The sequence below is a fragment of the Enterobacter cloacae complex sp. SHL021 genome, from assembly GCF_049237765.1.
GTDB classification, from domain to species: Bacteria; Pseudomonadota; Gammaproteobacteria; order Enterobacterales; family Enterobacteriaceae; genus Enterobacter; species Enterobacter cloacae.
The window spans coordinates 173,015-264,098 of sequence record NZ_JBMKJG010000003.1 but is presented as its reverse complement, the minus strand read 5'-3'; the positions used below and the strand labels follow the sequence as shown (position 1 = coordinate 264,098).

Below are 91,084 nucleotides of genomic sequence, written 5' to 3'. Positions count from 1 at the left end.
AGCTGAACAGGAGGGACAGCTGATAGAAACAGAAGCCACTGGAGCACCTCAAAAACACCATCATACACTAAATCAGTAAGTTGGCAGCATCACCGGATACCGCTGAACATTTCTACCTGTTTGTTATTCAGGGGCCTGAATCCCTGGCCAGCGAACTGCGTCTGGACAAATTCCCGCTAAACGTGCGGATTGTGGATGACATTAAGCCGTACAAGGAGCGCAAAGTGGCGATTCTCAACGGCGCGCACACAGCGCTGGTGCCGGTGGCGTTCCAGGCGGGGCTGGATACGGTGGGCGAGGCGATGAATGATGCCGACATATGCGCGTTCATCGAAAAAGCGATCTATGAGGAAATCATTCCGGTCCTGGATTTGCCGCGTGATGAACTGGCCTCTTTCGCCAGCGCCGTTACGGGTCGTTTCCGCAATCCGTATATCAAGCATCAGCTGCTGTCGATTGCTCTTAACGGCATGACCAAGTATCGCACGCGCATTCTGCCGCAGCTGTTGGCGGGGGTGAGGGCATCTGGCACGTTGCCCGCTCGCCTGACGTTCGCGCTGGCCGCACTGATCGCGTTCTACCGTGCAGAGCTTAACGGGGAGAACTATCCGGTGCAGGATGACGCGCACTGGCTTGCTCGTTACCAACAGCTGTGGGCGCAGCATCACGATAAACATATCACCACCCGCGAGCTGGTCGCCTCCGTTTTAAGCGTTACTGAGCACTGGGAGCAGGATTTAACTCAGGTAGAGGGTCTTGTCGGTCAGGTTTCGCGCGATCTCGACGCGATTCTGCAACAGGGGATGCGGGCCGCAGTAAAACCGCTTTGTTAACCCATGCCCGGCTTCGGCCGGGTATTTTATATCTAATTAGTTACAACATACTATGGGTTCGTTTATGTAGAGCAGGCTCTAGCACCGTGCGGTTTATTGCTTATCAGGTGATAAAATGCAATCTCTTATTAACAAGCTTGCAACCGTGACAGGGATCACGTTTAATAACGCGGCTCTTTCCTTTCCTGAAGCTGACTATGATTGTTCGTCCCAAACAGCACTGGCTACAACTGATTTTCGTCTGGCACGGTTCGGTACTTCCTAAAATCTATACCCGGTTGTTACTTAACTTCCTGCTATCCATCGCCGTTATTCTGATGCTGCCGTGGTATACCTCGCTGGGCATCAAATTTACCGTTGCGCCGTTCAGCATCCTGGGTGTGGCCATCGCTATCTTTCTGGGGTTCAGAAACAACGCCTGCTATTCGCGCTACGTTGAGGCTCGCCAGCTGTGGGGGCAACTGATGATAGCGGCACGCTCGTTATTTCGCGAGGTTAAAAACACCTTGCCGGATGATAAACATCTGGGTGAGTTCGTCCGCCTGCAGATCGCCTTTGCCCATTGTCTGCGCATGACCCTGCGTCGTGAAAAGGGGGAAGGGCAACTGGCGCGCTATCTGGCGGCGGAGGATTTACGCAACGTCATGGCCGCCAATTCCCCGGCGAACCGTATTCTGTTGATCATGGGTGAATGGCTGGCCGTCAGACGCCGTAACGGAGACCTCTCCGATATTCTGTTCCACAGCCTGAACAACCGTCTCAACGATATGTCGATTGTCCTGTCAGGCTGCGAGCGCATCGCCACCACGCCCGTGCCGTTTGCTTATACGCTTATCCTGCACCGTACGGTCTATCTGTTCTGCATCATGCTGCCATTCGCGCTGGTCGTTGACCTGCACTACATGACGCCGTTTGTCTCTGCGCTGATTTCGTATACTTTTATTTCGCTGGATACGCTGGCAGAAGAGCTGGAAGATCCGTTTGGTACCGAAGACAACGACCTGCCGCTGGACGCCATCTGCAACATGATGGAACGCGATCTGCTGCAGATGAACGATGAAGAGAACATTCCGGAAAGACTGATGCCGGATAAGTATTATCAGCTGACCTGACGGGCGTTCCACTCGTCCCGGGTGATTTCCCACAGCTCAGAATCGAGCATACCGCTGACGTACGCTTTCTTTTCCGTTCTGATAAGCCGCATGCCGCTACTGTCTGAAATACGACGGGAGCGGCTATTGGCGGCCGCCTTCGGCGCGCGCAATACGGGTTTGTTCAGCGTGTTAAACCAGTAATCCGTTGCCGCAATGCTGGCTTCGCGCATATATCCCTTTCCCTGAAACTCCGGCGCCAGCCAAAACCCGCGGTTGTTATCTTCCACATCGTACAGGCAGATAACCCCCATCAGTTCGTCCGGCGCTTCACGACGGCGGATGCTCCAGAACCAGGCAATCCCTTTCGCCATATCCGGCAGCGCCACGTTGTTGACATAGTTTTCCGCGCCGTTATCCGGGTAGGGCCAGGGCACGGAAGAGACCAGATAGCGGACGATCTCCCAGCGCGGATAGCGCTTTTGTATCTGAACGGTATCTTCGGCAACCAGCGGTTTTAGCAGCAAGCGTTCTGTCGTGAGCGTCGGTATCGTCATCCGCAGATCTCCATATTTAAGCGTTATGATTTTGTTTGCGTTCTGGTATTTTCATCTCTATCACATTCAGTTGAGGCGTGCAGAGTTTATACCCTACCAAAAATAGGCATCATTTCTTCAATGGCGAAATTTTAATGCGCTTGTGGTCTCTTTTAACCGGACGTGTTTTCCAGGATCTCCTGCAGCATGGCAAAGAGATAGAGGAGGCCATTGCTCGTCGTGATACCCGTGTTTTGAATCATTCCACCCCCGAGCTGGAAGGGTATTTTTCTCGCCCCCTCAGCGAGCTTCCGCGTCAAAATCCTTACCCGGTAGCGGCGCTATTACCTCTTTTTTTAGTGGCGTTTGCGTTAAACCTTCTGCCTTTTCTCAGCGCGTTGCAGGGTTTGTCACCTTTACATCATGCACTGTGTTTTTTCGTACCATCATTAATAATGACAGGCGCGCTCATTGTAATCAGCGTGCTTCTGGCCCGAGGGGTAACGTCAGGATTGTTGGGGTTTATGGCAGTGTTCATCATTCTGCTGGTCATAACTCTCGTTCAGGTTCTGCATCTTCTGTTTTCTCATAGCGGAAACCTTTGGCCACTGGTCACCGCATCCTTCGCGCTGATACTTTGTCGGATGGTAATGAATAGCAGCGGCTTTGTGCTGTTTACCCTCTATTGTCGCACTCAGCGTCTTGCCAGAGTTGCACGTGAAATCCGGTTAAAAAGCCATTAAAGAGGTGATATGACGTTACGAAAAGCGCATCCGCAGGAAGCTGAAATACTCTGGAATATTCGCAATCAGGCGATTCGTCACGGCTGTAAAACCAGTTACGACGCGGACGTCATTGCGCGCTGGACGCCCGACGACATGCCGGAGCATTACCGGCAAATGGTCATTGAATACCCTTTTTACGTGGTGGAAGATGAAAAGGGCGACATTGCGGCAACTGGCTATCTTGATCTGGATACCCACTGTCTGGAGGCGATATTCACCTTGCCGGCGGCATCCGGAAAAGGCATGGCGACCCGGATTGTCGAGGCGCTCAAACAGGAGGCCCATAGCCGGGGGTTAACCCGCCTGACGCTCGATGCAACGCCTAACGCCCGGTCGTTTTACCAGAAGCTGGGGTTTGTCACGCTGAGCGAAAAGTATCATCACTCGCGCATGGCGGGCGCTGATTTACGCTGTTTTGAAATGGCGATCAACTTGTAATGTGAGGAACGCATGGCTGTCACGGTAAGACCTTTAAGCGCAGACGATTACGCCCAGTGGCGACCGCTATGGGACGGGTATACCCATTTTTATGATTGTTTTCTTGATGAATCGGTTACCGCATCGACATGGGAGAGGGCGCTCTCAGCGCATTCACCGATGTTCTGCCGCGTAGTAGAGAAAGACGAAAAGATCATTGGTTTCGCGATGTGCATTCTCCACGAAGGCACATGGTCAACGGCCCCGGTTTGCTACCTGGAAGATCTGTTTGTCGATGCCACCGAGCGTGGTGCGGGGGCCGGGAAGGCGCTCATTGATGCCCTGATAGCCGAAGGCAAGCGCGAAGGGTGGTCGAAACTGTATTGGGTGACCCGGGAGAACAACCCGGCGCGTAAACTCTATGACAAATACGGTGAAGCAGACGATTACGTACGCTACCGCCTCTCGCTGTAAGCCTGAATCACCTGTGTTTGTATCACACTGTATCTGTGTACCGGATACATACACAGGATTGCAATAAACCCCCTTTCGCACATATCCGCTATACAAACGCGTGTTGTTATATCCCCGTCAACTGTTCTTAACCGGAGATACCAACATGTTCAGCAAACTCGCGTATTCAACCCTGGCGTTAACCGTTTCTCTTGGCACCGTTATGTCCTGTCAGGCCGAAGTCACCGGCAAAGATGTTGCCGCAGCCTTCGATCACCCTCAGCAAATTAACGCTGGCGATCTGAATATCGGCTATGTCGATATCGGACCAAAAGAGGGACAGCCGGTGATTCTGTTACACGGCTGGCCCTACGATATTCACAGCTATGCCGAAGTCGCACCCGCTCTGGCGGCAAAAGGCTACCGGGTCATTGTGCCTTCGCTGCGCGGCTACGGCACCACGCGCTTCCTGTCAGCAAGCACTCCGCGTAACGGCCAGCCTTCGGCCATGGCGAAAGATATCGTTAACCTGATGGATGCCCTCAACATTAAGCAGGCTGTTGTTGCGGGATACGACTGGGGCGCCCGTACGGCGGACATTGTCGCGGCGCTGTGGCCTGAACGCGTCAAATCCCTTGTTTCGGTAAGTGGCTATCTCATCAGCAGCCAGCAGATTGGTAAACAGCCGCTGCCGCCAAAAGCAGAGCAGCAGTGGTGGTATCAGTTCTATTTCGCAACAGAACGCGGTGCCGAAGGCTATGCCAAAAATACCCATGACTTCGCCCGTCTGATCTGGTCTCAGGCCTCACCAGACTGGAAGTTTTCTGATGCGACCTTTAACGCCAGCGCAAAATCCCTGGATAACCCCGATCACGTCGCGGTTACGCTCAGCAACTATCGCTGGCGTTTAGGGCTTGAAAAAGGCGAGCGTAAATACGACAGCTACGAGCAAAAGCTGGCGACATTGCCAAATATCACCGTTCCGACAATCACCATCGAAGGCGGCAACAACGGGGCGCCACATCCTGCGCCGCAAGCCTATGCCGGTAAATTCACCGGTAAATATGAACACCGCACCTTTGGGGCCACCGTGGGGCACAACCCGCCGCAGGAAGATCCGCAGGATTTCGTCAAGGCGGTTATCGACGCGGATAAGCTGTGATATGTGCTATTTTCAATACGTTACCCCTCAGTCAGGAGATCCCGGTGGAGCATATTGATCATATCCTTGTCGTCGATGACGACAGGGATATTCGTGAATTGATTGTCGACTATCTCGTCAAGTCGGGCTATCGCGCGTCTGGCGCGGCAAACGGCAAAGAGATGCGGGCCGTGCTAGATAAACAGCATGTCGATCTGGTGGTGCTGGACGTGATGATGCCAGGCGATGACGGATTAACGCTCTGCCGGGGACTGCGCAGCGGTAAACATAAAGATCTGCCGATCCTGATGCTGACCGCGCGCAACGAAGAGACAGACCGGATCCTGGGGCTGGAAATGGGGGCCGATGACTATGTCGTGAAGCCCTTTGTTGCGCGCGAACTGCTGGCGCGTATCAAAGCCATTTTGCGCCGTTTTCGTACCATGCCACCCAATCTGCAGGTGACCGAGGCCGGGCGCCTGGTGATGTTCGGCGACTGGCAACTGGACACCGTTGCCCGTCACCTGATCGACAGCGAGGGGATGATTGTGGCACTCAGCGGGGCGGAATACCGTCTTCTGCGCGTGTTCCTTGACCATCCTCAGCGTGTGCTGAGCCGCGATCAGTTGCTTAACCTGACCCAGGGGCGAGATGCTGAACTCTTTGAGCGCTCGATTGATCTTCTGGTCAGCCGGGTTCGTCAGCGACTGAATGAAGATGCCCGCACGCCGGCCTACATCAAGACCGTTCGCAGCGAAGGGTACGTTTTTACCATGCCGGTGATCATCAAAGAGGCCAATGAATGAGGCTCTGGCCACGCTCGTTACTGACGCGACTGCTGATCATCGTGATGCTGGGGCTCCTGCTGGCCAACGCGCTCAGCCTCACGCTGGTCATGCTTGAGCGGATGCGCAGCGCCCGCACGGTGATGCTCGGCAACCTGGAATATGACGTTTCCACCAGTGTGGCCATCCTCGACCGGCTTCCCGCGGGGGAGCGTCCAGCCTGGCTGGAACGACTGGCGCGGGGGAACTATCGCTACATTCTGGGCACCGGTGAACCGGGGCCCGCACCGCATGACAAACGCTCGCAGGATGCCATCCGCACCCTGACAGAGGCGCTGTCGGCAACCTGGCCACTGACGTTTACTGCCGTACCGGGGCCGGTTTCCCATATTCAGGCCCACCTTACGCTGAGCGATGGCGCGCCGCTGACCATTGACCTTATCCCCCGAATGCCCCCGGTCGCCAGCTGGCTGCCTGTAGTGCTTGTGTTGCAGCTGCTGCTTCTGGCGTTCTGCTCATGGATTGCCGTGCGCCAGGTTATTCGACCCTTTTCTCAGTTTACCCGGGCGGTGGATTCCCTCGACCCGGCAGCAAGCTCGCCAATGACCGAGACAGGGCCGGTCGAGGTGCAACGGGCCGCGCACGCCTTTAATGCGATGCAGGCGCGTATCCAGTCTTACCTGCGCGAGCGTGCGCAGATCCTGGCCTCCGTATCGCACGACCTTCAGACTCCGATAACGCGCATGAAGTTACGCGTCGAAATGACGGGGCAGCCGGAGCTACGGGACAAGTTGCTCAACGACCTGGACAATATGACGCGCCTGGTGCGGGAAGGAATAGCGTATGCCCGGTCATCAGAATCTCTGGAAGAGACCTCGCTCAAGCTGGAGTTGAATGCCTGGATAAACAGCATCGCCAGTGATTACCAGGACATCGGGAAAAACGTGCAGCTTCAGGCAACCGATGCCCGTCTGCCCGTGGTCACGCGTCCGCAGGCGCTACGCCGGGTGATGACCAATCTGCTGGATAATGCGCTGAAATTTGGCGACTACGCCGTCATTACGATTCATTCAGATGCCCATCATGTCACGATCGCCATTCGCGATGGCGGACCGGGGATACCGGACGGCGAACTGGAGGCAGTATTGCAGCCGTTTTATCGGGTGGAAACCTCACGAAACCGCGACACCGGGGGCACCGGATTAGGGCTGGCGATCGCCGCCCAGTTGACTGCGCAGTTAGGCGGGAAATTGCATCTGGCGAACCACGTCGAGGGTGGGCTGGACGTTTCGATTACGCTGCCGCGCGGGTAATTGTACGGTTTTGTATCGGACAGCCCTCATGATACGCGCGCAGACAATTCGCGCTGATTTGCACACATCCTGAACATATCAACACGGTGAAATAACCTCACTGCAGCTTCGCAGGGCATCTGTAATGTGAGGTCACTATGTTTCTGATAATCGCTTTTCTGGGCGGAATGATAAGCTTGCTCAGCCCATGTACACTCCCCGTTATTCCACTGCTGTTTGCCGGGTTCCAGGGGCAACGACGGCATATTCTGGCGTTGCTCGCGGGGATGATTGTAATGTTCACCCTCGTGGCACTGGTGGCTACCGCCGCCAGCAACTGGATCGCCCAGGCGACGATAGCAGGGCGCTGGGTCGCACTGGTTGTACTGGCGATAGCCGCGCTGGCACTCATCTTCCCGACATTCGCCCAGCGTATTGCCGGACCGGCCGTCAGCGCAGGTAATCTTCTCAACACACGCAGCGGACAGACGCGCGGTACTCTCTCCGCATTTCTGGCAGGGCTGGCCGTCGGGTTGCTCTGGTCGCCGTGCGCCGGACCGATTCTGGGTGCCATCTTCAGCCTGAATATTGCCGGTCACTCCGCCATTGCCACGGGGGCACTGCTGGCCGCTTATGGCAGCGGATGCGCGCTGATGCTGGGGCTGCTGGTTATCGGTGGTCGCGCGCTGATGGCACCCCTGCGTGCCAGATCGGCATTGATGGAAAGGTTACGCAAGGGGGCGGGCGTGGTGATGTTAGCGACCGTTGCGTTTAACGCCACCGGGATGACGTCCGTTCTGAAAGGCGCCAACGGGGTCGCAGACCGTCTGGAAAATTCGCTCCTGACGCTGGCGAAACCCGCAACGGCACCGGTGAAGCTTCAGCCGGTGGCGATGACCGAGCCCAGCAGCCAGTTACCCTCCTTAAGCGGCGGAACAGGATGGGTTAATGGTGACCCTGTCACGTCTGACTCTCTGCGGGGGAAGGTAGTATTGATTGATTTCTGGACGTGGGACTGCATCAACTGTCAGCATACGCTCCCGCACGTTCGCGACTGGGCCCAAAAGTACCAGGCGCAAGGTCTGGTGGTGATAGGTGTGCATACGCCGGAATACCCGTGGGAAAAACCGCTCGCCTCGGTACAAAAAGCGGTGACGAAATGGCAGCTCCCGTATCGGGTGGTCACGGATAATAACTATAAGATCTGGAACGCCTTCGGGAATCAGTACTGGCCCGCACACTACTATTTCGATGCCAAAGGGCAACTGCGCTACACCTCCTTTGGCGAAGGCAATTATGACCAGCAGGAAAAAGTCATTCAGCAGTTGCTGAAAGAGGCCCGCTCCTGAGCCGACTTATGGCTGACGTTGCGCAACGATAAACAAGCGTGGAAATGCCAGCAGTATCTGCCCGTTTTCCTGAAGCGGATACTGCTCTTCCAGTAGTTCATGGTAGCGTTTCAGGAACTGCTTCTGCTCGCTTTCATTCAACTCCTGTAACCACGGACGCAGCCCCGTGGCGCTGACCCAGTCAATAATCGCCTGATGCGATCCCATTTTATGGAAATAGGTCGTGCGCCAGATATCCACGTCGCAGCCTGCCTCCGTCAGAATATCGTAATACGCATGGACACCGGGCAGAGGTTCACGACCACGATCCGGATAACCTTGTTCAACAGCCACTTCACGCATCGAAACGTGTGTCGGTTCAAGCCAGTTATCCGGCATCTGGATCGCCAGCACGCCGTTTAGCTTCAGCAGCGAAACCAGATGCGGCAGGAGATCGTAATGGTCAGGGATCCACTGTAGCGAGGCATTCGCATAAATCAGGCCCAGCGGCTGGCCTGGCTTGTACTGCCGGATATCGGCCTCAACAAAGTGGCAATCGGGCAACGCCTGGCGCGCCTCTTCGAGCATCGCCGGTGAGTTATCAACACCAGTGATGTGGGCGGAAGGCCAGCGATGCTTCAACAGCGCGGTGCTGTTTCCCGGTCCGCAGCCTAAATCAACGATGGTGGACACCTCATCCAGTGGAATTCTGGCGAGCAGTTCAGCAGCAGGGCGCGTGCGTTCGGCACCGTATTGCAGATAAAGCGAAGGGTTCCAGTCGGCCATTTTTGCCTCTCCGTGTTGAATTCATCAGCAAGAATAGCACAGGCAGAGACCCGCACTGGGGCAGGTCTCAACCGACGCAGTGACTACAGAACGCCTTTCAGCGCGATATGGTAAAGCAGCATAATCGTTTTGCCGTCGACAATCCTGCCGGTATCAATACCGCGCAAGGCCTCATCCAGCGGCATTTCTAGCACGTCGATATCTTCTCCCTCTGACTTGATGCCGCCGCCTGCGCTGGCCCGATCCTGCGGGTGATACTCTGCGATATAAAAATAGAGTTTTTCCGTGACGGAGCCTGGGCTCATGTAGGCTTCAAAGACTTTCTCAACACGGGAGACACGATATCCGGTCTCTTCTTCCGCTTCCGCCTTGATGCGGCTTTCGGGATCCATGTTATCCAGCAGCCCGGCAGCGGCCTCGATAAGGTCGTCCTCATGGCCATTGATAAAGACCGGAAAGCGGAACTGGCGCGTCAGGATCACCGTTCTTTTATCACGGTTATAGAGCAGTATCGTGGCCCCGTTTCCCCGGTCATACACTTCGCGGCTTTGCCGCTGCCATTCACCGTCGCGTCGCTGCAGCTCAAAGGTGTACTTTTTGAGGATGTACCAGTTATCCGACAGGGTTTCATTTTCAATGATGCGCACATCTGCACGTTTCGATTGCACGTTTGCTGCTCCTTACGTAGAGTGATCGTCATAAACAGCATTATCATGCACATTCAAGATAAAGCGTGCAATATCAGGAATCCACAATGCTCACCAGTCAGCGAAAACAATTAATCCTCGAGAAGCTTGCCGCTGAAGGCCAGGTCCAGTCTAAAGCGCTCAGCGCACATTTCGCGGTGTCAGAAGACACCATTCGTCGTGATCTCCGCGAACTGGCGGCGGAAGGGCGTTTGCAGCGTGTCCATGGCGGTGCGCTGCCGGCCTCGTCGGCCACTGTGCCGTTTGCCGAGCGTAAATCGGTGAAGATGGACGCGAAAAAAAATGTGGCCCGCAAAGGCGCAAAGCTCATTTCCCCTGGGCAGGTGGTGATTGTCGACGGCGGCACCACCACATCGGAACTGATCGCGTATTTACCGGCGGATTTACGCATTACCGTGGTCACACACAGCCCGAGCATTGCCCTTGGGCTCGTCGAGCATCCTTCGATTGAAGTGATCCTGATCGGAGGACGTCTGTACAAACATTCCATCGTGACGGTAGGCGCAGCGGCCATTGAAGGCATCGACAATATCCATGCGGATCTGTTCTTCATGGGGGTTACCGGCATCCATCCTGAAGCCGGGCTTACCACCGGCGATTTCGAAGAGGCGTGCATCAAACGTGCATTTTCCGGCAGGGCCGCCGAGACAGTGGTCCTGGCATCGCCAGAAAAAATTAACACCGCGTCATCGTTTGTGATTGGCGAGCTATCGCTGGCCAATACGATTGTCGTGGAAGATGATACCGATCGCGCCTGGATTAGCGCGGTAAGGGAGAAGGGCGTCTCCGTGGTGACGACATCAGATCCAGAATAACCCTTGAACCTGCCTGTGATGAGCAGGCAGGTTCAGGCGCGTCCTCAGGCCTGAGGGATGCTTTCTAACGAGGTGTAAACGTTCAGCCCGAGCTTACGGGCAACCTCGATATCCATATCAGCTCCCTTAGACGCACCGGCAATACGATAAATCGCGTCGCATTTCCCAATGAGCCGGTGTGCAACGGGATAGAGCATCGCTTCACTGATTTCATCCCCAATGGACGTTGAACCCGCGGCCTTTGCCAGCGGTAGCGCAAGCCATTCACCAATCACCGGAACGTGGCCACGCTGGTATACGGCTAATGCTGCGTTTTCCAGACGGGCAAGGTTTTCATCCATTTTGGCCTGGTCGCCATCAGTCCCGCTGCGCCAGGGGCCCGCGATTAAAATCAACTGTTGTGTCATACATACCTCGTTGCGTGATGGTGCATGAATTTGCACGTTAATAATTGAAGTATCGGTTTTCAGCTCTGAAACGTATCTTAATAGGCACCATCGTGCAAATACAAGCAGTATCATGCATAATGGTGATGTTGCATAAGCGCGACGCTGGTCTATGCTCAACATGCAGAGACTCGCCATTCTCTGGGGCAATTAAAAAATAACAATAAGTTGCGTTTCAGGGGGTGGAAATGAATAAGGTCCTGCTCGCATTATTATCCTGCGTGCTCTCGGTCATCTCATTTACTGGCGTCGCCGCCGAGCCACGCCAGGAGCCTACTGAGCAGGAGCGGGCCCGAACCGTTTATATTTTTCATCAACCGATTGTGATGTTGCAGGCCAAATTTGGTCTCACGACGCCTGAAGAACGCGTGTTACGTATTCGCCATACCCTGCGCAATTTCACGCAGCAGGACGTACGTGAGCCGCTGAAAATTGTTCCCGTCACCCGTTACAACCAGCAGGGAAGGCTGATTGTCATGAACAATAAGCCTGTTTTATTGCTTACGCAGGCGGACCTGGATGAGGGGGACGATTTGACTCTCGACCAGGCCGCTCAGCGCGTGCTGGCGCGGATGGAGGCGCAACGTACGGCGCTTCGCGATCAATATGACACCGGCTGGCTGGCGCTCTCCGCCGGTAAAACGGTCGTCGGGCTGCTGGTTCTGTCTCTTTTCTGGTACGGGGCGTGGCGGTCGTGGCGCTGGGTTCGCAATGTCTGCCGTCGCCGCATTCTTGAAAACCGCAGCGTTATCCCGCAGAGCTGGCGTAAGTTTGTCGGCGCAATTGAGGCTCGTTTGTATGCTTTGCTGATGATTTTACTGGGCATTCTCGGATTGTATCTCTGGCTGAGCTGGGCGTTCAGCTTGTTCCCCTGGACACGCGTCTGGGGTGCATCGTTAGGCGACTGGACCATGCGCGTTCTGCGGGATATTGCGCTGTCGATTGTCTCAGCCATGCCGGGAATTATGATTGTCCTGATCATCTTTGTGATTACCGCCTTTATTCTGAAGCTCCTGAAGGTGTTGTTAAATCAGGTGGAAGCAGGGCGCCTGCAGCTGCCGGGCATTCATCCTGAAACCGTGGGAGCTACGCGTAAACTGATTTCTGTCGTGGTGTGGTTATTTGCCCTCTCTGCGGCCTATCCGTTTTTACCGGGAGCGAATTCGCTGGCGTTTAAAGGCATTAGCGTCTTCTTTGGCCTGATGCTTACCCTGGGTTCGGCAGGCGTGATGAACCATGCGATGAGCGGACTGGTACTGATCTACTCACGAGCGTTGAGGAAAGGAGACGTTATACGGGTGGCGGATAACGAAGGGCTGGTCACGGAGATAGGCATGCTGGCGACCAAGATCATCACCCGCGAGAACTATGTTGTGACCGTACCTAATGCGGTGGTGGTGAGCGGAAAAATCACCAATCTGAGCGTACAGAATCCTGACGGTGGCGTGAACCTGACGATTGGCGTGACGATTGGCTATGACACGCCGTGGCGACAGGTTCATGCCATGCTGGAGATGGCGGCGAGACGGTCGAAATGTGTTGACCCTTCGCAGCAGCCCCTGGTGCGTCAGCTGGGGCTGATGGACTGGTACATTGCCTATGAGCTGCAGGTAAAATTGCAGCCCGGACAGTCACTTGCCGAAGCCCGCAATGAGCTCCACAGTAACATTCAGGACGTTTTCAACGAGTTCAACGTGCAGATTATGTCGCCAAACTTCGTGATGCAGCCGGAAGGTGCGGTCGTCGTCGCGGAAGAAAACTGGTTCGCAGCACCGGCAGAGAAACCCGCACAAAAGCCATCATGAATCAGTCCGGTGCATGACAGACCGCCTCGATATTATGGCCGTCAGGCGCAATGACAAAGGCGGCATAGTAGTTTTTGCTGTAGGGCCGCAAGCCTGGGGCACCGTTATCACGGGCGCCCGCTTGCAAGGCAGCCTGGTAAAAATCATCTACCTGCTGGCGTGTTTCTGCCACAAACGCCAGGTGCAGAGGGGCCGGTTTGTCGCGCGTCTGGAACAGGCAAAGTGACACGTTGCCGGAACTCATTTCAACCCCATATTCGGGTGTGCCTTCATCAACGATCTTAATACCAAGCGGCTGCAGCGCCTTGATGAAAAAGGTTTTGCTTCTTTCGTAATCACTGACGCCGAATTTCACATGATCGAACATCTTCCTTCCTCAATAAGATGCAGAAATAAAGAGTATAGATCTAAATGGTGGACCGTTTCCGACCAACAAATGTCCAACGCAGGTAGTCATAAAGCCAGTTGAAGAGCATCGTGTATGGCAGAAAAAACAGTACCAGACCGATCTCGACAAAAAATGCCTCAGTGACTGTTAAATTCAGCATTACCATCGCGACAGGGATTAATGTGATGATAAGTCCTGTTTCAAAGCAGACAGCATGGATTGCACGCACGAGAAATGTTCGTTGAAACGCATATTTTTTCTGCAAGGCGTCATAGAATTTATTAAACACAAAATTCCATGCCGTGGCGGCAAGTGCAGATATCACGGACAACGAACCCGACTGAAGCACCGACACGTTCATCAGCCACGCAAGTGACAGCGCAATGATGACATTGGCCGTCACTTCGAAAAGAACAGCATGCAAAACGCGTTCTTTAAAACTTTTATCCAGTTCAATTTCCATTTACTTAGTGCGGCTTTTTAAAAAAAATGAAGTATATCAGACGTGCTTCAACTTTCTTTAAACGTGAAGGTTAGAATGGCTGTCAGGCCCCGGTTATTCGGGGCCTTGCTCTATGTTCTGAGGAAAAGATGTAAAATCAACCCGATTACCGCACATGCGGCAATTACATGTGTGACTTTATATTTGAACCTGAAAAGTGCGATAGCGGCAGCAAGTGCAATGACCGCTGCTATCCAGTCCATTTTGCCGTCAACTCCCTGTGGCCAGAGCACGTGGTAGCCAAAAAAGAGTGCCAGATTCAGGATCACGCCAACCACCGCTGCGGTAATTGCCGTGAGTGGCGCGGTGAAATTAATATTGTTGTGCGTGGTTTCAATAAAAGGCCCACCGGCCAGGATAAACAGAAACGATGGCAGAAACGTAAACCAGGTCGCCAGCACGGCCGCTACAGCACCTGCCAGGAAAAGCTGGTCCGGGCCATACGCCATATTCACATAGCCACCAACAAATCCCACAAATGCCACAACCATGATAAGCGGCCCCGGCGTGGTTTCGCCCAGCGCCAGACCATCAATCATCTGCGTTGGCGTGAGCCACTGATAATGACCAACCGCGCCCTGGTAGATATAAGGCAGTACCGCATAGGCACCCCCAAAGGTCAGCAGCGCCGCCTTGGTAAAGAACCAGCCCATCTGGGTAAACGGGTGCATCCAGCCAAGGCTTAGATAGAGCATCGCCATTGGCGTTGCCCATAAAAAAACACCGGCAATGATAATCAGGGTCAAGCGTGACCATTTGAAAACCGTATGCGGAGCCGCTGGCGTATGGTCATCAATAATGGCAGCACCGTAGGATTTTCGGCTGGCGTCATGGGCGTTACCCTGACCAAAATGGTCGGGGAAAAGGCGCCCACCCACATAACCCATCATTGAGGCTGACAGGACAATAACGGGAAAAGGGACATTGAGGGCGAAAATGGCGACAAACGCGGCGGCAGCGATTGCCCACTGCGTGCGGTTACGCAGCGCCCGCGAACCGATACGGTGCGCAGCCTGCACAACAATCGCCGTAATTGCCGGTTTTATGCCGTAAAAGAGACCGGCCACGACAGACAAATGGCCATACGCCACGTAAATCCACGACAGGACAATAAGGATAAAAAGGGAAGGGAGCACAAACAGTGTCCCGGCAACCACGCCGCCCCAGGTGCGGTGCATCAGCCAGCCAATATAGGTCGCCAGTTGTTGCGCCTCCGGGCCCGGAAGCACCATACAGTAATTCAGTGCATGCAAAAAGCGCTGTTCGGATATCCAGCGTCGGTTTTCAACCAGCTCCTGATGCATTATCGAAATCTGCCCGGCCGGCCCGCCAAAGCTGATGAATCCCAGCTTCAGCCAGAATAAAAAGGCTTCACGGAAACTGACATGCGGAGGTGGAACGCCCGGTTCGTCGTAGACCGGAGGCAGATTGCTGTTCATGAGTATCTGAACCTGTTTTGAATTCTTCTGAGAGAAGGATCCGCTAAGCATATGCCATATTTATGAAAGATGAGTGAAGATGAGAAGCGCTCCTACTCCGGGTTTTGAAGTCCAATGATGGTGATCAATTTTTACGGCTTATCCCCCTGCAAGGCTGTATGCAGGGGGGACGAACCATGTCAGGGCAAAAGGCTTCGTTTGCTCTGCCTGAATTCAGGAATGTTTATAGTAGTACGGTGCTGTAATACGCTGATACCCGTTACACGTCCTGCCATTCGGTGACAAGAGTCTGTACCAGATCTGCGGCAGGCAACTCCCGGGCCAGAGCAACCCCCTGACCTGCCCATTGCGCGCCAAAACCATGGGCACCTTTTGCGGCTGCAACCGCAGCCAGTATTTTGCCCAGCGAATAGGTCAGGGGATACGGGGGAATACTCTCTTTCGGGAGATCGCGGGTGAGGTGGCAAAAATCATTGCTGACACACCTTGCCGGCCGACCGGAAATGGCAGACGTCATCACGGTACTCATCGCCTGTTCACTTTTCAGCGCCTGCCGGTATGCCTCGTTCGCGGCTGACTCCGGGCAGAGAACAAAAGCCGTTCCCATCTGTACGCCGGTCGCCCCCAGCTTCAGCATGGCCGCGATGCCGGCACCGTCCATAATGCCGCCGGCAGCGATGACCGGAAGAGTGCATCCTTTTCTGAGAGCCTGAATCAGAGTGAAGGTACTGAGCTGTTCGTCCTCTTCACGGGGATCAAACATGCCCCGGTGGCCGCCAGCCTCTGTCCCCTGGGCCACCACAAAATCAATGCCGGCAGACTCAATCAGCCTGGCTTCATGTAAGCTGGTTGCGGTGGCCAGGGTGATGATGCCCCGGCTTTTAAACCGGTGGACGAGCCGTTCAGGTGGTATCCCGAAATGGAAGCTGACCGCGGCAGGCGCCGTCTCCAGCAGTATCTCGGCCATCGCATCGTTATCATGAAACGTCTGGTAGATCTCCTGGAGCGCGGCAGGGAGGGCGGCCCCGTAACGTTCGAAGACATCCCGGAAGCGTTCGATCCACGCGGTCTCCAGCGCGTCGTTACGCTCAGCCCGGGCATGGCAGAACACGTTTACGTTGAATGGCCCAGCGGTTAAATGCCGGGTTTTTCTTATCAGGCTCTCTGCCTGCGATGGTGTGGAGGCCCCCACACTGATGGAGCCCAGTGCGCCGGCATTACTGACGGCTGCCGCCATTTCGGGGGTGGATACGCCCGCCATGGGAGCCTGAATGATGGGGTACGCAATGTTCAGCTTTTCGCACAGTTTGTTATTCATATTATCTACCTGCTTGAAGTGGTACAGAGGGAAGACATAAAATCTCCATGCGAGACTGATAAGTCAATATTGTTTTCAAAATGAGAATACAGAATGAACCATACTACGCTCGAGATTTTTCAGGTTGTGGCAGAGGAGTTGAGCGTCGTGAAGGCGGCCAGGCGTCTGGGGCGGGTGCAGTCCAACGTCACGACCCGGATCCAGCAGCTTGAGGAAGAGCTCGGTGTGCAGCTGTTCATCCGGGAAAACAAAAAGATCAGGCTCTCCCCGCAGGGAAAAAAATTCCTGGTGTACTCGAAAAAAATCCTCAGCCTGGCCGAAGAGGCGCGTCAGAGCCTCCATCCTGGCGAGCCGGTCGGTACACTGACGCTGGGATCAATGGAGTCCACGGCGGCCAGCCGGCTACCGGCCCCGCTGGCCGCCTTCAACCGGGCGTGTCCCGGGGTTCGCCTCAGGCTTACGACAGGGCCGACCCGGCAACTGACAGATAAGGTGCTGATATCTGAGCTGGACTGCGCGCTGGTCGCGCTGCCCTGCAGTGAAAACGGGGAAATCATCTGCCCGGAAAATCTCAGCTACCATCCGCTCTATACCGAAAACCTGCGCCTTGTCCTGCCAGCCGCCCTGGCGGCGGTGAAAACGGTCGGCGACATTCCGGAAGGCCAGCTGGCGACTTTTGCAAAGGGCTGTACTTACCGGGAACTCGCGGTCGGGCTGTTAAGCCAGATGTCAGGCAGCGGAGAAAATATTCAGATCCAGGAGGTGAATTCCTACCATGCCATGCTGGCTTGTGTGGCATCAGGAACCGCCATGTGCGTGCTTCCGCAGAGCGTTCTGGCACTGATGTCGTTACCGGAGGGGCTTACCACGCTGCCCGCGGGAACGGCAATCACACAGCTTATCTGGCGTCAGGACTTCAATTCACCGGCCCTGGATAAACTGCTTTCTGTTCTGCAGGACACAGCGGACATGAGTCGCTAGAGCGGCAGGGAGGCTCCCTACAATCAATCATCAGCAGATTCGTTTTCATCAGACGTTCTCCTCAGAAAGGGTATGGGGGTGGACGAAAATAAAACCAGATTACCGGCTGCAAACAGGCACAGGGCTGCAACGACAAGAGATGGGTTAAACGACCCCGTCAGGGAATATAGCTCTCCGGCAACCAGCGGACCGGCTATCTGCCCGATGCCATAGACAGCAGTCATGGCGGATATCATGTTAAAGCTTACGACACCGGCCAGACGTCTGGCTTCTGGTAGGGCAATAGTAACGGTCCCCATAAAGGTAAAACCGACCAGAAGCGCACTGGCGAGGCAGAGCACCAGATTGTGGCTAATAACCGGCAATAATACCCCGATGGCCTGCAGAATAAGGTTCAGCCAGAAGCTGCGGGAATATCCGTAACGGTGTACCAGACGATGCCAGAAAAAGCATGAAGGGACAGCAGCGAGACCAAAGACAGCCCAGACCTGTACGGGATCAAATTCCACAAGTGAACCGGAGAGAAATAATGGCAGGTAGGTGGCAGTGATGATATAGCCGAATCCGGCCAGCCCATAGACTGCGAGTAAAGTTAGGGCTGCTGCAGGCGTGCACGTATCGCCGCTCATAGTGACATCGGCAGGTTTATGGTAATCGATTAAGGTATCAGGCGGACTGTTGAGAAAATGGAAAACGAGCCCGTACAGCACTCCGGCACAGAGGGTACAAATTGTCCATATTGTCGTGCTGAAAAAACCGATGTATTTACCCAGGGCAATACACTCGGCAGAGATAAAAATCCCAAGCCCGACGCCTGCGTACATCAACGGCGCGCCGTGAGCATGCTTCATATGCTGCAGTAACCACAGTGATGCAGATATCAGACTAACCGCACTGACGATGCCGGCCAGGCCTCTTATCACGATGATGCCAGCGGGTGAGCGCAGCCATGCCAGGGCAGCAAGACAGGCAAGCGTCACCAGAACCGATCCTGCACAAAGATATCTGGCGTCAGACGGGCGCGCTTTTGCCAGCAACAGCGCCCCGACCAGGTAGCCTGCGTAGTTGGCGGAGGCAGCAATATTCCCCTCACGCAGGCTGAGCAGATGCTCCTGCACCATGACCGGAAGGATCCCCGTAAAGGCAAACCGGCCGAATCCCATACCAATAACCAGAACCACACATGCGGCCACAGAAAGTAAAAAAGCTTTCGTTTCCGGCCGATAACGCCACACTGAAATCATGATGTCTCCTGACTGCAAATGGAAATACAGTTATAATCTCAAAATGAGAACGTATTTGATAATTCATTCTCTATATGGGATTGTATGCAACCCAGGACAAAGCAACAAGCTGGCGCAGAATATTTAGTTCGTTTCGCTGCGCTGGCGCGGATGCCTTACTCATTAATCGTTCCGGAAAGAGGTAACCCATGCAGGCCAATGAGATGCTGCCCTCCACGACTGCCAGCCAGACTTACAAATGGCACGAGACTGAAGGGGTAAAAATTTTCTACCGGGAAGCCGGTCCCGCCGGTGCGCCGGTCATCGTGCTGCTGCACGGCTATCCCTCAACATCAAAGATGTACGCCCCGCTGATACCGCTTCTGTCCACGCGATACCGCATTATTGCGCCGGATTATCCGGGATTTGGACTGAGCGATGCGCCGGAACCGGACAGATACACCTACTCGTTTGATAATATTGCCCGCACGCTGGATCGCTTTTTGAGCGAAATTGGGATCGGGCAGTATGTTCTGTTTATGCAGGACTATGGTGGGCCCGTTGGTTTCAGAATGGCCATGATGAACCCGGATAGAACCCGCGCCATCATTATCCAGAATGCAAATGCCTATGAAGAAGGACTGGGGCAAAAGTGGGCGAAACTCGCTTTATACTGGCAGGATCCGCAGGCCAATGCGGACCAGCTGGAGGCGTTTATGTCCCGTGAGGGCGCCCGACAGCGACACCTCGGGAATACGCCGTCACCGGAGCGATATAACCCTGAAGCCTGGGAAGAAGAGTACTTGATGCTGACGAGGCCGGAGGCCCGGGCCATTCAGGGAGCCCTTTTTTATGATTACCAGAACAACGTGAAAGCCTATCCCCAGTGGCAGGAATGGATGCGCGAGCATCAGCCCCCGGCGCTGATCCTGTGGGGAAAATATGATCCTTCTTTCATTGTACCGGGTGCAGAAGCCTACCTGCGGGATTTACCGGATGCAGAACTGCATATTCTTGATGCCGGCCATTTTGCACTCGATGAGGCCAGTGATGCCGTTGCGCAGCTGACGCTGGCGTTCCTCGATCGTACGCTTCGCTGATACGAACGGGCGGCGGGTTACAGTACCCGGCGCCATACATATGGACGCACTCTGCCGGTCTTTGTCCGGCAGCACCATCCCGACATTATAAAGAGGTAGATATGCCATTACTGAAATTTGACGTGATTAAAGGCCGGACAGAGGCGGAAATCAGCGCCCTGCTGGATGCGGCACATGAAGCCATGGTGGAAGCTTTTGACGTGCCGGAAAGTGACCGTTACCAGAGCCTGACCCAGCACAACCCTGGCGAGCTGATTCTCCGGGATACCGGGTTGGGCTATACCCGCAGTGACAGGGCGGTTCTTCTGACGGTCATTTCGCGCCCCCGTACGAAAGCCCAGAAACAGGCGTTCTACGCCCTGCTGGCCCGCAGGCTGAAGGACGCATGCGGACTTTCCCCCGATGACCTGATGGTATCCCTGGTTGAAAACAGTGATGAAGACTGGTCATTCGGCCGGGGCAGGGCGGAATTTGTCACCGGTGAGTTGAAGTAAGTTCTGCCAACGCGGGCCTCGCTTCGGCCCGCCCGTTCCTGTGAAATAAGACCGTCACGATGAAAGAAAACCTGATTGGTATGTTTGATTCCGGCCTTGGGGGATTATCCGTTCTGAAGGCGCTTATGACCATGGTGCCGGGCGTGCCTGCCATTTTTGTCGCAGATCAACGGTACTGCCCGTACGGAACCCTGTCTGACCAGCTCATACTCAACCGGAGCAAAGCCATCTGCGACTGGCTCACCGCGCAGGGCGCCACGCAAATCGTGGTGGCCTGCAATACTGCCACGAGCGTGGCGATTGAGAGCCTGCGCGCACACTGTTCCGTCCCCGTTACTGGCATTGAACCCGCGATCAAACCCGCCGCAGCGCGGACCATGACAGGGAAAATCGCCGTTCTGGCGACCGCCGCAACGTTGCGGACAGAAAGGTATCATTCCCTGACAGATCGTTACGGCAGGTCCGTCACCATACACGCCGTCACGCCGGAAGGCTGGGTGGACGCGGTGGAAAGTAATCTGATGGACGATAATACCCGGCGCAGGTATGTCGCCCAGGTGCTTCAGCCGTTGCTTGAGGAGGGGGTAGATCAGCTCGTTCTGGGTTGCACGCATTATCCTTTCCTGCGCCTTTTTATCGAGGAGATTGTGCCCACGGGGGTTGTGATACATGATCCTGCACCGGCGGTTATAAGCCGTGCCGCGTCTTTAATGAATCAGCCGGTCGCGTCCACTTTACTCGAAGGGGAAAAGTACCGGTTCTGTACAACCGGCAGTGCGTCTGATATGCATAAAGCCCTCAGGAGACTGCTGGGACTGAATAGGGAGATTCAGAGCCTGTCAGACTTAACCACACGAAGCAGTTCTAATACAAATAGACATTATCATTGAGCCGTCACAACCTTTGTCTGGGCTGTTTTTAAAGGTCCGCTTTCTGGCTAAATAAAAATGTCTGCCTGTGGGTTATGTTTCAGCTTTTGCCGAAGGATTGCTGTGGTCAGAGCGCGGACATGTATAATTTGGTCAGAGACGGATATCTCAATTTAGCTACCACCATTTTGGTGCGCATAATGTATATTATGTTAAATCACATTAACCGATAACTTACTTCATGAACCAGGTCGGTTCTCATAAAACCATGGGGTTAAGCACCCCATCCTCTTTCGTATGCCGGCATTAAGTTAAGGGATTAACTAAAAGGTAAAATCTCAATCGTTGCCGCTCTCGCGCGTGTCCCTGTCATTGCGGAAACATAGCTGCTGCTGAAGTACTTTTTCTGGTAAGCCTGATCAATTTTACTTTCAAGCTCAGGGTCTGATGGTTTTGCGAACAGTACGTCGAATTCCTGTCCGTTAGCCAGTATCTTACCCGCCTGCTGAGACAATGCTGCCTGATACCATTTTGAACGGGTACCACTATAGGCTCGGACGAAAAGTCGATTATCCACCTTCACTTCCCAAATCCATGTCGGCGTACCGGTCGTATTCATGTCGGGATGATACGGAGCGATTTTCAGGTCGTCAGCCGCATCTATTCTTGCTAATAATTCAGGATTCCAGAGCATAAAACTCTCCTCTTTTCAGTTTATTATAGGCTGGCTGGTATGCAGGTTTGCCGTTTGCCGCATCTTCCCAGCGCTGAAGGCTCATCTTCTCGAGTGCCTGCTCGCGTTGCTCCGGTGTTACGGTGTCATTGTAGCCTTTCGACATCACGCGACTCATATCATACATGGTGCTGGCAACGACCGCTTTTACGCGTTTATCCACGGCAACAGCGTTCAGGGCAATCCCCCCCATGCCGCAGATACCGATGACACCGATACGTTCACGATCCACATAAGGTTGCAGTCCAATAAAATCGACTGCGGCCATAAAGTCTTCGGTATTGATATCAGGTGAAGCAATATTGCGGGGTTCACCACTGCTTTCACCGGTATAAGACGGATCAAATGCCAGCGTCACGAATCCACGCTCTGCTAAGGTCTGAGCATAGAGACCTGAGGCCTGTTCTTTTACCGCGCCAAAAGGCCCGGAAATCACAAGCGCAGCAAGCTTCTTGTTCCCGCGATCTTTAGGAAGATATACATCAGCGGCTAGCGTAATACCGTAACGATTTTTAAAAGTAACTTTTTGATGATCCACTTTTTCGCTCCTTGGGAACGTTTTATCCCACGTCTGAACCAGACGGATTGAAGAATCTTCTGTGCCTGGTGCAGGCTGGGCGACCGCAGCTTCTGTTGAAATCAGAGCCATCGCTCCGGCAAGGAGTGCGCCATTAAAAAAGCGCGTTGAAGATTTTAGCGTCATGATATTAAAACCTTTCATTGGATATTGAGGGATATGTTTCAGACAGCATGCATGAGTATTTCAGTTACAACTTCCGGCGGGTAATCACTGGCGATACCAAACGCTTTGACATTGATCTGGACGTTCTCAACGATAGCGGGCAGATCTGCTTCCCTGATGTTCAGCTGTTCAAGACGTGTTGGCGTACCAATTTCTTCGAACCACTTCTCAAGCGCTGCGATGCCGTCGTCTGCCGAACTGAGTCCGAACACATATTTTGCGAAACGCTCAAACTGCGGTGTATTTCGGTTTTTGTACCATTTCATCCAGGCGGGCATAACAACGGACAACCCTGCCCCGTGCGGAACGTTGAAAAGTGCGGATAAAGCGTGCTCAATTGCATGATTCGGATAACTGAATCCGGCACAGCCTGACAGGATCAAACCGTTTTGAGCAAGGGTTGCTGCCCAGGCAAATTCCCCACGGGCAGCCTCATCCTCCGGATTGGCAATGAGCGTTTGTGTGGTTTCAATTACCGTATTTAGCAGTGCTTCAACCAGCCTTGACTGAATGGCAGGCTGAACGGTTGCGGTGAAGTACACTTCGATAAGGTGTGAAATAATATCAGCGGCAGAATAGACCAGGTAATCACGGGAGACGCCCGCCATCAGCGCCGGACTCAGTACGGATACCACAGGACGCGTATAGTCGTTACCGATAGATAATTTTTCATGGGTTTTTTCATTGGTGACAACAGCGTACGGGTTCATTTCGCTTCCCGTTGCAGCCAGAGTCAGGATGGCGAATAGAGGTAAAGCAGAGGAAAGCTCGCCTTTACCAGCGAATAAATCCCAGACGTCCCCATTATAATGTGCGCCGGCCGCGATAGCCTTAGCGCTGTCCAACACGGAGCCGCCGCCAACGCTCAGGATAGCATCTACGTCATGGTGTTTCGCCAGTTCCACCCCTTCACGGACTTTGGATATCACCGGGTTACTTACGATACCGCCAAGTTCTATATACTCGATGCCGTGATCGGCAAGATTTCCGCTGACCGTATCGAACAGGCCTTCACGTTTAATACGTTCGCTTCCGTAGCACAGCAGAACTTTACGAACGCCAGCGCTTGCAATGTATGCACCAATAGTATCCTCTTTTCCGGAACCGAATTCGATTCGGGTTGGGTTGTAGAAAGTAAAATCTTTCACGTTTGTCTCCTCCGGATAATCTGTCTGGCAGTAAAAAATGGCTTTAACCTGAATGGGTTAAATTTGCTGACGGTAAGACCTGACTTATCGGTCACAGCCTCATTTCAGGGTTGTTATTTTGAGAGTCTGTAATGAGATGTGTTATTAAAATCCTCTGCATTATTTGCCTGATCCTCTGAACCTGAGTTCAAAGCCTATATTTCATTTTTCATAACGGCTAAGTTGATAACGTCAAAAGACGTAATAAATGTGAGGCATTACAGAATGATTTCTGACAAGTCGGTTGAAAAACTACTGGGTGAGCTTTCGGGCGATATTGCTCAGCGCACGCCCGGTACCGGTGATTTTCCTACAGCCGTAGAAGGACTCGAATTGTTCCGCCGAAACGAACCCGCTCCTCCGGTAAGCTGCCTGGTCCCTCCCAGTATCGTTCTGGTAGCTGATGGCGCGAAGATCATGTGGGTTGGTGGTGAGCCTTACGAATACAATACGAAAAAATTCCTGATCACCTCTCTTGACCTGCCAGCGAGCTCGGAAGTATTACAGGCTTCGACATCCCGTCCCTGCGTGGGCGTAGCCTATAAACTTGACCAGCGCGTGCTGATGGAATTAATTGCACAGGGAAGCCTGCCGCCGGTCAAAAAACGAGATGCGGGCACGGGTGTCGGCCTGGGAACTATTACTGATGTTTTGCTGCAGCCTTTCTGCCGTCTTCTTTCTTTGCTTGACGAGCCTGAAGCCATTCCTGTTCTTGGACCGCTGATTCAAAGAGAGATACATTACCGGCTTTTGATGAGCGATCAGTCCGATCATCTCAGACGAATTGCAGCAGTAGACGGCCATGGCTACCGTATCGGTAAAGCCATCGACTGGTTAAAGACCAATATTGCATCACCACTACGTGTCGAGGAGCTGGCAAGCCGGGTGCAAATGAGCACGCCCTCTTTCCACCAACACTTCAGGCAACTTGCGGGAATGAGCCCGCTTCGGTATCAGAAATGGCTGCGCCTCAATGAAGCCAGGCGACTGATGCTGAATGAACATTACGATGTCACCACAGCGGCCTATGCTGTCGGTTACGAAAGCTTGTCCCATTTCAGCCGGGAATATACGCGGATGTTCGGGGAATCACCCAAGAGGGATATTACTGTGCTGAGAAAATCTGCCGGTAAGAGTAAATAAATTCTGCTCTTACCCGCCTCAGACCCGGTGATCATCGGTTGAGATTCATTTTACTGTGGCTCCGTCCGGGCCTCTTTGAAATGTGCGCTAAGGATCATTATGATAGATTACAAGGGAGCCCACTTCAGAGTGGGCTCCCTTCATTTACAAAATATTAATTTATAATAATGTTGAGCTTATCAAACTGGCCTCCATAGCCAACAGGCAGATTTACAGTAAATTACTGTCACTAAAGTGCATCACCCATTTATTCAGAAAGCCAACTTTCTAACCTTCCACTGTTATGGACAACTGAACCAGATCTTTCACGCCATTTGGCAATTATGTGTTGCATAGCAATGCGGCTAGAGAAATTACTTCTTGAAATGCTAAAATATTTACCCACAAATTCTTGTAGTTTTGCATCAATATTAACAACATCATGTAATAACGAGAATAATGGATGAGAAATTAATTGCCCACAAGTTGAACTATAGAGCTCAATACATAAGTCATTAAGATTATTTACAAAAAAATTCTCAATTGTCTTAGCTTTATCAGACAGTTGATGATGTAACAAAAGGCTTAAACTTGAAGCTCGGAGTATATACTGCTCATTTTTATCAGAAGCAATTTCATAAAGTATTCCAAATGTAAGGCCAAAAGCCTCAAGTACTCCATTGGTAAACTCTGGAGGATATTCTTTTTTGTATTTATCTAATTGTGAATTTGATGAAGCCAAGGCATTTGCCAAATGAATAATCAATGGCTTGTCATCCGGAAGATTAAGCTTATATATAGACATCAATTTGAAATTAAATGTTGATTTGTAACGTACTGGTTTTTCATTTGCTATCATTAATGATTTCAAATTATGTTCTTCGTTGGGAAAAACATTGAAGAGACCATTCCACAAAAAATAATAACCACAAAAAACATGTGGGTATTTTTTTGCAATAGTAAGAACGGGAGCGTAAATACTTTCTTTTTCTTTTGAAATTACATCAGCCTCCAATTGTTTATCTACAAATGAAGCACTAATCACATTCAAAGCCAAATCAGGGAAGTCAGAGCATAATTCATCCCATTTATCTTTTGAAAACACATCATGATTAAACACTATATATTTAGAATCTGGCCGAATCGGTCTTCCATCGAAAATTTTTGTGCTAAGATAAGAATCGATAAACTTATCATTACCTTTCAGTAACGTATCAACCTGCTGCTGCAGTAGCGAATTATCAAAGCATAATGGTATAAATGCCTGTAAAGAAGACGGGACACATGAAAAATTATATTCATTACTCTTTATAATTTCTAAAACCTGTCTAAACGAAGGGGCGTTTTTTTCTCTATAATACACATCCAGCACTTTAAACAACTCTACGGGAAAAGAATATCTTTTATCGCTAAATTTCATATCCATTAGCAACAATAGGAAGATCGCGAAAAAGCTCATGTATTTTTGGTTTGTGGTCATTATTTGAACCAGCTTGCTCAAGTTTGGTATAACTTAAATCCTTAAATTGACTAACCATAAAATGCTCTATCAACGCCTTATCCTTAGCATTTGATTTCTCTAAAGATTTATAAAGTGCACTGATAACATGACCCGGTGTTAAAAAATGTCCATAGGCTTGAGCGACTAAGGGATATTCCAAAAGAAAATCTAAAATCTTCCTACCACCCCACACATCTACTTTAATTTTAGGTGAGTATTTTTTGACTAAAGATATGATCTTGTCATAAGCCCCAGTTTGGGGTTGCCCGCTGGGTTCTATGTTAGTGACTATGATCCAAATATCAGGTGGTACTCTATGGTTACTATTTGAATATGACTTAATTTCTTTTATAACCTCTCTTATTAACCATTTTTGAGCATTCGTGCTCAGGTTCGGTTTGTGAAACTTTGACTGTATATACCATATACCTTCCCAGCAATCTTCAGTCGTAGGATACGGTGCTTTTCCTTTTAAATAACCATCTCTCCCACCATCGGGTCCTGAGACAAACCCGGTTATGCCGCTGCCTAATTTTTTCATGGCAAGGAAATTTACCATATGTTCAAAAGAGTGAGAGTCCAGCTGTGTAAGATCATAAGTGATTGTCATAAAGTAATCCTATTTTTATGCAAGTTTAACCTACTTTAAAAAAAGAAATCGATACTCTTGCTAATAGCAAAATAATTCATATATAAACTTGAAGCATTCTTATTGTATGAATAATGTCAGAGTCAGGTGGGCAAATGCAAGAGGTTCTGTAAATTATGCATAATCAAAGAGTTTCAGGAAGTCAGAGTCATTTAAGAAAGCTAAAGAGATGTACACATAAACGTCAAGTGTTATCCTGCGGAGTTTACAATGAAGATTTTAAACATCTCTTGTTTATAGTACCTTTGGGGTGTTCGTCAGTTTTGGTATGCCGCAGCTATGGCTGGGATATGGCGTACTTGCCGCACTCGGCTAGCCAGCCGAGTGCGTATTAGTAGGTTGTGCTGATCGCCCTATTGTTCGCGAGCATCAACGGAGTGACGATTTTTATTGCTTTTTATACCTGCGCAACCAGATAAGCTTATACGCCGCCGGAATGATAAACAGCGACAGCAGCGGCGCTGTTATCATCCCGCCAATCATCGGCGCGGCGATCCGACTCATAACTTCTGACCCCGTGCCGGTTCCCCAGAGTATGGGCAGCAGACCCGCAATGATAACCGCCACCGTCATCGCCTTAGGTCGGACACGCAGGACCGCGCCATGGTACAGCGCCTCATCCAACGCTTGTGCGGTGAACGTCTCTCGCCGGGATAAGGCCGGGTTCGCTTCGATGGCATGGCGTAAATACATCAGCATCACCACGCCAAACTCGGCGGCCACCCCGGCCAGGGCAATAAACCCGGTGCCGGTGGCGACAGACATATGGAAGCCCTGCCAGTACAGGAACCAGATCCCCCCGACCAGAGCGAACGGCAAACTCATCAGGATCAGCAAGGCTTCATCAACGCGGCGGAATGCCAGATACAGCAGAATGAAAATAATCATCACCGTCATCGGCACCATCAGCTTCAGTTTCTTATTGGCATGTTCCAGCAGCTCAAACTGACCGGAGAACGACACGCTGGTTCCCGGTCTCAGCTTCACGTTCTGGTTGATGGCCGTCTTAAGGTCATTGACCACCGACACCATATCCCTGCCGCGGGCATCAATATAGATCCAGCTGGTTGGTCGGGCATTTTCCGTTTTCAGCATCGTCGGGCCGGAAACGACACGTATATCCGCCACATCCCCCAGCGTGATTTGCTGCTTCATCGGGGTCAGGATCGGCATATCTTTCAGAGCCTGTGGGCTGTTCCGGTAGTCCTGAGGATAACGGATATTGATCGGGTACCGGGCCACGCCCTCAACCGTTTCCCCTACCGTCTCGCCACCAATGGCGGAGGAGATAAACAGCTGCACATCCCCCACCGTCATACCGTAGCGGGATGCTTTTTCACGATTAATATCCACATCAATGTAACGCCCGCCTTCCAGCCGCTCTGCAAGAGCAGACACCACGCCGGATACGGTTTTGGCGACCGCTTCAATGCTCTGCGCCGTGGCGTCGATATCCGACAGAACGGTGCCTGACACCTTGATACCGATTGGGCTTTTAATCCCGGTAGAAAGCATGTCGATGCGGTTACGGATCGGCGGCACCCAGAGGTTAGCCAGACCCGGCAGACGGACGGTTTTATCGAGTTCGTCAATAATCTTGTCAATCGTCATCCCGGATCGCCACTGATCCTCGGGTTTCAGTTGAATGGTGGTTTCCACCATTTCAAGCGGTGCGGGGTCCGTTGCGGTCTCTGCCTTACCGGTCTTGCCAAACACAGACGCCACTTCAGGAACGGTTTTGATGAGCTTGTCCGTGGTCTGCAACAGCGCAGCCGCTTCAGCCGGAGAAACGCCCGGCAGTGTTGATGGCATATACAGCAGATCGCCTTCGTTGATCTTCGGCAGAAACTCGCCACCCATCTGACTCAGCGGCCAGATAACCGTGAAGATCGACAAGGCCGCCACCAGCAGGGTTGTTTTTGGCCAGTGAAGCACCCGCAGCAGCAGCGGATGATAGGCTTTAATCAGCAGCCGGTTCAGCGGGTTACTGCTCTCGGCGGGAATTTTCCCCCTGATCCAGAAGCCCATCAGAATGGGAATGACGATAATGGCCAGCGCGGCTGCGCCTGCCATGGCGTACGTTTTGGTAAAGGCCAGCGGACCAAACAGACGCCCTTCCTGACCTTCGAGGGTAAAAATAGGTATGAACGATAAGGTGATGATCAGCAGGCTGATAAACAGCGCGGGGCCTACTTCAACGGAGGCGTTGGTGATCACCTTCCAGCGGGTCGCGTTATCAATCTGCTCGCCAGGGTGCTGATGATCCCACTCTTCCAGCCGTTTATGCGCGTTTTCAATCATCACGATGGCGGCATCCACCATCGCCCCCACGGCAATGGCGATCCCGCCCAGGGACATAATATTGGCGTTCAACCCCTGGAAATGCATGACGATAAAAGCAATACACAAGCCTAGCGGCAGAGAGATAATCGCCACCAGCGCAGACCGCACATGCCAGAGAAACAGCGCGCAGACGATGGCCACCACAATAAACTCTTCCAGCAGTTTATAACTCAGGTTATCAATGGCCCGGTCAATCAGCTGGCTGCGATCGTACGTGGTAACAATCTCAACACCTTCCGGCAGGCTGGCCTTCAGCGTCTCCAGTTTATCTTTTACCGCGGTAATCACTTCACGCGCGTTTTTACCCGAACGCAGGATCACCACGCCGCCCGCGACCTCTCCCTGCCCGTTAAGCTCGGCAATCCCGCGCCGCATTTCAGGTCCGGTTTGTACGCGAGCAACATCACGCAGATAAACCGGTACTCCGTTCTCGCCGGTTTTCAGGACGATGTTATTGAAATCATCAATGGTCTGAAGATAGCCGCTGGCCCGGACCATATACTCTGCTTCCGCCATTTCGACCGATGAGCCCCCTGCTTCCTGATTAGAGGATCCCAGGCCCTGCTTCACGTCAGCCAGACTGATGCCGTATTGTGCCAGTTTCAGCGGATTGACCTGGATCTGATACTGCTTCACCACCCCGCCGACCGAGGCCACCTCCGCCACGTTCGGGATGGTTTTCAGCTCAAATTTCAGGAACCAGTCCTGCAAGGAACGCAGTTCGGACAGATCGTGTTTTCCGCTGCGATCCACCAGCGCATATTCAAAGATCCAGCCCACGCCCGTAGCGTCTGGCCCAATTTCCGAACTGACACCAGCAGGCAGCTTCCCCTGAATCTGATTGAGATATTCCAGAACGCGCGAGCGGGCCCAGTAGAGAACGGTCCCGTCTTCAAAAATAACGTACACATAGGAATCACCAAACTGTGAAAACCCACGCACGGTCTTCGCACCCGGCACCGACAGCATGGTCGTGGTGAGCGGATACGTCACCTGGTTTTCGACAATTTGCGGTGCCTGGCCGGGGTAGCTCGTTTTAATAATCACCTGAACATCAGACAGATCGGGTAAGGCATCCACCGGCGTATTGATGATGGTCCATGTTCCCCAGACGCTTAGAAACAGCGCCCCTATCATCACCAGGAAACGGTTGGCGACGGCGCGCCGGATAATCCATGCAATCATCGTCGTCTCCTCAATGGCCTGAATGACTCTTTTCAGGCTGACGCATACGCTCCAGCGCACCGGTAATATTGGCTTCGGAATCAATCATGAACAGACCGCTAACCACCACCGACTCCCCTTCGTTGAGGCCGGATCCTACGGCGGACTGCTGCTGGGATTCGTGCAGAACGTGGATCTGCTTCGGCACAAATCGCCCTTCCGCGTCAACGGTGATGACCCGCTGTTCTTTACCCGTATCGATAACGGCCTGGGAGGGGATCAACTGCATCTCCTGGCTTTGGGTGTTCAGCTTCAGATATGCATTCATGCCCGGCTTAAGCCGTTCGTCTTTGTTGGAAACCTGCAAGCGAACCTGCAGCGTACGGGTGGCAGGATCGACGCTTGGCAAAATGTTCCATTTTTCAACGTGAAACGATGTGTCCGGGTACGCCGGGACCGAAATGTCAAACTGCGAGGAGTCTTTCAGCAGATACGCGATGGATTCAGGTATGGCCGCGCTGATCCACACCGGATCCATCCCCTGAATCTGTGCCACAACCTTATCTTTCGAAATATTCATCCCGGTACGCAGGTCAAAGCCGGTGATCACCCCGTCAATGGGGGCTTTGATGGTAAACCGGGTCTGGACCGTGCGGGTCGAGCGTAACCTTTGAATATCCGCTTCCGGCATGCCTGCCAGACGAAGCCGTTCAAGCACCCCTTTCAGCTGCGTGGGAGTGCCGCCGGTGCCGGACAACAGAAGGAACTCACTCTGCGCTTCCACCCACTCCGGAATGGTGATATCGATGAGCGGCGTGCCTTTCTTCACACGATCGCCTGTCGTCAGGGGATACACTTTCTCCACAAAGCCTTCGGATCGTGCCTGCACAATCACAAACTGATATTCGTTATAGCTGACGTTGGCCGGGATGGTCTGGGCATAATTCAGCGTGCCGCGGGTTACTTTTTGCGTTTTTAATCCCAGGTTCTGAACCTGCGTCGGATCAATACGGATACCGGCACCGTTTTTATCGTCATTCTCATCCGCGTATTTAGGTACCAGATCCATATCCATAAACGGCGATTTACCGGGCTTATCGAATTTAACGTCGGGCTTCATCGGGTCATACCAGAAAAGCACCTTTCGTTCCGGCGGGGTATTTTCTGTTTTTTCGGCAGCATAAATATACTGCCACGCCGTCACTGCAATCAGCCCTCCCGCAAGAAGGCTGCCGATTATCATTGCAGCATATTTAACCTTTAACGATGCCATGCCGTTTCCCGCTATTTAATGCTTTTGAGTAAAGAGATATTGCCCTGCTGCACAAAAGAAAATTTCACGTGGTTGCCGACTTTTACGGCCTTAATACTTTCGTCTGCGTCAGTAAAGGTGAAACGCATGGTCATGGCGGGCCAGCCAATTTCCGGGATGGCTTCATGAGCGATCGTTACCTTTTTGTTTGTGAGATCAATGTCCTTCACGATGCCAGTCCCGGAGACAACCTGCTCTGTGGCCCCTTCGCTGGCAGCACTCATCTCTGCGTGCTGATGAACCTCAGCCTGCAGGCCGGCAGAAAACATCATGGAGATCGCACCGAATACAACGGCCTTCATTGAATTACGCATATTATTTTCCTGTTGAGTTAATTGCGGTTATTCGACCCAACCGCCGCCCAGTGCGGTGAAGAGATTAATTTCATTAACCTGTCGGGCATAAATAAGGTCGAGAATGTTTTGCTGCGTGGAAAACAGTGCGCGTTCCGCGTCTAATACTTCGATATAACTGACCACACCGCGGGTATATAACCCTCTGGCACGCTGCAGGGTGATGTTTAGCGAATCAAGATACCGCTGTTGCGCAGCAAGTTGCTGGCTGAGGCTGTCCCGCAGCGCGAGCGCGTCGGCGACCTGTTTAAAGGCGGACTGAATTTTTTGTTCGTAATTCACAACCGACTGCTGCTGGCGAATTTCGGCCAGCTTCAGGTTGGCTTTATTCCTGCCCGCATTAAAAATGGGAATGTCTATTTTGGGAATAAAATTCCACATGCCGCTGCCGGACGTGAAGAGGCCAGATAATTCCGTGCTGCCCGTTGAAAGCCCGCTGGTCAGGGAGATGGACGGGAAAAAGGCAGCGCGCGCCGCGCCAATATTCGCATCGGCCGCTTTAAGCTGATACTCCGCCTCCATAATATCCGGGCGCTGCAGCAATATTGCCGATGAAAGATGGGGCGGCAGTATTACCGGCACAATATCGCTGGCGTTCATTCCGCCGTCGCCAGGTAGCGCGCGATACGTTCCGAGGACCAGCTGCAGGGCATTATTGGCCTGTGCCAGCTCCCCCTCTCTTTTGGCAATTTCTGCCCGGGTACTTTCGATCTGCCCCCGGGCCTGCTCCAGCGCCAGCACGTTCGTGCTTCCCGTCACCAGCTGTTGCTCAACGAAGGCGTAAGACTGCTGATAATTTGACAGCGTATCCCGCGCGATACGCAGCTGTTTGTAGGCCAGCTGCTGGTTGAAATAGCTCTGGGACACATTAGCGACAAGCAAAATATGCACGGCACGACGGGCTTCTTCGCTGGCGAAAAAGTTTTGTCGGTCGGCATCGCTCATGTTCTTTAGCTTGCCAAAAAAGTCGAGTTCGTAGCTAAGCGCAAGTCCCGCGTCGTACTGCTGTGAGGTGGGTTTGTCACTCTTTAGCCCCCCGCTGTAAGTGACGCCCGAGGAGGCGTTCAGCTGAGGATAACGATCCGCATCCGTCACGTTGAACTGCGCCCGGGCCTCTTCAACCTTCAGCGCGGCCATTTTTATATCGCGGTTGTTCTTCAGGGCCTCTGTAATCAATCCCGCGATTTGCGGATCGACGAAGAAGTTGCGCCAGCCGGTGTCATGATACATGCCCTCCACGGGCGTCAGGCTGTTACGCGACAGCGAAAACTGCTGGGGTACCGGTGACGTCGGGCGCTGGTATTCAGGGGCCAGCGAGACGCATCCTGTCAGGATAAATACCGTAGTGATGCTTAGTCGTTTTAGCAGGAACATAGCGGTTCAGATGAATTCCAGAGTATTTTTAGGGCTACTCTACTGAACGCGTCCTGTTTGACGGGTGACAGGATAATGACAATGTTGTCATTTATGGCGTAAGTCATTGTTAACGGTCGCGGGTGCAATAGAATGTGCTGAGCAGCCAGTCGGGGAAGCGTGATGAAAATATTGATTGTTGAAGACGAAATTAAAACCGGTGAGTACCTCAGCAAAGGGCTTACGGAAGCGGGCTTTGTGGTGGATCGCGCTGACAACGGCCTGACCGGCTACCATCTCGCCATGACCGCCGATTATGACCTGCTCATTCTGGATATCATGCTTCCTGATGTGAACGGCTGGGATATCATCCGCATGCTCCGCTCTGCCGGAAAGGGAATGCCGGTCCTGTTGCTGTCGGCTCTCGGCACCATTGAACACCGGGTGAAAGGCCTGGAACTGGGGGCGGATGATTACCTGGTTAAGCCCTTTGCCTTTGCTGAGCTGCTCGCCCGGGTCAGAACGCTGTTACGACGCGGCAATACGGTGATCGCCGAGAGCCAGTTTACGGTGGCAGATCTGAGCATCGACCTCGTATCAAGGAAGGTAAACCGCGCCGGAAACCGCATTCTGCTCACCAGCAAGGAGTTCAGCCTGCTGGAGTTTTTTGTTCGCCATCAGGGTGAAGTGCTGCCCCGCTCGCTGATTGCCGCGCAGGTCTGGGACATGAATTTCGACAGCGACACCAACGCGATTGACGTCGCGGTGAAGCGGTTACGCGCCAAAATCGATAACGATTATGAACCGAAGCTGATCCAGACGGTGCGCGGCGTGGGCTATATGCTGGAGGTTCCGGATGCAGAGTAAGCCCGCCAGACGCCCCTTCTCCCTGGCTCTGCGCCTGACGTTCTTTATCAGCCTCTCCACCATTCTGGCTTTTTTCGCGTTTACCTGGTTTATGCTCCACTCCGTTGAAAAGCACTTTGCCGAGCAGGATATCAGCGATCTGCAACAAATCAGCCGCGCCATGCACCGCATACTGCAGTCACCCGCGGATCCGGATGAAAAGAAAATCAGCAAAATAAAAGAGTCGCTGGCCAGCTATCGCAACGTTGCCGTCCTGCTGCTCGATCCCCGTGGCAATGTGCTCTTCAGCTCACAGGGTGAGGCCATCCGGCCAGCGGTGAATACCGCGGATTTCAGCGCCCATCGCCGCGCGCAGGATGTGTTTCTTTGGTCAGTGGAGGACGCTGGCAAGGCGATGCACGCCGGGTCCGACATGAAGATGGAAACATACCGGATTATCGCCTCTTCCGGCACGGCGACATTGCAGGGAAAAGAACAAAACTATCTCATGCTGATCGGCCTCTCCATTAATTTTCATCTTCACTACCTTGAGGCGTTGAAAAAGAACCTGATTGCCATCGCGGTGGCGATCAGCCTGCTGATTATTCTGCTCATTCGCATCGCGGTACGTCAGGGACACCTGCCCCTGCGTAACGTCAGCAATGCGATAAAAAATATCACCTCAGAGAATCTGGATGCGAGGCTTGAGCCGTCGCGGGTGCCGGTTGAGCTGGAGCAGCTGGTGATCTCGTTTAACCACATGATTGAAAAAATTGAGGATGTCTTTACCCGTCAGGCAAATTTCTCTGCCGATATCGCCCATGAGATCAGAACCCCGATCACCAATCTGGTAACGCAAACGGAAATTGCGTTAAGCCAGAACCGCTCGCCGAAAGAGCTGGAGGATGTGCTGTACTCCAGCCTTGAAGAGTACAACCGGATGACCCGAATGGTCAGCGATATGCTGTTCCTGGCCCAGGCGGATAATAATCAGCTGATCCCTGACCGGGTAACCTTTGATTTGAGCGCGGAGGTGATAAAAGTCTTTGATTTCTTCGAAGCCTGGGCGGAAGAACGCCATATCACGCTGCGTTTTAACGGCACGCCCTGCCTGATAGACGGCGATCCGCAGATGTTCCGGAGAGCCATCAATAACCTGCTCTCCAATGCCCTGCGCTATACGCCGGACGGAGAAACGGTGACCGTGTCGGTAAGCGAAAAGGAAAACGTGTGCGAGCTGATCGTTGCCAACCCCGGCAAGCCGATCCCTGAGGCACATTTGCCCCGGCTGTTCGACCGCTTTTACCGGGTGGATCCGTCCAGACAGCGAAAAGGCGAAGGCAGCGGGATCGGCCTGGCGATTGTGAAATCCATCATCACCGCGCATCACGGCAACGTGCGTGTGGAATCCGATGCTGTGTCGACCCGTTTTATATTATCGGTGCCGTGACTGATGGCACACCGCTAGCACCTTCTCTCTGAGCCACCGGTGGCCCGGATCCTGTTCCATCCGCGGGTGCCACATCTGCGATACGGTAATGGTCCAGGTGTTGAACGGCAGTTCAAAGATGTGCACGTTCTCGCTCATCGGTTGATTGAGCAGATACAACGCCGGGACCATCGCAATCAGATCGGACGCCAGCGCCACGGATAAGGCCGTCGGAAAACCGGGCACTACGCTGGCGATTTTGCGTTTCATCCCCCGCGCGGCCAGGGCATCATCAACAAAACCGTGTGATGAGCCATTTGGCGCGGTCACCACATGACCCCAGGCGACATAATCCTCAAGGCTGACTGCTGGCAGCGCCGCCAGTGGATGCCCTTTGCGCACCGCGCCTACAAAGCGGTCCTCAAAGAGCCGCTGCAGACGAATTTCGGGCCCCATGTTGCTCTGCACACCAATTTCCAGGTCAACCAGCCCCTCCCGCAGATAACGCGACGTTTTCTCCGGTTTTGGGGCAAAGCGGATGCAGACATCCGGCGCCGCTTCCGCAACGGCCGCAATCAGCAATGGGCCAAACGCCACCACAAAGCCATCATTGGCTCTGACAGTAAACACCCGTTCAAGATTTTCTGCCCGGAAGGTGTCCGTTGAAGGCTGTAGCACCGCCCTTGCCTCATGCAGCGCATTTCTGGCGCGATCCCGGGTGGCTTCGGCCCACGGAGTCAGCACCATCTGACGCCCGGCCCGCACCAGAATCGGATCGCCGGTGACCTCACGAAGTCTGCTCAGCGTGCGGCTCATGGCTGAGGTGCTCAGGTTAAGACGCCGCGCCGCCCCCGCCACGCTGGCTTCAGCCAGCAGGATGTCGAGCGCGACAAGCAAGTTGAAATCAGGATCGGTCACAAAACCTCCTCATACAGGGCGTTTGATGCAACGTATAAGTGCAAATGCTGCGTCTTCCGCCCTGTATAACCCATTACTATAGTGTCGTCATCAACATTCTTGCCTGGAGATAACACGATGACGCTCTTTTCAAACCAACCCGGCGACGAAGGGTTACCGGGACATGAACGCGCCCGGGTGATGGCTGCGGTGATGACCACCACGTTGATGGGCGTCTTCGATGGCACCATGATCAACATTGCCCTGCCATCAATGGCCAGCGCGATGCAGGTGCCCGCAAATGTCGCAGTCTGGTTCGCTAACGGTTACCTGCTGTCTGCGGCAATGACGTTAGCCATCTTCGCCGCACTCGCCGCGCGCGTGGGTTACCGCCCGGTGTTTCTGGCAGGACTGGCTACGTTTACCCTGACCTCGCTCGGCTGCGCGCTGGCAACAACGCCGGAAATGCTGATCGGGATGCGTATTTTGCAGGGTATCGGCGGCGCGGCCACGCTGAGTATTGCCCCGGCGATCCTGCGCTCGGTATTCCCGGGACGGCTGCTTGGCCGCATTCTGGGGTTACACGCCCTGCTTATCGCCGCCAGCACCGCCATTGCGCCGGTGCTGGGTGGAACAATACTCGACGTACTGAGCTGGCAATGGCTGTTCGCGATCAACATTATTCCCGGCACCGTTGCCCTGATGCTGGCCTGGAAAGCGCTGCCGCGGGCGACGGCCTCTGATAGGTCCCCGTTCGACGTGCCCGGTGCCCTGTTGTCCGTGATCCTGCTGGGGTCGATGATCATGGCGGCAAACAGCGTAGAGAATAGAGCGCACGCCATCAGCACGGTTTGCTGGGCACTTGTCGCCACGGTCAGCCTCATCGCTTTTGTCTGGCATATCCGCCGTGCCCGGAGCCCCATCCTGCCGCCGGTGATATTCAGCAACGGACGGTTTACCCTCGCCGCCCTAACCTCGCTGGCCTCGTTTGTGAGTCAGGGCATTACCTTTATCGCGCTGCCGTTTCTGTTTCAGAGCGTGTACGGCTATAGCCCGGCGATCTCCGCTTTACTGTTCACCCCCTGGCCGATAGGTATCGTACTCATTGCGCCGCACGCGGGCCGTTGGGCAGACACGATCTCCGCCCCGTTGATCTCCACGCTTGGACTGATGATTTTTGTCGTTGGGTTGATTTTGCTGGCGTCGCTGCCTGCCAGCCCTTCTGCCTGGGATATCTGCCTCAGGAGCCTGGTGTGCGGCATCGGCTTTGGCTGTTTCCAGAGTCCCAATAACCGTGAAATGCTCTCTAACGTTGCCCGGGAGTACGCCAGCTATGCATCCGGGGTATTGTCCATCGTCAGAACGTTCGGCCAGTGTCTCGGTGCCGCCGTGGTGGGAGTTTTGCTGGCTGCGACCGCAGGATCAGACCATCAAATGCTGGATGACGGTGCCGTTCATATTGCGCTGTGGATCGCGGTGATCGCGTCAACTGCGTCAGTATTATTTAGCGTTAGCCGACTGCGTCGCGCGCGACAGGCTACGGCATAAATGCCAGGGCAGCGTCCTGCGACGCTGCCCCCATATTTACTCCAGCGCCAGAAGCGCAAAACTCGCCAGCCAGTGCCCACCGCTGTAGTGGCTGCCGACAACATGCCCGACGCTCGCCGTCAGGTGTTTCGCCACCGCATCACACAGCGCCTGCTGCGCCGGATGATCCTTCGGCAGCGCACTGGCAATATGCTTCATGCACCAGGCGCGGCTGAGGTTTAATCCGTCCAGATGCGCAATTTTGGGGTCGGTACGGTCGCTCACTTCTGCCGGGTTCATCAGCGCTGAAACAGCCCCGATATTCGGCAGAAACGCCTCGAACCAGGCCGGGAAATTCTCCGCGACCTTGCTCATCAGAAGAGCCTCTGTCAGCGCGCCGGACACATACTCATCACCACCCGGTTCATAGTGAGCCGGATACTGGGTATCCGCGTGATAAAACCGTGTCGTCGCGTCCAGAATGGCACTCTCCAGGGCGTTATCTTCCACCGCCCGGGCGTAATCGATCCCCAGCGCGAGGGCAAACGCGGTGTTGTAATGCGTGCCAACCCGGATCGGGTACGTCAGCTTACTGAGGTAATCCACCAGACGGTTGCGAATGTCCTGCGTTAACGGCGCAAGCGTCTGATACCAGCCTGCCGCCTGCGGCAGCGATGACTGTTTCAGCTCCTGGGCCAGTGCCAGCAGCCAGCCGTAGCCATACGGACGCTCGAACGAGGCGCGGAACGGCGCGTTGAAATAGGCCAGCTCCTGCGCCACCTTTTCTGGCGTGAGATGGTCGGCAAACAGCGTGATAATGTCATACCGGCACGACAGTTCCGGGTAGAGGCGCAGGCAGCGCAGCAGCAGCCAGTAGCCGTGTACCGCCGAGTGCCAGTCAAAACAGCCATAAAAAATGGGATGCAGTTCGCGCGGCGGCAGGACGTCCCCGTCATCATTGAGCAGATGCATAATGTGGTTCGGGTATTCCTGGCGCAGATAGGTCAAAGGCATTCTGGCAAAAGCATCAGCCTGGTGTTGCGTTAATTCCATCACAGCTCCTTAGGTTGCCACGCTTAGCGAAACACGAGGAAATACATTAAGAACACGTTGACCACCAGCAGGGTTAACGCGGTCGGGATCTGGATCTTAATGACCTGATATTTGTCTTTCAGCTCCAGTAACGCGGCGGGAACGATGTTGAAGTTCGCCGCCATCGGCGTCATCAGCGTGCCGCAATAGCCTGCGTACATACCAATCGCCAGCAGCGGTGCCGGATTACCGTGATGCACGTGGATCAGGAACGGTAAGGCGATACCGGCGCTCAGCACCGGGAAGGCCGCAAAGGCATTACCCATGATCATGGTGAACAGCGCCATGCCGACGCAGTAAATCACCACCAGCATAAAGCGGCTGTCCGGGTTCACAAACAGGCTGACCACCTTCTGCACGGAGTTGCCGGTATTGGCCACCACAAAAACCCCGCCCAGCATGGCCAGCATCTGCGGCAGGATCACCGCCCAGCCAATGGTATCCACCAGGCGGCGAGACTGACGGACGGCATGCAGCGGCGTTCCTTTTGTCAGCCACCAGCCGGTAAGGATGGCCGCCACACAGGCCACGCACAGCGCCGCCAGCGTGAGCTGTTTTTGATCGAGCAGGTAAACTCCGCCAATCGACACCCCTTTCAGGAACAGCGTGCCGATAACCGTCACTACCGGGATCATCAGGGCCGGTAAAAACAGCCAGTTTTTCAGCCGGTTTGAGGAGGCAACACGCTCGGGTTCGCTGGCCATTTTGTACTGCCCTTTACCGACCAGCCCAAAGCCTGCCAGCAGGGCAATTACAATCACGGCGCCGCCAATGATCCGGTACGCCAGCGAGCGGCCCAGCTCCTGCACCATCAGGTCACCGAACAGGAAGATCCCACCGAACAGAAACCAGAACAGTGCCGTGGTAAAACGTTTGGGGTTGGCGCGATCGCGCAGGGTCATGACCACCAGCAGCATCACGACAAAGCCAATCAGGTAGTACACGCGGTTAATGGTGAGCAGCGTCATCATGGCGCGATCTCCTGCGTTCCCTGCCCGGCTTTCCAGGCCATCACGTCACGACGGATGCTGGCATCCAGGCGCAGCAGACGCGTCATATGAATAATCAATGCCGCAATCGCCGTCGGGATCGCCCACAGGCCGATATGCAGCGGTTCAATACCCTGAATACCGTTCTCCTTCAGGAAAGCGTCGATCAGCAGCACCGCCCCGAAGGCGATAAAGATATCCTCGCCAAAGAACACCGCGATATTGTCACACGCGGCGGCATGGGCTTTGATTTTGTCGCGAATATGCTGGGGCAGTTCGCCGTACTCGTTCAGCGCCGCCCCTTCGGCCATCGGTGCCAGCAGCGGACGCACCGTCTGGGCATGACCGCCCAGCGACATCAGCCCCAGCGCGGCCGTCCCCTCGCGGGCGACAAAATAGATCATCAGAATACGCGCCGAAGTGGCGCTGGCGATCTTCGCCACCCACGCCTGTGCGCGCTCTTTTAGACCGTAATATTCCAGCAGACCAATAACCGGCAGGATCAGAATGAATGTGGCCAGAGAGCGGCTGTTGACGAACTTCTCGCCGAAGGTTTCCAGCAGCATGCCGAAATCCATCCCAACCAGCAGACCCGTCGTCAGCCCCGCTACCACGACCACCAGTAGCGGGTTGAAGCGCAGGGCAAAACCAATAACCACCACCGGGATCCCGATAAGCGGCAACAGTGTAGAACCGTCCATAAACGTTACCCTATCCAAAGTGAGCGTTGCGCGCCGACGGCTATTTTTTTAATTTGCGGCGAGCGATGTTGTGTTTTCCGTCAGGCTTCGAAAACCTGCGTTAAAAAGCTATATCTGAACCGCAAAAACATGTAAACAATTTATCAATAAAATGTTCTTATTTTATCGATGAGTTTACATTTCCGGGCAACAGCCACACTCCCGTAAGGAACGTTATGACCCTGAAGAAAAGTGCTGCATCAATGAATCACGACGATATTAACGACGGCCGGATCGTCTCCTCCCGCCATCTGGTTTCCGAGCGCTGCGCGGAGCTATCGGAGCTGGAGTACGCGCTGATCATGACCAGTAACGCGTTCAATAAATGGATGGTGCGCTGCATGACCGCGGCCGGTGAGCCGGATATGGGGGCCTTTGACGTCTCGCTTTTGCATCATGTGAATCACCGCAATCGCAAGAAGAAGCTGGCCGATATCTGTTTTGTGCTCAACGTGGAAGACACCCACGTGGTGACCTATGCGTTGAAAAAGCTGGTCAAGGCGGGCTACGTCACCAGTGAAAAAGCAGGAAAAGAGCTTTTCTTTTCCACCACGGAGGCGGGAAAAGCACTGTGCATGAAATACCGGGATGTGCGCGAAGCGTGTCTGATCAACATACATGCCGAAAGCGGGATTTCGGGTGCCGCTATCGGTGACACCGCCCAGCTGCTGCGCACCATTTCATCCCTGTATGACACCGCCGCACGGGCGGCGGCATCACTTTGACATCACGGGCGTCTGAAGAGAGTAATACTGCGTCCCGCCAGTTCGTAATCCACGGTCCGGGTGATGACCTCGCCCGTGGCAACCTCCCCAGCCGTGGAGAGCTCCAGCACCCAGCCTCCTTCACCAAACTGCGGGATCTGGAACGACACGGCGCCTTCGAACGGGTTGAACAGCATCAGCACGTCGTGCCAGATCCCCTCCTCCTGGATGAGATCGGGCCGGCTGATGGAGACGCCGATTGTCGAGCCTTCCTCCCATTGCTCAGACTGCTGCGGTCCTCCTCCGGCGTTAAACCAGCGGATCTCAAGACCGTCTCGCCAGCTCTCCCGGCGCAGCAGCGGCTGTTTGGCGCGAAGCGCAATCAGGTGCCGGGTAAACTCGCGCAGCGCGACGTCGTTTTCTGACAACCCTTTCCAGTTGATCCAGGAGATCTCGCTGTCCTGGCAATAGCCGTTGTTGTTCCCTTTTTGCGTCCGGCCAAACTCATCCCCGGCCAGCAGCATCGGTGTACCGTGGGAGAACAACAGCGTGGTGAGGAAGTTCCGTTTCTGCCGTTCACGGGTGGCAATAATGTCGGGGTTCTCGGTCGGGCCTTCCTCGCCATAGTTATACGCGCGGTTATCGTTATGCCCGTCGTTGTTCTCTTCACCATTATCGGCGTTGTGTTTCTCGTTGTACGACACCAGATCGTTCAGCGTGAAGCCGTCATGCGCGGTAATAAAGTTGACGCTGGCCCACGGGCGACGCCCGCGTAAATCATAGAGATCGCCCGAGCCCAGCAGGCGGGCGGCAAAATCAGTGGGAACGTTATCGCCCCGCCAGTATTCGCGAACGGTATCGCGATATTTGTCGTTCCACTCGCCCCAGCCGGGCGGGAAGCCGCCCACCTGATAGCCGCCGGGGCCGATATCCCAGGGCTCACCGATGAGCTTGAGTTTTGATAAAACCGGATCCTGGGTCATGGCATCAAAGAAGCCGCCGCGCGGATCGAACCCTTCTGGCTCGCGCCCCAGTATCGTACCCAGATCGAAGCGAAAACCGTCGATATGCATCGATTCCGCCCAGTAGCGCAGCGAATCCATGATCATCTGCAGCACACGCGGGTGTGAGGTGTTCACCGTATTCCCCGTGCCGGTGTCATTGATGTAATAGCGATGCTGATCCGGCAAGGTGCGGTAATAGCTGTAGTTATCGATACCCTTGAACGAGAGCGTCGGGCCAAGCTCGTTGCCCTCTGCCGTGTGGTTATAGACCACATCCAGAATCACCTCGATACCCGCGTCATGGTAAGCGCGGACCATATCGCGAAAACCCTGGATCCCCGCCGGGCCGTAATAACGTGACGCGGGCGCAAAAAAGCCCAGCGTGTTATAGCCCCAGAAATTCTTCAGGCCGCGGTCCAGCAGGTGCTGATCGTCCGGAAACCAGTGAACCGGCAGCAGCTCGACGGCGGTGATACCCAGACTTTTGATGTAATCGACCGAGGCTTTATGCCCCATGCCTTCAAAGGTGCCGCGCAGCTCGGGCGGTATCGCCGGGTTGAGCTGGGTAAAGCCTTTCACATGGCTCTCATAGACCACGGTATGCGGCCAGGGGATCGCTGGCCGCTGATGGTCCTGCCAGTCAAACGCATTCGGATCGATGACCCTGCATTTTGGGGTGAACGGCGCGCTGTCCCGCGTATCAAAGCTCAGATCCAGCGCATCATGACCCAGTTCGTAGCCAAAATGGGCATCATTCCAGTCGATATCGCCCACCAGTTCACGGGCATAGGGATCGATGAGCAGCTTATGCGGGTTAAAGCGATGCCCGTTTTCCGGATCATAAGGCCCGTAGACGCGATAGCCATACAGCGCGCCGGGCTGGAGGTCGGGCACATAGCCGTGCCAGATCTCGTGGGTATATTCCGGCAGCTCCAGACGGGCGATTTCCGTTTTACCGGAGGGGTCAAACAGACAGAGCTCCACCCGCTCGGCGTGAGCTGAAAAAAGCGCGAAGTTAACCCCTTTCCCGTCATAATTTGCGCCCAGCTGCTGGCCATGACCGGCCCGTATGTCAAACGTATTTTCCTTTGCCATTTTCGTTCTCCACGATTATTCGCAGGTAAGCAGAACTAACAAACTTCCTGTTTCAGACGTTAAATCCAGCGTCTCCCGCAGCGCCCGACAGTCACCGGTAAACAGATCCCGGTAGCGTTTCCCGGAAAGCTCTTCGGGGATGACGACCGAAGTGTTGGCCCACAGCGTTTCGTTTGTGGGGGTAGCAAAAACCAGACGCGGTACGGCAACAATCAGCGCCTCCCCGTCCTTCACGCGCGCGTAGACAATCAGGTTTTCCTCGCGCTCGCCGCTGACCTTCAGCGGCAACCAGTCGCCGTACTGGAAGAGCGATAAATAGTGCTGCCGGACGCGTAACAGCGTGGCGGTGACATACTGCTTCACCCTGCCGTTTCGCCACTGCTGTTCGTCGGCAAAGAGCTTTGCGTCGGCGCTGCTCAGGTTTTGCCTCAGCGTGGCGAAATCCGGCTCCAGCCGGTTATCCGGGTCGACCAGGCTAAAATTAAGCGCCTCGCTTCCCTGATAGATATCCGGTACGCCCGGCGCCGTCAGTTTGATCACCGTCTGGCTCAGGCTGTTCATCAGCCCGGCGCGGATAAAAGGTTGCAGGGAGGACGAGAAATCATGCAGAAACAGCGTGTTCTCAGGGGACAGCAAGTGCCGTACGTAATTCAGCACCACGCTCTCATAGCTCTCATTGCTGTCGATCCAGTCGGTACGCTGTTTGGCCTCGCGCAGGGCTTTCTCAATAAACCCGAGGAAACGCGCTACGAGAGACTTCAGCCCTTCACTATCGTCAGGCGACAACGTTGCAGGCCAGACGCCCGCCAGCGCCTGGTAGATCATCCAGGTATCGGCCGCGTTTGGCGCGGTACCGTCATTGAGAAAACGCACCTGGGTCTGGTTCATCTGTCGCCAGCGCGCCAGATTTTCACCCCACTGTTCCGGGGCTTCCGTCAGGGTGTAGAGGCGCGCCCGCGCATCTTCCCCGCGCTTGGTGTCGTGCGTGGAGGTCCCCAGCAGCGCATCGGGCTGACGGGCCAGACGGATGCGCATCTCCTGGTGAAAGCGGGATAACGAGAACGCGCGTGGGGTGGGATCGGCCCCCACTTCGTTCAGGGCTAGCTCGAGGTTATGGCGGAAAAAGAGCGTATCTTCCACCGATTTCGCCATCAGCGGCCCGGTAAGCTGCTGGAAGCGGGTTCTGAACAGCGAGGCTGCATCGCGGCTGCTGGCGTCCAGGTCGCCGGTGAGGATCCTCACCAACAGGCTTAACGCCGGTTCCGGTGCGTCCACGCTGGCGACAACGCGGTTCAACAGCGCGACATCCGGGGCGGTTAACCCGTCGGTGGTGCCGTAGGTGCGGTAGACCGGAAACGCAATCAGCAGTTCGCGCAGCGTGTAACGTATGTCGTCCTGCGGTACGTCAATGCCGTTGCATCGGGCAAGGTCGGTGGCAATGTTAAGCAGCGTGGTGAATTCACCCTCAAAATTGCGATCGGTCATCAGCCCTTTAGCGTTGCGAAGTTCCGCATGGCGATCGACCGTCACGCCCAGCGTCTCGTCGTGGATTTTTTCCAGCCGCCCGAGGTTATTATCGTCGACCAGCACTTCGGCCAGCGAGGCGATAAACTCATATCCGGTGGTGCCGGATACCGGCCATTCCACAGGCAGTTGTTCCCCTTTGGCGAGAATTTTTTCCACCGTGATATAACAGTCGGGACCGGTTGCCTGCCGTAACCGCTGCAGGTAACCCAGCGGGTCGGCCAGCCCGTCGATATGGTCAATGCGCAACCCGTCGACAATGCCGGTATGCACGAGCTCGAGGATCAGGCGATGCGTATCCTGAAACACCCCCTCGTCTTCCACTCTGACGCCCACCAGGCCGGTAATTTCAAAAAAGCGCCGCCATGAGAGCTGTTTCGGCGCTTCCCGCCAGGACATCAGCCGCCAGCTCTGCGCCTCGTGGATCGCCTCGATGCTTTTCTCCGCAGCCCATGTTCCGGGGTTAAGCGGATAGGCTGTGTCATAGTAGACCAGCGCGGCCTCACCGGTGACACTGTCACGTTTCAGAGTAATTGCCCCCTTCTCCAGCTCGGCCTCAAAGGTGTCGCCAAGGAACGGCAGCGTCAGCGGGCGCGACCAGTCAATATCAAAATAGTGCGCGTAACGGCTTTGCTGACCAAACGCGATAACGTCCCGCCACCAGCGGTTTTCCAGCGAGGTCGACATATGGTTAGGGACGATGTCAAGAATGAGCCCCATTCCCGCCTGCCTGAGTGCCGCCGTCATGCGGTCGAAACCGGCGCGCCCGCCAATGGCAGGATCGATTTCGTTAGGATCGGTGACGTCATAACCGTGGGTTGAACCGGTGGTGGCGGTAAATATCGGTGAGGCATAGAGATGGCTGATCCCGAGGTCTTTAAGGTATGGCACCAGCTCCACCACGCGGTCAAAGGTCATGCCATTGCGGAACTGTATTCGGTATGTGGCACAAGGGATCATGATGCGTCTCCATCTGCAAAACGAACGACAATGCTGTTTGGCACTAACACCTCAGCGGCATCCGGCCAGCTAAAGAGCGTTTCGCCTGCCAGCGCAGGAACGTCAACGGGCTTATTACCGATATTCAGCGCCAGCGACAATGTACCCGTCGGGAAAGACCAGCTCACCGCCACCATACCGGGAGCGGTCTTAACGATTTTGCCCTCAACGGTGCCGCCAGGGCGAAGTAACGGCACAAGATAGCGATGCCGCAGGACCAGCAGGCTTCGCGTGAAGCGCAGCCAGGATTTACCCTGCGCAGTCGTCACGTTGTGCCAGTCCAGTTTTGAGCGGGCGAAAGTCTGCTCGTCATTCGGATCCGGTACATCGCCATCGTGTCCGCTGTGGCCGGTAAACTCTTTTGCCCGCCCTTCCCGCACGGCTTTCGCCAGATCGCCATGAAAATCCGTAAAGAACAGGAACGGGTTGGTTTCGCCATACTCTTCGCCCATAAACAGCAGCGGGATATGGGGTGACAGCAGCAGCGCGGCGAGCAGAACGCGGGTTTTATCCGCGCCCGCCAGGGTAATAAGCCGTTCGCCCTGGGCGCGGTTACCGGTTTGATCGTGGTTTTGAATAAAATCGACAAAGAAGGTCGGCGGCTGGGTGTGGCATTCCACCCCGCGTGAGTGTCCGGTCTGCAAAGAGACCTCACCCTGATAGACAAACCCTTCTGCGAGTGCTCTGGCGAATTTTTTTTCCGGTTCGAAGGCAAAATCCTGATAGTAGGCATGCGTTTCGCCGGTGGCAAAGACGTGGGCGGCGTTGTGGAAGTCATCATTCCACTCGGCGGTAAACAGCGGCGTGGCTCCCTTCTCATCCCGAGGATGCAGGAAAATCACGTTACGGCTGTCCTCGGTGGTGAGATGGATATGACGATCCGGGAGCGCTTCGTGGATCGTTTCCGCGATCTGCTGAAGAATATGTTTCGACGCCGTATCTTTAATCTGGTCGATGGCATCAAACCGTAAGCCATCCAGACGGTATTCGGTCAGCCAGAACAGGGGCGCGTCAAGAATGTAGTGTCTGACCGGCTCCCGTTCATAGGCGATACCGTTACCCCACGGCGTCATTCTCTGCGCATCAAAAAACGCGGGTGACAGCAAGGGTAAGTAGTTTCCTTCCGGGCCGAAATGGTTGAGTACGATATCCAGCACGACAGAAAGGCCCAGGCCGTGCGCCGCATCGATGAACGCGTGAAAATCCTCCGGCGTGCCATAGGCGGAGTGCGGGGCATACAGCAATACGCCGTCATAGCCCCAGCCGCGGCTGCCGCCGAACTGTGAAACCGGCATGACTTCAAGCTGGGTGATGCCGAGTTCAGCCAGATACGGCAGCTTGTCGATAGCCGCCCGGAAGGTGCCCTGCGGCGTAAAGGCGCCAATATGCAGTTCGTAAATCACCGTCTCTTCCCACGGTCGCCCTGCCCAGTCTGGGTTGATGGGCTGATAGCGGCCGGGGTCAATCACCACGGAGGGGCCATTAACGTCCCCTTTCTGCGCCCGCGATGCGGGGTCAGGTACCGCCATGCCGTCCTGTAAAACGAACTGATACTCGGTGCCATGCGTCACGCCAGGTACGTCAATCTGGAACCAGCCGTTACCGACCGCCGTCATGGGCAGATCGCGTTCTGCCAGACGTAGCGTAAGTTGTTGTTGTCCCTCAGCCCAGACGCGAAAACGTACAACGTCACTGGAAATAAACTCAGCACCCCACTGCTTTTGAAATGTCCTGAATTCCATTCATTGTCCTCGAATGACCCACATTTTACGCGGAATGAAGTACAAGCTTAGTTCAGGATCGAAAGCACGTTTCAACAGAGCCCCAACGTGCAACCGTCATTTTTCTGTCACTTAAATTCATTACGCTTTCGTCATTTTGACAAGGGTGTTAAGGAAACAATAATGAATTCAATAGCTAAGGCATTACTGGTGGCAGTACCGATGTTGAGCGCAACCGCTACCGCGGCAAATAATGAACTGTGTGAACCAAAAGCCTACGAAATGGCGCTGCGCTACCAGCAGAAGTCAGCTGAAATCATGGCGCTTCAGCTGCAGACGTACCGTTTTGCCACCGGCCGTTTTGACGAGAAAGTGAAAGATCTGAAAACGCCAGAAAATTACGCGGTGGTCATGGATCTGGATGAAACCGTGCTCGACAACACCCCGCTGCTGGTGCGCGACATGGAACAGTGCCATGACTACACCCAATGGGATACCTGGAGCGACTGGGAAAAACAGGGAAAACCCGGCCTGATCCCCGGCGCGAAGGCGTTTCTTGAGCATGTGAATCAAAGCAAGGTGCGTATCTACTATGTCTCTGACCGCATGCAGGAAAATAAAGCAGATACCATCAACACGTTAAAATCCCTTGGTCTGCCGCAGGTCTCGGACGACAGCGTGCTTCTGGATACGGTGAGTAAAGAAGAGCGCCGCCAGAGCATCCTTAAAAAGCAGCAGATCATTATGTTGTTTGGCGACAGCCTGCCGGATTTCGCCGTGCAGTTTAAAAACAAAAAACCGAGTGAGCAGCAGCGCGAGCTGGTTGAGGCAAGCGCAGAGCATTTTGGCAATGACTGGATTGTGCTGCCTAATGCCGCTTATGGCTCATGGTCTAAAGCCACGCCGGACAGCTGGAAGCCGTAACAATCTGCCCGCCGGGCATGGCATTGCCGTTGCCCGGCCAACCCACTAAGCTATCCATCCCATTTATAGGTCCTATCACTTTTGAGCGGGTTCTTAAATTTTGATGCATAAGTAAGATGAGGACTTTCTAAAGGAGATCATCATGCTTACTGTCAAGAAACTTGCCCTCTCTACGCTTATCACCAGTTCACTGCTCTTCTACCCTGCGCTGCACTCCCTGGCAGAGACGCCTCAGCACGTGGTGAAACAACCGGCGGGCGGTTACAACGTTCAGGTGGGCGACGTGCTGGTTACGTCGTTTACGGACGGCAGCGTCGCGCAGGATCTGCATACGCTGTTGCGCCGGACCACAGCGCAGAAAACCGATGCGTTACTGGCGAAAAATTTCCAGGCTAACCCGGTTGAAGCTTCCATTAACGCCTTTCTGATTGCGCTGCCGGGACACAAAATTCTGGTCGATACCGGTTCCGGCCAGCTTTTTGGTCCGGGCAACGGCGGGCGTTTAATCGAGAGCCTGGCAACGCAGGGGATCAAACCGCAGGACATCACGGAAATCTTACTGACGCACGCGCATTCCGATCATTCCGGTGGCCTGATAAAGGACGGTAAGGCGGTATTTACCAACGCCCGCGTGTTCGTGGGGAAACCGGATATCGACTTTTTCTTCAATGAAGAGAATCAGAAAAAAACCGGTTACGATCAGAACTACTTTGACGTGGCACAGAAGACCTTAAAACCGTATCTTGATGCCGGCAAAGTGGTGCCTTTTACCGGTACATCAGCGCTGCTGCCGGGTATTACCGGAACGGTTCACCCCGGCCATACACCGGGCTCGGCCTTCTATACGCTGGAAAGTAAAGGCGAGAAAATTACCTTCGTGGGCGACATTATCCACGTCGCTGCGGTACAGTTCCCGCAGCCTGATGTGACCATCGCCTACGATGAAGATCAGGACGGAGCAGCCCGTGTGCGCAAGCAGGCCTTTGACGACTTTGTCAAAAACAGAGATTTGGTTGCCGCGCCACACCTGCCGTTCCCCGGTATCGGTTATGTCACCAAAGGCGAACGCGCGGGCTATGCCTGGGTTCCCGTTACCTATACCAACCGGGACGCCAGCACAGCTAAATAAACAACGGAAAACAACATGACGCCATTTTCAGACCTGGATATTGACCTGATATTGACGTTGGATGCACTGCTCACCGACCGGAACATCACGCACGCCGCCGCACGTCTGGGGGTCAGCCAGCCCGCGCTGTCAGCCCGTCTTTCGCGCCTGCGTGCCATTTTTGGCGAGCCGTTGTTTATCCCTTCCCCACATGGACGTGGGGTGTTGCCCACACCCCGTGCCGAGGCGCTGAGGCCTCAGATCGCGGCCGTTCTGCGTGGCATCAGCGCGATGCTTGCCCCCACCGGGTTTAACCCCCGCGAGAGCAATCGCACGTTCGTCATTGCCCTGCATGAAAACCCGGCCCTGATGCTTGGGGCTGAACTGCTGAATCACATCAGACGAGAAGCGCCGGGGATCCGCCTGCGTTTCGCCCTGCCGGAGTGGGTGAACCTGCCCCAGCAGCTGGAAAGCGGAGACGTTGATATTTACATCGGCGTGAGTGCGGGCGCGCACGACGGCTGGGTCAGACGCAAACTGTTTGAAGACGCGTTTGCCACCGCCCAGCGCAAAGGGCATCCTCGCGGCACGGGGCCGCTGGATCTGGGGCAGTATTGCGCCCTCTCTCATCTGGTGGTCTCCTCCCAGGGCGATCCATTTACCGGCTTTGTCGACCAGACGCTGGCCGGGCTGGGATATCAACGCAACGTGGTGATGTCCACGCAAAGCTATGCCATGGCACCGCCTCTGGTGGCGGGAACTGACCTGATTTGCACCTTACCGGGACGTATGTTGCAGCAGTTCGCCACCACGCTCGATATTTTCCCGCCCCCGCTGCCACTCCAGCCGATCGCCATCAGCATGTTCTGGCATCCTAAAAACAGTCAGGACACGGCGAACGCCTGGCTGCGCGAACAACTGCTGCTGGCCGCCGGGCGTCAACCCTGAGCAACGGTGGTGAGGAATTTTTTTAAGACTTCAGAACGAATGATTCGGTGACAAACCAGCGTCAGTTCGCTCTCCCTGAGCCGATCAATAATGTCGACGTAAACCACATTCCCGACGCTCACCGCCCTTGCTGAGGCGGGCAAGAGCGCAATGCCAAATCCCGCCGCGACAAGGCTGATGACGGTGGGCACGTCGGTGGCATTCTGCACCACCTCCGGCTGGAAACCCGCACCGTTACAGGCGTCATAGAAATATTGTTCCAGCCCCATGCCTTGCGGATCGCGCAGCGAGATCCACTTTTCGTCCTTCACGGATGAAAGTGTCAGTGCGGATGACGTGGCCAGGGGGTGTTGGCGAGGCAGCGCCAGCACCGTTTTCTCTGAGGTAAAGGGGCGAGATTGCAGATCGTCAGGTAACGCAGGCAACGGATCCCGGATAATCGCCACGTCCAGCTGGTTGGTCTGCACGGCTTCGTAAAGCGTCTGCACGTTCCCGGTCATCAGCGAAATGGCAATTGCGGGCCAGTTCTCGTGCAGCTGGCGCAGCGTCGCAGGCAGCTTATCGTCGAACATCGCACTCGATACACATCCCAGATTCAACACCCCTTGTTCGCCACGGGCGGTTTGTCTGGCGTCCAGCACGGCCTGCTCGGTCATCGCAATTGCCAGCCGGGCTTTGACCAGAAACGCGTCTCCGGCAGGCGTCAGGGTTAAGCGACGGTGTGCCCGGCTAAACAGTGTGACGCCCAGACGCGCCTCCAGCGCTTTAATCTGCTGACTCAGCGCAGGTTGCGCCATGTTCAGACGCTCCGCGGCGCGGTGCATATGGAGCTCTTCAGCGACCACCAGAAAATTACGCATCAGACGAAATTGCATGATGAAGTCCCGCGAAAACTGATAATAAAATTCTTATCAAAATAGCATCAATGATGCAATTGATGATATCTGTCGTTCGCCCAACAATGGAGGTCAGCCATTAAGGGAGAAAAACATGCAAAACCCCATCAACGATCTCAGAAGCGCCATCGCGTTGCTACAACGCCATCCAGGTCACTATATCGAAACCGATCACCCGGTAGATCCCAATGCTGAACTGGCGGGCGTCTACCGCCATATCGGCGCGGGCGGTACCGTAAAACGCCCCACCCGCACGGGCCCGGCCATGATGTTCAATAGCGTGAAGGGCTACCCCGGCTCCCGCATCCTGGTAGGTATGCACGCCAGCCGGGAAAGAGCGGCGCTTCTGCTGGGTTGTGAACCCTCGAAGCTGGCGCAGCACGTTGGTCAGGCGGTGAAAAACCCGGTTGCACCGGTGGTGGTTCCGGCCTCGCAGGCACCGTGCCAGGAGCAGGTCTTTTACGCCGACGATCCGGACTTTGACCTGCGTAAGCTGCTTCCGGCCCCGACCAACACGCCAATTGATGCAGGCCCGTTCTTCTGTCTGGGGCTGGTACTGGCAAGCGATCCGGAAGATACCTCGCTGACCGATGTGACCATTCACCGTCTCTGTGTGCAGGAGCGAGATGAACTCTCTATGTTCCTTGCCGCCGGTCGCCATATCGAAGTCTTTCGCAAGAAGGCCGAAGCGGCGGGCAAACCGCTGCCGGTAACCATCAATATGGGACTTGACCCGGCTATCTACATTGGGGCCTGTTTCGAAGCGCCAACCACGCCATTCGGTTACAACGAACTTGGCGTCGCCGGGGCATTACGCCAGCAACCGGTGCAACTGGTAAAGGGGGTGGCGGTAAAAGAGAAAGCGATCGCGCGGGCGGAAATCATCATCGAGGGCGAACTGCTTCCCGGCGTGCGCGTAAGAGAAGATCAGCACACCAACACCGGCCACGCCATGCCAGAGTTCCCGGGCTACTGCGGCGAGGCGAATCCGTCTCTGCCGGTGATCAAAGTGAAAGCCGTGACGATGCGAAACCACGCGATCCTGCAGACGCTGGTGGGCCCGGGCGAAGAGCACACCACGCTTGCCGGTTTGCCGACCGAGGCCAGCATTCGCAACGCGGTCGAAGAGGCCATTCCCGGCTTTCTGCAAAACGTCTATGCGCACACCGCCGGGGGCGGTAAATTTCTCGGCATTTTACAGGTGAAAAAACGCCAGCCGTCAGACGAAGGACGTCAGGGCCAGGCGGCACTTATCGCCCTGGCCACCTATTCAGAGTTGAAAAACATTATCCTCGTGGATGAAGACGTGGATATCTTCGACAGTGACGACATCCTGTGGGCAATGACCACCCGCATGCAGGGCGATGTGAGCATTACCACGCTTCCGGGGATCCGCGGCCACCAGCTTGATCCGTCGCAGTCGCCGGATTACAGCACCTCGATCCGTGGAAACGGCATTTCCTGCAAGACTATCTTCGACTGCACGGTGCCGTGGGCGCTGAAGGCGCGGTTTGAACGGGCGCCGTTCATGGAGGTTGACCCCACACCGTGGGCGCCGGAGCTGTTCAGCGATAAAAAATAGACCATCGTCGTCGTTTCTTCGCCCCACCGGGTGAAGAAACGCAAGCTTAAATTGCCGCTTCCCCTGCTTTCTTGTACCCTTTCAGCGTTTACCCCAATCCCCTGAAAATCGAGACACCAGACGCCTATGACTGCACATATTTCCAAAGATCCTTTGCATGGCGTTACGCTGGAGATGATGGTCAACGCCCTGGTGGCGCGATATGGCTGGCGCGAGTTGGGCGATCGAATCAAAATTAACTGTTTCAGAAATGACCCAAGCGTGAAGTCGAGCCTGAAATTCCTGCGCCGTACCCCCTGGGCACGCGCGGAGGTCGAGGCCCTGTATCTTGATTCCCTCAATGATAACGGGACCGCTGAACGCGAGGCGCCCGCCTTTAACCCCTGGGCCAATAGTCGGATAACCAAGAGCTAATACGCAAATGATGCGACATGTAAAACGGACTGGTGCGCTGCTTGGCTGCGCGCTTTTACTTGTTAGTTGCTCCTCAAAACCCCCAAAGTCGCTGGTCACACCGCTCCCGACTCCAGGCAAACCGACGCAGCAGGCAAACGAGCCGATGCGTGGGATCTGGCTGGCAACTGTCTCCCGTCTCGACTGGCCGCCGGTCGCGTCGGTGAATGGCCGCAGTGCTGACCAGCGTATTGCGATGCAAAAACAGGCGCTGATCGACAAACTCGACAATCTGAAACGCCTGGGAATTAACACGGTGTTTTTCCAGGTAAAACCGGACAGCACCGCGCTCTGGTCGTCCAAAATCCTGCCGTGGTCAGATATGCTTACCGGCAATATTGGCGAGTATCCGGGCTACGATCCGCTGCAGTTTATGCTCGATGAAGCCCACAAGCGCGGGATGAAAGTTCACGCCTGGTTCAACCCCTATCGCGTTTCAACCAATACCAAACCGTCAACCATTGCCGCGCTGAACCGCACCTCATACCAACAACCGTCCAGCATCTACGTGCAGCACCCTGAGTGGGTTCGCATCGCAGGCGATCGGTTTGTGCTCGACCCGGGCATCCCGGAGGTACGTGACTGGATAACCCGGGTGGTGACCGAGGTGGTGGCGAACTACCCGATAGACGGCGTGCAGTTTGATGACTACTTTTATGCCGAATCGCCCCGCTCAACGCTGAATGATGCGCAGACCTACAGACAATACGGCCAGGGGTTTAGCTCCAAAGCCGACTGGCGTCGCCACAATACGCAGCAGCTGATTGTGCAGGTCTCTCGGGCGATCAAACAGACAAAACCGCAGGTTGAATTTGGCGTCAGCCCGGCGGGGGTCTGGCGTAACCGCTCCTTTGACCCGGCAGGATCCGACACCCGTGGCGCGGCGGCGTATGATGAATCCTACGCTGACACCCGTCAGTGGGTGCAACAGGGGCTGCTGGACTACATTGCCCCGCAAATCTACTGGCCTTTCTCCCGGGATGCGGCACGCTATGACGTGCTGACCAAATGGTGGGCCGACGTGGTGAAACCGACCCATACCCGTCTGTACATCGGCATTGCGTTCTATAAAGTGGGCGAGCCGTCGAAAAATGAGCCGGACTGGACGATTCAGGGCGGCGTGCCGGAGCTGAAAAAACAGCTCGATCTCAACGACTCCCTGCCGAACGTGAATGGTACGATCCTGTTCCGCGAAGATTACCTCAACCAGCCGCAGACGCAGCAGGCGGTAAACTACCTGAAAGGACGCTGGGGAAGCTAAGTACAGTCAGGCAGAAACGCCCCGTTTCTGCCTGATTTTTTACGGCTTCGGCCCGAACATCGCCTCAAGCTGCTTCGCGTCCGGCATACCGACAACCTGCTGGAGCTCATTCTGGTCATTGAGATAATAAATGGCCGGTGTGGCATTCGCCCCCAGACTGTCCATTAACGCCTGGTGTTTTTGCAGTATCGCCACGGTTTCACGCGAGGCGGTGCCTTCCGGTTTAGGCAGTTTTTTCCCGCCGGACAGTTCATACTCCTTCCACGCCGTAACCGGATCTTTTGCATTCAGGATCGCAGATGCGTTACGGCCGCTGTTTGGGTTGAGGAACGCCACCAGCAGCGTATTGAGCTGCACCTTACCCGCCGTCACCCACGGCTGTGCTTCTGACCAGAATGCCTTGCAGTACGGGCAGAACGGGTCGGCGAAGACAAAGACTTTGCGTGGCGCGTTATCCGGCCCCTCTTTCAGGGGGTGCGCAGCGTTAAGCTGTTTCCACATTTCGCGTCCCATCGGGCCGTAGATCTCTTTCTGGAAAATACCCTCGCTGAGGTTTTTACCCTTCTCGTCATAGAGATAACCCGAAATAACGTGCTTTCCGTCAGGCGTGAGAAAGAGCGTCACCCCCATGTCCTGATATTGTCCCAGCCAGGCGGGTGCGCCACCGGGTACGTCGATCTTCTTGAGGATCTTAATCTCCTGCTGCTCGCTAAAGGTCTTCACGACATCAGGTATAGCATCCGCAGCCTGCGCCAGCCCTGACGCGGTCAGCAGCGAAAGTAACAGTAATTTTTTCATGTCCCTCTCCGGTTTGTTCGGGGGCCTGAGGCCCCCTTCAGGTTAGCGGTTTTTCAGTGCATCGGTGACCATTTCATCAAACTGTTCGAAAGGCACCCAGCCGGGTAGCAGCCCTTCGCCAATCAGCGTGGCCGGTGTCCCCTGAATACCCAATTTTTCGGCGATGATCAGGCTGCGTTTTACCGTGACCAGGCTCGTATCATCCGGCGTTGCAACATTCACGCCCGCGCGCTTTTGCGCCTCCTGAATGCTGGCGTCATCGTGATACCCTTTTTTCGCCATCAGGGTTTCGTTGAACTTCATAAATTGCTCAGGGTGTGAACGCCAGACGGTTAACGCGTCGCGCGCGGCGGTTAGCGAGCTTTCCGAACGGAACGGCAGAAACTTAAACACCACGGCCACCTGCGGATGTTTCTCAACGATCTTCTCCAGATACGGATCGAATTTTTTGCAGTATGGACAGTTGTAGTCCGTAAACACCACCAGCGTCAGCGTTGGATTTTTGGCACCGATACGCGGCGAATCCGCGTCGTTAAACAGAAAATCGTAGATCAGCTTCTGAGCGCGTTGCTCCTGATCCGGGGTGATCGGGTCCGCCGCCATCACCTGGGCTGACGCGAAAAACAGCAGAAACGTAATAAGGATTTTTTTCATAACAGCGTTAGCCTTTTGCTTTGTTCAGGGTGGTCATCAGGGTGCGTTTGTCCAGCAATGGCGAGAGGATGTCGCCCTCCGGCGTTCCAGGGCCATACACCTGGTTAAACGGGATGGCGTAGCGATTGCGTGATTTCAGAAACGCCGCAATCGTCTCTGATGGCTGGCTCCAGTCTCCGCGTAGCGCCACCACATCCGGCTGGCGCAGCGCGGCGATAACCTCCGGCTGATTCAGCACCCGGTGCTCATTCACCTTGCAGGTGACACACCAGTCCGCCGAGATATCCACAAACACACGTTTCCCCTGCGCAAGCGCATCGCTGATTGCCTCCTCACTGAGCGGCTGCCACGGGATCGTCTGTTCGCTATTCTCAGCCGTGGTTACCGGCGTTGCGTTCACTATCCCGCGCAGCTGATAGCCCCCGAATACGGCCAGCGCAATCACCACCACCCAGAACAGCGGCGATGATGTCTGACCGCGAAGGGCATAGACCACAATGGCGACCACAATCAGAAGCAGCATGAGGATGTGGCTGAACATCTCGCCCAGGTGCAGACTCAGCAACGTCACCAGCCACAGGCTGGAGGCCAGCATCATCCCCCCCAGAATCACCTTCAGGGTATTCATCCAGCGGCCAGGTTTTGGCAGCAACAAGGCGGTTTTGGGGATCAGCGCCACGAACAGCCACGGCAAGCTCATGCCCACCCCGAGCATCAGGAAGATAAGCCACAGGGAATGCAGCGGTGCGCCCAGCGCAAAGGCCACGGCCGTACCGAGGAACGGCGCGGAACACGGCGTGGCAAGCAGCGTGGCAAACACGCCTTCGCAGAAGCTGCCCGTCAGTCCGGTTCCGCCCGTTGTGGCGAGCCGTCCGGTGGCGGCGGAAGGCAGAAACAGCTCAAACGCACCAAACAGGTTCAGCGCGAAGATAAAGGTCACGGCAACCATCAGCCCAATAAACCACGGGTTCTGGAACTGGATGCCCCAGCCCAGCGACGCGCCGGTGAGTTTCAGAACGGTCACCATTGTGGCCAGCAGCATAAAGGAGGTCAGAATACCCGCACTGGTCGCCAGGAAACGCAGCCGGATTTTCCGCGTGTCCGTACCCGCCTGCAGGACGCTGCTGAGCTTCATGCCCATTACCGGCAATACGCAGGGCATCAGGTTCAGGATCAGCCCGCCCAGCAATGCAAAGGCCAGCATTTTGACTGTTCCCGCTGGCGCACTCTGCACCGCGTCTGCGGGGGCTGCGCCTACGGTCAGTTGCGTTTGCTGGGCTTTATCGCCGTTGGTGACGACAAACGACAGCGTTTTCCCCGCAAGCGTCGCGGGTTTATCGCCCCACTCATCGGTGACCGGAACCGCGACCTGAAGCCGGTTTCCGGTGTGCTTAATCACCGGTTCGCCGGGCAGAATGTCACCCTCCAGCGGGTCAAAATAGATCCCGGGATTGACCCATTCGCCTTCCGTCGTGCCCGTCATCATCAGCTTGCCGTCTGATAACCAGGCGCTGAAGTCTGACGACACGCCTGACGCACCGGGTACTGAACGCATCGCGTCTTCGAATGCCGTACGGAAGCCCGCATCCGCTGGCGCGCGGAAATCCAGATGCAGCTTGTAGTCCGTCAACAGACAGACGTTGCTGCAAGTTGAGAGCGTAAGCGTGGCGTCGAGCACATCCGCGTCCGTCCCGGCGATCGTGATGGGGATCGTAACGCTATCGTGGTAGCCCTGGGTCGTCAGGCCCGAGATATCAAAGCGGGAAGGAACCGGCCAGTACCAGGTATCCTTAACGCCCTGTGGCCAGCTGATTTTCGGGGCCACGCCGCCCTCGCCCGGCGAACGCCAGTAGGTTTTCCAGCCGGGCTGGAGCTCGACGCTGAGCAGGCCGTTGATGCGGTCTTGATCCCGCTCAGCCTGAAAGCGGATGCGGGCGTGATCGTTTTGCGGTGACACCAGCCAGCCCGTATCTGCCGCATGAGCAATACCCATGCAGGACAGCCACAGGAGGACGAGTCCCCTGAAAAGGTTAACCATGTTTTACTCCGTGAATAGTGAAAATTATCGTGTGGTGACGATGCTTTTCATTCACGGAAAACGCAGTTTTTGAGGTGTATTCGAGGAGGCGGTGCCTGGACAGGCTGCTCCCTGGAGAGAAATGTGCGCCGTTGGGTAAATAACTGCAGCAGAGCGAAGAAGATAATAATCGCCGGTAGCGCACCGTCAAAAAACAGCGGCTGGGCGCAAAGCAAAGACTGTGCGCCAAGTTGACACGGCGACGGGCCGGGCTGTTCAGCTTCCTGACCCGGGGCGTCAGCCATCATGACCGTTTGCACCTGAGGATCCAGCCCCTGTAAAAAATGGTTGAGATAAACCGCACGCTGAACCAGGCAAATTGCCATTGCCAGACACGTGATTATCAGAAGCCATTTACCGAGAAGCTGACGGTTGCGCATAACGTTCCAAAATAACAAGACGCCCCGATCATAAACGATAGTGATGAATCTACAAGTCCCGACAGTGTAAGGTTTTGTCTGCCGGGAACATTATCCCCCTGTCAGCGCGTCATACACATCCCGCAATCGCGTGCGCAGGAACAGCACGGCCTTATGCTTACGCGATAATAATGCCTGCTCGCTAACCCCGGTTTCCCCGGCCAGCAATTTGATGCTGTAGCCTTGTAGCTCCGTCTTCTCAAAGACCTCGCGCTGCGCTGCGGGCAGTTCAGCCAGCGCCTGCCCCAGCTCTTCCCACAGCAGCGTTTTGAGGTACTCCTCTTCCGGGGTATGCGGAACGCCGAACAGGGTTTCAGCGATCTCATCTTCCGGAAAATCGTCATCCTCCTCTCCTGTGAAGCTGAAATAACCGGAGAGCGACACTTCACGCTTTTTCCGCGCCCGGTCGGTCATCTCATTTCGCGCCGCGCGAAACAGCCACGCGGCAACGTTTTCGACCGGTTGTTCCACCTTCATCAGCTGATACGTGATCTCCTGCAAAATATCGTCGGCGTCGTCACGTACCGGCGTTCTTCCGCGAATAAAGGCTCTCAGCCGGGCGCGGCAGGCATTAACCGCCGACATCAGCAAGGATCCGCCCGCCTCCCCGGTTTTCATCTCGCTCACTCTGCGTCCGGCGCTTTTGGCGCGTTGTCTTCACGCTTGTCATCACGGTGGCCGTGCCAGCCACAGTGCCCGCGACCATGGCGACCAAATCCTTCCCGGCGCTGCTGCATGAACGCTTCACGCTGTTCGGGCGTCATGTTCATCCAGCGTTCGTGCATCCGGCGGTGCGCACCAAACATACCCGGACGGAACCCCAGACCACCAAACAGGATCCGGCTCAATATCAAAATGCCAAGCGCCTGCCAGAAGCCAATGGCTTTCACGCCGAGGATCGCCGGGAGTAAGGCGTTCCACAGGGACATCACCAGCAGGCCGAGCACGATAAAAATGACCGCGCCGATGACTAAGCCCTTGCCCATACGGTGGCGACCGAATCCGCGCCCGTGACCTCTGCCGTGCATATCAAACTCTCTCATGGTGTTGACCTCGTTTACAGTAACTGATTATGGCTTGTGATGAGGTAGACGGATGAGGAACAAGAATATTGCTAAAAATTTTTAAAAACATCGTAGTCAATGTGGTTTACGCTTTTCGCGACTGACGAATGGAAACAGCATAAAAATTAAAACTCGTAATAATGCCGATCTGTTCGCGCTTTTAAATCAGGTTATTTATTCAGCAGGTTTGATATTGATACTTTTTAAATGCCCTATTCCAGTTGTTGAGACTATTCCTATAATCATCCAAAAAAACCACTGTTTAACAATAATCTAAAGCGAGGCTTAATTAACTATTTTTAGTTAAAGGTTTGTAATCATTACATCTCTGTCTATTATTCATAGCGTCATACCCTGCAGCAGGAAATAGAAACAGACACATTAAAAAGGAGCAATCCGGTAATGATTGGCAGACTGACGAATTATATCCTCTGGTACCACACTGTCTGGGTGTTCATATTTTTATTAGTGGTCGGCGTGGCTGCTGGCGTATTTTTTAATGCCATACTGCATTTTCATGGGGATGACGCATTCCTGACAGGATTAATTTTCTTTTTATTCCCGGCGCTACTGGTATGCCTTCGGCTACATCGGCTATCAGCGAAACATCGCCAAAGATAATGCCCGTCGCACCGGTTGTTGAATCAAAACAATTTGCAAAATTAATCTGAAACCAACAATTTAGCCGCGTTTATTGCCGGGTGGCGCTACGCTTACCCGGCTTACAATCCACAATAATATCAAGCCTGCACTGGCAAACTAAAACTCGAAATACTCCGCGTGAGCTGCTGGGCCTGCTCTTCCAGCGACGCGGCTGCCGCGGCGGACTGTTGCACCAGCGCGGCGTTCTGTTGGGTCACGCCATCCATCTCCGTCACTGCCTGCCCGACCTGACTAATCCCGCGGCTTTGCTCTTCAGAGGCCACAGAGATCTGCTCCATCAGCGTGTTCACTTTATTGACGGAACTGATAATCGAGTCAATGACCTCCCCTGAGCGCCCCACCAGTTCGGCACCGTTTTTGACGCTGGAAACCGACTGGGCAATCAGGCTTTCGATATCCTTGGCCGCCACCGCGCTTTTCTGCGCCAGCGTGCGAACTTCGCTGGCTACCACGGCGAAACCACGCCCCTGGGTACCGGCGCGCGCCGCTTCTACCGCCGCGTTGAGCGCCAGAATGTTGGTCTGGAAAGCGATGCTGTTGATCACGCTGGTGATGTCCTCGATGCGCTTCGAGTTTGCGGCGATGGTATTCATCGTTTCAATCACTTCACGCGTGACGGCCTCCCCGGTGTGGGCATTTTTCACCGCGTCCTGCACCAGTTTTCCGGCCTGATAGACGTTATCGGTGTTATTGGCGACGGTCGCGCTCAGTTCTTCCATGCTGGCCGCCGTCTGGGTTAGCGCAGAAGCCTGCTGTTCGGTGCGCGAAGCCAGGTCGATATTCCCGGAGGCAATCTCCTGTGCGGCATGGGTCACGGTATGACTCGCGTCACGCACCTGGGCGATGGTTGCCAGCAGCGCCTGGCGCATCTGCTCCATAGAGCCCATCAGGTGATCAATTTCATTGCCGGAATTCCCCTTCACAGGCACCGGAATATCGAGTTTGCCTGCGGCAATCTGGCTGCAATGTTCACGTGCCAGATTAACCGGTGCCAGAACAAGGCGTTTCATAAGCAGGCTGACGGCGACGATCACCAGCACAAACAGCAGTGCGATAGCGGCGATAATCGCCAGGCCAGAAACAAAGTTGCTGCTCGCATCTTCGTTCAGGCTTTTGGCATAGGCCTGGTGTACGGCCAGAACCTGGTCGAGGACAATCTCATACTGACGATCGAGGCGCGAGACTTCCGGTATCAGGGCGTTGAATTTGGCAATATCGTGCGCGGCGGCAGCATCAATGAGCGGTGCCAGCCCCTGGTTACGGTAATTCTGCCAGGCATCCTGATAAGCGCTTACCAGCGGCGCTTCATCCGTCAGACGGGGAGACGCCATAAAGGCAGCAAAGGCGCGATCGGCTTTGGTCAGTGCCTCTTTTACTGCGGCGAGCTTCGCAGATTCATCCGCTGATGCGCCCGCCTCTACCATCTTCACATACTCCATCACCCGGACGCGCAGCGTGCGGCTATGGTTGATGGGATCAATAATTGACAGCACCACCTGGATCTCTTTGTTCACGTTATCCAGGGAGTTATTACTTTTGATGATGAGGCCAACGCTGGTGAGGGTGCTGGCGATAAAGAAGAAAAGCAGCGAGAAAAAGACAATCAGGGATGATTTTTTTAACGACATGAACCGATACCTCAAAGAAAATTATTCCTTATGGTTATCGGCTAAACCAAAACTTAAATTAATTAAAGTTATTGATGTATCCCGTCGTCCGGCAGGGCTATTCTGCCGCTTTATAGCGCCGCTGCAGGGTGGCATCCAGTTTCCGCTGTACGGGCTCTGGCGTTTCACCGTCGATCAATTTCCCAATCAGATCAAAGCAGTGCCATGCAAGCTGACGGTTATCCTGGCGCACGGTATCCACCGGGATGGTGAGCGAGTCGTAAAGATAGTGATCGTCAAAGCTCGCTAACCTGATGTCACTTTGCAACAGATTGTGCTGCCCCATGTAGCGCAGCACCCCTTCCAGCAGGCCGCAGGCGGCGGTGAACAGGGCTTTTGGCGGACGCCCCAGGCGAGCACAGAGTTCGGCGAACATCTCGTAACCGGAACTCGGGTGATAATTTCCGTGAATGATCCACTCCGGGCGCAGCGTAACGTTCGCGTCGCGCAGACCCTGTTTAAACCCTTCAAGGCGGTCGCGCGTGGGGGAAAGCCGTGGCTGCCCACCGAGGAAATAAAACTCATCGGGGTGCTGGAGGGCAATGTCGGCCACCAGTTTGGCTGTCGGGGTAATGGAATCGGTGATCACCAACGGCAGCGAGCTGTCATTCATATGGCGGTCAAAGAGCACCACGGGCAGCTGTTCACTCAGTTTCTGGTAATCCGCGTCGTTGAGCATGCTGGAGGCAACAATCAGCCCGTCGACCTGACGCGCCACCATGTTGTTGACCACCACGGTCTCCTGCCCCGGGTTTTCATCGCTACAGGAGATGAGCAGCTGAACGCCCGCCTCGCGGCACAACGTCTCCAGTTCGTGAGAAAACACGGCAAACCCGTAGTTGGTGATCTCCGGGACCACCAGACCAATGGTGTGGCTGCGGTTATCGCGCAGCGAGCGGGCGTGAATGCTGGGCTGGTAGTGATGCTCTTTTGCAATGGCCAGCACGCGCTCACGGGTCTCTTCCGCCACGCGCAGCTCTTTGCTGCGTCCGTTCAGTACCAGGCTGGCGGTGGCTTTTGACACCCCCGCCAGCTCCGCGATGTCTTTAATGGTGACGCGTTTTGTTTTTCTCACAACGACTTAGATCCGGCTGCCAAAACCGCTATTCTACCATGCAGCCGCGCAGCGACCAGTAGCGTAATGTGATGTCGGACGCACCTTCGAATCGCACACGGGCCGGTTGGTCAGGAAAATAGCGACTGCTCATCACCCCTTCGCCGTGGTTGATGAAAATTTCGACGCTGGAGCGGTCGCACAGAACGCGCAGATGGTGAACCTCACCCAGCCAGTAGCGGGTTAACGTCTCACCCGTTTGCAGGCTGGCACGTTCCAGACGCAGGCCATTGCCATCGACCGTGAGGTGCAGCGCACCGGCAAAATCCAGTTTCGCGCAGGCAGCGCTCAGCTCGAACTCAAGGCGCGAGGCATCAAGCTCCGGCGCATCGCAGGCGTTGCCCTGCCAGTGCAGTTCCTCTTCACGCAGCATTTCCAGCTCACGCACCGGGGTCTGCCAGAGCTTGCCGTCGCGGTAGCGCAGCTCTCGCGGACAGGTCATCTGATGGATCCAGCCCTGTGCCCGGGTGGGCTGCTGCATCTCTTCCCCGTCAGGCACGCCCATCCAGCCAATCAGGATCCGCCGGCCATCTTCCGCCAGCGTCGTTTGCGGGGCGTAGAATTCAAAACCGGCATCCAGTTCGTGTAACGCACCGTGCTCAAATGCGCCGCGCTGATAGTCAAACGCCCCGCTCATCCAGGCTGCCGGATAGGTGTTGAGATAACGATGCGGCTCACGCGCCAGCCCCTGCGGGCAGCAGATCAGAACGTGCGTCCCGTCGAGGGCAAACAGGTCCGGGCACTCCCACATGTATCCCGCCTCCGTCAGTCCATTGACGCCGTTACCGGCAATTTCTCCGCACGATTCCCACGTGTGCAAATCGGCAGACCTGAACAGCAGCACTTTGCCCCGCTTTTGCACATCCTGCGCGCCCAGCACCATGTACCACTGCCCGTCGTGCTGCCACACTTTCGGGTCGCGCACGTGGCCGGTGTAGCCATCCGGCAGCGCCAGCACCGGCCCCAGTTTTTTAAAGGTCCCGTCCGGTTGTTCCACCGCCAGGCACTGCCAGGCGGTGCGGCTGCCGTCATCGAACTTAACGTTGCCGGTATAGCACAGCGTCAGCATCCCGTTGTTGTCCACGGCGCTGCCGGAATAGCAACCGTTGCGGTCGTACTCTTCATCTGGCATCAGCGCCATCGGCTCGTGCTGCCAGTGCAGCAGATCGTGCGAACTCCAGTGCCCCCAGCATTTATAGCGGTGATCGCAGTCCAGCGGGTTCCACTGATAAAACAGATGGTAGCGCCCGGCAAACCAGATAAAACCGTTCGGATCGTTCATCAGCCCCGTCACCGGTGCCGGGTGCCACTGCGGGTAGTGGCGGTCGGCACGCGCGCGCGGTTGGCCTTTCATCACGGCCTGCAGCACGGCAGGCCAGCGGGAAGGTAATGTCATTATTCAGAGTCCGTTTTATATTTCAGCAGCAGCGAGACGGTAAACGCTACGCCAAAGGCAATCACCATGCCGATAATATAGTTGAGCAGCGAACTGGCCTGCACGATTGCCATCCCCGGCAGCGCCGTCAGCCCTACCGCCGTCATGTAGACATGCACCGACACCACCCATGCGCCACCCACCGCACCGCCAATCAGCGCGGCCACAAACGGTTTCACGAAACGCAGGTTGATACCAAAAATAGCGGCTTCGGTAATGCCGAGCATGGCCGAGAACGCCGACGGTAAGGTAATGGCTTTGATTTTTGCGTCTTTGGTTTTAAACCACACCGCCAGGCACGCACCACCCTGCGCCACGTTCGCCATGGCCCAGATGGGCAGCAGGAAATTAACGCCAATCGACGGATTCCCCAACAGCCCGGCTTCAATCGCGTGGAAGCTGTGGTGAATGCCGGTAATAACAATCACCGAATAGAGCCCGCCGAACAGCAAACCGGCCAGCCAGCCCGCGTGGGTAATCAGCGTGCTCAGAATAAAGGAGATGCCATCGCCTAACGCGCGTCCCGCCGGGCCGATAATCAGCAGCGCGATAAAACCGGAGAGAATGACGGTCAGGAACGGCGTCAGGATCAGGTCTAACGCATCCGGGATGACCTTGCGCAGGTTTTTCTCCACAATGCTCATAAACCAGACGGCCAGCAGCACCGGGAACACCGTTCCCTGATAGCCAATCATGGCAATCTCAAGGCCGAAAAAATTCATGGTGTGGAAGCCGGACGCCACGCCCCAGGCGTTGGTCAGCGCCGGGTGGGTCAGAATGCCACCTAGCGTGGCGCCTAAATAGGGATTACCGCCAAACTCACGCGCGGCGGTAAAACCAATCAGGATCGGTAAAATAATAAACGCCGCCGAGCTGCACATATCCAGCATGATGTAGATGGCGTTATCGGCATTCACCCAGCCGTAGGTTTTCACCATTCCGAGCAGGCCCATCAGCAAACCGGACGCAACAATGGCGGGAATGATCGGTACGAAAATATTGGAAAGCAGGCGGGCAATGCGCTGGAACGGGTTGAGCTTACGCGCCGCGAGATCTGCCGCTTCTGACTTGCTGGATTCACCAATCCCTGCCGCCTGAATAAAAGCCGCGTAAACCTTATTCACCACGCCGGTACCAAAAATCACCTGCATCTGGCCCGCGTTACGAAAACAGCCTTTCACCCCCTCGACCTTGCCGATGGCCTGCTGGTCAGCAAGCGCATCGTCGACCAGCACCAGACGAAGGCGCGTTGCGCAGTGCGCGGCACTGGCGATGTTCTCTTTGCCACCGAGCAGCGGAATGAGCGCACGGGAAATATTATCAAAATCCATAGTTACCTCTGCCTGACTTCATTTTTATGATGTTTGATACGCTCCCGCCTGGCGGGAGCGTGAAGGGTTAAAACCAGGTTTCCATCTGGACCCCAAAGTTCCATTCCCCGCCAGCGTTAAAGCCGCTGCTGCCAAAGGCGTCATCGCTGGCGTAGTTATCCAGTTTGCTGCTCCAGTCCATCCAGGTGGCAAACAGGCGCAGTTCAGGACGGCTGAAGAAATCGCCAATTTTGCCCGCCTTTAAGGTCGGTGCGAAGGTCAGCTTGTAGAAGCTGCCGTTAACGGCGTTGCGATCTTTGTAGCCTTCCGGGTTCAAATCCATGTACTGATAGCTGCCCTCAAACGCCAGGGCGAAATTCTGCGTAACCTCTTTGATCAGGCGGGTATTGAGCGTAACCCACTCGTAACTGTCGCCTTTGACGTAGCGGTCTTTACTGCTCTGGGCCAGTACCGCAGGCGCGATATGCCAGCCACCGCCGAGCGGCGTGACACCGTAACTTGCGAAGCGCCAGGTATCGGCTTCTGACAGCAGCGCGCCATCAGAGCCGATGCTTTTAACTTCTGCCCCCAGGCCGTGACCATACAGCAGCGCCGTTTTCGCTGAGCCTTCCCGCAGGCCGTAGAAGCTGTCATTGTGCAGACCCACCAGGGCATGCACGCCGGTGTTCGCCGCATCGGTTTTAATCAGATCGCCATTGCTGTCCTTGCGTTCGTCGTTATCCTTCGCCCGCAGGCCGCTCACCATCAGCTGGAATGGCCCGGCAAAGTGATTCATGCTGAGGATATAGTTCTGAACGTTGTTGTCGATCTGCTCTTCGCTGCCGAAGTTGCGCCCGTAAATCGAGAAGTTGCTGCGCAGCGTATCATTCCACTTCACGTCATAGACACCGCCGCCGGTACCGGCGAGGAACACGACATCAGAATCCAGCCAGTGAATATCAAAGTTATCGCGGTCAAAGCGTTTACCGGCCCAGAAGGTACTCCCTTTCAGCGCGCCAGTGAAATCAGGCAGATTGCCCAGCTCGGCAAAGGCCTGACGAATGTTAAGATCGCTGGTATCGGCTGACCAGTCGTTATAGGTCTTCTGCCCGTCGGCTAACATGGCCTTAAAGCGCGTGGTCGCCCCACTCTCCAGCGTCTGTTTGTGTTCCACATTTAGCTCAACGTAGGTATCCGCTTCGTTACCCAGACGACCGACCGCGCCCCCGGTTTCCCCGGCAGGTGTCAGATACGGACCGCTTTTGCTGCTGGACGCCGCATCATTCATCAGCAGGCCTGAGCGAGCATAACCGTGAAATTCAAAGCCACTGCTCTGATCGGCTTTCTTTTCCAGCACCGTGGTACGCTGGGCCACCTCCTGGGTAGTGGTCTGCGTCTGCTGCTGGGCGGCAACCAGCTGCTGCGTTTTTTGTTCTGCTGCCGTCGCGCGTTTCTCCGCATTCTGGGCGCGCATTTCCGCATCCTGAAGACGCTGTTCCAGCGCCGCCAGGCGCGATTCAATGCTTGTCATATCGGTCTGGGCAAAAACAGAGGTACTACCGGCCAGCATGCCAATCATCACGGCAAGTCTGCGTTTTTTATACATTTTGTCGCATCCCTAAAAAAAGTGTTTTGATAATGCTAAATTGCTAAACCGGTTTAGGCTGCTGATACTAAACCCGTGAATTTTGGATCGGCAATACTTTTTGCTAAACCGTTTTAGTAAGTGTGATCGAGGCGACAATTCAGGCCGCCGGTCGGCGGCCAGGAAGGAATTACAGGTTGTGACGGTACGGCAGCGCGGTCATTGCCCCTTTGGCCGTCGTGGCCAGTGCACCACAGCGCTGGGCCAGTGCAAGGGTTGTTGCCAGATCCAGGCCTGACGAGGCCAGGCCGAACAGCAACCCTGCGACGAACGCATCGCCTGCGCCGGTGGTATCAACACACGCTACAGGTGTGGCCGGATAGTGTGTCGTGATGCCCTCATGCCAGGTCATTACCCCCTCTTTACCCAGCGTCACCAGCACCAGTCGGGCCGGACAATGGCGCATCAGCGCCGCCAGACCGGTTTCGATATGGGATTCGCCGGTCAAAAACGTCAGCTCTTCAACGGAGAGCTTCACCACGTCCGCGCGCTGTAGCGCCAGTTCGAGGCAACGGAGAAGATCGCCCTCATCCTGCCAGAGGTCGAGGCGAATGTTGGGGTCGAAGCTGACAAAACCACCGGCTTTTTTAATTGCATCCATCGCCTGAAAAGTGGCAGAGCGACTCGGCTCCGCGCTGAGCGCAATGGAGCAGACGTGCAGCCACTCTTTGGCCCTGAAAGGCGGCAGATCGGTGGAATCGAGAAACAGATCGGCGCTCGGCCGAACCATAAACGTAAACGAGCGTTCGCCCTGTTCGTCCAGATCAACCACCACCGTTGAGGTGCGGTGAGCCGGATCGAGGCGCATCCACTGCACATCAACCTGCTCATCCGCCAGCGTTTTCTGCATAAAGCGGCCAAACGGATCGTCGCCAACCCTGCCAATAAAGGCACTTTTTCCGCCCAGTCGGGCGATGCCGACCGCCACATTTGCCGGTGCACCGCCGGGACATTGCAGCAATTTGCCGCCCCCCTCTGGCAGTAAATCCACCACTGCATCACCGAGTACCCAGATTTTATCCATGTCATCCTCGCAGCTAAACTGTGTTAAACCGTTTTAGCTATTTAAACACAGGCTGACCAAAGGGGAAATAATCAGGAAGGAAAAAGGGTTATCGTACCAGGTGTGGCCAGTGAATATCGCCCACCCCGTTAAGCTGCGGCCGGGCAAACAGAAACCCCTGAAAACGGCGAATACCGGCGGATTCCAGCCAGCACCACTCCTCCAGCTTCTCAATGCCTTCCGCCACCAGCGTGATCTCAAGGTCGGTGCAGCAGCTCACTATCGATCGGACAATCGCCTGTTTTGGGCCGCTGAGATGAATATTGCTGACAATTTCCCGATCGATCTTGATTTTATCCGGCTGGAAGCGGGTAAGCAGTGAAAGCCCCGCATACCCGGAGCCGAAATCATCGATCGCCAGGCCAATACCTTCACCCCGAAGCTGTTTGATCGCGCTGTTGAACTTGTTAAAGCCGGAAATCATCTCGTTTTCAGTCACTTCTATGACCACCTGCTCCGGCTGAAGCCCGTGTTGTCTGATTTGCTCCACCAGAAACTCGACCGCCCCGGGCACCTTGACCAGCGACATGGGAAGCAAATTCACCGCAATTTTATGGCTGCCGATACCCAGTTTCTCCGCAAGCGCAAAGGCATACGCTTTGGTTTGCAGATCCACTTCGTAGAGCTTGTCCTGATCGAACGTTTTGAAGAAATGTTCCGGGCTCCCGCCATCGTTGCCACGAATAAGCGCTTCAAGTGAACTGATTTTCCCTTCCGAGGGCTCGACTATCGGCTGCAGCGCAAACTGACAGATTTGACCGGCTATCAACCCCATGGCCTCACCGAAGGGCGCTTTTTCACATGCGAGCGTCCATTTTCCCGCATCCACCGGGTTCCTCGTCTGGCCGGTATGTTTTCCGGTGATAAAGGTCTGAATGAATTTGAACACCCGATCATCGGATATGAGATAGCTTTCCAGCTGGCTGTAATGCAAAACCGACTCAAGCACCTCTTTTGGGGACTGGACCTGCAGGTCAAACAGCAGCATGCCGACATTATCAAACCGTCTGCGGGGGCCGTAGTCCCGCATCAGTTCGACGACGCCACTGTGGCGCTCATCATCGCGAATTCTGTGGAACAGCTTCACGACGCTCTCTTCCGCGCCCTCAAGGATTTGCAGGACGTCACAGCCGTTCGAGAGCAGGACACCCGTGATGTTCAGTTTGGCATTGCGGCTTCGTGCTCGTTCTACCAGCGCGCTTAATTCCGCGGACCGGCAGGATAAATGTAACTGGCTTCGATAAATCAGCGTGGTGAGCACAGGAATGGGTTCCAGAATAAGGGAGGCACCGGGGAAGTACTGTTTAACATACTTCACCAGCGCTACCTAATAAATTAGCGGCTTAAGGGATCACCTTTTTTCCTCCGCCCCGATGCGGTTGTCGATCCGCATCTTCATGTAGTCGTAAAACGGATTTGAGGTCACCCGCATCAGGGCATCTTTACCCACGCTCAGTACGGAGGTCTCTCCCCACAACGCAATGGTGCCCAGGCTGATGCCATAGCGGTTTTTCACGGCAGGATGCCGGCCATACAGATCGTCATCAGGCGGGAAAGGTACGGCGACATGCGAAAGCGAATAGACCTCCGGCGGATACTGCTGCGCCAGCGGCTCCACGGTCTCCTCTGTGCTGCCTGCGGGGATGTGCTTCGCGACCGTGGCGAAACGCTCCGCACTGGCGTTGGTAACAATCGTGACACTGTAACGTCTTTGCGCAGACGGCAACAACTCAGAGAGGGCCGTCCACGACGACGGCCGGAATAACGGGCGGAAACTCGCCGCCTGGTTGATATCAAACACCACCAGTTCACTGCCATTGGCCGGAAGCTGGTCGAATAACCCCGTGACAACCGCACGGGTACTGACGGTGGAATCCATCACCGACTGAAAGGCCAGTACAGGCGGCAACCGATCCAGCGTGTGGTTTTGTGCAGCGCGGCCAATCTGCTCCTGCAGCGCCTTCGTCAACAGCCACGACTGACGCGCCGCGTTTACCGGGAAAGAGTTGTATTTGTAAGGGTTATACTCCGGCGCGATATTCAGCCAAGCCGCTTTCGCAAACGCCGGTAACAGTGCCGGTAAGCCTGCGAATCCGGCAAAGCGGGCAAACGCCGTGACGCCGATCATTGGTGACAACAACACCAGTTGCTGAGGTTTTCGCAGCGAAGGCAACTCCAGCGCGTCCAGGGTGTATTTCATCGCCAGCGCCCCGCCGTTGGAATAACCCACCAGATGCAAAGGAACGTTATCCCCCGCCAGGCGGGTGGCTTCGCGCACGGCAAGACGCGTCGCCGCCAGCCACATCTCCCAGTCAACGTTTGTCAGCGCCCCTGGTGCCGTCCCGTGTCCGGGCAGGCGCGGCACCACGGCCACATATCCGCGCTGCTGATAATCAACGGCAAGGTGCTTAACGCTATAGGGCGAATCGGTGAGTCCGTGCAGTAAAACCACTGCACCACGCGGTTTACCGGCAGGCATCAGCACAAACGAGCGATTTGCATCCGGAGTAAATTTTCCGGGCCACACCAGGCTCTGACGGTAGTAGCGGTTTAAGGCGGTACGCTCCTCCCCCTTCGTTTTTGCCGTGACCGCGTTATCCAGGTCGGTGAAGATGGCCTTTTCCCGGTCGAGATAGTCAGCAAAGTTCGCCTTATCCAGCTCGCTTACGCTCATTTCATCCGCACGCCAGGTATGCCAGAGATGTAACGCCGGCCCCTGCTGCGAGAGATACACCCGCACTGCCAGCAGCACAACCACGATAATCCCTATGACCATCGCCACTTTCTTTGCGAGAGCCATCAGGCGCACGCTGACACGCCAGGGCAAATTCGCCATGCCGGGTTCCTTCTCTTAGTCACTGTGTTTGTATCTTATCAAAAATGTGAAGGGGCTGAGGTATTCACTGTATTTATTGCTAATGATTTTTTTGTCGCGCTTATCAGCGCTTGTGTAAGGTATGCCCATACGACATCCATTATTTCTTCATTCACCTGCTTCATAAATTAAATAAATGCCAATATTAAATACATCAACCTTGATTATCTTGGTTAACAATAAATAACACTAAACCGCATGCTAAAAGATGATATTTACGTATATTTATAATCTCTTTTTTGAAAATGGAGTTTTAACAATGGCTATACCGGCTTATTTATGGATACGAGATGATGGCAATACTGTAATAAAAGGAAGCGTAGATGTTCAGGATCGAGAAGGCAGCATTGAAATCACCGGTTTCACACACAGTCTGAGATTACCTACCGATGCACTTACCGGAAAAGTAATGGGCACTCGCCAACATGCCCCTTTGTTATTTCAGAAAGAAATTGACTCGTCCTCCCCTTACCTCATGAAGGCAGTAGCGACCGGACAAACACTTAAGACTGCGGAATTTAAGTGGTACAAGATAAACGATGCGGGGCAGGAAGTTGAATATTACAATATGACACTTGAAAACGTGAAAGTAGTCTCGGTTTCACCGCTAATGCACGACATAAAAGATCCCACCAAAGAAAAGCATAATCATCTGGAACTGGTTGAGTTACGGTACGATAAAATTACGTGGAAGTTTTGTGATGGAAATTTACAGTTTGCTGATAGTTGGGCGGAGCGTTAATTATGCGCTATCCAACGATACCCGTTCATCCAACACCACCTGCGTATCCAACCTCCTTGCTGGTTCCCCCTGGCGCATCCATTGTTAACAACATGATGATAGCAAGATTCCATAAAGGCCCATCAGCACTGACTTACATCTGGTTCTATGGGATGGTAAGGCTACATGGACCGTGGGACTATAAATCACTATCAGGACGCCAGTATGCCGATTATGGTAATTTCAATTACGGTGCCGTCGGTACTGCGGCAGGCATTTCTGAACAAATATTGTTAAGAGGGGCTGGATGGGCGCAAAGTCGATCGGGTAACGGGGATCCACAGAAATTTGGCACCTGGTATGAATCAGCACCCTATGGAGATGATCCTGCGGATCAGGTCTGGATAAGAGCAGGTATTGATTATGCTAAAAGAACGGGGTTTTAAAAAACGGTACGCATTAGGCGTTATTCTTATCGTGATGATTTGGATTATATATATGATCCCCCGGTGGATATTTCCTGTGGAATATAGCATATATAAGAAAACAGCTTTAAATGAATCCGCAAATATTTATATTGTGCAAAGTGATGCTGGAGCGACTACAGCATTCGGTTACCATTATTACCTGATTGATAATAAAACGTCAGACAATGACTTTATATCTCATCTGGATGATTATACTCCCTTTCTGAAAACACGAGACGCAAACGCCTTACGTAAAGTCGATAATGGGCAGATTTATCTCAACATTACAGGCGATATATATTATTTTTCAAGTCCCGCGCAGTATCGTATTCAATCTAACCTATACCGCATAGGTATAAATCTCGTTGCCAGGCCATAGGGCAACCTGGCAAATCATTATCTCTGTTTCTCCACATCACAAACTTTCCTCACGGGCGACGGGCGATTCAGGATCGCAAATGCGCGCCCCTTCAAAGTTCTTGCTCACCGTCATACACACTGCACCAAAAGTGAACTACGCTGCACAAATGTTGATCATTGGTTAATCAAATATTGCATGAAATTTACAGCACAGCGGCTTTTCGCCGTCATGTGAACATGGCACGCGTCATGCATTGTTAACCAGGTAACAGAATTCCGGCCATTGACAGCCGGTTAACAACGAGGCGGTAATGACCACCAAACCTGAAATGCTGAACCGTATCGAAGCCACCTTCAGCCAGCTGACGCCCAGCGAAAAGCGTGTGGCAAGCTGGATGCTGGCGCACGCCGCGCTGATACCGTTTGAGACGGCAGAGAGCGTGGCGCTGACTACCGGCACCAGCGGGATCACCGTCGGGCGCTTCCTGCGCAAGCTGGGGTATCGCAACCTGGACGATGCCAAAAAAAGCCTGCGCGATCCTTATCAGCCCTGGGGAATGAACGAACGCCTGGACTCCTGGCAACAGCAGCGTCCGCTCTCGGATCGCCTCCAGCACTCCCTTTCGCTGGAGGTGGATGCAATCACCCATGTTTATCAGCTGGCACAAACCGATGTCTTTAAGCAAATCGTCCATCAGCTCACCCATGCTGAGGCGGTGTTTGTGCTGGGTATTCAGTCAACGCGCGGGATTGCCAACGCCTTCTTCAGCCACCTGGAATACCTGCGCCCGCGCGTGAGCTACTCCGAGGGGTTATCCGGCAGTTGGGTTGAATCGCTCAACTCCGGTTTTGACCACCCTTATGTGGTGCTGACCGATACCCGCGCCTATTCCGCCATTGCCCGGCAGTACTGTCGTGTCGCAAGTGAGAAAAGTATTCCGATGGCCCTGATCACCGATATCTGGTGTCCGTGGGCGCGGGATTACCCTATTGATTTATTGCAGGTTAAAACCGATACCGGCCACTTCTGGGATTCGCTGGCACCTGTGAGCTGTCTTTTCAACCTGCTGCTGTCAGGCGTGGTCCAGGCGCTGGGTGATGCGCTTGCAGACCGTCTGACGATAAACCGTGAATTACAACAAGAGTTTGGACAATTCGAACGCTAAAGGAGCGGAGCTATGCCCGAAGAGAGTGAAATGATTGATGTCGCCAGAATGTTTCCTGAGTTGCATATCGATCTGAAATACGCCACCGCCGACAACCTGACTGGCCGTCCCATTTATCAGGAGGCGCTGTGTTTGCTGCATACCGATGCCGCCACCGCGCTGGCGAAATCGATTGGCATCGCCACGCTCGCCGGACTGAAACTGGTGGTCTACGACGCCTATCGCCCTCAGCAGGCCCAGGCGCAGCTGTGGGATGCGTGCCCGAACCCGGAATATGTGGTGGATGTGGCCATTGGCTCCAATCACAGCCGCGGCACGGCCATCGACGTCACCCTGATGGATGAACATAACAACGTGCTGGATATGGGGGCCGGGTTTGATGAGATGGATGACCGTTCTCATCCGTATCACCCCTCCGTGCCGCCGCACGCCCAGCGCAACCGCCTGCTGCTTAACGCCATCATGTTTGGCGGCGGCTTTGTGGGGATCGGCAGCGAATGGTGGCACTTCGAGTTGCCAAACGCCGCCAGTTATCCCCTTCTTGACGATCGTTTCGCCTGTTTTCCGTTGACGCACACCCCTCTTTAAACCTGGAGCACTGCCATGAAAACAACGCTTCTCACGACGCTTATCGCCGCCACGCTGGCCCTGAGCATGCCTGCTGCGCAGGCCGCCGTTCCGAAAGACATGCTGGTGATAGGTAAAGCCGCCGACCCGCAAACCCTCGATCCGGCAATCACCATTGATAACAACGACTGGACCGTCACCTATCCGTCCTATCAGCGTCTGGTGAAGTACAAGCCTGGTACCACGGAGGTCGAAGGCGATCTGTCCACGGGCTGGAAGGCATCTGAGGATCAGAAAGAGTGGACCTTCACCCTGACGGACAACGCGAAATTCTCTGACGGCACGCCGGTCACCGCCGAAGCGGTAAAACTATCGTTTGAGCGCCTGCTGAAGCTCAGCCAGGGGCCGTCTGAAGCGTTCCCGAAAGATCTCAAAATTGACGCCGTTGATGACCACACGGTGAAGTTCACCCTCAGCCAGCCGTTTGCTCCCTTCCTCTATACCCTGGCGAATGACGGTGCATCGATTATTAACCCGGCCGTACTGAAGGCCAATGCCGCCGATGACGCGCGAGCTTATCTGGCGCAGAACACCGCCGGTTCCGGGCCATTTATGCTGAAGAGCTGGCAAAAAGGTCAGCAGCTGGTGCTGGTGCCTAACCCGCACTGGGCGGGTGATAAGCCCCACTTTAAGCGCGTCTCGGTGAAAATTATCGGTGAAAGCGCGTCGCGTCGCCTGCAGCTTTCCCGTGGCGATCTGGATATTGCCGACTCCCTGCCTGTCGATCAGCTTTCTGCGCTCAAGCAGGAGGGCAAAGTCGCCGTGGCGGAGTATCCGTCCCTGCGCGTGACCTATCTCTATCTCAACAACAGCAAAGCACCGTTGAATCAGGTGGATTTGCGCCGGGCCGTCTCCTGGGCAACCGATTATCAGGGAATGGTGAAAGGCATTCTCAGCGGTAACGGCAAGCAGATGCGCGGCCCGATCCCGGATGGCATGTGGGGCTTTGACGCCACCGCCATGCAGTACAGCTTTGACGAGGCCAAAGCGAAAGCGGCGCTGGAGAAAGTCAAAGATAAACCGGCCAGCCTGACGTTCCTCTACTCGGACAACGACCCGAACTGGGAGCCTATCGCCCTCTCCACTCAGGCCAGCCTGGGCAAGCTCGGTATCAACGTCAAGCTGGAAAAACTGGCTAACGCCACCATGCGCGACCGCGTGGGTAAAGGCGACTATGACATTGCCATTGGCAACTGGAGCCCGGACTTTGCCGACCCGTACATGTTCATGAACTACTGGTTTGAGTCGGACAAAAAAGGTCTGCCGGGCAACCGCTCGTTCTATGAGAACAAAGAGGTCGATTCCCTGCTGCAGGCGGCGCTGAAAACCACGGACCAGGCGGAGCGCACCCGCGATTACCAGCAGGCGCAGAAGATTGTGATTGACGAAGCGGCCTACGTTTATCTGTTCCAGAAGAATTACCAGCTGGCAATGAACAAAGAGGTCAAAGGCTTCACCTTTAATCCAATGCTCGAGCAGGTGTTCAACATCGCCACCATGAGCAAGTAACGGTTTCGCCGGGGGAAAGTGTATGACGTTCTGGAGCATTGTGCGCCAGCGCTGCTGGGGGTTAATCCTGGTAGTAGCCGGTGTCTGTATCATCACCTTTATCATTTCACACCTGATCCCCGGCGATCCGGCCCGCCTGCTGGCCGGTGACCGTGCCAGCGACGAGATTGTGCAAAACATTCGCCAGCAACTGGGACTGGATCAGCCGCTCTATATCCAGTTTGGCCGCTATGTGGACGCCCTGGCGCACGGCGATTTAGGGACCTCTATCCGTACCGGGCGGCCGGTGGCGGAAGATTTAAAAGCCTTCTTCCCTGCCACGCTGGAGCTGGCGTTCTGTTCCCTGCTGCTGGCGCTGGTGATCGGCGTTCCGCTGGGGATTTTATCGGCGGTCTACCGTAACCGCTGGCTGGATCATCTGGTACGGCTGATGGCGATGACCGGGATCTCCACACCGGCCTTCTGGCTGGGTCTGGGCGTCATCGTCTTGTTCTACGGCCATCTGCAGCTTCTGCCCGGCGGCGGCAGGCTGGACGACTGGCTCGACCCGCCTGCCCACGTGACGGGCTTTTATCTGCTGGATGCCCTGCTGGAGGGTAACGGCGAGGTCTTTTTCAACGCCCTGCAACACCTGATTTTACCGTCACTGACGCTGGCGTTTGTTCATCTTGGCATCGTGGCGCGTCAGGTACGTTCCGCCATGCTGGAGCAGCTCAGCGAAGATTATATTCGCACCGCCCGCGCCAGCGGCTTGCCGGGCTGGTATATCGTCCTGCGGTATGCCCTGCCGAATGCGATGATCCCGTCCATTACCGTACTCGGGCTGGCGCTGGGCGATCTGCTTTATGGTGCGGTACTGACCGAAACCGTCTTTGCCTGGCCAGGCATGGGCGCCTGGGTGGTGACCTCCATTCAGGCGTTGGATTTCCCTGCCGTCATGGGCTTCGCCGTGGTGGTTTCACTGGCCTATGTGGTCGTCAATCTGGTGGTTGATCTGCTCTATCTGTGGATTGACCCTCGTATCGGGCGCGGAGGTGCCGAATGATGTTGACTGAGGAAACGCCCGTCCCCGTAAACGCAACGAAACCGGGCATCGACTGGCCAGGGCTGTTCTGGATGCTGCGTCAAAGCCCGCTCACGCTGATCGGCGGGGTGATTATGCTGGTGATGCTGTTGCTGATGGTAACTTCACCGTGGATCGTCCCCCATGATCCGAACGCGCTGGATCTCACTGCCCGGTTGCAGGCCCCGTCTGCGCAACACTGGTTTGGTACCGATGAAGTCGGACGCGATCTGTTCAGCCGCGTGCTGGTCGGTAGCCAGCAATCCATTACCGCCGGGCTGGCGGTGGTGGTGATTGCCGGGAGTATCGGCTCGCTGCTGGGCTGTTTGTCCGGCGTGCTGGGCGGTCGCGGCGATGCCATCATTATGCGGGTGATGGACATTATGCTCTCCATTCCCTCCCTGGTACTGACCATGGCGCTGGCGGCGGCGCTTGGCCCGAGTCTGTTTAACGCCATGCTGGCGATTGCGATTGTGCGTATCCCGTTTTACGTTCGCCTGGCGCGCGGGCAAACCCTGGTGGTGCGCCAGTTTACCTATGTGCAGGCCGCCCGTACATTTGGCGCGTCGCGCTGGCATTTGATCAGCTGGCACATTCTGCGTAACGCCCTGCCACCGCTGATCGTGCAGGCCTCACTGGATATTGGCAGCGCCATTCTGATGGCCGCCACGCTGGGCTTTATCGGCCTTGGGGCACAGCAGCCCACCGCCGAATGGGGAGCGATGGTGGCCGTGGGCCGCAACTATGTGCTCGACCAGTGGTGGTACTGCGCCTTTCCTGGTGCGGCAATTCTGATCACTGCCGTCGGGTTTAATCTATTTGGTGACGGCATTCGCGACCTGCTGGATCCGAAATCGGGAGGAAAACAGGCATGAGCGAAGCAGTATTAACCATTGAAGATTTACACCTGAGCTTCCCGATATTTCGCGGTGAAGTTCACGCCCTGAACCACGTATCGCTGGAGATCAAACGCGGCGAGATTGTTGGCGTAGTGGGCGAATCCGGCTCCGGAAAATCGGTAACGGCGATGCTGACCATGCGTCTGCTGCCGGAGGGCAGTTACCGGGTCCATCGCGGGCAGGTAAAACTGTTGGGTGAAGATGTCCTGAATGCTTCGGAAAAACAGCTCCGCCAGTGGCGCGGTGCCAAAGTGGCGATGATTTTTCAGGAGCCGATGACAGCGCTGAACCCAACGCGACGAATTGGCAAACAGATGGTGGAGGTGATCCGCCAGCATCAGCCCCTTTCACGGCGTGATGCCGGGAAAAAAGCGATCACCCTGCTGGAAGAGATGCAGATCCCGGATGCGGCGGAGGTCATGGAACGTTATCCGTTCGAGCTGTCCGGTGGCATGCGCCAGCGGGTGATGATTGCGCTGGCCTTCTCCTGCGAGCCTGAACTGATTATTGCCGATGAGCCGACCACCGCACTGGACGTCACCGTCCAGCTACAGGTACTGCGATTGCTGAAGCATAAAGCGCGGGCCAGCGGAACCTCGGTACTGTTCATCAGCCACGATATGGCGGTGGTTTCACAGCTCTGCGATCGGATGTATGTCATGTACGCCGGGAGCGTGATTGAAAGCGGCACCACGCAAACGCTGATCCACCATCCCGTTCATCCCTATTCCATCGGCCTGCTGCAGTGTGCGCCTGAAAACGGCGAGCCGCGCGAGATGCTGCCTGCCATCCCCGGTACAGTGCCCAATCTTAGCCAGCTTCCGCGCGGGTGTGCTTTTCGGGAGCGCTGTTTTGCTGCGGGCGTAAAATGCACTGAAACGCCGCGCTTACTGCCTCAGGGGGCCGAAGGCCAGCGGGCGGCCTGCTGGTATCCGCAACAGGAGAAAACCCATGTCTGACGTACTGCTGGAACTGGATCGCGTGCACGTTAACTTTCCCGCACGCAAAAACTGGCTGGGGCGGGTCACGGAACAGGTGCATGCTCTTAACGGGCTGGATCTTCAGATCCATCGCGGCGAAACGCTGGGGATTGTTGGCGAATCCGGCTGTGGCAAAAGCACGCTGGCGCAGCTTTTAATGGGGATGCTCAAACCCAGTGCCGGCCTGTGTGCACGGACAAACCACGCGGGCGGTATGCAGATGGTGTTCCAGGATCCGCTCTCGTCGCTTGACCCGCGCCTGCCGGTCTGGCGCATTATCACCGAGCCGGTGTGGGTGCAAAAACGCAGCAGCGAACGGGAAAGACGTCAGCTTGCTGAAAACCTGGCGCAGCAGGTCGGTATCCGCCCGGAATATCTCGACCGCCTGCCGCACGCCTTTTCCGGCGGGCAGCGCCAGCGTATTGCTATCGCCCGCGCTCTTTCCTCTGACCCGGACATCATCGTGCTGGATGAGCCCACCAGCGCGCTGGATATTTCCGTACAGGCGCAGATCCTCAATTTACTGGTGAAGCTGCAGCAGGAACGCAATCTGACCTATGTGCTGATATCCCATAACGTCTCGGTTGTCAGGCACATGAGCGATCGCGTGGCGGTGATGTATCTGGGGCAGATTGTCGAACTGGGCACGGCGGCACAGGTGCTGGTTACGCCGCGTCATCCCTACACCCGGCTGCTGCTCGATTCCGTTCCCAGAACCGGTGAGCCGCTGGATGAAAACCTGGCGCTGCGTAAAACGGATCTCCCGGGTAACCGCCATCTGCCCGTGGGGTGCTATTTCCGCGACCGTTGTCCGCAGGCCACGCAGGGGTGTGAACGCCCGCAGCCGCTACAGCCTTCACACGAGGGCCGTAGCGTGCGCTGCTGGCGTAATGTGGATTAAATTTGCGCCATCCCACCATCAACAAACAGCTCGGTGGCGTTAATAAAGCTGGCCGCGTCAGAGGCCAGAAACGCCACCACTTTCCCCACCTCGCCCGGCGCACCTAAACGTCCTAACGGAACCTGTGCAGCCAGCGCATCGTACAGCCCCTGACGATGTTCTTCTGGCACCAGTTCGCCAAGTCCCGGGGTCTTGACGGGGCCAGGACTGACCACGTTGATACGGATCCCACGGCCCTGCAGATCCAGCGCCCAGGAGCGGGCAAAGTTGCGCACGGCGGCTTTGCTGGCGCTGTAGACGCTAAAGTTTGCCGTTCCCTTTATCGACACCGTTGAACCGGTCAGAATAATGGACGACCCGGCAGATAACAGCGGCAGCGCTTTTTGTACTGTAAACAGCACTCCGCGCACGTTTGTGCCGAAAATACGGTCAAACTGCTCCTCGGTGATTGCTCCCAGCGGCAGCATATCTCCGCCACCCGCATTGGCGAACAAAATATCGAGACGCCCTTCTTCTTTTGCTATCTGCGCATAGACTCGATCCAGATCGGCGAGTTGTGAGACGTCGGCACGAATACCCACCGCACGGGAATCAATTTGTGCGACGGCGGCATCCAGCTCGGCCTGTCGACGACCGGTGATATAAACTTTGGCGCCCTGAGCCGCCAGCTCCTGCGCCGTGGCAAGACCAATACCGGTGCTGCCGCCAGTGACCAGTGCGATTTTTTCGAAGAGCGTTGTGTTCATGTCATTTACCTTTTGTTGGGTTTGCGTTGCGCGTTTTTGCTTGCGCTGGAGACACATTAGCCCTTGCCGGATTAGTGAAAAACCAGCAAAAATGAAAATGACTATTCACAAACAGAAATAATCGAGAGAAAAAGATGGACCAGCTCATGGCGATGCGCGCCTTCACGCGGGTTGTGGAAACCGGTAGCTTTACCCGAGCGGCTGATTCGCTAAACATGCCCATCGCCACACTGAGCAAGCTTGTGAAAGCGCTTGAGGCGCATCTTGAAATACGGCTGCTGCACCGTACCACCCGCCGGGTGGTCACGACGCCGGAAGGCGCGGAGTATTATGAAAAAGCGCTCAGGGTGCTCATTGATATCGAAGATATCGATACCTCGTTTCGCGTCTCTCACGCCACACCGAAAGGACATCTGCGGGTGGATATTGGCGGTTCGACTGCCCGCGACGTGCTCATCCCCCTGCTCCCGGATTTCATGCAGCGCTACCCGGATATTCGCATCGATCTTGGCGTGGCGGATCGTCCTGTTGATTTGATCAGCGGCAACGTGGATTGTGTGATCAGAGGCGGTCCGCTGAACGATTCCACCCTTATCGCCCGTCATCTGGGCGACGCCGACATGGTGACCTGCGCAACGCCGGGCTATCTGAAAAAGCACGGCGTTCCGGCTTATCCGCAAGAGTTGCGCAACGGACATAAACTTATAAGCTATCTCTCCCCGGTCACCGGGCGACCCTTTCCGTTTCGCTTCAGAAAAGGCGGCGAGGTGCAGGAGATCGGCATTTCGCACTATCTCGGCGTTAATGAAAGCAATGCGCACCTGGCAGCGGCGGTGGCAGGATTGGGCATCATTCAGACGTTTACATATTCAGCAAAGACATATCTTCAGGCGGGTACGTTACAAGAAATTTTAAGCGACTGGCACCCGGCGGCGTATCCGTTTCACGTGGTTTACCCGCAAAACCGGCATCTGACGCATCGGCTTAAGGCGTTTATTGCATGGCTGGCAGCGGTTTTTCCTGCTGCGCTGAAGGGATAGCCGGGCCTTCGCCCGGCTCAGGCTTAGTTAAGTTTATAGTCCAGCGTGATTTCCGCTTTCAGTACCTGCGACACCGGGCATCCTGCTTTCGCTTTCTGGATGATGCCGTCGAATTTCTGCGGGTCGATACCCGGTACGGTGACCTTGCTGTTTAGCGCAATTTTGCTGATTGCGAAGCCGCCATCGGTTTTATCCAGCGAGACATCCGCTGTGGTATCGATGGAATCTGCGGTATAGCCCGCTTCACCAATCATCAGCGACAGCGCCATTGAGAAACAGGCGGCGTGAGCTGCGCCAATCAACTCTTCCGGGTTAGTGCCTTTAGCGCCTTCGAAGCGGGTGTTAAAGCCGTAAGGTTGTTGATTCAGGACGCCACTTTCCGTTGAGACCGTCCCTTTGCCATTTTTGATATCACCAGACCAGTGTGCCGAACCGTGCTTATGAATCGTCATTCTTGCTCTCCTTTTGGCTTACAAAGGGATAAGTATAGACGATGGTTTCGGCACACCCTGGAACACAGATAATTCTGTAACCTATTCCCGCTGCGCGTCGCCTGACAGATGGTGCGCTATCTCATCAAGAAACACGCGCAACGCTGCGGGCTGATACTCCCGGGACTGATAAATACCGTGAATGGCTAACGCTTTGGGCGTCAGGCTGCTCAGCACCGGGACCAGCGTGCCCTGTTCAATCGCGGCATGTGCTTCCTGCTCCGGCAGCATGGCAATGCCGCAATGCTTCACCGCCGCCTCCATCAACAATGACGAGATGCTGGCGCTGAGGTTGCCGCTCACGGCGACGCTGACGTTTTCCCCTTCCGGCGTCAGGAAGTGCCACGCCTGACCGGCGAAAAAGCTGTAGTGCAGACAGTTGTGCTGCGCTAACTCCTCCACCTGCTCTGGCGTGCCGTGGGTTGCAAGATACTGCGGCGACGCGCACAGCACGGAACGGCACTCCCCAAGCCTGCGGGCGATCATCCCGGGTTCTGGGTTATCCGTGATGCGGATCGCCACATCAATGCGTTCCCCTACCAGACTCACCGGATGGTTGTTCACATCCAGCTCAATGCGCAGCTGCGGGTAGCGCGAAAGCAAGCCGGGCAGCACCGGGGCAATCAGATGCATGGCGGTAAAATGGGCGCAGGCCACCCGTAGCGTGCCTGAAGGGAGATCTTTCTCCGACTGGCCCTCAATTTCCTGCGACAGCTGGGACAGCGTTCGCGTTTTTAGCAGCACCTTCTCTCCGGCCGCCGTCAGCGTCAGCTTGCGCGTTGAGCGGTTTACCAGCCGCGTACCGGCCCACTTCTCCATTTGCTCAAGATAGCGGCTCACCATCGGACGGGAGATACCCAACGCCCGGGCCGCTGCACTCAGGCTTCCCAGCTCGCATATCCGGTTATAGACCTGAGCGGCAATAACGCGATCCATATAACACCCCATTTGCTCGATTTATGAAACAAAGCATGTCTTGTTTCAGGAATTCTGGCAAATGCGAATATCCGTACAATAAAGACTTTCCTGAACAACAGAGACATCAGAATGAAATTCACTCACCTTGCACTGCTCTCCATACTTATCACGCCCGCGGTGTTTGCTGCGCCATTAACCATTGATACCTATAACCCGCAGGACAAAGGGATGTTTGCGGTCTCCTCCACGCTGGTCTCTGGTCCAAAAGAGGCCGTGCTGTTTGACGCCCAGTTCAGCGTCAAAGATGGCGAAGCGCTGGTCGACAAAATTCGCAAAAGCGGGAAAACCCTGAACAAAATCGTCATTACCTCTGGCGATCCGGATTTCTATTTTGGTCTGCAACCGCTGGTGAAAGCCTTCCCGAATGCCAAAGTGGTGGCCACACAGCAGGTGGTTGACCATATCAAGGCCACCAAAGACGCCAAGCTTGCCTTCTGGGGACCGCAGATGAAAGACGGTGCGCCAACCGAACTTATCGTTCCGCAGGTGCTGGCATCCACTACCTTCATGGTGGACGGCGAGAAGATTGATATCGAGCAGCCAGAAAGCTACGCCGCCTATGTCTGGATCCCTTCGGCTAAAACTATCCTCGGTGGTACCGGTGTCGCCTGGGGTATCCACGTCTGGACGGCAGACACCCAGACGCCAGCCAGCCGCAAGCAGTGGCAACAGACGCTGGAAAGCATGGCGGCACATAAGCCTGAACGCGTGATCCCGGGTCACTATCTGGGAACACCACCGGCAGGCAGCGGTGCTATCGACTTTACCCGTGATTATCTCCAGCACTTCGAACAGGCGTTGTCAGAACATAAAACATCGACAGGCGTGATCAACGCCATGAAAAAACAGTATCCGGGTCTGGCTGAAGAGAGCTCGCTGGAATTAAGCGCCAAAGTGAATACTGGCGAAATGAAGTGGTAATGTAAAATCTGCTCCTGCTATATTTCAATGATAGCAGGAGCACCTGCAAAATATCCTCGCGGCAAACCCTCAATATATCCTCCCACTCTAAAAGCGCATAAAAGCATGCACTTATGTCATTTTTATTTCTAAGATGAATCTTAGACACAGCGGCCAAAATATTTGCCATTCTGTTTGTGAATTAAATTTTTTGCGAGCCGTACCATTAAACAGACAACGACACGGAGGCAGCATGTTTACTTATTACCCGGCCAATACTGCAGCAGCACAACCTGAACTCGTTAACGCGATTGCACAGGGTCTTCACGCCGAGCATGGTGCTGTGACTGAAGATGACATTTTGATGGAACTGACCAAGTGGGTGGAAACCACAGACAATGACATCCTCAGTGACATCTACCAGCAGACCATTAACTACGTCGTCAGCGGGCAAAACGCACCTTTGTAAAAACCTGCTAAGCTGGATCTGCAACCTAAGGGGTTACATTTCGTTTGCGTAAGCGAACTGGTCCTTAAAACTATCAACAGGATTGAGGAGTTAACATGAAATCGAACCGTCAGGCACGCCATATACTGGGACTGAACTACAAGCTTTCTAACCAACGTAAAGTGGTGATTGAAGGCGACAGTGAAACACAGGTCACTCACGCCACCGGCAGAAAACGCCACGCGGGCAAGTAAGTTCCCAGGAGAGAGATCCTCAACACCATCGGCAAAACCGATGGTGTTTTTGTTTATGTGTTGCGGTAATTAATATTTAGCTCCTTTATAATACCGCCTGACCGCACCCCATCGCACAGGCCAGAAAGATGACAAACAGCAGTGTCAGGGACGGATCTTCAAAAAAAGAGTGAGTGACATGGACAACAAACTGAAAAAACATCGTTCCCTATATATCCCTTATGCCGGCCCGGTATTACTCGAATTCCCCCTGCTCAACAAAGGTAGCGCCTTCAGCATGGAAGAGCGCAGCAGCTTCAACCTGCTCGGTTTGCTGCCAGAAGTGGTGGAAACCATTGAAGAACAGGCAGAGCGCGCGTGGATCCAGTATCAGGGTTTCAAAACCGAAATCGACAAACATATTTACCTGCGCAACATTCAGGATACCAACGAAACCCTCTTCTATCGTCTGGTACAAAATCATCTCGAAGAGATGATGCCGGTGATCTACACCCCAACGGTGGGTGCCGCCTGTGAACGCTTCTCAGAGATCTACCGTCGCTCCCGTGGCGTCTTTATCTCTTATCAGAACCGCCACAACATGGACGATATTCTGCAGAACGTGCCGAACCACAATATCAAAGTGATCGTGGTGACCGATGGCGAACGTATTCTGGGTCTCGGTGACCAGGGTATTGGCGGCATGGGGATCCCAATCGGTAAGCTCTCTCTGTATACCGCCTGCGGCGGCATCAGCCCGGCGTATACCCTGCCGGTGGTGCTGGATGTGGGCACCAACAACCAGCAGTTGCTTAACGACCCGCTGTATATGGGCTGGCGTCATCCGCGTATTACCGACGACGAGTATTATCAGTTTGTTGATGATTTCATCCAGGCGGTCAAGCATCGCTGGCCGGACGTGCTGCTGCAGTTTGAAGACTTCGCGCAGAAAAACGCGATGCCGTTGCTGAACCGCTATCGCGATGAAATCTGCTCTTTTAACGATGATATTCAGGGCACCGCCGCGGTCACCGTCGGCACGCTGATTGCCGCCAGTCGCGCGGCAGGCAGCCAACTGAGCTATCAGAAAATTGTCTTCCTGGGCGCAGGCTCTGCGGGTTGTGGTATCGCCGAGCAGATTATCGCCCAGACGCAGCGTGAAGGGCTAAGCGAAGAGCTGGCGCGCTCCCGCGTGTTCATGGTCGACCGTTTCGGCCTGCTGACCGACGGCATGCCAAACCTGCTGCCCTTCCAGACCAAGCTGGTGCAGAAACGTGAGAATCTGAAGAACTGGGACACCGACAACGAAGTGCTCTCTCTGCTGGACGTAGTGCGCAACGTGAAGCCGGATATCCTGATTGGCGTCTCCGGTCAGACGGGGCTGTTTACCGAAGAGATCATTCGTGAGATGCACAAGTACTGCGAACGCCCTATCGTGATGCCGCTCTCCAACCCGACCTCGCGCGTGGAAGCAACGCCGCAGGACATCATTGCCTGGACCGAAGGGAACGCGCTGGTCGCAACCGGCAGCCCGTTCGATCCGGTGGTGTGGAAGGACAAAACCTATCCTATTGCCCAGTGCAACAACTCCTACATTTTCCCGGGCATTGGTCTGGGTGTGATCGCCTCCGGCGCGTCGCGCATTACCGATGAGATGCTGATGTCGGCAAGCGAAACCCTGGCGGGCCACTCGCCGCTGGTGAACGATGGCGAAGGACTGGTGCTGCCAGAGCTGAAAGACATTCACAAGGTGTCGCGTGCAATTGCGTTCGCGGTCGGGAAAATGGCCCAGCAGCAGGGTGTGGCGGTGAAAACCTCTGCTGACGCGCTGCAGCAGGCCATCGACGACAACTTCTGGATGCCGGAATACCGCAGCTACCGTCGTACTTCGATCTAACACTGTGTTCCGACCGTTCCCTCTCCCACCGGGAGAGGGAATTACATTCGCCCCCCTAGCCAAACCGCCTTTCCCCCGCTACACTCCTTTCATCCATTAACCCACTGAATATATAAGGAGGCCAATTATGCTGTACTGTGAAATTTTCAATGTTTCACATGCATTTGGTGATCGCACCAGCTCAAGCGTTATCGGTATCGTGCTGCGATAACTTCTGCTTGAGCGAAGACACCAACCCCTGAAATCCCTTCTCTCGGGCTTACTGAGTTATCGTCAGCGATGTTTGACGAGGCATAAACATGCCTGTAACTCTTGGGTAAGCAACAATGAGCACTTTACTCACTGCACAATCTTTACGTGTTGATACGGCGTTTGGCACGCTCTTCGACTCCCTCTCCTTTACGCTGAAAAAAGGCGACCGCATTGGCCTGCTGGGCGACAACGGCTGCGGCAAAAGTACGCTGCTGAAGGTGCTGGACGGCACAGACTCTCCTGCTGCCGGAAGCGTCGCGCTGTCCGGACACTGTCTGATGGCGCGCGTTGAGCAACATCTGCCAGAAGCCATTTATCCCCTGACCATGCTGGACGCCGTACTGGCGCAACTGCCCACGACTGAGCGCGAGAGCCTGCGCTGGAAAGCAGAAACGCTGCTGGCAGGTATGGGCTTTACGCCGCAGGACATGGCCTTAACGTCGGCGACGCTGAGCGGCGGGCAACACACGCGTCTCCTGCTCGCGCGGGCGTTGATCGGCGAGCCGGATCTGTTACTGCTGGACGAGCCGAGCAACCACCTCGATTTGCCTACCATGCTCTGGCTGGAGCAGTTTTTACAGAACTGGTCCGGCAGCTTTGTACTGGTCTCGCACGACAGGCAGTTGCTGGATGCCGTCACCAACGGCAGCTGGATCCTGCGCGATAAGATGTTGCACTACTTCGCCCTTCCCTGCACCGCCGCGCGCCAGGCGCTGGTGGCGAAAGACGAAAGCGATGCGCTTCGGCATAAGGCGGAGCAAAAGGAGATCGACCGCGTAACCGCCAGTGCCAGACGGCTGGCCACCTGGGGCAAGGTCTACGATAACGAAGATCTGGCCCGCAAAGCCAAACAGATGGAAAAACAGGTCGAGCGGCTAAAGGAGAGCCAGACAGAGCTCACGGCAGGCAGTCCGTGGACGTTAACCCTGCGTGGTGATGCCCTGCGGGCGGACCGACTGCTGGAGATGGAAAACCTCGGCGTACCGCCTGCACCTGGGTTGCCCGATCTATTTCATGTCGACATTGCGCGGCTTAAAAGTGGCGATCGCGTGGCTATCGTCGGGCGTAACGGCTGCGGCAAATCATCGCTGATGAAGCTCATCTGGCGGCATTTCTCAGGTGAACCGTCAGAGGCTGGGCTAAAACTCCATCCTCGCGTGTCGCCAGGCTATTACGACCAGACGCTGAATCAGCTTCCGGATGAGGCAACGATCTTCGACGCGCTTGAGCCTTTTGCGCCAGCGCCACAGGATCGCAAGATGGCGCTTATCAGCGCCGGGTTCCCGTGGGCGCGTCACGGGCAAAAGGTCAGCACCCTCAGCGGCGGGGAGCGTTCGCGCCTGCTGTTTGTCGGCCTGACGCTTGCCCGTTATAGCCTGCTGATGCTGGATGAGCCTACCAACCATCTGGACATGGAAGGCAAAGAGGCGCTGGCCACTACCCTGCAACAGTTTGACGGCGGAGTGCTGCTGGTCAGCCATGACCGGCAGCTGATCGCCCAAAGCTGCAATCGCTTCTGGCTGATTGAGGACGGTTTGCTGAGCGAATGGCAAGACGCCGAAGCGGTGTTCGAACGGCTGCGTGAACGCACAGGCCTGATGGCGTCGTCGGCGTCACCCGCAGTCGCGGATGTTAAAGCGCAAGCCTCGGACGATCTGCTTGAAAGGCTGATCGCGCTGGAAACGCTACTCGCAGAAGACCTGGCGCGTAAGCCTAAGCATCAGAAACCACATCTGCAGGTGCAATGGCGCAAAGAGATTGAGGTGATAGAAGCAAAACTGTAGATCTGTGCCCGGCGAGCTACTCGCCGGGCCAGTGAATTCCCCCCTAATTATTAGAGGATCGCTGTATTCTTAATCTGAAATCGCATCAATTGGTGACATTATGTTGCCGCCGCCTTGCATAACTCCTCTAAACTATTAATCCTTAAGTAGTATTCCCCTGCGATACACATACCCATCAAAAACAAGGAGAAACCTATGAAGGCTGCTGTTGTTACACAGGATCATCAGGTCAATGTTACCGAAAAAACCTTACGCCCACTGAAGCACGGCGAAGCCCTGCTCAAAATGGAGTGCTGTGGCGTTTGCCATACTGACCTCCATGTCAAAAATGGCGATTTCGGTGATAAAACCGGTGTGATCCTGGGCCACGAAGGGATTGGGATCGTGAAAGAAGTTGGGCCTGGCGTGACGTCACTGAAAGTCGGCGACCGTGCAAGCGTCGCGTGGTTCTTTGAGGGCTGCGGCCACTGTGAATACTGTAATACCGGCAACGAAACCCTGTGCCGCGATGTGAAAAACGCCGGTTATTCCGTTGATGGCGGCATGGCTGAAGAGTGCATTGTCACCGCGGATTACGCGGTAAAAGTGCCTGACGGGCTGGATTCCGCTGCGGCCAGCAGCATAACCTGTGCCGGCGTCACCACTTACAAAGCGGTAAAAGTCTCCCATATCAAGCCGGGCCAGTGGATTGCGATCTACGGCCTGGGCGGACTGGGTAACCTCGCGCTGCAGTATGCGAAAAACGTCTTCAACGCCAAAGTCATTGCCCTTGACGTTAACGACGAACAGCTGAAGCTGGCTGCAAGCATGGGGGCGGATTTAACCATCAACTCCCGCAGCGAAGATGCCGCTAAAATCGTGCAGGAAAAAACCGGCGGCGCGCATGCGGCTGTGGTAACGGCGGTCGCGAAAGCAGCGTTTAACTCGGCGGTGGACGCGGTGCGTGCCGGTGGCCGCGTGGTGGCCGTTGGCCTGCCGCCGGAAGCCATGAGCCTTGATATCCCCCGTCTGGTGCTGGACGGTATCCAGGTGGTCGGCTCGCTGGTTGGTACCCGTCAGGATCTGCAGGAAGCGTTCCAGTTTGCAGCCGAAGGCAAAGTGGTGCC

83 protein-coding genes and 4 pseudogenes (1 of these 87 only partly in view) are annotated in these 91,084 nt (G+C 55.0%); 44 read left to right on the top strand and 43 right to left on the bottom strand.

The window, feature by feature from the left end:
* Positions 1 to 95 precede the first annotated feature (95 nt).
* Together ACOTZF_RS04780 and ACOTZF_RS04775 are read left to right on the top strand one after the other, a co-directional pair.
* Positions 96 to 833 (top strand): annotated as a pseudogene (locus ACOTZF_RS04780) (tagaturonate reductase); the annotation flags it as partial.
* Positions 834 to 1,030: 197 nt separating this feature from the next.
* Entirely contained in the window at positions 1,031 to 1,945 is a 915-nt protein-coding gene (locus tag ACOTZF_RS04775; RefSeq protein ID WP_023619574.1) for a bestrophin family protein, read from the top strand.
* Here the strand turns inward: ACOTZF_RS04775 and ACOTZF_RS04770 are convergent.
* A complete protein-coding gene (locus ACOTZF_RS04770; protein WP_129317618.1) occupies positions 1,933 to 2,481 on the bottom strand; it encodes a GNAT family N-acetyltransferase in 549 nt (182 codons plus the stop codon). The genes ACOTZF_RS04775 and ACOTZF_RS04770 overlap by 13 nt on opposite strands.
* 134 nt (positions 2,482 to 2,615) lie before the next feature.
* On the opposite strand from ACOTZF_RS04770, the gene ACOTZF_RS04765 reads away from it, so the two are divergent.
* From ACOTZF_RS04765 to ACOTZF_RS04735, 7 genes are all read left to right on the top strand, one after another.
* Entirely contained in the window at positions 2,616 to 3,203 is a 588-nt protein-coding gene (locus ACOTZF_RS04765) for a hypothetical protein (protein ID WP_058651320.1), read from the top strand.
* Between the two features lie 9 nt (positions 3,204 to 3,212).
* On the top strand, positions 3,213 to 3,683 hold the full coding sequence (locus tag ACOTZF_RS04760; RefSeq protein ID WP_038419430.1) for a GNAT family N-acetyltransferase: 471 nt from the start codon (positions 3,213 to 3,215) through the stop codon (positions 3,681 to 3,683).
* Between the two features lie 12 nt (positions 3,684 to 3,695).
* Positions 3,696 to 4,136, top strand: a complete 441-nt coding sequence (locus ACOTZF_RS04755; RefSeq protein ID WP_038980697.1) for a GNAT family N-acetyltransferase — start codon at positions 3,696 to 3,698, stop codon at positions 4,134 to 4,136.
* 145 nt (positions 4,137 to 4,281) lie between these two features.
* On the top strand, positions 4,282 to 5,277 hold the full coding sequence (locus ACOTZF_RS04750) for an alpha/beta fold hydrolase (RefSeq protein WP_129251688.1): 996 nt from the start codon (positions 4,282 to 4,284) through the stop codon (positions 5,275 to 5,277).
* A 44-nt stretch (positions 5,278 to 5,321) separates the two neighbouring features.
* Complete coding sequence (locus ACOTZF_RS04745) at positions 5,322 to 6,062, top strand: response regulator (protein ID WP_020688639.1); 741 nt, start codon at positions 5,322 to 5,324, stop codon at positions 6,060 to 6,062.
* Positions 6,059 to 7,354, top strand: a complete 1,296-nt coding sequence (locus tag ACOTZF_RS04740) for a sensor histidine kinase (protein ID WP_129251689.1) — start codon at positions 6,059 to 6,061, stop codon at positions 7,352 to 7,354. The genes ACOTZF_RS04745 and ACOTZF_RS04740 overlap by 4 nt, the downstream gene beginning before the upstream one ends.
* A 137-nt stretch (positions 7,355 to 7,491) precedes the next feature.
* The gene (locus tag ACOTZF_RS04735; protein ID WP_129251690.1) at positions 7,492 to 8,682 is read left to right on the top strand and encodes a cytochrome c biogenesis protein/redoxin; all 1,191 of its coding nucleotides are present in this window, start codon (positions 7,492 to 7,494) and stop codon (positions 8,680 to 8,682) included.
* A gap of 6 nt (positions 8,683 to 8,688) precedes the next feature.
* On the opposite strand, the gene tam is transcribed toward ACOTZF_RS04735, so the two are convergent.
* On the bottom strand, positions 8,689 to 9,447 hold the full coding sequence (gene tam / locus ACOTZF_RS04730; protein ID WP_058651318.1) for a trans-aconitate 2-methyltransferase: 759 nt from the start codon (positions 9,445 to 9,447) through the stop codon (positions 8,689 to 8,691).
* Positions 9,448 to 9,530: 83 nt separating this feature from the next.
* Positions 9,531 to 10,115: an NUDIX domain-containing protein gene (locus ACOTZF_RS04725; protein WP_020688643.1), complete on the bottom strand. Its 585-nt coding sequence runs from the start codon at positions 10,113 to 10,115 to the stop codon at positions 9,531 to 9,533.
* Positions 10,116 to 10,201: 86 nt separating this feature from the next.
* Here ACOTZF_RS04725 and ACOTZF_RS04720 point away from each other — a divergent pair, with 86 nt between their 5' ends.
* On the top strand, positions 10,202 to 10,969 hold the full coding sequence (locus ACOTZF_RS04720) for a DeoR/GlpR family DNA-binding transcription regulator (protein WP_023619584.1): 768 nt from the start codon (positions 10,202 to 10,204) through the stop codon (positions 10,967 to 10,969).
* A gap of 44 nt (positions 10,970 to 11,013) precedes the next feature.
* Here the strand turns inward: ACOTZF_RS04720 and ACOTZF_RS04715 are convergent, their stop codons facing one another.
* Positions 11,014 to 11,376: a DUF4406 domain-containing protein gene (locus ACOTZF_RS04715; protein WP_023619585.1), complete on the bottom strand. Its 363-nt coding sequence runs from the start codon at positions 11,374 to 11,376 to the stop codon at positions 11,014 to 11,016.
* Between the two features lie 227 nt (positions 11,377 to 11,603).
* Between ACOTZF_RS04715 and ACOTZF_RS04710 the strand changes: the two genes are divergently transcribed.
* A complete protein-coding gene (locus ACOTZF_RS04710; RefSeq protein ID WP_029883289.1) occupies positions 11,604 to 13,220 on the top strand; it encodes a mechanosensitive ion channel family protein in 1,617 nt (538 codons plus the stop codon).
* Between the two features lies 1 nt (position 13,221).
* Here ACOTZF_RS04710 and ACOTZF_RS04705 read toward each other — a convergent pair whose 3' ends face one another.
* From ACOTZF_RS04705 to ACOTZF_RS04690, 4 genes are all read right to left on the bottom strand, one after another.
* Positions 13,222 to 13,587 carry a VOC family protein gene (locus ACOTZF_RS04705; protein WP_013096589.1) on the bottom strand — a complete coding sequence of 122 codons (366 nt, stop codon included), beginning with the start codon at positions 13,585 to 13,587 and terminating at the stop codon, positions 13,222 to 13,224.
* Between the two features lie 40 nt (positions 13,588 to 13,627).
* Positions 13,628 to 14,071, bottom strand: coding sequence for a PACE efflux transporter (locus tag ACOTZF_RS04700; protein WP_129317620.1), 444 nt, complete (start codon positions 14,069 to 14,071; stop codon positions 13,628 to 13,630).
* 110 nt (positions 14,072 to 14,181) lie between these two features.
* Positions 14,182 to 15,549, bottom strand: coding sequence for a chromate efflux transporter (gene chrA / locus ACOTZF_RS04695; protein WP_129251691.1), 1,368 nt, complete (start codon positions 15,547 to 15,549; stop codon positions 14,182 to 14,184).
* Between the two features lie 259 nt (positions 15,550 to 15,808).
* Entirely contained in the window at positions 15,809 to 16,867 is a 1,059-nt protein-coding gene (locus ACOTZF_RS04690) for an NAD(P)H-dependent flavin oxidoreductase (protein WP_129251692.1), read from the bottom strand.
* Positions 16,868 to 16,960: 93 nt separating this feature from the next.
* Between ACOTZF_RS04690 and ACOTZF_RS04685 the strand changes: the two genes are divergently transcribed.
* Positions 16,961 to 17,848, top strand: a complete 888-nt coding sequence (locus tag ACOTZF_RS04685) for a LysR family transcriptional regulator (protein ID WP_129251693.1) — start codon at positions 16,961 to 16,963, stop codon at positions 17,846 to 17,848.
* 23 nt (positions 17,849 to 17,871) lie between these two features.
* Here the strand turns inward: ACOTZF_RS04685 and ACOTZF_RS04680 are convergent, their stop codons facing one another.
* Positions 17,872 to 19,089: a YbfB/YjiJ family MFS transporter gene (locus ACOTZF_RS04680; RefSeq protein WP_164987664.1), complete on the bottom strand. Its 1,218-nt coding sequence runs from the start codon at positions 19,087 to 19,089 to the stop codon at positions 17,872 to 17,874.
* Positions 19,090 to 19,280: 191 nt separating this feature from the next.
* On the opposite strand from ACOTZF_RS04680, the gene ACOTZF_RS04675 reads away from it, so the two are divergent.
* From ACOTZF_RS04675 to murI, 3 genes are all read left to right on the top strand, one after another.
* The gene (locus ACOTZF_RS04675; protein ID WP_129317621.1) at positions 19,281 to 20,171 is read left to right on the top strand and encodes an alpha/beta fold hydrolase; all 891 of its coding nucleotides are present in this window, start codon (positions 19,281 to 19,283) and stop codon (positions 20,169 to 20,171) included.
* 101 nt (positions 20,172 to 20,272) lie between these two features.
* The gene (locus ACOTZF_RS04670; RefSeq protein ID WP_129317622.1) at positions 20,273 to 20,665 is read left to right on the top strand and encodes a tautomerase family protein; all 393 of its coding nucleotides are present in this window, start codon (positions 20,273 to 20,275) and stop codon (positions 20,663 to 20,665) included.
* 59 nt (positions 20,666 to 20,724) lie between these two features.
* Complete coding sequence (gene murI, locus ACOTZF_RS04665) at positions 20,725 to 21,555, top strand: glutamate racemase (RefSeq protein WP_129317623.1); 831 nt, start codon at positions 20,725 to 20,727, stop codon at positions 21,553 to 21,555.
* Positions 21,556 to 21,853: 298 nt separating this feature from the next.
* On the opposite strand, the gene ACOTZF_RS04660 is transcribed toward murI, so the two are convergent.
* Together ACOTZF_RS04660 and ACOTZF_RS04655 are read right to left on the bottom strand one after the other, a co-directional pair.
* Positions 21,854 to 22,228: a DUF2255 family protein gene (locus ACOTZF_RS04660; protein ID WP_129317624.1), complete on the bottom strand. Its 375-nt coding sequence runs from the start codon at positions 22,226 to 22,228 to the stop codon at positions 21,854 to 21,856.
* A 4-nt stretch (positions 22,229 to 22,232) separates the two neighbouring features.
* Positions 22,233 to 22,988: pseudogene (locus ACOTZF_RS04655) on the bottom strand (alpha/beta hydrolase); the annotation flags it as partial.
* Positions 22,989 to 23,017: 29 nt separating this feature from the next.
* Here ACOTZF_RS04655 and ACOTZF_RS04650 point away from each other — a divergent pair.
* Positions 23,018 to 23,200 (top strand): annotated as a pseudogene (locus ACOTZF_RS04650) (hypothetical protein); the annotation flags it as partial.
* A gap of 435 nt (positions 23,201 to 23,635) precedes the next feature.
* Here ACOTZF_RS04650 and ACOTZF_RS04645 read toward each other — a convergent pair.
* Positions 23,636 to 24,157: pseudogene (locus ACOTZF_RS04645) on the bottom strand (iron-containing alcohol dehydrogenase); the annotation flags it as partial.
* Between the two features lie 264 nt (positions 24,158 to 24,421).
* Between ACOTZF_RS04645 and ACOTZF_RS04640 the strand changes: the two are divergent.
* A complete protein-coding gene (locus ACOTZF_RS04640; protein WP_058661329.1) occupies positions 24,422 to 25,339 on the top strand; it encodes an AraC family transcriptional regulator in 918 nt (305 codons plus the stop codon).
* A gap of 247 nt (positions 25,340 to 25,586) precedes the next feature.
* Here the strand turns inward: ACOTZF_RS04640 and ACOTZF_RS04635 are convergent, their stop codons facing one another.
* The 6 genes from ACOTZF_RS04635 to ACOTZF_RS04610 all read right to left on the bottom strand — a co-directional run bounded on the left by ACOTZF_RS04635 (position 25,587) and on the right by ACOTZF_RS04610 (position 34,014).
* Positions 25,587 to 26,738, bottom strand: a complete 1,152-nt coding sequence (locus ACOTZF_RS04635) for a hypothetical protein (RefSeq protein ID WP_129317626.1) — start codon at positions 26,736 to 26,738, stop codon at positions 25,587 to 25,589.
* Positions 26,728 to 27,429 (bottom strand): hypothetical protein, encoded by a 702-nt coding sequence (locus tag ACOTZF_RS04630; RefSeq protein WP_129317627.1) that lies wholly within the window; start codon positions 27,427 to 27,429, stop codon positions 26,728 to 26,730. Before ACOTZF_RS04630 ends, ACOTZF_RS04635 begins: the two co-directional genes overlap by 11 nt.
* Before the next feature lie 426 nt (positions 27,430 to 27,855).
* A complete protein-coding gene (gene silA, locus ACOTZF_RS04625) occupies positions 27,856 to 30,996 on the bottom strand; it encodes a Cu(+)/Ag(+) efflux RND transporter permease subunit SilA (RefSeq protein WP_421636048.1) in 3,141 nt (1,046 codons plus the stop codon).
* Positions 30,997 to 31,006: 10 nt separating this feature from the next.
* On the bottom strand, positions 31,007 to 32,248 hold the full coding sequence (locus tag ACOTZF_RS04620) for an efflux RND transporter periplasmic adaptor subunit (RefSeq protein WP_129317629.1): 1,242 nt from the start codon (positions 32,246 to 32,248) through the stop codon (positions 31,007 to 31,009).
* 11 nt (positions 32,249 to 32,259) lie between these two features.
* On the bottom strand, positions 32,260 to 32,601 hold the full coding sequence (gene cusF, locus ACOTZF_RS04615; RefSeq protein ID WP_058679091.1) for a cation efflux system protein CusF: 342 nt from the start codon (positions 32,599 to 32,601) through the stop codon (positions 32,260 to 32,262).
* 27 nt (positions 32,602 to 32,628) lie between these two features.
* On the bottom strand, positions 32,629 to 34,014 hold the full coding sequence (locus ACOTZF_RS04610) for an efflux transporter outer membrane subunit (RefSeq protein ID WP_129317630.1): 1,386 nt from the start codon (positions 34,012 to 34,014) through the stop codon (positions 32,629 to 32,631).
* A 162-nt stretch (positions 34,015 to 34,176) separates the two neighbouring features.
* Between ACOTZF_RS04610 and ACOTZF_RS04605 the strand changes: the two genes are divergently transcribed.
* Both ACOTZF_RS04605 and ACOTZF_RS04600 read left to right on the top strand, forming a co-directional pair.
* Positions 34,177 to 34,860, top strand: coding sequence for a copper/silver response regulator transcription factor (locus ACOTZF_RS04605; protein ID WP_029883300.1), 684 nt, complete (start codon positions 34,177 to 34,179; stop codon positions 34,858 to 34,860).
* Positions 34,850 to 36,289, top strand: a complete 1,440-nt coding sequence (locus tag ACOTZF_RS04600; RefSeq protein WP_129251699.1) for a Cu(+)/Ag(+) sensor histidine kinase — start codon at positions 34,850 to 34,852, stop codon at positions 36,287 to 36,289. Before ACOTZF_RS04605 ends, ACOTZF_RS04600 begins: the two co-directional genes overlap by 11 nt.
* On the opposite strand, the gene ACOTZF_RS04595 is transcribed toward ACOTZF_RS04600, so the two are convergent.
* Positions 36,275 to 37,186 carry a LysR family transcriptional regulator gene (locus ACOTZF_RS04595; protein ID WP_129251700.1) on the bottom strand — a complete coding sequence of 304 codons (912 nt, stop codon included), beginning with the start codon at positions 37,184 to 37,186 and terminating at the stop codon, positions 36,275 to 36,277. The genes ACOTZF_RS04600 and ACOTZF_RS04595 overlap by 15 nt on opposite strands.
* Before the next feature lie 117 nt (positions 37,187 to 37,303).
* On the opposite strand from ACOTZF_RS04595, the gene ACOTZF_RS04590 reads away from it, so the two are divergent.
* The gene (locus ACOTZF_RS04590; protein ID WP_129251701.1) at positions 37,304 to 38,713 is read left to right on the top strand and encodes an MFS transporter; all 1,410 of its coding nucleotides are present in this window, start codon (positions 37,304 to 37,306) and stop codon (positions 38,711 to 38,713) included.
* 36 nt (positions 38,714 to 38,749) lie between these two features.
* Here the strand turns inward: ACOTZF_RS04590 and ACOTZF_RS04585 are convergent, their stop codons facing one another.
* Genes ACOTZF_RS04585 through ACOTZF_RS04575 form a run of 3 tightly spaced genes read right to left on the bottom strand, consistent with a single transcriptional unit; the run spans position 38,750 to position 41,474 of the window.
* Positions 38,750 to 39,745, bottom strand: a complete 996-nt coding sequence (locus ACOTZF_RS04585) for a DUF2891 domain-containing protein (protein ID WP_129251702.1) — start codon at positions 39,743 to 39,745, stop codon at positions 38,750 to 38,752.
* Between the two features lie 23 nt (positions 39,746 to 39,768).
* Positions 39,769 to 40,755, bottom strand: a complete 987-nt coding sequence (locus ACOTZF_RS04580; RefSeq protein WP_058684692.1) for a DUF979 domain-containing protein — start codon at positions 40,753 to 40,755, stop codon at positions 39,769 to 39,771.
* On the bottom strand, positions 40,752 to 41,474 hold the full coding sequence (locus ACOTZF_RS04575) for a DUF969 domain-containing protein (RefSeq protein WP_013096573.1): 723 nt from the start codon (positions 41,472 to 41,474) through the stop codon (positions 40,752 to 40,754). Before ACOTZF_RS04575 ends, ACOTZF_RS04580 begins: the two co-directional genes overlap by 4 nt.
* 215 nt (positions 41,475 to 41,689) lie before the next feature.
* On the opposite strand from ACOTZF_RS04575, the gene ACOTZF_RS04570 reads away from it, so the two are divergent.
* A complete protein-coding gene (locus ACOTZF_RS04570; RefSeq protein WP_013096572.1) occupies positions 41,690 to 42,238 on the top strand; it encodes a winged helix DNA-binding protein in 549 nt (182 codons plus the stop codon).
* Between the two features lie 2 nt (positions 42,239 to 42,240).
* Here ACOTZF_RS04570 and glgX read toward each other — a convergent pair whose 3' ends face one another.
* Genes glgX through treZ form a run of 3 tightly spaced genes read right to left on the bottom strand, consistent with a single transcriptional unit; the run spans position 42,241 to position 48,581 of the window.
* Positions 42,241 to 44,316, bottom strand: coding sequence for a glycogen debranching protein GlgX (gene glgX, locus ACOTZF_RS04565; RefSeq protein WP_029883305.1), 2,076 nt, complete (start codon positions 44,314 to 44,316; stop codon positions 42,241 to 42,243).
* Positions 44,317 to 44,331: 15 nt separating this feature from the next.
* Positions 44,332 to 46,800 (bottom strand): malto-oligosyltrehalose synthase, encoded by a 2,469-nt coding sequence (gene treY, locus ACOTZF_RS04560; RefSeq protein ID WP_129251704.1) that lies wholly within the window; start codon positions 46,798 to 46,800, stop codon positions 44,332 to 44,334.
* Positions 46,797 to 48,581, bottom strand: a complete 1,785-nt coding sequence (gene treZ / locus ACOTZF_RS04555) for a malto-oligosyltrehalose trehalohydrolase (RefSeq protein ID WP_129317632.1) — start codon at positions 48,579 to 48,581, stop codon at positions 46,797 to 46,799. The genes treY and treZ overlap by 4 nt, the downstream gene beginning before the upstream one ends.
* Before the next feature lie 162 nt (positions 48,582 to 48,743).
* Between treZ and ACOTZF_RS04550 the strand changes: the two genes are divergently transcribed.
* The 3 genes from ACOTZF_RS04550 (at position 48,744) to ACOTZF_RS04540 (ending at position 51,540) form a co-directional block, all read left to right on the top strand.
* Positions 48,744 to 49,484 carry a 5'-nucleotidase, lipoprotein e(P4) family gene (locus ACOTZF_RS04550; RefSeq protein ID WP_038980747.1) on the top strand — a complete coding sequence of 247 codons (741 nt, stop codon included), beginning with the start codon at positions 48,744 to 48,746 and terminating at the stop codon, positions 49,482 to 49,484.
* 142 nt (positions 49,485 to 49,626) lie between these two features.
* Entirely contained in the window at positions 49,627 to 50,613 is a 987-nt protein-coding gene (locus tag ACOTZF_RS04545; protein WP_040022588.1) for an MBL fold metallo-hydrolase, read from the top strand.
* A 15-nt stretch (positions 50,614 to 50,628) separates the two neighbouring features.
* Entirely contained in the window at positions 50,629 to 51,540 is a 912-nt protein-coding gene (locus tag ACOTZF_RS04540; RefSeq protein ID WP_129251706.1) for a LysR family transcriptional regulator, read from the top strand.
* Here ACOTZF_RS04540 and ACOTZF_RS04535 read toward each other — a convergent pair.
* Positions 51,531 to 52,415 (bottom strand): LysR substrate-binding domain-containing protein, encoded by an 885-nt coding sequence (locus tag ACOTZF_RS04535; protein ID WP_129317633.1) that lies wholly within the window; start codon positions 52,413 to 52,415, stop codon positions 51,531 to 51,533. The two genes, ACOTZF_RS04540 and ACOTZF_RS04535, sit on opposite strands and share 10 nt — an antisense overlap.
* Positions 52,416 to 52,530: 115 nt before the next feature.
* On the opposite strand from ACOTZF_RS04535, the gene ACOTZF_RS04530 reads away from it, so the two are divergent.
* The 3 genes from ACOTZF_RS04530 (at position 52,531) to ACOTZF_RS04520 (ending at position 55,732) form a co-directional block, all read left to right on the top strand.
* On the top strand, positions 52,531 to 54,018 hold the full coding sequence (locus ACOTZF_RS04530; RefSeq protein ID WP_129251707.1) for a UbiD family decarboxylase: 1,488 nt from the start codon (positions 52,531 to 52,533) through the stop codon (positions 54,016 to 54,018).
* 126 nt (positions 54,019 to 54,144) lie between these two features.
* Positions 54,145 to 54,432: a VF530 family DNA-binding protein gene (locus ACOTZF_RS04525; RefSeq protein WP_023619621.1), complete on the top strand. Its 288-nt coding sequence runs from the start codon at positions 54,145 to 54,147 to the stop codon at positions 54,430 to 54,432.
* Positions 54,433 to 54,439: 7 nt separating this feature from the next.
* On the top strand, positions 54,440 to 55,732 hold the full coding sequence (locus ACOTZF_RS04520; RefSeq protein WP_129251708.1) for a glycoside hydrolase family 10 protein: 1,293 nt from the start codon (positions 54,440 to 54,442) through the stop codon (positions 55,730 to 55,732).
* Positions 55,733 to 55,771: 39 nt separating this feature from the next.
* Here ACOTZF_RS04520 and dsbG read toward each other — a convergent pair whose 3' ends face one another.
* The 14 genes from dsbG to ACOTZF_RS04450 all read right to left on the bottom strand — a co-directional run bounded on the left by dsbG (position 55,772) and on the right by ACOTZF_RS04450 (position 72,477).
* Positions 55,772 to 56,530 (bottom strand): thiol:disulfide interchange protein DsbG, encoded by a 759-nt coding sequence (gene dsbG, locus ACOTZF_RS04515; protein ID WP_129251709.1) that lies wholly within the window; start codon positions 56,528 to 56,530, stop codon positions 55,772 to 55,774.
* Positions 56,531 to 56,572: 42 nt separating this feature from the next.
* Positions 56,573 to 57,184 (bottom strand): DsbA family protein, encoded by a 612-nt coding sequence (locus ACOTZF_RS04510; RefSeq protein WP_129251710.1) that lies wholly within the window; start codon positions 57,182 to 57,184, stop codon positions 56,573 to 56,575.
* 7 nt (positions 57,185 to 57,191) lie between these two features.
* Positions 57,192 to 59,222, bottom strand: a complete 2,031-nt coding sequence (locus ACOTZF_RS04505; RefSeq protein WP_129251711.1) for a protein-disulfide reductase DsbD family protein — start codon at positions 59,220 to 59,222, stop codon at positions 57,192 to 57,194.
* 47 nt (positions 59,223 to 59,269) lie between these two features.
* Complete coding sequence (locus ACOTZF_RS04500; RefSeq protein ID WP_050860660.1) at positions 59,270 to 59,641, bottom strand: hypothetical protein; 372 nt, start codon at positions 59,639 to 59,641, stop codon at positions 59,270 to 59,272.
* Positions 59,642 to 59,731: 90 nt separating this feature from the next.
* Positions 59,732 to 60,298 (bottom strand): RNA polymerase sigma factor, encoded by a 567-nt coding sequence (locus tag ACOTZF_RS04495; protein ID WP_048972091.1) that lies wholly within the window; start codon positions 60,296 to 60,298, stop codon positions 59,732 to 59,734.
* A gap of 5 nt (positions 60,299 to 60,303) precedes the next feature.
* On the bottom strand, positions 60,304 to 60,723 hold the full coding sequence (locus tag ACOTZF_RS04490) for a hypothetical protein (protein ID WP_013096556.1): 420 nt from the start codon (positions 60,721 to 60,723) through the stop codon (positions 60,304 to 60,306).
* 761 nt (positions 60,724 to 61,484) lie between these two features.
* Positions 61,485 to 63,035: a methyl-accepting chemotaxis protein gene (locus ACOTZF_RS04485; RefSeq protein WP_023619630.1), complete on the bottom strand. Its 1,551-nt coding sequence runs from the start codon at positions 63,033 to 63,035 to the stop codon at positions 61,485 to 61,487.
* A gap of 97 nt (positions 63,036 to 63,132) precedes the next feature.
* Positions 63,133 to 64,149, bottom strand: a complete 1,017-nt coding sequence (locus ACOTZF_RS04480; protein WP_129251712.1) for a LacI family DNA-binding transcriptional regulator — start codon at positions 64,147 to 64,149, stop codon at positions 63,133 to 63,135.
* Positions 64,150 to 64,177: 28 nt separating this feature from the next.
* Positions 64,178 to 65,584, bottom strand: coding sequence for a sucrose-6-phosphate hydrolase (locus tag ACOTZF_RS04475; RefSeq protein WP_129251713.1), 1,407 nt, complete (start codon positions 65,582 to 65,584; stop codon positions 64,178 to 64,180).
* Complete coding sequence (locus ACOTZF_RS04470) at positions 65,584 to 66,954, bottom strand: sucrose-specific PTS transporter subunit IIBC (RefSeq protein ID WP_029883319.1); 1,371 nt, start codon at positions 66,952 to 66,954, stop codon at positions 65,584 to 65,586. The genes ACOTZF_RS04475 and ACOTZF_RS04470 overlap by 1 nt, the downstream gene beginning before the upstream one ends.
* Before the next feature lie 67 nt (positions 66,955 to 67,021).
* Positions 67,022 to 68,539 carry a carbohydrate porin gene (locus tag ACOTZF_RS04465; RefSeq protein WP_013096550.1) on the bottom strand — a complete coding sequence of 506 codons (1,518 nt, stop codon included), beginning with the start codon at positions 68,537 to 68,539 and terminating at the stop codon, positions 67,022 to 67,024.
* 169 nt (positions 68,540 to 68,708) lie between these two features.
* Positions 68,709 to 69,602, bottom strand: a complete 894-nt coding sequence (locus ACOTZF_RS04460; RefSeq protein WP_129251714.1) for an aminoimidazole riboside kinase — start codon at positions 69,600 to 69,602, stop codon at positions 68,709 to 68,711.
* Between the two features lie 88 nt (positions 69,603 to 69,690).
* The gene (locus tag ACOTZF_RS04455; protein ID WP_129251878.1) at positions 69,691 to 70,902 is read right to left on the bottom strand and encodes a diguanylate phosphodiesterase; all 1,212 of its coding nucleotides are present in this window, start codon (positions 70,900 to 70,902) and stop codon (positions 69,691 to 69,693) included.
* A gap of 90 nt (positions 70,903 to 70,992) precedes the next feature.
* Positions 70,993 to 72,477, bottom strand: coding sequence for an alpha/beta hydrolase (locus ACOTZF_RS04450; protein ID WP_129251715.1), 1,485 nt, complete (start codon positions 72,475 to 72,477; stop codon positions 70,993 to 70,995).
* 298 nt (positions 72,478 to 72,775) lie between these two features.
* On the opposite strand from ACOTZF_RS04450, the gene ACOTZF_RS04445 reads away from it, so the two are divergent.
* The 10 genes from ACOTZF_RS04445 to ACOTZF_RS04400 all read left to right on the top strand — a co-directional run bounded on the left by ACOTZF_RS04445 (position 72,776) and on the right by ACOTZF_RS04400 (position 81,209).
* Positions 72,776 to 73,258 carry an Hcp family type VI secretion system effector gene (locus tag ACOTZF_RS04445; RefSeq protein WP_129251716.1) on the top strand — a complete coding sequence of 161 codons (483 nt, stop codon included), beginning with the start codon at positions 72,776 to 72,778 and terminating at the stop codon, positions 73,256 to 73,258.
* 2 nt (positions 73,259 to 73,260) lie between these two features.
* Positions 73,261 to 73,683, top strand: a complete 423-nt coding sequence (locus ACOTZF_RS04440; RefSeq protein WP_072200382.1) for a polymorphic toxin type 44 domain-containing protein — start codon at positions 73,261 to 73,263, stop codon at positions 73,681 to 73,683.
* A complete protein-coding gene (locus tag ACOTZF_RS04435; protein WP_029883324.1) occupies positions 73,661 to 74,083 on the top strand; it encodes a hypothetical protein in 423 nt (140 codons plus the stop codon). The genes ACOTZF_RS04440 and ACOTZF_RS04435 overlap by 23 nt, the downstream gene beginning before the upstream one ends.
* Before the next feature lie 292 nt (positions 74,084 to 74,375).
* The gene (locus ACOTZF_RS04430; protein WP_013096546.1) at positions 74,376 to 75,230 is read left to right on the top strand and encodes a MurR/RpiR family transcriptional regulator; all 855 of its coding nucleotides are present in this window, start codon (positions 74,376 to 74,378) and stop codon (positions 75,228 to 75,230) included.
* Between the two features lie 12 nt (positions 75,231 to 75,242).
* On the top strand, positions 75,243 to 75,818 hold the full coding sequence (gene ddpX, locus ACOTZF_RS04425; RefSeq protein ID WP_129251717.1) for a D-alanyl-D-alanine dipeptidase: 576 nt from the start codon (positions 75,243 to 75,245) through the stop codon (positions 75,816 to 75,818).
* Positions 75,819 to 75,833: 15 nt separating this feature from the next.
* On the top strand, positions 75,834 to 77,366 hold the full coding sequence (locus ACOTZF_RS04420) for an ABC transporter substrate-binding protein (protein ID WP_023619646.1): 1,533 nt from the start codon (positions 75,834 to 75,836) through the stop codon (positions 77,364 to 77,366).
* A 22-nt stretch (positions 77,367 to 77,388) separates the two neighbouring features.
* A complete protein-coding gene (locus ACOTZF_RS04415) occupies positions 77,389 to 78,411 on the top strand; it encodes an ABC transporter permease (RefSeq protein ID WP_013096543.1) in 1,023 nt (340 codons plus the stop codon).
* Positions 78,408 to 79,304, top strand: coding sequence for a D,D-dipeptide ABC transporter permease (ddpC, locus tag ACOTZF_RS04410; protein WP_129317634.1), 897 nt, complete (start codon positions 78,408 to 78,410; stop codon positions 79,302 to 79,304). The genes ACOTZF_RS04415 and ddpC overlap by 4 nt, the downstream gene beginning before the upstream one ends.
* Complete coding sequence (locus tag ACOTZF_RS04405) at positions 79,301 to 80,287, top strand: ABC transporter ATP-binding protein (protein ID WP_013096541.1); 987 nt, start codon at positions 79,301 to 79,303, stop codon at positions 80,285 to 80,287. The genes ddpC and ACOTZF_RS04405 overlap by 4 nt, the downstream gene beginning before the upstream one ends.
* Positions 80,280 to 81,209: an ABC transporter ATP-binding protein gene (locus tag ACOTZF_RS04400; protein WP_038981790.1), complete on the top strand. Its 930-nt coding sequence runs from the start codon at positions 80,280 to 80,282 to the stop codon at positions 81,207 to 81,209. Before ACOTZF_RS04405 ends, ACOTZF_RS04400 begins: the two co-directional genes overlap by 8 nt.
* Here ACOTZF_RS04400 and ACOTZF_RS04395 read toward each other — a convergent pair.
* On the bottom strand, positions 81,206 to 81,955 hold the full coding sequence (locus tag ACOTZF_RS04395; protein WP_029883329.1) for an SDR family NAD(P)-dependent oxidoreductase: 750 nt from the start codon (positions 81,953 to 81,955) through the stop codon (positions 81,206 to 81,208). The two genes, ACOTZF_RS04400 and ACOTZF_RS04395, sit on opposite strands and share 4 nt — an antisense overlap.
* Positions 81,956 to 82,089: 134 nt before the next feature.
* Between ACOTZF_RS04395 and ACOTZF_RS04390 the strand changes: the two genes are divergently transcribed.
* On the top strand, positions 82,090 to 82,995 hold the full coding sequence (locus ACOTZF_RS04390; protein ID WP_045903017.1) for a LysR family transcriptional regulator: 906 nt from the start codon (positions 82,090 to 82,092) through the stop codon (positions 82,993 to 82,995).
* Between the two features lie 23 nt (positions 82,996 to 83,018).
* Here ACOTZF_RS04390 and ACOTZF_RS04385 read toward each other — a convergent pair whose 3' ends face one another.
* Positions 83,019 to 83,447 carry an OsmC family protein gene (locus ACOTZF_RS04385; RefSeq protein WP_020690322.1) on the bottom strand — a complete coding sequence of 143 codons (429 nt, stop codon included), beginning with the start codon at positions 83,445 to 83,447 and terminating at the stop codon, positions 83,019 to 83,021.
* Between the two features lie 81 nt (positions 83,448 to 83,528).
* The gene (locus ACOTZF_RS04380; RefSeq protein WP_013096536.1) at positions 83,529 to 84,422 is read right to left on the bottom strand and encodes a LysR family transcriptional regulator; all 894 of its coding nucleotides are present in this window, start codon (positions 84,420 to 84,422) and stop codon (positions 83,529 to 83,531) included.
* 111 nt (positions 84,423 to 84,533) lie between these two features.
* On the opposite strand from ACOTZF_RS04380, the gene ACOTZF_RS04375 reads away from it, so the two are divergent.
* The 6 genes from ACOTZF_RS04375 to adhP all read left to right on the top strand — a co-directional run.
* On the top strand, positions 84,534 to 85,385 hold the full coding sequence (locus tag ACOTZF_RS04375) for a Vmh family MBL fold metallo-hydrolase (RefSeq protein ID WP_129251719.1): 852 nt from the start codon (positions 84,534 to 84,536) through the stop codon (positions 85,383 to 85,385).
* A gap of 232 nt (positions 85,386 to 85,617) precedes the next feature.
* Positions 85,618 to 85,833, top strand: a complete 216-nt coding sequence (bdm, locus tag ACOTZF_RS04370; RefSeq protein WP_129251720.1) for a biofilm-dependent modulation protein — start codon at positions 85,618 to 85,620, stop codon at positions 85,831 to 85,833.
* A 95-nt stretch (positions 85,834 to 85,928) separates the two neighbouring features.
* On the top strand, positions 85,929 to 86,066 hold the full coding sequence (gene sra / locus ACOTZF_RS04365; protein WP_013096533.1) for a stationary-phase-induced ribosome-associated protein: 138 nt from the start codon (positions 85,929 to 85,931) through the stop codon (positions 86,064 to 86,066).
* Positions 86,067 to 86,244: 178 nt separating this feature from the next.
* On the top strand, positions 86,245 to 87,942 hold the full coding sequence (locus ACOTZF_RS04360) for an NAD-dependent malic enzyme (RefSeq protein WP_129251721.1): 1,698 nt from the start codon (positions 86,245 to 86,247) through the stop codon (positions 87,940 to 87,942).
* Between the two features lie 326 nt (positions 87,943 to 88,268).
* Positions 88,269 to 89,978 carry an ABC-F family ATP-binding cassette domain-containing protein gene (locus ACOTZF_RS04355; RefSeq protein WP_129317635.1) on the top strand — a complete coding sequence of 570 codons (1,710 nt, stop codon included), beginning with the start codon at positions 88,269 to 88,271 and terminating at the stop codon, positions 89,976 to 89,978.
* A gap of 195 nt (positions 89,979 to 90,173) precedes the next feature.
* A protein-coding gene (adhP, locus tag ACOTZF_RS04350) for an alcohol dehydrogenase AdhP (RefSeq protein ID WP_013096530.1) crosses the window boundary here: on the top strand, positions 90,174 to 91,084 show its 5' portion. The gene runs 100 nt beyond the window's last position; 911 of the gene's 1,011 nt are visible here — the first part of the coding sequence; its start codon is at positions 90,174 to 90,176; its stop codon lies beyond the right edge, outside the window.

What these genes read in the sequence shown, in the direction of transcription:
- ACOTZF_RS04575 (WP_013096573.1), bottom strand. Translation starts at nt 41,474, where the DNA reads ATGGACGGTTCTACACTGTTGCCGCTTATCGGGATCCCGGTGGTGGTT.
- ACOTZF_RS04520 (WP_129251708.1), top strand. Translation starts at nt 54,440, where the DNA reads ATGATGCGACATGTAAAACGGACTGGTGCGCTGCTTGGCTGCGCGCTT.
- ACOTZF_RS04460 (WP_129251714.1), bottom strand. Translation starts at nt 69,602, where the DNA reads ATGGATAAAATCTGGGTACTCGGTGATGCAGTGGTGGATTTACTGCCA.
- ACOTZF_RS04535 (WP_129317633.1), bottom strand. Translation starts at nt 52,415, where the DNA reads ATGCAATTTCGTCTGATGCGTAATTTTCTGGTGGTCGCTGAAGAGCTC.
- ACOTZF_RS04500 (WP_050860660.1), bottom strand. Translation starts at nt 59,641, where the DNA reads ATGCGCAACCGTCAGCTTCTCGGTAAATGGCTTCTGATAATCACGTGT.
- ACOTZF_RS04395 (WP_029883329.1), bottom strand. Translation starts at nt 81,955, where the DNA reads ATGAACACAACGCTCTTCGAAAAAATCGCACTGGTCACTGGCGGCAGC.
- ACOTZF_RS04620 (WP_129317629.1), bottom strand. Translation starts at nt 32,248, where the DNA reads ATGGCATCGTTAAAGGTTAAATATGCTGCAATGATAATCGGCAGCCTT.
- chrA (WP_129251691.1), bottom strand. Translation starts at nt 15,549, where the DNA reads ATGAACAGCAATCTGCCTCCGGTCTACGACGAACCGGGCGTTCCACCT.
- ACOTZF_RS04755 (WP_038980697.1), top strand. Translation starts at nt 3,696, where the DNA reads ATGGCTGTCACGGTAAGACCTTTAAGCGCAGACGATTACGCCCAGTGG.
- ACOTZF_RS04495 (WP_048972091.1), bottom strand. Translation starts at nt 60,298, where the DNA reads ATGAAAACCGGGGAGGCGGGCGGATCCTTGCTGATGTCGGCGGTTAAT.
- ACOTZF_RS04605 (WP_029883300.1), top strand. Translation starts at nt 34,177, where the DNA reads ATGAAAATATTGATTGTTGAAGACGAAATTAAAACCGGTGAGTACCTC.
- ACOTZF_RS04760 (WP_038419430.1), top strand. Translation starts at nt 3,213, where the DNA reads ATGACGTTACGAAAAGCGCATCCGCAGGAAGCTGAAATACTCTGGAAT.
- ACOTZF_RS04740 (WP_129251689.1), top strand. Translation starts at nt 6,059, where the DNA reads ATGAGGCTCTGGCCACGCTCGTTACTGACGCGACTGCTGATCATCGTG.
- ACOTZF_RS04485 (WP_023619630.1), bottom strand. Translation starts at nt 63,035, where the DNA reads ATGTCGTTAAAAAAATCATCCCTGATTGTCTTTTTCTCGCTGCTTTTC.
- ACOTZF_RS04600 (WP_129251699.1), top strand. Translation starts at nt 34,850, where the DNA reads ATGCAGAGTAAGCCCGCCAGACGCCCCTTCTCCCTGGCTCTGCGCCTG.
- ACOTZF_RS04635 (WP_129317626.1), bottom strand. Translation starts at nt 26,738, where the DNA reads ATGAAATTTAGCGATAAAAGATATTCTTTTCCCGTAGAGTTGTTTAAA.
- ACOTZF_RS04385 (WP_020690322.1), bottom strand. Translation starts at nt 83,447, where the DNA reads ATGACGATTCATAAGCACGGTTCGGCACACTGGTCTGGTGATATCAAA.
- ACOTZF_RS04400 (WP_038981790.1), top strand. Translation starts at nt 80,280, where the DNA reads ATGTCTGACGTACTGCTGGAACTGGATCGCGTGCACGTTAACTTTCCC.
- ACOTZF_RS04525 (WP_023619621.1), top strand. Translation starts at nt 54,145, where the DNA reads ATGACTGCACATATTTCCAAAGATCCTTTGCATGGCGTTACGCTGGAG.
- ACOTZF_RS04570 (WP_013096572.1), top strand. Translation starts at nt 41,690, where the DNA reads ATGACCCTGAAGAAAAGTGCTGCATCAATGAATCACGACGATATTAAC.
- ACOTZF_RS04610 (WP_129317630.1), bottom strand. Translation starts at nt 34,014, where the DNA reads ATGTTCCTGCTAAAACGACTAAGCATCACTACGGTATTTATCCTGACA.
- ACOTZF_RS04405 (WP_013096541.1), top strand. Translation starts at nt 79,301, where the DNA reads ATGAGCGAAGCAGTATTAACCATTGAAGATTTACACCTGAGCTTCCCG.
- ACOTZF_RS04770 (WP_129317618.1), bottom strand. Translation starts at nt 2,481, where the DNA reads ATGACGATACCGACGCTCACGACAGAACGCTTGCTGCTAAAACCGCTG.
- ACOTZF_RS04550 (WP_038980747.1), top strand. Translation starts at nt 48,744, where the DNA reads ATGAATTCAATAGCTAAGGCATTACTGGTGGCAGTACCGATGTTGAGC.
- silA (WP_421636048.1), bottom strand. Translation starts at nt 30,996, where the DNA reads ATGATTGCATGGATTATCCGGCGCGCCGTCGCCAACCGTTTCCTGGTG.
- ACOTZF_RS04430 (WP_013096546.1), top strand. Translation starts at nt 74,376, where the DNA reads ATGACCACCAAACCTGAAATGCTGAACCGTATCGAAGCCACCTTCAGC.
- ACOTZF_RS04450 (WP_129251715.1), bottom strand. Translation starts at nt 72,477, where the DNA reads ATGGCGAATTTGCCCTGGCGTGTCAGCGTGCGCCTGATGGCTCTCGCA.
- dsbG (WP_129251709.1), bottom strand. Translation starts at nt 56,530, where the DNA reads ATGAAAAAATTACTGTTACTTTCGCTGCTGACCGCGTCAGGGCTGGCG.
- ACOTZF_RS04360 (WP_129251721.1), top strand. Translation starts at nt 86,245, where the DNA reads ATGGACAACAAACTGAAAAAACATCGTTCCCTATATATCCCTTATGCC.
- ACOTZF_RS04390 (WP_045903017.1), top strand. Translation starts at nt 82,090, where the DNA reads ATGGACCAGCTCATGGCGATGCGCGCCTTCACGCGGGTTGTGGAAACC.
- treY (WP_129251704.1), bottom strand. Translation starts at nt 46,800, where the DNA reads ATGATCCCTTGTGCCACATACCGAATACAGTTCCGCAATGGCATGACC.
- ddpC (WP_129317634.1), top strand. Translation starts at nt 78,408, where the DNA reads ATGATGTTGACTGAGGAAACGCCCGTCCCCGTAAACGCAACGAAACCG.
- ACOTZF_RS04735 (WP_129251690.1), top strand. Translation starts at nt 7,492, where the DNA reads ATGTTTCTGATAATCGCTTTTCTGGGCGGAATGATAAGCTTGCTCAGC.
- cusF (WP_058679091.1), bottom strand. Translation starts at nt 32,601, where the DNA reads ATGCGTAATTCAATGAAGGCCGTTGTATTCGGTGCGATCTCCATGATG.
- ACOTZF_RS04375 (WP_129251719.1), top strand. Translation starts at nt 84,534, where the DNA reads ATGAAATTCACTCACCTTGCACTGCTCTCCATACTTATCACGCCCGCG.
- ACOTZF_RS04690 (WP_129251692.1), bottom strand. Translation starts at nt 16,867, where the DNA reads ATGAATAACAAACTGTGCGAAAAGCTGAACATTGCGTACCCCATCATT.
- sra (WP_013096533.1), top strand. Translation starts at nt 85,929, where the DNA reads ATGAAATCGAACCGTCAGGCACGCCATATACTGGGACTGAACTACAAG.
- ACOTZF_RS04720 (WP_023619584.1), top strand. Translation starts at nt 10,202, where the DNA reads ATGCTCACCAGTCAGCGAAAACAATTAATCCTCGAGAAGCTTGCCGCT.
- ACOTZF_RS04420 (WP_023619646.1), top strand. Translation starts at nt 75,834, where the DNA reads ATGAAAACAACGCTTCTCACGACGCTTATCGCCGCCACGCTGGCCCTG.
- ACOTZF_RS04355 (WP_129317635.1), top strand. Translation starts at nt 88,269, where the DNA reads ATGAGCACTTTACTCACTGCACAATCTTTACGTGTTGATACGGCGTTT.
- ACOTZF_RS04505 (WP_129251711.1), bottom strand. Translation starts at nt 59,222, where the DNA reads ATGGTTAACCTTTTCAGGGGACTCGTCCTCCTGTGGCTGTCCTGCATG.
- ACOTZF_RS04590 (WP_129251701.1), top strand. Translation starts at nt 37,304, where the DNA reads ATGACGCTCTTTTCAAACCAACCCGGCGACGAAGGGTTACCGGGACAT.
- ACOTZF_RS04675 (WP_129317621.1), top strand. Translation starts at nt 19,281, where the DNA reads ATGCAGGCCAATGAGATGCTGCCCTCCACGACTGCCAGCCAGACTTAC.
- ACOTZF_RS04700 (WP_129317620.1), bottom strand. Translation starts at nt 14,071, where the DNA reads ATGGAAATTGAACTGGATAAAAGTTTTAAAGAACGCGTTTTGCATGCT.
- ACOTZF_RS04540 (WP_129251706.1), top strand. Translation starts at nt 50,629, where the DNA reads ATGACGCCATTTTCAGACCTGGATATTGACCTGATATTGACGTTGGAT.
- murI (WP_129317623.1), top strand. Translation starts at nt 20,725, where the DNA reads ATGAAAGAAAACCTGATTGGTATGTTTGATTCCGGCCTTGGGGGATTA.
- ACOTZF_RS04705 (WP_013096589.1), bottom strand. Translation starts at nt 13,587, where the DNA reads ATGTTCGATCATGTGAAATTCGGCGTCAGTGATTACGAAAGAAGCAAA.
- ACOTZF_RS04440 (WP_072200382.1), top strand. Translation starts at nt 73,261, where the DNA reads ATGCGCTATCCAACGATACCCGTTCATCCAACACCACCTGCGTATCCA.
- ACOTZF_RS04670 (WP_129317622.1), top strand. Translation starts at nt 20,273, where the DNA reads ATGCCATTACTGAAATTTGACGTGATTAAAGGCCGGACAGAGGCGGAA.
- ACOTZF_RS04630 (WP_129317627.1), bottom strand. Translation starts at nt 27,429, where the DNA reads ATGACAATCACTTATGATCTTACACAGCTGGACTCTCACTCTTTTGAA.
- ACOTZF_RS04775 (WP_023619574.1), top strand. Translation starts at nt 1,031, where the DNA reads ATGATTGTTCGTCCCAAACAGCACTGGCTACAACTGATTTTCGTCTGG.
- ACOTZF_RS04380 (WP_013096536.1), bottom strand. Translation starts at nt 84,422, where the DNA reads ATGGATCGCGTTATTGCCGCTCAGGTCTATAACCGGATATGCGAGCTG.
- ACOTZF_RS04660 (WP_129317624.1), bottom strand. Translation starts at nt 22,228, where the DNA reads ATGCTCTGGAATCCTGAATTATTAGCAAGAATAGATGCGGCTGACGAC.
- treZ (WP_129317632.1), bottom strand. Translation starts at nt 48,581, where the DNA reads ATGGAATTCAGGACATTTCAAAAGCAGTGGGGTGCTGAGTTTATTTCC.
- ACOTZF_RS04465 (WP_013096550.1), bottom strand. Translation starts at nt 68,539, where the DNA reads ATGTATAAAAAACGCAGACTTGCCGTGATGATTGGCATGCTGGCCGGT.
- tam (WP_058651318.1), bottom strand. Translation starts at nt 9,447, where the DNA reads ATGGCCGACTGGAACCCTTCGCTTTATCTGCAATACGGTGCCGAACGC.
- ACOTZF_RS04445 (WP_129251716.1), top strand. Translation starts at nt 72,776, where the DNA reads ATGGCTATACCGGCTTATTTATGGATACGAGATGATGGCAATACTGTA.
- ddpX (WP_129251717.1), top strand. Translation starts at nt 75,243, where the DNA reads ATGCCCGAAGAGAGTGAAATGATTGATGTCGCCAGAATGTTTCCTGAG.
- ACOTZF_RS04585 (WP_129251702.1), bottom strand. Translation starts at nt 39,745, where the DNA reads ATGGAATTAACGCAACACCAGGCTGATGCTTTTGCCAGAATGCCTTTG.
- glgX (WP_029883305.1), bottom strand. Translation starts at nt 44,316, where the DNA reads ATGGCAAAGGAAAATACGTTTGACATACGGGCCGGTCATGGCCAGCAG.
- ACOTZF_RS04640 (WP_058661329.1), top strand. Translation starts at nt 24,422, where the DNA reads ATGATTTCTGACAAGTCGGTTGAAAAACTACTGGGTGAGCTTTCGGGC.
- ACOTZF_RS04530 (WP_129251707.1), top strand. Translation starts at nt 52,531, where the DNA reads ATGCAAAACCCCATCAACGATCTCAGAAGCGCCATCGCGTTGCTACAA.
- ACOTZF_RS04475 (WP_129251713.1), bottom strand. Translation starts at nt 65,584, where the DNA reads ATGACATTACCTTCCCGCTGGCCTGCCGTGCTGCAGGCCGTGATGAAA.
- ACOTZF_RS04765 (WP_058651320.1), top strand. Translation starts at nt 2,616, where the DNA reads ATGCGCTTGTGGTCTCTTTTAACCGGACGTGTTTTCCAGGATCTCCTG.
- bdm (WP_129251720.1), top strand. Translation starts at nt 85,618, where the DNA reads ATGTTTACTTATTACCCGGCCAATACTGCAGCAGCACAACCTGAACTC.
- ACOTZF_RS04580 (WP_058684692.1), bottom strand. Translation starts at nt 40,755, where the DNA reads ATGATGACGCTGCTCACCATTAACCGCGTGTACTACCTGATTGGCTTT.
- ACOTZF_RS04435 (WP_029883324.1), top strand. Translation starts at nt 73,661, where the DNA reads ATGCTAAAAGAACGGGGTTTTAAAAAACGGTACGCATTAGGCGTTATT.
- ACOTZF_RS04490 (WP_013096556.1), bottom strand. Translation starts at nt 60,723, where the DNA reads ATGAGAGAGTTTGATATGCACGGCAGAGGTCACGGGCGCGGATTCGGT.
- ACOTZF_RS04470 (WP_029883319.1), bottom strand. Translation starts at nt 66,954, where the DNA reads ATGGATTTTGATAATATTTCCCGTGCGCTCATTCCGCTGCTCGGTGGC.
- ACOTZF_RS04685 (WP_129251693.1), top strand. Translation starts at nt 16,961, where the DNA reads ATGAACCATACTACGCTCGAGATTTTTCAGGTTGTGGCAGAGGAGTTG.
- ACOTZF_RS04510 (WP_129251710.1), bottom strand. Translation starts at nt 57,184, where the DNA reads ATGAAAAAAATCCTTATTACGTTTCTGCTGTTTTTCGCGTCAGCCCAG.
- ACOTZF_RS04545 (WP_040022588.1), top strand. Translation starts at nt 49,627, where the DNA reads ATGCTTACTGTCAAGAAACTTGCCCTCTCTACGCTTATCACCAGTTCA.
- ACOTZF_RS04710 (WP_029883289.1), top strand. Translation starts at nt 11,604, where the DNA reads ATGAATAAGGTCCTGCTCGCATTATTATCCTGCGTGCTCTCGGTCATC.
- ACOTZF_RS04715 (WP_023619585.1), bottom strand. Translation starts at nt 11,376, where the DNA reads ATGACACAACAGTTGATTTTAATCGCGGGCCCCTGGCGCAGCGGGACT.
- ACOTZF_RS04750 (WP_129251688.1), top strand. Translation starts at nt 4,282, where the DNA reads ATGTTCAGCAAACTCGCGTATTCAACCCTGGCGTTAACCGTTTCTCTT.
- ACOTZF_RS04415 (WP_013096543.1), top strand. Translation starts at nt 77,389, where the DNA reads ATGACGTTCTGGAGCATTGTGCGCCAGCGCTGCTGGGGGTTAATCCTG.